This is a genomic window from Cloacibacterium normanense (assembly GCF_002943105.1).
Lineage (GTDB): Bacteria > Bacteroidota > Bacteroidia > Flavobacteriales > Weeksellaceae > Cloacibacterium.
In genome coordinates this window covers 322,595-411,751 of sequence record NZ_PTPZ01000002.1, presented here as the reverse complement: position 1 = coordinate 411,751, position 89,157 = coordinate 322,595, and the positions used below count along the sequence as shown (strand labels likewise).

Sequence of the window (89,157 nt, the reverse complement as noted above, 5' to 3'; positions counted from 1 at the left end):
TTATGAAAGGCTATAATTCTGGAGATATTACCCAAGGAAATACTTTTGATCAACTTTTAAAATAATAAAAAATAAAATCCCGAAAATTTTCGGGATTTCTTATGCAGATAAGTGGAACTTATTTTTTCTTCTTTTTGTTGGTGTAATCAAAATACAATAACGATTTCACTATTTCAGGATAATCAGCATCTTTTTCAGTATAAAACTGTTCTAGTAGTGCCAGATTATTATCCAAATTATCAGAATCTAAAATTTCTAATTTATTTCTCACTTGAGAGCTATCATAAGTAGTTCCTGAAATGATATTTCCCTCTTGAGAAATTCTAAAAATAAAAGTGTCAGGATTATAACTGCTTTTCCCTTTCAAAAAAACTGGCGTTCCTGTTCCTTCAATTTTCAGAATTACATCATCTAAATGTTGTACGTCATAATCAGCTTCATATTGCACCATAATATCGTCATATTTTACTCTCACCGTGGTTTTGTAATCATTTTTAACGATAATAGAAGCGGTGTACGTTTTATTGGAAGTCCATTTCACAAAACCATAACTATTGATGCCACAACTTTGAGAAAAGACGAATACTGAAAACATCAGCAAGAAAAGAGCGTAAAGTTTTTTCATAACAGAGTGATTTAATATTATAAAAATAGAGATTATTTTATTAAATCAACACTTTTTATAAAAAATAATTTTGAATTTTTAAATAATTTAAAGAATTACCTTAAAAATTCATCAATCCATTTTATTTCAATCCTTTGAAAAATTCCCACATCACGATTCCACCGCAAACCGAAACATTTAGAGAATGTTTAGTTCCCAACTGTGGAATTTCTAGACATTCATCTAAATCGGATAAAATTTCATCAGAAATCCCGTCAACTTCATTACCTAAAACCAAAGCATATTTTTTAGTTCTATCAATGTTAAAATCCTTAATCATCACAGAATTAGTAGTTTGTTCAATTCCAACAACTTCATAACCCAGAGTTTTTAAATCTATAACTGCTTCTTTTACACTCTCATAAAATTGCCAATCTACACTTTCAGTAGCACCAAGTGCAGCTTTATGAATTTCTCTGTGAGGCGGTTTCGGAGTAATGCCACAAAGAATAATTTTTTCCACCAAAAAAGCATCGGCAGTTCGGAAAACCGCACCTACATTATGCATACTTCTTACATTATCTAAAACCACCACCAACGGAATTTTCTCCGTCTTTTTGAAGGTTTCTACATCTATTCTTCCTAATTCTTCTAATTTCAGTTTTTTGGTAGGTTGCATTTTCGTATTTTTGGGCAAAATTAAGGTTTTAATTTACAACCTCAAATTTCGAATCTTAAACCTAAAAATTCATACTCTCAAGAATGGCTAAAAAAGAAACTCCGTTAATGACTCAGTACAATACCATTAAGGCGAAATATCCAGATGCGCTATTGCTTTTCAGAGTGGGAGATTTCTACGAAACTTTCGGGCAAGATGCCATAAAAACTTCTCAGATTTTAGGAATTGTTCTTACCAAAAGAGCCAATGGAGAAGGTCATATTGAGTTAGCAGGTTTTCCGCATCATTCTGTAGATTCTTACTTGCCAAAATTGGTAAGAGCCGGAATGCGTGTTGCGATTTGCGACCAATTGGAAGACCCAAAAATGGTGAAAGGTATCGTGAAACGTGGCGTTACAGAATTGGTAACTCCCGGTGTTACGTTTAACGAGCAGGTTTTGAATTCCAAAAAAAATAATTTCTTGCTTTCTCTTCACAAAGAAAAAGAGAAATTTGGGATTGCGCTAGTAGATGTTTCTACGGGTGAATTTCTGGTTGCAGAAGGAAATTTAGAGAAATTACTGCACATTGTTCATACTTTTGATCCTGCTGAAATTATTTACCAAAGAACCGCCGAAATTCCTTCTCAACTTAAAAATAAAAACTGTTTTAAGTTAGAAGATTGGGCGTATCAATATAATTTTGCTTACGAAAAACTGAATTCCCATTTTAAAACCAAATCTCTAAAAGGTTTCGGGATTGATGAACAAAAATTGGGGATTACCGCAGCAGGAGCGATTTTCGCTTATTTAGTCGAAGACACGCATCACGCTCTTTTACAGCACATTACCAAAATACAAAGCATTCCGCAAGATGATTATTTAATGATGGATAATTTCACTTTGAGAAATTTAGAAATTGTACATTCTAGTAATTTTCAAGGGAAATCTTTGCTCGATATCATTGATAAAACTTCCACAGCAATGGGAGGAAGATTGCTTCGCAGAAGATTGATTTTACCGCTGAAATCTGTGAACGAAATCAACCGAAGACTTTCTCTGATTGAATTTTTCAACAATGAGGATTCTTTGAAATTTGAAATCCTAGATTTATTAAAAGGAATTTCAGATTTAGACCGATTGGTTGGAAAATTGGCTGCCGAAAAAATTTCACCGAAAGAACTCGGTTACCTTCGTCAGAGTTTAATCAATATTCAGAAAATCAGAGAATTATTGAGTTCTCATCACGATGTTTTGGCTTGGCTAGAACCTCTGAACAATTTAGAAGAACTCATTTCTTATCTTCTGAATCATTTGAATGAAGAACTTCCGGTAAACCTCAACAAAGGAAATGTCATCAAATCTGAAGTTTCGGAAGAACTCGATAGATTGAGAAATCTTCAAAGCAAAGGGAAAGGTTTTTTGGATGAAATGTGCCAAAGAGAAATCGAAAGAACAGGAATTTCTTCCCTGAAAATTGATTTCAATAATGTTTTTGGTTACTACATTGAGGTTAGAAATACACATAAAGACAAAGTTCCAGAAGATTGGATTCGTAAACAAACTTTGGTAAATGCAGAACGTTATATTACCGAAGAATTGAAGGAATACGAAACTCAAATTCTCGGCGCAGAAGAAAAAATTTCACAAATTGAACACCAATTGTATCGTCAGGTTTGCGAAAATGTGATGATGTATATTGACCAAATTCAAGAAAATTCAAATTTAATTGCGCAGTTAGATTGTGCGGTTTCACTTTCAGAATTGGCGATTTCCGAAAATTATACCAAGCCAATTCTCAACGAAACTTTTGCGATTGATATCAAAGAAGGAAGACATCCAATTATAGAAAAATCGCTTCCTCTTGGCGAAAAATACATTCCGAATGATGTTTTTCTAGATAAAGATGCTCAACAAATTATCATGGTAACGGGTCCAAATATGGCGGGTAAATCTGCGATTTTGAGACAAACTGCTATTATTTGTTTATTGGCGCAAATTGGAAGCTTTGTTCCTGCAAAACATGCCGAAATTGGGATTTTAGATAAAATTTTTACCAGAGTTGGCGCAACAGACAATATTTCTGCGGGGGAATCTACTTTTATGGTAGAAATGAACGAAGCAGCGAATATTTTGAACAATATTTCTGAAAGAAGTTTGATTTTGCTCGATGAAATCGGGCGTGGAACTTCTACTTATGATGGCGTTTCCATCGCTTGGGCGATTGCAGAATATCTTCACCAACATTCTACCCAACCGAAAACACTTTTTGCCACGCATTACCACGAACTCAACGAAATGAGTGTAAATTTTGAGAGAATTAAAAATTTCCACGTGACGATTCAGGAGAACAAAGGCAATATTATTTTTCTCAGAAAATTGGTTTCTGGTGGTAGCGAACACAGTTTCGGGATTCACGTGGCAAAATTGGCAGGAATGCCTTCTAAAGTGGTAAACAGAGCTTCGGAAATTCTAAAAACTTTGGAAGATTCTCGCTCTCAAAGTGGTTCTACAGAAAAAATAAAACGGGTAACCGAAGAAAATTTACAACTTTCTTTCTTCCAACTCGATGATCCTGTTTTAGAAAACATCAGAGAAGAACTCACTAAAATTGACATTAATACTTTGACTCCGATTGAAGCCTTAATGAAGTTGAATGCGATTAAAAAGATGATTGGGAAATAAATTTGAAGATTTGAAAATGAGATAATTTGAAAATTATTCAAAATTTATTGTCAATGGAATTTTAAATCTTTCTCTTACTGCTTGTCCATTAATTGTGGCAGGAATCCATTTTTCTTTAATTTTAGTAACAGCTATTATTGCTTCTTTATTAAAGCTTTCATTTTCTCCGGTTGCAGTGATATTACTTAATTTTCCGTCTCTTTCAACAATAAATTTAATCTCACAAGTGATTAAAGAGTTTGCCCTAATTTTTTTAATTCTAAAATTTTCTGCAATTAATCTTTGAAACTCGGCATTACCTTTAGAAAAAACAGCTTCTTTTTCAATACTTGAATAAATTACAATTTTTTTCCCATCAATAATTGTGTCTTTTACTTGCCCAAAAACAAAACTATTTAAAATAAGAGTGAAAATTATAATAAACTTATTCATATAAAGTTTTTATCAAAGATACAATAATATGATTTTTAATTACAAATATTTCTTAACAACTATATTTCTATTTCTAGCAGAGGCTTCCATCGCTACCGTTTTCAGAGATATTTTTTGGTTACGGGCTTATTTTGGTGATGTTTTGGTGGTGATTCTTATTTATACTTTTATGCTAACTTTCCTTGAAATTAAAAACAAAACGCTTCTTAATATTGGGGTTTTCTTATTTGCTTGTGTCATAGAATTCGCTCAATATTTTCATTTCGCTGAATGGTATGGGTTAAAAAACAATAAAATTGCCATGATTGTCCTCGGAAATTCATTTTCTTGGATTGATATTTTGTGCTATGCAATGGGTTCTTTTTGTATTTTTACTTTCCATAAGATTTTAAAATGAGACTATCACTTCTATTCATATTTCTAACCATTTTCGGATTTTCACAAACCGAAACACATCAGTTTGCTAAGATTCCTTCTAGCATTTCCGTGCCCATTTCTTTACCGATTTCAGAAATCCAAAGATTAACGAATCAATCCATCACAGGTACACTTTACGAAGACCAATCTTATGAAAATAATGACAATGATCAACTGAAAACCAAAGTAGAAAAAGATGGCGAAATCACGATGAAAGCATTGACCAATAATAGATTACTATTTTCGGTTCCGCTTAAAATTTGGGCAGAAAAAGGCATCGGAACTTTGGGTTTATATTCTTACCAAGAAACCCAATTCAGAGTGGTGATGAATTTTATTTCATCCGTAGAATTTCTACAAAATTGGCAAGTAAAAACCACTACTTCTACCGCTGGTTTTGTGTGGAAAGAAAAACCAGTCTTAGATTTTGGGAAAATAAAATTTCCTTTAGTCAGCGTCATCGAAAAAATTCTGGTGAAACAACAAAAGGATTTTACCATTGTGATTGATGCGCAAATCCAACAAAAAATGAATCTTCAACCATATATTCTGAAGGTGTGGAATAATTTTTCTGAACCAATGAAGATTTCTGATGAATACAATACTTGGCTAAAAATTACGCCGCAAACCGTGAAAATGTCGCCTTTAGAAATTTACCTTGACAAGATGAAAACCACGGTTTCCATTGATTTGTTCTCGGAAACTTTTGTGGGAACCAAACCTTCAAAAAATCCTTTGGTGAATGCGGTTCCTTATTTTACTCCTGCTCAAAATTTGGGTAGAGAATTTTTACTCAAAACCACCACGAATATTCCTTTTTCTGAAGCTACAGCGATTGCCCAAAAACAATTTCAAGGCAAAGAATTTCCTTTTAATGAAGGGAAATCAAAAATTAAAGTAGAAGACATAAAAGTCTATGCTGAAAAAGAAAATGTAGTCATCGAAATTCAAACTTCAGGAAAAGTAAATGGCATTTCTTATATCAAAGGAAAACTCATTTATGACGCCCAAAAACATAAAATAGGATTCACCAAATCTGATTTTAAACTGAAAACCAAAAATATAATTCATAAAACAATCACTTCTCTTTTTGAAGGAAAAATCGTGAAAATGATTGAACAAGACTACGGAATTCCGTTTTTAGACCTCGAAAACGCATCAAAAAAAGCTATTGAAGAAAGTTTCAACAAAGAATACCAAAAAGGATTTAAACTTTCGGGAAAAGTAATGGATTTTAAACCTACAGAATTCTTAATTTCTGAAGACCATATCACAACGGTAGTCGATACTTATGCAAAAGTAGAACTGAAAATCGAAGGAATGAGTTTTTAGCATTTCATGCAGTTGTCATTCTGAATGCAGCGTAGCGAAATGAAGAATCTTATCAAAATAGATTCTTATTTCGTTCAGAATGACAAAAATGCTTCTTATTTAGCATTCAAATCCTGAGCAATCAGCCATGCTTCACTCCAACATGCTTGGAAATTAAAACCTCCAGTTACCGCGTCAATATTCAGAACTTCCCCTGCAATGTAGAAATTTTCTATAATTTTAGATTCCATCGTTTTGAAGTTAATTTCCTTTAAATCTACACCTCCTGCTGTCACAAACTCATCTTTGAAGGTAGATTTTCCTTTGACTTGCATGCTGTTTTCGCAAAGATTTTTCAGAATTTTTTGGAGTTCTTGTTTATTGATGTGCGAAATATTTTTTTCTAAATCTACTTTAGACAACCACAAAATTCGGTGCCAAAAACGATTCGTAATCTCAAAAATTTTAGAATTTCCGATAGTTTTTTTAGGATTTTCTTCTCTATAATTTTTAAAAACTTCTTCCGCTTGTTCTTTGTCTATTCCTATGAAATTGACTTTAATTTCAAAATTATATTTTAAATCAGAAAGTTCTCTCGCTTTCCAAGCAGAAAGTTTCAGAATGGCAGGTCCAGAAAGTCCCCAATGTGTAATGAGAAGCGGCCCAGATTCTTCCATTTTTAATTTTGGAATGGAAACTTCAGCATAAGGAAAACTCGTTCCCATTAAATCATTCAGCACATCATTTTTGATATTAAAAGTAAACAATGACGGAACTGGCGAAACAATTTTATGTCCCAAATTTTCTATCATTTTCAGAGATTTAGGCGAACTTCCTGTGGTGTAAATTACATAATCGGTGAGAATTTCACCTTCTTTGGTGATGATTTTATAACCTTCGTCTAATTTCTGAATTTCTAAAACAACTGATTGTGTTTTGATTTCAAAATTTTTAGTTTGAACTTCTTTCAAGAAACAATCTATAATGGTTTGAGAGGAATTGCTTTCCGGGAAAATTCTATTATCATCTTCTATTTTCAACGAAACATTTCGTTGAGCGAACCAATCCATTGTATCTCCTGGTTGAAATTTACTGAAAACACTTAATAATTCTTTATTTCCTCTTGGATAAAATTTCACCAATTCACGAGGGTCAAAGCAGGCGTGAGTTACATTACATCTTCCTCCACCAGAAATTTTTACTTTTTGCAAAACATCTTGGTTTTGTTCGAGAATGGTAACGTTAAATTTATTTTCGTCAAGATTGGCTGCACAGAAAAATCCGGCAGCGCCACCTCCAATGATGGTGATTTTCTTTTTATTATTCATTATTATGTTTTGGCTAAAGCCGAGTGAAATTCTTAATTTGATAAACGGACTAAAGTCCGCTTCTATTGATGCAAAAATACGATTTTTTAAAACCATGATTATTGCGTATTTTTGAAGCTTGAAAAAAATATGATTTTATAACGGAATTGCGCCCCGAGTTGAGTGGAGCTCTCCCGAGAAAATATTTTTAAAGAATGTAAAAAATATTTTTTTCGGGAAGCGGGAACGGAACGAGGAATTTGGCGCCATAAAAAATAAAAATTTATGATTTACTACCATAAACACGAAGTTCGCTGGAGCGATATAGATGCCAACAGACATTTAGCCAACTCTTCTTATGTGCAATATTGTGCGCAAACGAGAATGGCTTTTATGACAAAACACAAAATGGGCGTTGCTCAACTCAATAGATGGGGAATTGGCCCTGTGATTTTGCATGAAAGATATTCTTTTTTCAAAGAGGTTTATGCTGACCAAGAAGTGATTGTTTCATTAGAAATTTCTGGAAGTTCTGAAGATGCAAGTATATATCAGTTCACACACAAGTTCTATTTGCCAGACGGCACACATTGTGCAACTGCCGAAGCAACAGGAGTTTGGATTGATATGATGCTGAGAAAAACCACTACTCCGCCAGATGATATTTTGGTGGTGATGAATCAGTTTAAGACCGAAAATACTAAACTGCTTTCTAGAGAAGACATTAAAGCATTGCCTTTCCGTCCGGAAAATATAGATGCGAGTTTAATGGATTTAAATCGTTAAATTTTAAAAAATTTAGAGTCAAAATTTTTGACTTATTTTACGCTTTACAATTATGTTAGAAGATAAAAAACCACAATTAACCCCAATTTCTGAATTAGGAGAATTTGGATTGATTAAACATCTTACCGAAAATTTCCCTATTAAGAATTCTTCCACCGAATGTTCTATTGGTGATGACGCAGCAATCATCAATTCCGAAGGGAAAAAAGTAGTGATTACGTCTGATGTTTTAGCAGAAGGAGTGCATTTTAATTTGGGCTATGTTCCATTGAAACATTTAGGATACAAAGCGGTTGTTGTAAATCTAAGCGACATTGCCGCAATGAACGCTGTTCCTACACAGATTTTAGTTTCTATGGCGGTTTCTAACAGATTTCCCGTGGAAGCTCTTGATGAAATTTACGATGGAATTTACAGAGCTTGTGAAAAATACAATGTAGATTTAGTTGGTGGAGATACTACCAGTTCTACCTCTGGTTTAGTGATTACCATTACAGCCATTGGTTTAGAAAATTCTGAAAATTTAGTGACCAGAAATGGTGCTAAAACCAATGATTTATTAGTTGTTACCGGAGATTTAGGTGGTGCTTATATGGGTTTACAAATTTTGGAAAGAGAACATGCTGTTTATCTAGCCAACCCAAATATGCAACCCGAAATGGAAGGCTATGATTACATTTTGGAACGTCAATTAAAACCTGAAGCAAGAACAGACATCAAAAAAACGTTAGAAGAACTCGACATAAAACCGACTTCTATGATTGATGTTTCTGATGGTTTAGCTTCGGAAATACTGCATCTTTCTGACCAAAGTAAAGTGGGTTTCAGATTGTATGAAGAAAAAATTCCTTTAGATACGCTTACGATTACTACTGCAGATGAATTTAACCTGAATCCTGCAATGTGTGCATTAAGCGGTGGTGAAGACTATGAATTATTGTTCACCATTTCTCCAAATGATTACGAAAAACTAAGAAATCACCCAGATTTTACTATAATTGGTCACGCTGTAGATTTGGAACAAGGCAACTTTATGGTTTTACGAGGAAGCAATGAATTGGCTCAAATTACAGCTCAAGGTTGGGATGCTTTTTTGAAGAAATAAATTTTTTATCTTTGATGAAAAACTGATATGTTCACATTTACTGTACTTCCAACTTTAATTATCATCACTTTTATAGGAGTAGTTTTGTACAAACATTATATAAAAAAAGAAAAGCAAGATTTGAAATCTTCTTTTCTTTTTGTTTTATTTTTCGTGGCAATTTGGGTATTGCTATATTATTTTGTGTTTAGTTGAATTTATCGGCAACGAAACTCGCGAAAACCTTTGGATGAATCAGTTCTTCCATATTGACTGAAATATCATTTTCTTCAATCACGGGTTTTTCAAACTCTTTTTCGTTAAAGAATTTTAAACTCCAATTTCCTTTATCAAATTCAAGCCAAGAGAGATTCTCAATCCAATCGCCTGAATTCAGGTAATGAACACTTCCTTTTTCCGTTGTCCAAATTTTATCTGCTGGTTGATGAATATGTCCGCAAATCACATAATCATAATGATTGTTGATGGCAATTTCAGTGGCTTTTTTCTCAAAATCACCAATAAATTTCACTGCTTTTTTTACAGAATTTTTCACTTTTTTAGAAAGCGAAACTTTTCCTTTCCCGAATTTTTCTAAAACCCAATTGATGGCTCTGTTTACCAAAATCAACCAATCATAACCCATTCCTCCCAATTTGGCAATGAATTTAGCTCCGCCAGAAGTAGTATGATCAAAAACATCTCCGTGAAAAATCCAATGTTTTTTTCCTTCAATTTCTAATAAATATTTATCGGTAAGAAAAAGATTTCCCATCGATAAATCGGTATATTTTCTCAAGAATTCATCGTGGTTTCCTGTAATGTAAATCACTTGAGTTCCTTTTTTCATCATTTTGAAAAACTCACTCAAAACTGCCATGTGAGAATTTGGAAAATACCTTTTAGAAAAAGCCCAACCGTCGATTACATCACCATTGAGAATTAATACTTTCGGAGAAACACTTTTGAGATACGCCACCAATTCTTTAGCATGACAACCATACGTTCCCAAATGAATGTCTGATAAAACCACTACTTCTACTTCGCGTTTTTGTTTTGCCATAAATAGTTTTTGTAAAATTAATATGGCAGTGTTAATTGGTGATTAACAGAGTTTTAAATTTTAATCCTTCAAGGATTTAGAATCCTTGAAGGATTGTGTTTATTTACTTCTTCGCTTTCGCGATATTCACCATTACTTTCACGGCTTTTTCCATAGATTCTAGCGCCACATATTCATACGGCCCGTGGAAATTTTCTCCACCTGCAAAAATATTTGGGCAAGGCAATCCCATGTAAGACAATTGTGCACCATCAGTTCCACCGCGAATTGCTTTAATTTTCGGTTCTATATTGGCGTCTTTCATTGCTTGTTCTGCAATTTCTACAATGTGCATTTTACCTTCAAATTGCTGTTTCATATTTCTATACTGCTCTTTAATTTCTATTTCGGCAGTATTTTCTCCGTGTTTTGCATTAAATTCTGCTACTTTTTCGGTGATGAATTTTTTACGATTTTCAAATTTATCAGCATCGTGGTCTCTAATAATGTATTGCAACTTCGCTTCAGAAACATCACCTTTAATTTCCATTAAATGATAAAAACCTTCAAAACCTTTGGTGGTAGCTGGTGTTTCATTAGCAGGTAACATCTGTGCAAATTCCACTGCGAGAAGTCCTGCATTTTTCATTTGACCAAAAGCATAACCTGGATGTACAGAAAGTCCGTTAATTTTCACCACTGCTCCTGCTGCATTGAAATTTTCGTATTCTAATTCGCCCACTTCACTTCCGTCCATTGTATAAGCATATTCTGCCCCGAATTTCGCTACATCAAATTTGTGAGCTCCTCTTCCGATTTCTTCGTCTGGTGTAAAACCAATCGCAATTCTTCCGTGTTTAATATCTGGATGTGCCAAAAGATATTCTGCAGCGGTTACAATTTCTGCAACGCCTGCTTTGTCATCAGCTCCAAGAAGCGAAGTTCCGTCTGTAGTAATTAAAGTTTTTCCTACATATTTTTTCAAACTTGGGAATTTTTCCGAAGAAAGCGTGAAGCCCGTTTCTTGGTTGAGCACCAAATCTCCACCGTTGTAATCTTCCCAAATTTGTGGATTTACATCTTTCCCGTTAAAATCTGGTGAAGTATCATAATGTGCTATAAAACCTACAGTTGGCTCATTTTCAGAAATATTAGAAGGAACATACGCCATGATGTAACCATTTTCGTCCATAGAAACATCAGAAAGTCCTAAATCTTGCAATTCTTGGAAGATGTATTTCGCTATGTCCCATTGCTGTGGAGAAGAAGGCGTGGTTTCGCTTTCTGCATCACTGGTTGAATATATTTTAACATAAGTCAGAAAACGGTTCAGAAGACGCATTTTCCATTCGTGATTGAATTCTATTGTCTGCATTTCTTTATTTTTATTTCTCACAAATTTACAGATTTTTGACGGGATGATGGATTTTAGATGATGGATGTTTTTTAAAAAATATTTGGCGCCAAATTCCAGCTTTCGCTACTCGCTTTTTTTCTAAAAATTCATCTTCTAAGCCATATTCTCAAAATTTTTAGAAAAAAGAGCTCAAACATGCCGCTCAATCTGGGGCGCAGTTTGGTACACAGAATCAAGGGTTTTCATAAAATTGACTTTCCATTTTCTTTTGGTCAAAAAAATCGTATTTTTAGGCAAGAAATAAAATCTAAAAATTAGAAATGTTTTTAACTGAATGTCCACGAGACGCCATGCAAGGTTGGGGAGAATTTATTCCCACTCAAAAAAAGATTGATTACATTAATGCATTGATGGAAGTAGGCTATGATGTACTCGATTGTGGAAGTTTCGTATCGCCAAAAGCCATTCCTCAAATGGCAGATACTAAAGATGTAATCCCAGAAGTTCATAAAAAAAATAACACCAAAATTTCTGTCATTGTAGCGAATATTTCTGGAGCAGAACGTGCCTTGAAGCATGAAAACGTTGATATTTTAGGCTTTCCTTTTTCTATTTCTGAAACGTTTCAGTACAGAAATACCAATAAAAACCAAGAAGAAGCGTATCAAGAAATTGTGAAAATCTGGGAGTTCGTACAATCTGAAAAAAGAGAATTAAACCTCTATTTTTCTATGGCTTTCGGAAATCCTTATGGTGAAATCTGGAAATGGCAAGATGTAGAATTTTGGGCGAAAAGATTTGCAGAAATCGGCATCAAAAATATTTTGCTTTCAGACACTACAGGAACTGGGAACGTAGAGCGAATTTCGCAATTGTTTGAAAAAATTCCTGCGCAGTTTCCTGATATTCATTTCGGGGCGCATTTTCATAATAAATACGAAGATTCATACGTAAAACTGAAAGCGGCTTATGACCAAGGTTGCAGAAGATTTGATTCTGCGATTAAAGGAATTGGCGGTTGTCCTTATGCAAAAGATGATTTGGTAGGAAATATGCCAACAGAACAAGTCATTAATTTTATGGCTTCTGAAAAAATAGACCACAAACTGAATCTTCTTAATTTTGAAGCAGCTTGGAATAGAGCGAAAGATATTTTTAAATTTTAAATAAAATATAATGATAGAAGCCTTTGAAGAAAGTCCAATTTTAGCAAGTTTAGGCTTAGTTACTTTCATCATTGTTATCTTCTCTGTGTTTGTAATTCCAGTGATGGTAATAATATCAACCTATAATTTCTTCAAAAAAAGAGGCAATAAAAAACTGTCAATATTAATTCCAAGTTTGCTGCTATTAATACACATTTTCTTAATTTCATATATAATATTCTTTCAATGAAACCCATCATCACCGCAACCGAACTTCAAGAAATTTTCCATCAAGAAAAATTGTATTTAAATTTAACCGCTCACAGATTGCACTGATAAACACTTCGCTTTGCGAAGCATTTTAATGCCTTTGCTAAACGAAGTGCCTTAAAATTTATAGAAATAAATGAAAATCTTTGCGTTTAAAAAAAATTATAGACAATGAAACCCATCATCACCGCAACCGAACTTTCAGAAATTTTCCATCAAGAAAACTTAGTGATCCTTGATGCTAGAACGGGAAAAGACGCTCGTGAAAATTACCTGCAAAATCACATCAAAGGCGCTAGGTTTATCGACCTTGACAAAGATTTAGCAGAAATTGTTGAAGATGCAGCTTTCGGAGGAAGGCATCCTTTGCCAAAGATTTCAAAATTTGCAGAGACTCTGCAAAATTTAGGAATTTCTGAAGATTCTCACATTGTGGTTTATGACACTTCTAACGGTGCAAATGCGGCGGCTCGTTGTTGGTGGATGTTAAAATCTTTTGGAATTGAAAAAATTCAGGTTTTGAGTGGTGGATTTCAAACGGCAGAAAAAGCAGGAATTCCTTTAAAATATGGGGAAGAAATTTTTGAAAAAACTTCTTTTATCTTGAAAGAAAACTGGAGTTGGCCCACCTCAACTTTGGAAGAGGTAGAAAAAGAAATTTCAGAAAATTCCGCTACTGTGATTGATGTGAGAGATGCATACAGATACCGTGGAGAAAGTGAACCAATAGATTTAGTAGCAGGACATATTCCTGGTGCGATTAACATTCCTTTTTCTGAAAATTTAGACGAAAATGGCGAGTTTCTTCCTCCTGAAATTCTAAAAGAAAAATATCAACAATTATTGGCAAATACTTCGACTCCGCTCAGCATGACAAAAAAATTAATCATTCACTGTGGTTCTGGTGTTACGGCTTGTCATACCATTTTGGCTTTAGACTATGCTGGGTTCCCCATTCCGAATTTATACGTAGGTTCTTGGAGTGAATGGAGCCGAAGAGATGGAAAGGAAATAGCGAAAGAAGTCTAAATATTTTTAAATTTAAAACATAAAAAAACACCAATTAATTGGTGTTTTCATTTTTTATACGAGAATTGAGTTGGAACTAGAAAAGAATTCCCAATTCAAATTTTGCTTCTTCACTCATCATGTCTTTGTTCCAACTTGGCTCAAAAGTCAATTCTAAATCTACAGATTTTACATTTTCTACTCCTGCTACTTTTTCTTTTACTTCTTGAGGTAGAGATTCTGCTACAGGACAATTCGGCGTAGTAAGAGTCATCACCACTTTTACATCTCCATCTTCAGAAATTTGCACATCATAAACCAATCCCAATTCGTAGATATCTACAGGAATTTCTGGATCGAAAACGGTTTTTAAGGCTTTAATGATATTTTCACCTATATCTGCAATTTGTTCGTCTGTATATTTCATAATTTTTAAACACAGCCAAGTTTTTTTGGCAAAATTTAATCGTTATATCTTTTCAATAAATCTTCCTGACGCATGCGTCTGAAAACATTTGCCAAAGTTAAGACATCTTTTTCACAATATTTAACTATTCTAAATAAATCTTTTTCTATGTAAAAAATAGATGAAACCATTGAGCCATCTATGTCATCTTTTGGGGTAGGAATGTTAAAAACATGCGCTAATAATTCTAATGAAACATAACTTTTATAATCTCCAAATTTCCATAATTCCATGGTGTCTAAATGAGGAATTTCCCAAGGTTTTTTCCCATACAATTGAAAAGGAACTGGCGGTTGCATCCCATTAATGAGAAAACGTCTGGCAATCCAAGGAAAATCAAATTCTTTCCCATTATGAGCACAAAGAATGGCATCTCTCAATCTGTTACTGTTAAAAATTTCGCCAAATTCTTCTAACAATTTTCGTTCATCATCTCCAGCAAAAGATTTAATTTTTATGCTCTCATTTTTCTCATATATTCCTACAGAAATACATATAATTTTACCAAATTCTGCCATTATTCCGGCTCTATCTCCGTAAAAATCTGCGGCAGAAATGTCTTCTTCTCTTTGTCTTGCAGTTTTTTTGTCCCAAAGTTTTTGTTCGGTTTCAGAAAGTTCTGTAAAATTACTGACTTGCGGAACGGTTTCTATATCCAAAAAAAGTACTTTTTCTATGGGAATATTTTTAATCATTTTGGTTGGTTTTAGTTTTTAGTTTTTAGTTTTTTTATGAAAATTCTGAAAATAAATTTTAGTCTAAATCTTCGAAAGCAATTTCTACTTCTAATTTTTCAGCTAAAAGTTTAGAAATTTTCAATTTTAAAGGCTCAATATCAATATTTTGCATCGCATCATTCGCAAAAGCGTATAATAACAATGCTTGTGCTTCTTTTTTAGAAATTCCTCTTGCTCTTAGATAAAATAAAGCATCTTCATTCAGCTGACCAACCGTACAACCGTGAGAACATTTTACATCATCTGCAAAAATTTCTAACTGAGGTTTAGTGTCAATAGTAGCACCTTCGTCTAACAAAATATTATTGTTTTGCTGATAAGCATTGGTTTTTTGAGCGATTTTATCTACAAAAACTTTCCCATTGAAAACACCGTGAGCTTTATCTTTGAAAACACCTTTGTAATTCTGATAAGATTCACAATTCGGTTGGTTATGATGAACCGCAGTGTGATGGTCAACTAGTTGTTCCCCACCAATAATGGTAATTCCGTTCATAAACGAGTTGATGTTTTCTCCGTTATGAATGAAATCTAGATTGTTTCTCACCAATTTTCCACCGAAAGAAAATGTATTTACGGTTGCCAAAGAATCTCTTTCTTGCTTCGCAAAAGTGTGGTCTACCAAATAAGAAGTATCGCTATCATTCTGTAATTTATGCCAATCTGCTTTTGCGTTTTTACCTGCAAAAATTTCGGTTACAGAGTTGGTAAACACATAAATTTCATCAAAATTATGATGAGATTCTATCACTTCTACTTTCGCACCTTCTTCTACTACCAATAAATTTCTGGTGTTATAAAAAGTGTTTTCTTCCTGATTTTGAGAAATATAGAACACATGAATTGGCTTTTCTATCACCACATTTTTCGGAACGTGAAGGAAGAAACCATTTTCATGAAGCGCTTCATTTAAATTGCAAAAAGCCAAATCTTGATTAGCAATCTTATTGAAGTGATTTTTAATAATTTCTGAATAAGATTCGTGAGAAAGTGCATAATTCAAGGTTAAAAACTCAGCATTTTCTACAGAAATATTCGATAATTCTCTGTGTAATTTTCCATTCACAAAAACAATAAAATCAAAATGTTCTTCGCCAAGGTGAAGTTCATCCAATTGTTTTTTACTGATAGAATGGTGCTCTGAAGCAGAAAAATTGTAATCTTTTTCTACAATTTCCTTCAGATGGGTATATTTATATTCTTCGTCTTTCTTAGTCGGAAAACCTTTGCTCAAGAATTGTTCTAAAGCCTGAAGTTTGCTCCCAGAAAGTGAAGATTTTTGAAGTTCTATTTGTTCGAATAAACTCATTTTAATTTACAATTTTCATTATTTTACGAGCCAATCGTATCCTTTTTCTTCGAGTTCTAATGCCAAAGATTTATCACCCGTTTTAATGATTTTACCGTCCGCTAAAACGTGTACAAAATCTGGCTGAATATAGTTTAATAACCTTTGGTAGTGCGTAATTAACAGCACTGCATTTCCTTCATTTTTGAAAGCATTTACACCATCAGCTACGATTCTCAGCGCGTCAATATCTAATCCAGAATCGGTTTCATCAAGAATAGCCAATTTAGGATTAAGCATCATCATCTGGAAAATTTCATTTCTTTTCTTTTCGCCACCAGAAAAACCTTCATTCAACGAACGAGAAAGGAAGTCTTTTTTAATTCCTAATAATTCTGATTTTTCACGAACTAAGGCCAACATTTCTTTAGCAGGCATGTCTTCTAAACCATTTGCTTTTCTGGTTTCGTTAAGTGCTGCTTTGATGAAATTAGTTACCGTAACTCCAGGAATTTCTACAGGATATTGGAAAGAAAGGAAAATTCCTTTGTGTGCTCTTTCTTCAGGAGCGTCTTCTATAATGTTTTCTCCTTCGAAAAGTATTTCTCCATCGGTTACTTCGTAATCTTCTTTTCCTGCAATTACAGAAGAAAGAGTAGATTTTCCTGCACCATTTGGTCCCATAATCGCGTGAACCTCGCCTGGTTTTATTTCTAAATTAATTCCTTTCAGAATTTCTACGCCGTCTTCAATTTTGGCGTGTAAGTTATTTATTTTTAACATTTTGTATATTTTCTTATTTAAAAATTATCCTACAGAACCTTCTAATGAAATTTCTAATAATTTCTGTGCTTCAATGGCAAATTCCATTGGCAATTTGTTCAAAACTTCTTTACTGAAACCATTTACAATTAGAGCAATGGCTTTTTCGGTATCAATTCCTCTTTGGTTACAGTAGAAAATCTGGTCTTCACCAATTTTAGAAGTGGTAGCCTCGTGTTCTAATTGTGCTGTTGGATCTTTAATTTCGATGTATGGAAAAGTGTGTGCTCCACATTCATTTCCCATCAAAAGAGAATCACATTGTGAAAAGTTTCTCGCGCCTTTTGCAGAAGGCATTACCTTAACCAAACCACGGTAAGAATTATTAGATTTCCCCGCCGAAATTCCTTTAGAAATAATGGTAGATTTCGTGTTTTTACCGATGTGAATCATCTTGGTTCCAGTATCTGCATACTGATGATTATTAGTCACTGCAATCGAATAAAATTCGCCCACAGAATTATCTCCTTTCAAAATACAAGAAGGATATTTCCACGTTACCGCAGAACCTGTTTCTACTTGAGTCCAAGAAATTTTAGCATTTTTTTCGCATAAACCTCTCTTGGTCACAAAGTTATACACTCCACCTTTTCCGTTTTCGTCTCCTGGAAACCAGTTTTGTACGGTAGAATATTTAATTTCTGCATTGTCCATCGCAATTAATTCTACCACTGCAGCGTGCAATTGGTTTTCGTCACGAGCTGGAGCAGTACAACCTTCAAGGTAAGAAACGTAACTTCCTTCATCTGCAATCACCAAAGTTCTCTCGAACTGACCAGTTCCTGCTTGATTAATACGGAAATAAGTTGAAAGTTCCATCGGACATTTTACACCTTTTGGAATGTAGCAGAAACTTCCGTCTGAAAATACAGCAGAATTTAAAGCTGCATAAAAATTATCGCCTCTTGGAACAACTTTACCAATGTATTTTTGAACCAACTCAGGATATTCTTTAATCGCTTCAGAAATAGAGCAGAAGATAATTCCTTTTTCTTTCAAAGTCGCTTGGAAAGTAGTTTTCACAGAAACAGAATCCATTACAATGTCAACAGCAACTCCAGCTAAACGCTTTTGTTCTTCGATATTGATTCCTAACTTTTCGAAAGTTTTCAATAATTCTGGATCTACCTCATCTAAGCTTGTCAATTCTGGCTTTACTTTCGGAGCAGCGTAATATTTAATAGCCTGAAAATCAGGTTTTTCATATTTAATATTTGCCCAATCTGGCTCTTCCATTTTTTGCCAAATTCTGAAAGATTCTAGACGCCAATTGGTCATCCATTCTGGTTCTTCTTTTTTAGCAGAAATCATACGAACAATTTCCTCGTTCAAACCAACGGGAAAATCTTCATATTCAATATCTGTATAAAAACCAGCTTCGTATTCTTTGGTTTTGAGGTCTTCCCTCAAATCATCTTCTGTATATTTTGCCATACTTATAAACTAAAACTTTCTCCACAACCACAAGTTCTTGCAGCATTTGGATTATTAAAAACGAAACCCTTTCCATTCAGACCACCAGAATATTCTAAAGTGGTCCCAACAAGGTATAAGAATGATTTTTTATCTACCACAATCTTTACCCCATTGTCTTCAAAAACTTGGTCAGCTTCTGTTTTTTCATTGTCGAATTTCAAAACATACTCTAATCCAGAACAACCTCCACTCTTTACGCCAACTCTTATATAGTCGGTTTCTGGGTTGAAGCCTTCTTCTTTCATCAATTGAGATGCTTTTTCTTTTGCTAAATCTGATACTTTAATCATTATTTTTATTTAGAATGATTTTAGATTGCAAAAATACTACATTTCAAATCAATATCAAATTTGTGGCGAAATATTTGTCTATGTATTTCATAGATAAATTTTAACTTTGGGGAAATTTAATCATCAAAAAGAAAATTTATACATGAAAAAAATAGGAATTTTATTTTTAGGACTCATTTCAGCATTCAGTTTTTCACAAAATACACGTTTTGTGTACCAAGTTTCTATGAAAACGGATTCTACTGCAGCTCCTAAAATAGAAAATGCTTACTTAGACATCTCTACAGAAAAATCTATTTTCTACGGCGAAAAAAGAATGAAAAGAGATTCTACCATTCGTCAAGCGATGGAAACCAGAAATTTCAATTTTGACAGAAATTCTATGGAGCAATTCAGAACCGCAATCACTTATTCCATAGAAAAAAATCACGCTACCAAAACCATTTCTTATAAAGACAGAATCGCAAGAGACCAATATTGGTACGATGAAGACAGAACTTTTACTTGGAAAATCTTACCAGAAACCGTAAAAATTGGTGAATATGAAACTCAAAAGGCAGAAACTACTTTTGCAGGTAGAAAATGGCTTGCTTGGTTTACTCAAGAGCTTCCGTTTATAGATGGGCCTTATAAATTTTCTGGATTGCCAGGATTAATCGTAAAAGTGGAAGACGAAAAAGGAGATTATTCTTTTGACTTGAAAGAAACCAAAAAAATCGCTGAACTTCCTAATTTCGAAAGCAGATTTGGCAATAATATTAAAGTGAAAAGAAGCGAATTCTTAAAACAGCAAGAAAAATTCAACAAAGACCCGATGTCATTTTTTCAAAATCAAGGTGGCGGATTTGCAATGAGAATGGGAGGAAACCAAAACCCACAAAATGAAGCTGAGAGAAGAAAAATGATGGAAGAAAGGCTGAAAGAAGAAGCGAAAGCCAACAATAATCCACTGGAAAAGAATTAACCACAAAAAAGTTAAACTTTGTCAAAAACTCAACAAATGTATTTTGGCAAAGTTTTTTTTTATAATTTTGCTCCATAAATGGCAAAGCATTTAAAAATAATTGTAATGATTTTCGCATTGGGAATGTTCATCGTTCCGAATCAAATGCTTTTTGCCCAAAATACAGAAACAGCTTGTTGTACTACAGAAAAATCCGAGAAAGATTGCTGTAGTGCTTCTAAAAAATCTAGTCCTTGTCACGATACTTCCAAAAAATCACAATCTTGTAATAGCAATTGTGCAAAATGTACTTCTTGCTCATTAAGTATTGTTTTCATTGGTGAAGAAACGGACAAATCTCTAGGCGAAATTTCTTCTCACGCTATTTCTAATAAAGTAGAAAATTTCTACTTAGACCCTTATTTATCTCAACTTTCTATTGCGATTTGGCAACCGCCCAAAATAGGTTAAATAAAATTTGTACAGCCATAACTGTGGCTTATTCTGAAAAATTATTTCAACAAAATTTACTTAACTTATTAAAAATGAAAAATATACAGAAAAGTCTTCTGACTTTACTCCTTTTATTCGTATTCCAAATTACCTTTTCACAAATCACCAAAGAAAAAGCTTTAGTAAAAGGCGAATGTGGAATGTGCAAAGACAGAATAGAAAAAACGGCACTAAAATCTGGTGCTAAAACTGCAACTTGGACCGCAGAAACCCAAACCTTAGAAGTGGAATTTGATATTTCTAAAACTTCTTTGGATAAACTTCTGAAAAACATTGCAGATGTAGGTCATGATAACGAAAAGTATAAAACAGACGAAGACACTTACACTGCTTTACCAGAATGTTGTCATTATGATAGAGCCCTTAGTTTCGAAGAGGCTATCGCTGCTAAAAATTCTGAACATACAGCATCTTCTGAAAGTCATTCCGAAGATCATTCTGAAGATCATTCTCAACACACCGAAAAAGAGAAAACTATAGAAGGTGTAAAACTTACCAAATATCAAGAAGCAACTGCACTCAATAAAAAAGAAGCGGGTTTGGTTTTCAATATTAATTCAAAAGAATTATTGAAAGCAGCGTGTTGTAATCTTTCTGAAAGTTTCGAAACCAATGCAACAGTAGATGTTTCTTTTTCTAACGCTGTTACTGGAACTAAGCAACTAAAAATGCTCGGTTTAGACCAAAAATATACCGCTTTAACCAAAGAACTTTTACCAGAAATTAGAGGATTAGCTTCAGCTTATGGTTTGAATTTCATTCCCGGTCGTTGGATTTCAGGGATTCAATTAACAAAAGGAGGAAGCACCGTAGTCAATGGCTACGAAAGCATTACAGGACAAATCAATACAGAATTTGTAAAATTCAATAAAGAACCAGAAAACTCTGTGAATCTTTTTGCAGATTTTAACGGAAGATACGAAGCCAACATCGTTTCTACTTCTAAATTGAATGAAAAATGGGGACAATCTATTCTACTTCACGGAAACGCAACTGTGGGCGAAATGGATGATAATAATGACACCTTTCTTGACAGACCGAAAGGAAATCAAATCAATGCAGCCTATTTATTAGATTACAATGATTTAGAAAACTCCGGTTTTGGTTCACATTTTGGGATTCAATATTTAGTAGACAAAAGAATTGCAGGACAAGTTGGTTTTGATGACAAACTTCCTCAAATTTCTCAGAATAAATATGGAGTGAATATTGACATCAATCGTTTTCAGGTTTGGAACAAAACAGGTTACATTTTCAAAGGAAAACCTTACCAAAGCATCGGTTTGATGAACCAATTTACTTATCATAAACAAAATAGCTTTTTTGGTCTTAGAAATTATTTCGGCGAACAGAAAACCTACTATTCTAACTTAATTTTTGAGTCAATTTTTGGAAATACCAACCATAAATATAAAACAGGAGCAAGTTTTTTATATGATGACTATAACGAAGATTATTTAGCTCAAAATTTCCAAAGAACAGAAACCGTTCCCGGATTGTTTTTTGAATATACTTTAACAGGGCTTAAATATACTTTGGTAGCGGGTTCGCGTGTAGATTTTCACAATTTAGCAGGAACTCAATTCACGCCGAGAATTAATTTCAAATATGACTTTTCGCCAAAAACCATTTTGAGACTTTCTGCTGGAAAAGGCTTTAGAACAGCAAATATTTTTGCAGAAAACCAACAGTTTTTTGCATCAAACAGAAGTGTAGAAATTTCACAAAACGGAGGGAAAACATACGGTTTAAAACCAGAAATTGCTTGGAATTATGGAGCAAGCCTGCAACAAGATTTCAAACTTTTTGGCAAAAAGGCAAGTTGGATTACAGATTTCTTCAGAACAGATTTCCAAAATCAAGTTTTAGTAGATTTAGAAAATCCACAAAAAATCGTTTTCTATAATTTAGATGGAAAATCATTTGCCAATTCACTGCAAACGCAATTAGACTTTAGCGTGGCAAAAAATCTAGATTTCAGAGTAGCGTACAAGTACTATGATGTACAAGCAGATTTCGCTAGCGGAAGAAAAGAAATTCCTTTCATGGCAAAAAACAGAGGGTTTTTCAACGCCGCTTATAGCACTAAAAAAGAAGGAAAAGATGCTTTTTGGACCTTTGATACAACCGTTCAATACGTAGGAAAACAGAGAATTCCGAATACCGCTTCTAATCCAACGAATTTACAGTTGCCAGAATTTTCTGATGCTTACATGACTTGGAATGCACAGATTGCTCACAATTTCAATAAAAACATCAGAGCGTATTTCGGTGGGGAAAACCTGACTGGAACTCGACAAAAAAATCCGATTGTAGATGCTCAAAATCCTTTCGGGAATTATTTTGACGGAGGAATGGTTTATGCGCCCATTATGCCTGCCAATTTTTATGTAGGATTTGATGTTAATTTTTAAACAAATAAAAAAGGATTTCAAAATTTTGAAATCCTTTTTCTTTTATATCAATTACTAAGCATTTAGCCACACTGAAGAAGAAAGATAATTTTGGTCTGGATAATAAATAAATATTACGTTTTTATCTTTAATTGTATTGATAATTGGTTTTGCTAACGCGGTCGGAACAGCTGGACAACCCCAACTTCTGCCAATTCTACGCTGAGATTTTATAAAATCTTCGCTCACGTAATCTGCTCCATGCATCACTATAGCACGCTGTAAAGCTCGGTCATTAAAACCTTTATCCATTCCGTGAAGTTTTAGTGAAAAACCATTACTTCCGTTATAAGTAGATTCTGTAACGTAAAAACCAAGGCTACTTTGCAATGAACTTTCTGTATTCGAAAATTTTCTGGCAAATTCTTCACCAGTGTTTTTTCCGTGGGCAACCAAAGAATTAAACAATATTTTTTTATCATTTAAATCAATTACCCAAAGTCTTTTTTGAGTAGACGAAAGTGAAAAATCACAAACAGTTAAAAGATGACTGTCTTCATCTATTTTTCCTGCTTTTTTTAAATTATTGAAACCTAAAATTGCTATTTCAAAAACATCTAATTCGAGTTTATTGGAGTTATTGAATTCTATAGCATGGTATAAAGTTTCAGCTTCGCTAAGTTCTGTTGCTTTACCAGAATTTTTTTCAACTTTAGTTGATACGGGTTTTTTAGAATTAACTTCTAAGTTTGTTTTTTTATAAAATGACGTGGCAATCATCAAAATTGCCGTGAGTAATAATAGTAATTTCTTCATCGATTTTAGTTTTGGTATTTTTAGTCGGGCAAAAATACAAAACACTATAAACCAACAAATTAAATTAAAATTAATTAACTTTTATTTAACTCTATTTAACATAATATAAAGGAAACTAGAATTATAGAAATATTACTTTTTCTCAGAATCTCTCTGAAAATCAAGACTTACAGAGTTCATACAATAACGCATTCCTGTAGGTTCTGGACCATCATTAAAAACGTGACCAAGATGCGAATCACAACGCTTGCAAAGCACTTCTATTCTTTCCATTCCGTGAGAAGAATCTCTCTTGTAAGAAACGCCATCTTTATCTGCTTCGAAGAAGCTTGGCCAGCCGCAAGTTGACGCAAACTTAGAAGAACTTCTGAATAAATGATTGCCACAAACCGCACAATAATATTCCCCTATTTCATCAAAATCATTGTATTTGCCAGTAAAAGGGCGCTCTGTATCTGCTTCTCTTGCTACATAATATAAATCTGTAGGAAGAATTTTTTTCCATTCTGCATTAGAAACATTCAGTTTCGTTTTATCTGTTCTAGAATAATATGGGTTTTTGACGGTTTGATTTTCCATTGACTTTGGTTTTTGTACTTGTGAGCAAAATTGCAAAGAAATTAAACTTAAAAGAAAAAACAAGTTTTTCATTTTTTTAAAATTTTATAATAAAGTTTGGTAAAAATAGAAAGAAAACAATTTTTAGGATTCGTATCTTTATAAAAAATTTCGATAATCATTATTGAGATGAATGAAGAAATAAAAAAACGCCAACTCAGAAATCATAAAATGCTCGCAACAGGACTTTTTGTTTTGATGACTTGTATTTTTTTGACGATGACTTATCTTCAGAAATATCAAAATTTCGGACATTGGGTCGGTTATGTGAAAGCCTTTTCTGAAGCAGCAATGGTGGGAGCTTTGGCAGATTGGTTTGCGGTAACAGCACTTTTTCATCATCCGCTTGGATTAAAAATTCCACACACCAATTTAATTGAACAATCCAAAGAAAGAATAGGCGATAATCTGGGAAATTTTGTGGTTACTAATTTTCTTTCGCCACAAAATATAAGACCTTACATACAGAATTTGAAGGTTTCTCATTTCATTGGAGAATGGCTTCAAAAAGAGAAAAATTCGAATATTTTGGTGAAAAATTTATCAGAAATTGTGTTAGATATTCTTCAAAAATTAGAAGATGACGCTGTGGTAAATTTCATCAGCAAAAAAGCAAAAGAAATGACGGGAGATATTAAAATCAACCAAATTCTAGGAAATGGAATGGAATATCTTCTCGAAAAAAATGACCATCAAAAACTCATTACCAGCCTTTCTGCGCAAATCAAAAACTATATTCTGGAACACCACGAAATGGTGAGAGAACGTGTGAAAAAAGAGAGTTTTTCTCTTATTCCGAGTTTTGTAGATGATAAAATCGCAGAGAAAATCACTTCTGGACTTTCTAAATATTTTGACGAAGTAGAGCAAGACCAAAACCATGCTTTGAGAAAAGAAATCACCCAAAAATTATTCGATTTTTCTTCTGAAATCAAAATTAACCCTCAATACGAACAAGAATTCAATGCGATGAAAGATGATTTTCTGCAACCAGAAAAAATTCATCAATATTCCCATGATATTTGGGTTTCTTTGAAAAAAACATTGACGGAAGAATTGATACAAGAACATTCTTCGCTCAAAAATTATCTTCACAAAAACATTGCAGAATTTTCTGAAAACCTAAGAACAGACGAAAAACTACAGCATAAAATTGACCATTGGGTAAGAGTTACTGCTTATAAATACATCTTGCGAAATACCAATAAATTTGGGGATTTAATTGCAGATACTGTAGGAAATTGGCAAGGAAAAGAACTCTCCGAAAAACTAGAATTAGAAGTAGGGAAAGACTTACAATTTATTAGAATTAATGGGACTTTGGTTGGTGGATTGGTGGGTTTATTGATTTATAGTATTGCGCAGTTGATATGATCTTTCACAACTAACCAGTTAATCAATATTTTTCTAAAATTCGTTTATTAATTTCATTCATCAATCCTGGACCTTCGTAAATAAATCCTGTGTAAATCTGCACCAAACTTGCACCTGCTTCTAATTTTTCGATAGCATCTTCTGCACTGTGAATTCCGCCTACACCAATGATTGGGAAAGAATTGTTAGACTTTTCAGCCAAATATCTGATGACTTCTGTACTTTTTTCACGGATTGGTTTTCCTGAAAGTCCACCATTTCCAATTTTTTTCAAAGTTTCTTTAGAGGCTTTAAGGTTTTCTCTTGAAACAGAAGTATTGGTGGCAATAATTCCGTCAATTTTGGTTTCGGCAACCAATTCTACGATTTCATCGAGTTGAATTTTATTGAGATCTGGAGCGATTTTCAGAAGAACAGGCTTTGGATGAGCATATTCAGCATTCACTTTCTGAATTTCTGTAATCAGTTCCTTTAAATATTCTGCGTCTTCCAATTTGGCGTGACTAGAAACATTTGGGCAACTCACATTCAGTACAAAATAATCTACAAAATCGTGCAAACCTCGGAAACATTCTACATAATCTGCGGTGTAATTTTCGGGTAAAGTGTTTGTGTTTTTACCAATATTTCCGCCGATGATTACTTTGTGAGGAGATTTTTTAAGATTTTCTACAATTTTTGCTAAACCTTCATTGTTAAAACCCATTCTGTTGATAATCCCGCCGTCTTCTATCAATCTGAAAAGACGTTTTTTCGGATTACCAGATTGTGCTTTTGGTGTTACGGTTCCTATTTCTACAAATCCGAATCCTAAATCTGCTAATTCATTAAACAGCACTGCATTTTTGTCAAAACCCGCAGCTAAACCTACTGGATTTTTGAATTTCAAGCCGAATAATTCACGTTCGAGACGTTTATCTTCTATAGGTTTTGGGAAAAATAATTTGGAAAGGAAACCGAAGTTTTTAAGAATAAAAAAGGTGAAATGATGAACTTTTTCAGGATCAAATTTGAAAAAAATCGGACGAAGAAGTGATTTGTACATTTTGAAAAAAGGTTTTACAAATTTAGTGTTTTTTTTCTTTTGTATAGAACGCTGATTTTAAGAGTTGTGTTTGTATTTTGTTTTCACGCAAAGTCGCTAAGTGTTTCGCAAAGTGCGCAAAGGTTTTTGAAAATTTATGAAGAAGAAAGTTCTCGCTGATTTTGCAGATGATGCTGATTTTAGTGGAAGAAATATTTTAAAGTTGTTTTCACGCAAAGTCGATAAGTGTTTCGCTAAGTTCGCAAAGGTTTCTGAAAGTTTATGATGAAAAAAGTTCTCGCTGATTTTGCAGATGATACAGATTTTAGTGGAAGAAATATTTTAAAGTTGTTTTCACGCAAAGTCGCTAAGTGTTTCGCTAAGTACGCGCAAATTTTAACGGTTTTTTTGTCTTTTCGTAGGAATCTAAACTCAAAATTTTCTGTAATTATTTGTAGAGAGATTCCTGCGGAATGACAAAGTGGATGTTAATTTTTAATGCAGATTTTTCAGTGAAAGAATAATTGAAAAGGGTTTTTAGCCCTGATTGCAGTGGAAATCCCGCAGTAAGCATTGGGTTAAGTAATGAAACGAGGAATTGCAACGGAAAGCAGGACTGAGTTTCTATAAATTTACGAAATGTCTTGCTCCTTAAAAATGTAGAAAATTGCTATAAATTCCCTATTTTTGCAATTCAATTCAAAAGTTATGGCAAAACAAGAAGACGTTTTCAAGAAGGTAGTTTCTCACGCAAAAGAATATGGTTTTATTTTCCCGAGTTCTGAAATTTATGACGGACTTTCGGCGGTTTACGATTATGGACAAAATGGTGCAGAACTGAAAAATAACATCAAGCAATATTGGTGGAAAGCAATGGTGCAACTGAACGAGAATATTGTGGGATTGGATTCTGCAATCCTGATGCACCCAACTACTTGGAAGGCTTCTGGACACGTGGATGCTTTTAACGACCCATTGATTGACAATAAAGATTCTAAAAAGCGTTTTCGTGCAGATGTTTTAATTGAAGATTACTGTGCAAAACTAGAAGATAAAGCGCAAAAAGAAATCGAAAAAGCGGCAAAAAGATTTGGTGATGCTTTTGATAAAGCACAGTTTGAAGCTACCAATCCTAGAGTTATAGAATACAGAGAAAAACAAAAAACCATTCTTTCTAGAATGGCAAAATCTCTGGAAAACAATGATTTAGCTGATGTAAAAGCACTCATTGAAGAATTAGAAATTGCTGATCCTGACACTGGTTCTAAAAACTGGACGGATGTAAGACAATTCAACCTAATGTTCGGGACTAAATTAGGAGCTTCTGCGGAAAATGCGATGGATTTATATCTTCGTCCGGAAACTGCACAAGGTATTTTCGTGAATTTCTTAAATGTACAGAAAACTTCTCGTCATAAATTGCCTTTCGGAATTGCACAAATTGGTAAAGCCTTTAGAAATGAGATTGTTGCGAGACAATTCATCTTCAGAATGAGAGAATTTGAACAAATGGAAATGCAATTCTTTGTACCACCAGGAACGGAATTGAAATTCTACGAAGAATGGAAACAAAAACGTCTCAACTGGCATTTAGCACTTGGTTTAGGACAAGAAAATTATAAATTCCACGATCACGAAAAACTGGCGCACTATGCGAATGCTGCTGCTGATATTGAATTTAAATTCCCATTTGGTTTCAAAGAATTAGAAGGAATTCACTCAAGAACTGATTTCGATTTATCTGCGCATGAAAAATTCTCTGGCAGAAAATTACAATATTTCGACCCAGAAAGAAATGAAAATTACGTTCCTTATGTAGTAGAAACTTCTATTGGCCTTGACAGAATGTTCTTGGCATTATTCTCAAATTGTCTGAAAGACGAAGTTTTAGAGGACGGTTCAGAGAGAACAGTTTTATCACTTCCGCCTGCCTTAGCGCCTGTAAAAGCAGCGATTTTGCCATTGGTGAAAAAAGATGGATTACCAGAATTTGCAGAAAAAATCTTCAATGATTTGAAATATGATTTCAACGTAATTTCTGAAGAAAAAGACAGCATCGGTAAACGTTACAGAAGACAAGATGCTATCGGAACACCTTTCTGTATTACCGTTGACCACGATTCTTTAACAGATGGAACGGTAACTTTAAGAGAAAGAGACACCATGAAACAAGAGCGTGTGAAAGTAGAAGATTTAAGAAGAATTATTGATGAAAAAGTAAATTTCAGAACTTTACTTTCTAAGATTTAATTCTTTCAAGAAATAGCAAAACAAAATCCCGAAGAAAATTCTTCGGGATTTTTTCATAATTTAGTTTATAGCGAAATATTAGAATTTCATTCCTACACCAAAACCAATTAAAAGTGGATCGATGTTTACTTTTGCTGGTACACTTGTAGCGCCTGAAACTGCATTAGAAGCATCTACATCTACATCTGTTTTCAAGAAAAGTTTTTTAATATCAAAGTTTAAGAAGTACTTATCTGTAAGCATGTAATCTACACCTGCTTGTAATGCAAAACCTAAAGCATTGTCATATTTCACGTCTTTTACAGCGCCAGATTTTACTCCATAAAAAAGAGTGTAATTAAGTCCTGCTCCTACATAAGGTTTCAAAGTTTTAGTTGGATAAAAATGATACTGTAAAGTAAGAGTTGGAGGCAATAACCAAACACTTCCTAAATCTACATCACCTAGAGCAGATTTTTCATCTACTACATCGTGTTTTGTAGTTCCTAAGATTAATTCCGCAGCAAAGTTTTTGTTAAAGAAATAAGTGAAATCCAATTCTGGAATAAATGAATTAGAGATATTGACATCTCCTCCAATTGCACTTACTTCAGATTTTTCGTTCGGTTGAACAGCTACACCTCTTAATCTAACTTGCCAATTTTGGGCACTTAAGCTTACGGTAAATAATAGCCCAGCTAAAAATAGTAATTTTCTCATTGTTATTTTTTTTGTTTGTTATGGTGGCTAAGATATTATTTTCAGGAAAACGCCCAAAATGATTTATATCACTGAGTTTTATCATATTTATAGTGAAAATAATTTTGCTTTGAAATATTTTTTAAATTTGAAAAAAATGATTTATGAAAACTCTTAAGAACCTCTTTTTTGGAATTCTACTTTTTATAGCAGCAGTTATTGCGCTGGCTTATGCTTTTAATTATCAACATCTTTTTAATGCGATTGCGCTTACTTATCTTAAAGGGGAAACCAGTGCTACCATAGATGATGGTGTAGATTTTCCGTCTAGAAATATAGAAAAAGGAGTTGCACAACCTTGGCAAAAAAATTCTTTATACAATAAAATTTATTTACCGAAAAACATCGTTGACAATTTAAAATCTACCCATTCTGCTTCATTTTTGGTCATAAAAGATGGAAAATTAGTCCATGAAGAATACTTCGGAGAGTACAAACCTACCACGCAAACCAATTCTTTTTCTATGGCAAAAGCCATCACCGTTTTATTGATGGGATTGGCAATAGAAGACCACAAAATACAATCAGAAAATCAAAAATTTGCAGATTTCTATCCTAATTTTAACGAAGTAGAACACGGTAACGAGTTAACCTTAAGAGATTTAGCCGCAATGGAAGCTGGCTATTATTGGGATGAAGATTACAGAAATCCGTTTTTACAAAATCCTAGAATTTATTACGGTAAAAACATGGCAGAAGCACTCTTAAAATCTCCTCAATTTGAGGCAAAACCAGGAAGCAGATTCGAATACCAATCTGGTGCTACGCAATTATTGGGATTTGCCATAAGAAAGGCCGTAAATATTCCGCTTTCTGCATATGCTTCTCAAAAACTTTGGAAACCTCTAGGAATGGAATCAGACGCTTACTGGAATGTGGATGAAGACAATAAAATGGAAAAAACGTTCTGTTGTATCAATGCTATTCCTCGTGATTATGCAAAATTAGGACAACTGATGCTCCAAAAAGGAAGTTGGAACGGAAAACAACTGATTGATTCTACCTACATTCAAAAAATGATTACTCCAACTCAACACTCTAATGGAATCTATGGCTTGGGAATTTGGATTAATAATGATGCCCCTTATAAATATTATCATTTCTGGGGATTTACCAGCCAATTAATCATCGTAATTCCTGAAAAAAATATGGTAGTGGTAAGAACTGGCAAGTTTAACAATGAAGCCAAAGACGATAAAGGCCGTTCTGTACAAGCTGCGTTTTTAGCCGAAAATGCTGTGAAAACGTTTGCCAATTAAAGCAATAGAAGAAATTATTAGAATTTTTAATAATTAATTCCGTAATTTTGAACCATTCTAAACAAGTTTTAGAGTGGTTTTATTTTTTACTTAAATGATTTACCACAAAAGAGACAAAAGAAAATATTGAAAACAAGCAATTCAAAAGTAAAAAAAGTGAAATTCAACTCGCTTTTTCTTCTTTTGTAAAAACTTAAAAATAAAAAATTTGTTGCTTTTGCGGTTTAAAGAAAATTTACAATGTTCAATATAAAAGAAATACGCAGACAGTTTCCTATTCTTCAGCAGCAAGTTAATGGTAAACCATTGGTTTATTTAGACAATGCAGCTTCTTCTCAAAAGCCAATTTCTGTACTTGAAACTTGGAAAAAATATTATGAAGAAATCAATGCGAATGTACACAGAGGAATTCACACTTTGTCTCAATTGGCAACAGAAGAAATGGAAAATTCCAGAAAAAAAATACAACATTTCATTAATGCAAAGCATGATTATGAGGTGATTTTCACCAGAGGAACTACCGAAAGCATCAATTTAGTTGCTTATGCTTTGGGAAATTCTAATTTCTTAAAAAAAGATGACGAAATCATCATCGGTTACTTAGAACATCACTCCAATATTGTTCCTTGGCAAATGCTTTGCGAAAGAACGGGAGCAAAATTGAAAGTAATTCCGATGGACGAAAACGGAATACTTCAACTCGATTTTTTAGACAAAAACCTTTCAGAAAAAACCAAAATTGTATCCGTAAATCATGTTTCTAACGCATTAGGAATCATTAATCCTATTGAAGAAATCATCGCAAAAGTGAGAAAAAATTCTTCTGCACTCATGATGATTGACGGAGCGCAATCTGTACCACATTTCGAGATTGATGTTCAGAAATTAGACTGCGATTTTTTTGCATTTTCTGGTCACAAAATGTACGCACCAATGGGAGTTGGAATTCTGTACGGAAAAGAAGAAATTTTAGAAAAATTAGCGCCTTTTCATGGTGGTGGTGAGATGATTGCTACTTGTAGTTTTGAGAAAACCACTTATGCTGCACTTCCCTTTAAATTCGAAGCTGGAACACCAAATGTTGGCGGAAATATTGCAATAGGAGCCGCCATAGATTTTATGAAAAAAGTAGGCGTAGAAAATATCAGAAATCATGAAAATGAACTGCTAAATTATGCTCAAAAAAGACTTCTAGAAATAGATGGTCTCAAAATTTACGGCGAAAAAGCGAATAGAACCAGTGTAGTTTCTTTTAATTTAGAAGGAATAGGAATTGCTTCGGATGTAGGAATGATTCTGGATAAACTGGGAATTGCTGTAAGAACGGGGCATCACTGTACACAACCAATTATGGAGTTTTTCAAAATTGCAGGAACGGTGAGAGCGAGTTTTGCGGTGTATAACACTTTAGAAGAGGTAGATGTTTTAGTAGAAGGCGTGAAAAAGGCTCAAAGAATGCTGATGTAAATTTTAAATAATTTCAAATTTAATTTCATAAAAATACAAACTCCCTAAAATTGATTTTCGGGAGTTTTTTATTGCTTCTAAAAGTTTTATTCAATAATATTTTTAAACTCTTTTCGATATTGAGAAGGACTTTTTTGCGTATATTCTTTAAAAGTTTTATTGAAATAACTGAAATTATTAAATCCGCTTTCGTAACATATCTCATTAATACTCAATGGTTTCTCTGCCAACAATTTCATAGAGTGAATGATACGATATTCATTCACGAATTGTGTAAACGTTTTATTGGTAATTTTTTTAAAATATCTGCAAAAAGAAGGCTCCGTCATATTGGCGAGATTTGCCACTTCTTCTAAAGTAATTTGCTCTTTGAATTTATTTTTCACATGATTGAAAATGAGGTTAATTCTCTCATTATCTTCCACTTGAGTTTGAATATAGAAATTTCCAGCATTTAGAATTTGGAAATCTTCGGTATTGGCAAGAACATTTAAAATTTCTAAAAATTTAATCAATTTGTCCAGTGAAGTCGCCTCATACATTTCTAAAATTTTACTTTCCAAAGATTTTTTAACCGATTCACCAAACACAATTCCACCTTTTGAAGCATCTAATAAATTTGTTATTTTCTTCATTTCAGGAGTTTTCCAGATGTGAGGTCCTAAAAAATCAGGCAAAAACTGAACTACAATTTCATACTCATTTCTAGTATTTTCATTGGTTAAACCACAATGCGGCAAATTACTGCCTATTAAAACCAAATCTCCTTTAGTAAAATAAGAAATGGTGCTTCCAATTTGTCTTTTTCCTGAACCTCCACCTACAAAAACCAATTCTATTTCTGGGTGATAGTGCCAAAAATTAGATTTTAAATTTTCATTTTGAAGGAATTTGAAACAAGAAAAACTACTTCCAATATTGGGGTTAACTGCTTCATATGTAGGACTTGTCTGCTTCATTTTGTTCTATTTCGATTTACAAATATACTATTTTATCTTTAAGTTAATGTTAATTTTGTATTAATGTTAAAATAGAACACATATAAGAAAATTATCTTGTAAAATAACCCAAATTTCAAGTCTAGATTTGCACTGTACTTAATTGACTAACACACTAACAATTATAATTATGAAAAATTTATTAAAATTCAGCTTCCTTATAGGATTTCTATTTATTTCGGCAAATGTAATGGCCAATGACAAAGATTTCTCTATCTCTATTGACAACATCAATGCTAAAAAACTAAGCTTTCAGATGACGAATGCAAAAAATGTTGCGCTATATGTTTACAATGACAAGCAAGGAGAACTTTTTGCTGAAAAAGTGAGAAAACAAGATGAGGTTTCTAGAACGTATGATTTGAAAAACTTTCCTGCAGGAACGTATTATTTAGTAGCGGAATCTGATTCTAAAATCGAAAAATATAAAATTACTATTGACGAAACTAATGCTTCAATTGAGAAGACACCAGTTTCTGAAATTTTCAAACCAGAATACACTATTGAAGGCAATCATGTAAAATTAGTGATGCCTAAACTAACTGATGCAGTAACAGTTTCTGTTGAAGATTTCACGAATACGGTTTATTATAACCAGACTTTAACTCCAAATAATGGCGAATTGGTTGTACAATTTGATTTAAACCCAGAAAATGCTGATGCGTATGTAATCAGTGTAGAAAAAGGCGAAAACACTTTCAACAAAATCATATATCTAAAATAAATTTTAGGGTTAATTTCACATCACATCAAAAAAAGTCTCATGAAATTGAGACTTTTTGTTTTTTTAAAGAACTTAAAAATTTAGAGAATAATTATCCTTTTTCTGGAGTAACTAATTCATTTACTTTTTTTTTTGCTGAGCTTTTTCTTTTTCTGCATTTTTAGCAGCGTTTTGTTCAGCCAATTTTTTCTCTAGCTCTGATTTCTTTTTTTGTTCTATTTTTTTCTTTTCTTCTGCCAATTTCTGTTCGGGAGTTTTAGTGGTGTCTTGTTTTAAAACAGGCGCTTTTTTAGCATCTTCAATAGCAGAATTCACCGCCGAAAAAGAAGTTTGTCCTACTACAGAATCTACCAAAGTGGTATCAATAGGAGAATTGTCTTCTGCATAAAATTGCTCTTCTTCTTTGTTGTTTTTCCAACAAGAAACTAAAATAAAGCTGGCTAGTAAAACGATTAATTTCTTCATTTTTAATTTTTAAAACTAAATTCTGCAAAAACGGGATAATGGTCTGACAGTTTTTGACTTCGGTCAACTTGGTAATAGGTAGATTTTAAATTCTCCGAAGAAAATACATAATCTATTCTGATTGGAATTTTATAGTCATGGAAACTTGTTCCAAATCCTTTCCCAGATTCTAAAAAACAGTCTTTCAAAACTCCCGAAATAGTGTAATACTCATACGAATTAGGAACCGAGTTAAAATCACCAGCCAAAATAACAGGATAAGGAGATTTCTCTATAAAATTTTTTAAAACTTCTACCTGGGTTTGATGAGCCGCAAAAACTGGAAAAAATTTACGCACTAAACTTTTGGCTTTTTCTGTATTTTCATCTAAATTTTCTGTAGGTTTTACCATTGATTTATGCAATCTAAAGGGTTTTAGATAAACATTTATAAAGCGTAATATTTTTCCATTTATCATTACATCAGCATATATTGCGTCTCCATGTTCTAAAAAAGGAATTGATCCTTTCTCTAACAATTCATATTTAGAATAGAAACTAACGAGATGACCATGAAAAAAATATTTTGTCTTACTGAATGTTGATTTCTGGGCAACAGAATAACCTGACTCCTGTAAAAATATAAAATCAGCATCGAAAGAATTTATATAGTTTTCTACTTTTTCTTTCCCATAATCATCAAACTTATTATTAAAGGTAAGAACTTTAAAATCTGCCTTCTCACTTTTTGGCTCAGAATAATTAATCCATCTTCTTACTGGAGTTAAAAATAATGTGGAAATCAGCAAAAAAACAAAGGCTCTTGTACGCCAAGAAAAAATCCAGAAAACACAGAGTAATAGATTGGCAATCATTAAAAAAGGAAATGCCAATGATAATAAATTGAGTAAAGGAAATACTTTTGGTGGGATATAAGCATTAAGCATGGTTGCTCCTAAAAGCAACACAATTACTACATGAGCAACGGTAAAAATACTTCTGAAAATTCCCACTGATTAATTAATTCTATATCTGTTTCTACCCCAAACTTTCACTAAAATATAGCCTACTAAAGCGCCACCGATATGTGCGAAATGTGCAATATTTCCTCCACTTCCAGAAAAACCTAGATACAGAGAAACTATAATAGAAATGGGAAACAATACCTTTGCTTTAATCGGAAACGGAATAAACATAATGAACATTTCCGCATTAGGATACAGCAAAGAAAACGCCGCAATTACTCCGAAAATAGCTCCAGAAGCTCCAACCATCGGTGTAGAAAGTATGTTCACAATATTCTGTGCATTTCCTTCTAATCTTACTGGAAATTTTCCAAAATCACCCTTTAAAATATCCGAAAATTGTAAACCTTCTACAATAAGCGGTTTAGCATCTTTGTATAACTGATAATATTCCCAGAGATTAAACAATGCAAAAGCACCTAAACCAGAAAGAAAATATAAAATAACAAATTTCTTTTCTCCTAAAAACCTCTCTAAAACTGGCCCGAAACTCGCAAAAGTGAGCATATTAAAAGCAATGTGCATAAAACCTCCATGCATAAACATGTGTGTGATGATTTGCCAAGATTTAAAATAAGGAGATGTAGGGAAAAAAGCCGCTAAATATTGATAGGATTGCGGAATAAGCATCGCTAGAATGAAAACAATCACATTCAGGATGATAATATTTTTGGTGATGGGTGTTATATTTTGAAACATATTGTTTTGGTGTGTTAAAATTTATTTTTCAATTCTTCTGTAGGCACTTCTAAAAAGGTCCTGTTTCCGTTTGGTGTAAACTCTGGGAAACCTAGCTTAATGAAATCCTTCAAAATTTGTTCCACTTCAGCTTTATACAGAAAATCAAACTTAGATTTTGCATTGGTTCTAATCCACTGATTATCATAATTTTCTAAAAATTCTTCTTCGGTTTTATATTCTAAAATTTCGAAGAGATTTTCTAAAAATTTAATCACTTGAGATTCTTTCACATCTTCAGGCACTGCATTTATTCTCAGCACATTATCTTGTGCCAAAACAATATCGAAACCTAAATCCGGCAAGTATTTTTTAATCGAACGAAACTTATTTTTCTCAATTTCATTTAAATGATATTCTAAAGAAAATAGCAAACTTTGGCTTTTCTTACTTTTAGAAACATTTTTACGGTTTTCGGCTAAGACAATTTGGTGAATTCTTCCCAAATCGAGCATCAACGTCCTGTGGTCTTTATTAAAAAGCCAATAACCATTTGGCAATCTGAGTAAATCTTCTTCTAAATCATCGTCTTCTTCATCAAAAAGGTTAATTTTAGATGGCAAAGCTGATGATTCTTGTTGATACATTTCGGTAAGATTTACCATCGCTGTATCATTAATTTTAGAAGGAATTTGGTCTTTAAACGGATTAAAATTTCTGTCGATATGAATTCCAGGAGCGTGATAGCTTTTCGCAGCATCTACTTTTGGCGGAAAAAATGAATCCATTTGTTCATTTCGCTCAAAATCTAGACTTGGCGCTACATTATAAATTCCCAAAGATTTTTTAATTGTAGAACGAATCAATGCAAAAATAAGGTTCTCATCTTCGAATTTTACCTCTGTTTTTTGCGGATGTATGTTGACATCTATTTTTTCTGGGTCAAGATCCAAATACAAGAAAAAACTCGGGCTGTAATTGCTTTGCAACAGTCCTTCAAAAGCTTCCTGAACCGCTCTATTTAAGTACGGACTTCTAAAATATCTTCCATTGACAAAGAAAAACTGTTCGCCTCTAGATTTTTTAGCTGCTTCTGGTTTTCCCACGAAACCATTGAGTTTTACCCAACCTAAATCTTCTTTGATAGGAACCAAAAGAGGATGCAATTTTCTACCGAAAATATCTACAATTCTCTGCATTTGGCTTCCTTTTCTGAGGTTAAAAATCACCTCATCATTATGATAGAGCGAAAACTCTAAATTTTCGTGAGCCAATGCTACTCTTTGGAATTCATCTATAATATGTCTGAATTCTATATTGTTGGATTTCAGAAATTTTCTACGCGCTGGAACATTAAAAAACAAATTTTTCACCGAAAAAACAGCGCCTTCTGTAGTTTGTGCAGGTTCCTGAAATTGTAATTCTCCACCTTCTATGTAGATAACGGTTCCTATTTCTGCATCTTGTTTTTTTGTTTTGAGTTCTACCTGAGCTACCGCAGCAATAGAAGCCAAAGCTTCACCACGAAAACCTTTAGTAGCGATATGAAAAATATCTTCAGTAGTTCTAATTTTAGAAGTAGCGTGTCTTTCGAACGCCATTCTCGCATCGGTTTCAGACATTCCGCTTCCGTTATCTGCTACTTTTATGAGATTTCTGCCCGCTTCTTCTACAATCAGTTCTATTTTAGTAGCACCAGCATCTATGGCGTTTTCTAGCAATTCCTTAACAATAGAAGCAGGTCTCTGCACTACTTCTCCTGCAGCAATCTGATTGGCAACATGATCTGGTAAAAGTTGAATAATATCTGACATTTCTATAATTGAAACTCCAAAAATAGTGTTTAATTTCTAAAAAAATTGAATTTGTGGATGAGTAATCCTGATTGTTAAGAAAATTTTATGAAGTCTAATTTCTGACGAAGTTTTTTAGTGATTTTCTGGGTTAATGTTCTTTCATCTGCAAGATGATGAAGTTTAAATTCTCTTTTTTTTCTCACTACAAAAAGATGATAATCTTCTTGCTCCCAAATTCCATATTTCTGAAAGAAAACCATCTCTAGATTATTTTTATCAAGATTTTCTACTAAAGTTGGCAATTCGATGGGTTGGTCTATCACTTGTAGTGATTCTGGCTGATGCTGATGAAGATATTTAATATATTCTGGATTTGGAATATTGATGAGTAAAAGAGATTTTTCTGAAATATAAGTGCTGATGTTTTTAAACAAATTAAAATGCTCTTCTATTGGAATATGCTCTATAACATCTAACAGTGTGATGAAATCAAAATCAGATTCTTGGGGTTGATAATGCACCACGTCTCCTACAAAAAGTTGAACGTTATTTTTTTGGATGTTTTTTTGTGCGTTTTCTATACTTTTTTCGCTTAAATCTACTGCTTCTATATAACCTTTTTCTACTTTTTTAGAAAGTAAATAGGTAAAAGCTCCCACTCCACAACCCAGTTCTAAAATTTTAGATTTTTTAGTAAGTCCTAATTTTTTAAGTTGTTTAAACAAAAAAATCAATCTTTCATTAACTCCTATTTTTATTTGTCTTTCGGAGAACTGGTCATAGAACTGAGAAACTTCTTCTTTCTTCATCTGAAAAATATTTTGAGCCAATAAAAATACAAAATAAATAAAAAAGGCGCATCCTAGGATGCGCCTTGGTCTGAAAAACGAATCAAATAACTATAGTTTGTATAGAATTTGCGGGTGATTTTACGCTGACAGACTGACCTTCTATCCAAAGATTGTATTGGGTTTCTTGGTCAGAAGAATTCATTACTACTACCACCATTTGTCCGTTCGGATTCATAAATGAAGTAGAAATCAGAAAATCTCTATTGGTAACGGTTCCTAGCCTTCTTGCGTTCATTTGTACATATTTAGAAATATGTCCTATGTAATAATATTCTGCGGTGTAATGTAATTCTCCGGTTCTGGTGTCTGCGATAATCGGTGCGAAACAGAAATTGCCTACATGATTTGGACCTCCTTTTTCATCTAAAAGAATGTTCCAATCTGTCCAAGCAGAAATTCCGTTGTTAAAATCATTAATCATGTTTTTACCATAAATTTCGCCTAATCTCCAATCGTAGATTTCCTCGAATTTAAATTTTTCTACACAACCTTCGGTGAAGATGAGAAACTTATTAGGAAAAGCTTTTGCGGTTTCTTCTACATTTTCGAATAGCGGTTGAGATTTTGTCCATGTTTCGTACCAGTGGAAACCTATTCCTGTAGCGTATTTATTCGCCAAAGGATCACTTAATGTAGTGGTAGCTCTTTGGTATAATAAATCTCTATTATGGTCCCAAATGATGACTTCTTTATTTTTGTAGCCGTTTTTCCAAAGAGTAGGTCCTAGATATTTTCCTAAAAATTCTGCTTCTTCTTCGGCGGTATAGATACAAGATTCCCAAGTCTGAGTAGCCATAGGTTCGTTTTGTACAGAAAGTCCCCAAACTGGAATTCCTCTTTTTTCATATTCTTTGATGAATTTAACGTAATAATTTGCCCAAGGTTGATAGTATTCTTTTTTAAGTTTACCGCCTCTCAACATATTATTGTTATCTTTCATCCAAGCTGGTGGAGACCACGGACTGAAATAAAATTTGAAATTTTTGCCAATCATTTTTTGAGCTTCCTTAATCATCGGGATTTTATATTGCTCATCATGTTGTATATTGAAGGTTTTAAGCGCCTTGTCATTTTCTTCTACATAGGTATAACTTCCACTGCTGAAATCACTAGAATTCATGCTGGTTCTAATCAAGTTATACTGTAAGCCATTTTTGCCAAAATAGGCTTCTAAAAATTCTTTTTGCTTGTCTTGAGGCAATTTATAAAAGGTTTCTGCAGAGGCATCTGTAATGGCTCCACCAATTCCTGTGATTTTTTGGTACTTAAAATCTGGATCTACAAAAACGCAAATATCTGTTTCCTTCGGCTGAGGAAAATTCTGAAAACTGCCTTTACTGGGTACAAACTTTTCAGTTTGGTTTTTGGCAGTAGTATATATCGAAACGTCTTTAAGTGTTTTCTTTTGCTGTGCAAAACCTACACTAAATGCCAAGACAGACATGATTATTACTGCATTACTTTTCATTTTTTTATTTTAAAAAATTAGAAAATATAGGTAGCTACTGCTCCTGCATCTAAAGATGTAGTTGCAATTTTTCCATTAATTTTAATATTGAATGTTTCTGGTGCGCCTCCATCATTTTCTACAATCAAAACAATTTTACCATCGGCTCTCTTGAAAGCTACGTTATTAAGGTTTCCTGACTGAGAGCTTGCAATTCTTATAGAATTCTGTGGAACAAACTTAGAAGCGTGAGCAATGATGTAATAGCCTACGTTTCTCTCGAAGTTTTCTGAAGAGTTTATGGTAATTGCACCTTTACACATGTTACAACCACCTTCAGTATGAGGTTTAAACTGAGAATTATTGGCTAAATTCCATTCTAAAGCAATTTTACTCCAGTTTCTCATGGAACCTATAATTACATTTTTCAGGTGCCATTTTAAGTCTCCACCAAAATCACCAGTAGAAGAAGTCCACTGTTCTGTAAAATATATATTTTTAGTAGGGAAAGTAGCTTTTATATCTCCAAGAGCTGTAATAAAACCGCCATATAAGTGAAAAGCGGTTCCATCAATATATGGATTTGCATCTTTATCTGACAAAACAGCAATTGGATAATATGGTGTATCACAGTTATGGTCAAATGCTACAATTTTAGTAGAAATATTAGCAGTTTTAAAAGCTGGTCCTAGATGTTTTCTTATAAACTCTGCTTGCTTTTCAGCAGTCATTACCATACTAGGATTATTTTTAAGATTTAATGGTTCATTTTGTGGTGTAATGGCATCTATGGTAATGCCTTCATTTTTCATAGCGGTGATGTATTTCACAAAATATTGTGCATATACACCGAAATATTCTTCTTTTAGGCTTCCTCCCATAGAACTTCCGTTATCTTTCATCCAAAGTGGAGCAGACCAAGGAGTTGCCATAATTTTAATATTAGGATTTATGGCAAGAATTTGTTTTAACATATCAATTAAAGGACGGTCTTTTTCTAAACTGAATTTTGACAACGTAGGATCTGTTTCTCCTGCAGGAAGATCATTGTAAGAAAATACGCTGCTATTAAGATCAGAAGCACCTATACTTAATCTAAGATAGTTTATAGAAATAGAATTAGCGTTACTGCTAAAGAGTTCTTGTAAGAGTTCTTGTTTTCTAGTAGCAGTAAGACTATTAATAACTTCTACACTACCTCCTGTTAAAGTATAACCAAATCCGTCAACTGTTTGATAAGTTTGGCTTTCGTCTATCTGAATATTTTGATAAGAATTAGAGTTAGTAGTAAAACCAAGAATAGTATTTTGTTTCTGAAGTTTTACAGACTGATCTCCTTTAGTAAGCCATACTTCTACATCATTGGTAGGAGTAGGTTTGGGCGGTTCTGGCGTAGGTGACGAAGTACTTCTAGAGCAATACGCCATTGCAATCATACTGGCAATCGCCCAAATGAATAGATATGATTTTTTTAAAAACATAAATTTAAATTTTTATTGATATACTCTAATGTAATCTACTTCCATAGTTGCGTTAGTCACATTCGGATCTATGGTTCCCCCAAAATTACCTCCCATTGCTACATTCATAATGAAGAAAAAATTCTGATTGAATGGTGAATTTGCATTATTATTGTAAGTAAAGAACAATTGATTGTCTACATAGATTTTTATAGTACTTGCATTCCATTCCATACTGTAAATGTGGAATTCTGTAGTTGCATTTGGAATCATAACACTTGTACCATATGCATTTCCACCAGAACGACCAGGATAATGAAGGGTTCCAAAAATTCTATTTAATTGGTTTCCTACATGTTCCATGATGTCTATTTCTCCACAAGCAGGCCAACCCACAGAATCGATATTATCTCCTAACATCCAAAGTGCAGGCCAAGTCCCACCACCAGATGGAATTTTAGCTCTAATTTCTACTTTTCCATATTTCATAGAATATTTTCCTTTAGAAAGTAGTCTTGCTGAGGTATAATTGTAACCTTGGTACGATTCTTTGATTAAATTAATTTTAAGAGTTCCGTTACTTACTATAGCATTTTGGGTTCTATTGGTATAATATTGCGCCTCATTATTTCCCCAACCATTACTGTTTCCTAAATCATAGCCCCATTTAGAAGAATCTGGCGCTCCATCAACATTAAATTCATCAAAAAAAACTGCTTTTGGAATGACATACACCGTTAGTTTTGTGCTACCAGAAATAGATTTATCTCCATTATATGCCGAAACATAAACGGTATGTTCATTAGTCCCAGATTGCTTAAATGTATAAGTGAAGTTACCTGTGGTAGAGGTAAGAATTTCTCCGTCTACTGACATTTTATATTCTTTGGCATTGTTTGCAGAAGCGGTAAAATTTACCACACCTGTTCCATCACCATTTGGCATAGTAGCAGAAGAACCCACAATTATTTTATTGATTACTAAATTAGTAGGTGTAGTTACAACTGGCTCTGAAGAACCTGAACTGCTGCCGCCACAACTAAAAAAAAGAAATGAAAAAAAGGAAATTATGAGTAAAAATTTATAATTTTTCATAACCTATTTCAATTGTATTTTTGCTACTATAGGAAAATGATCAGACGGATATTTATAGTCATAAAAGTCTGTAATCGTTCTGTATTTTAAAACTTTCGTATTGTTTTTTGAACTAAAAATAAAATCTATTTGTTCGCTAGGTTTTTCATTGAATTTAAAACCATTCCAAGTTGCTTTTTCGGCGTAAGGTTTTGTAACACTATTGATTCTTGCTTCTTGTAAATTTTCAAAAAGCGGTTTCATCCATGAATCACTTTCTACAGAATTAAAATCACCTGTAAGAACTACAGGAACATTTCTTTTCTTCTGCAAGGTTTTAATTTTTTCCAGAATGATTTCTGCAGACTTCTGTCTCGCAATTACACCTACATGATCAAAATGCGTATTCAGCACCCAAACTTTCTTTTTGGTTTTTATATTTTCAAAAAGAGCATACGTAACGATTCTAGGATATGCTGCGTCCCAAGATTTTCCTGATTTTTCAGGGTTTTCTGAAAGCCAAAATGTATTTTGTTCCAGAACTTTATATTTGCTTTTTAGATAAAAAATACATGAAAATTCTGCATTCGGTTCCTCTGTTCTCGGTCTTCCTAAAAAACCATAGGCAGAGTTGTTATCTAATAAATAATCAATCTGAGGTTTCTGCGCTTCTTGTAGTCCTACAAAATCTGCTTCGTAATAAGAAATAAGGTCTTTTACTTTATCTTTTCTGATGTTCCAGTGATTTCCCCCATCATCTACACTTGCCAATCTGATGTTAAAACTCATCACATCAATGGTTTGTGAGAATAAAAACGATGCAAAAAGTATAAACAAAATGGTAGAAATGTTTTTTGTTTTCATATTTTTAATTCTTGATGAAAATTATTTTAACTCGAACTGATATTTTTTGTTTTCTGTAGAAAGTTTGAAAGAATCTGTTCTAAAAGGCGCTATAGGTAATCCTTTTTCGGTGAAAAGATTAATTTCTGAGTCATCTCCTTTCCAGCCATATCTTACAGCAACGGGATTGCTTACCTTTTCGCATGTAACTACAATTTTATTTTTCTTAATTTCTGCTTTTGCTGGATAGAATTTTTGATCATTTCCTGCAATTTCAAAACCTTTTAAGATTTCATTATTTTTAGAAACTAATTTTTCCTTCGTATTAAAGCTGATGGTAATTTTATTTCCTTTTACCGTTGATTTTTGATAAATTGGGCTTTTCAGACCATTATTCAATGCTAAATTAGCCAATCTTTCACCTACTGTTTTTTTATTTCTTGGGTGAATATCATTCGGATTTCCAACGTCGGTAGTTACTACCATTCCTGTGTTTTTCATTTTGGTAGTATTCAGTTGAGCATCTCGTACTTCACACCAATCGCAACCTTCATTACTGTCTCCTTTAGTATTAAAAGTGGCTAATTGAACGAAATAAAAAGGTAAGTTTTCTCCAAATTTCTGTCTCCAACTGTTAATCAATAATGGGAAACTTTGGTTATATTCATAAGCTCTCTCTGCATTTGATTCTCCTTGGTACCAGAGCATTCCCGAGATTTTGAAATCCTCAATCGGGTGAATCATGGCATTGTAAATCAAAGAAGGAAATTCATTTTGATTGATGGCTGCATAAATTTTTTCTACAGCAAATTTCCAATTTCCTGCCAATGGAATACTTTTTTGAGCGGTGACTAATTTCACCTCATCATCATTACTCCACAAACCACCGCCACCACCAGTGTCATTAACCTTTACTGCAATAATATTCTCTCCTTTCTTTAAAATTTCTTTCGGAATGTTATAAATTCTATCATCTGACCATTGTTTCATTTGCCCTACTAATTTTCCATTAAAATAAGTAAGGTCTTCGTCATCAATTTTCCCTAAATACAGCACCGCATTTCCGGCAAGATCTTCGTCTGAGAGAACAATGGTTTTTCTAACCCAAGCTACTCCGTCTAAACCTTCGAAACCTTGTTGTTCCCAAGCTTTTGGAACATATAAATCTTTTAAAACAGAAGCGTTATACTCTGCACTCAAGAATTGTTCTCGATTAAAATCTGCAATTTTAGCGTTCAGTTTTTTCTCAAAAAAAGCAGTTTTAGCCTCGAAATTTTTCTGTTGAAGACTTTCTATGTCTATTTGTGGCATATTGGCAATCATTTCTTTGAAATAAGGCGATTGCTCGAATGCGTTTTTAGGAATCCACGCTTCGATTACAGTTCCGCCCCAAGAAGAATTAATGATTCCTATAGGAACTTGTCTGTCGTGATACATTTTTTTAGCAAAAAAATAGGCTACTGCAGAAAAATCTCCAATAGTGGAAGCATTCGCAACATTCCATTCTGTTTTCGCAAGGTTATTTTGAGGCAAAGAATTTATTTTTCTCTCAATTTTAATATGTCTAATGAGCGGAAACTCTTTTTGATTTAATTCCTCTTTATAGCCTTCAGAAGACGAAAGCGCCCACTCCATATTGCTTTGTCCACTACATAACCAAACATCTCCTACCAAAACATTTTTGAAAACAATTTCATTATTTCCTTTAATCGTCAATGTAAAAGGACCACCTTCTTTTTCTTGGTCTAAATTTACTTTCCAATTGCCATTTTGGTCAGCAACAGTGGATTGGGTTTGATTTTTAAAATTTACCGACACTTTTTCATGAGGTGATGCAAAACCCCAAACTGGAATTTTAGAATTTCTCTGCAACACCATATTGTCTGAGAAAATATATGGTAAAGAAACATTTGCCATCAATAATTGAATGGTCAATAATAAGAATACGCTGATTGATTTTTTCATTTTAATTCCCTTTAAGATTTATTTCTTATAAGGTTAATTTTTTAAGGATGTTATTTTTCCCAATTTACTCTTTTGGTTTGTACCTGAGCAGAATTGGTTCCTATCATGATGTCAAATTCTCCTGATTCCCAATCGAAATTGAGTTCATCATCATAGAATTTTAAATCTTCTGGTGTAATGTTAAAAGAAACGGTTTTGCTTTCTCCTTTTTTCAAGAATATTTTTTGAAAACCTTTCAGTTCTTTTACAGGACGAACTACTTTTCCTACTAAATCTCTGATGTACAATTGTACCACCTCTTCTCCGTCATAATTTCCAGAATTGGTAACTTTTATTGAAGCATTAAGTGTTAGATTTCCTTTTAATTCAGTTAAACTTAGATTAAAGTCTGAATATTTGAAAGTGGTATAACTCAAGCCGAAACCAAATGGATAAGCTGGGTCGTTATCCAAATCGATGTATGCAGAAACATAGTTTCTATCGGTGTTATTTTTTGCAGGTCTTCCTGTGTTATAATAGTTGTAATAAATCGGAATTTGACCTTCATTTCTAGGAAAAGTCATTGGCAATTTACCTCCAGGATTTATTTTCCCGAAAAGTACATCTGCAATAGAATTTCCAGCTTCTGTACCTAACCACCAAGTGTAAACAATGGTAGGAATGTTTTCTGAAGCCCAATCAAAAACCAAAGGACGACCGGCATTAATCATTAAAATAATTGGTTTTCCTGTTTTGGCAATTTCTTTCAATAAATCTTCCTGAACTCCAGAAAAATGGATATTGCTTCTGCTTTTTGCTTCGCCGCTCATTGCATGGCCTTCGCCTAAAGTCATAATCACTACGTCTGCTTTCTTGGCTGTTTCTACCGCTTCTGCAAATAGAGATTTATCATTGTCATTTGCGTTACAACCTTTAGCATAAAGCAATTCTGAATTTTTATCAAGCTGAGCTTTAATTCCGTCAAACTGAGTTACAATTCTTTGACTATCATCTGGAAAAGCGATAGACCAGAAGCCGTGATTTTCTACTGTAGCTTTCGCAAATGGACCAATAATGGCCACTTTTTTAGTGGTAGGGGAAAGTGGTAATAATTGATTTTCATTTTTTAGTAAAACAATACTTTTTGAACCAATTTCTCTAGCAAATTTTCTGTGTTCTGGATTATTGGCTTGTTCTTTTTCTCTCTTTTCATTGATGAAACGATAAGGGTCATCAAAAAGTCCAAGTTCATATTTTTTAGTCAAAATTCTGCGAACCGCATCATCTATTAATTGAATATCTACTTTTCCTTCTTTTACCAATTCTGCTAAATGATTAGTGTAAGAACGGCTTTCCATATCCATATCACTTCCCGCGATAATTGCTTTCAGAGCAGCATCTTTATTGTCTTTTGCAAAGCCATGAGGAATCATTTCGCCAATGCTTCCCCAGTCAGAAACCACAAATCCTTGGAAATTCCAAGCGCCTTTTAATAAGTCTCTTTGGATGTATTTATTTCCAGTGGCAGGAATCCCGTTGATATCATTAAAAGAATTCATAAAAGTAGCTACTCCTATGTCAGACACCGCTTTGAAAGGTGGCAAATACGTTTCGTGCAACTGTCTAAGGCTCATATCTACAGAATTGTAATCTCTTCCGCCAACAGCAGCTCCATAAGCTGCAAAATGTTTAGCGCAAGCCATTACTGCATCTTTATTTCCTAAGCCATTTCCTTGGAAACCTTTTACTCTAGCTTTTCCTACTAATATTCCTAAATAGGTGTCTTCACCAGCTCCTTCCATTACACGTCCCCATCTTGGATCTCTTCCTATATCTACCATTGGTGCAAAAGTCCAATGAATTCCATAGGCTGAAGCTTCAATGGCTGCAATTCTAGCAGATTTCTCAATTAAATTCATATCCCAAGTAGCGGTTTCGCCTAATGGAATAGGAAAAGTAGTTCTAAAACCATGAATAACATCTTGCCCAAAAAGTAAAGGAATTTTAAGACGAGATTGCATGGCTTGGTCTTGCCAGTTTTTAGTGTTTTTAGTACCTACAGCATTTAAAATAGAGCCTAGTTTCCCTGCACGAACTTGACCTGCTTTGTCCGCATCTTTCGTAATAGGACCGGTTGCTGTAATATCATCATTGTATTGATTAAGCTGTCCTATTTTTTCTTCCAAAGTCATTTTCGCCATCAGCTCTGTAACTTTTTGGTCGATTGATTTCTGTGCAGAAATATTTATTCCCAATCCTGCTAAAAAAATTGAAAGAAATATTTTTTTCATAAATTTTATTTTTAAAAAGTGTAGGTAGCCACTGAATTAGATGGTAATGAAGTTGCTACAGATTTACCATCAAAGGTAATATTAAAATTTTCAACTTCTGCTCCTTCGTTTAAAACGATTAAAGCTATTTTGCCTTCTGGCGTTTTAAACGCTAATGTACTTAAATTTCCTGCTTGTGTAGAACCTATTCTTTGTGAATTTTGAGGTACAAATTTAGAAGCGTGAGCAATAATATAATACGCTACATTTTTAGTGTAAGAATCAGAGGAATTGATAGTGATTGCTCCTTTACATTGAGTACAACCTCCTGGAGTAAAAGGTTGGAATTGTGCGTCATTTGCTAAATTCCATTCTAATGCAATTTTGCTCCAATTTCTCATCGTTCCTATGATTACATTTTTGGTGTGCCAAATAAAATCTCCTGCAAAAGTTCCTGTAGAACCCGTCCATTGTTCTGTGAAATACAGATTTTTATTTGGAAAAGCGTTCTTTACAACACCAAGAGCTGAAACATCTCCTGCATAAAGGTGAAACGCTGATCCGTCTACATATTGTGCAGCTTCTGGGTCTTGGAGAATGGTAATAGGATATTCTGGTTTATCGCAATTATGGTCATACAACACTATTTTTGTAGCAATATTGGCTGCTCTAAAAGCAGGACCTAAATTGTTTTTTATGAAATCTCTTTGTTGTTCTGCAGTCATATACATACTAGGGTTGTTCCCAGGATGCAATGGTTCGTTTTGAGGAGTAATGGCATCAATGGTGATTCCATTTTTCTTCATTTCCTGAATATATTTCACGAAATATTCTGCATAAACTTGATAATATTCAGTTTTCAGGCTTCCTCCTATGCTTTTTCCGTTGTCCTTCATCCAAATAGGTGGTGACCAAGGTGCGCCAATAATTTTAATATCTGGATTAATGGCTAAAATTTCTTTTAACATATCAATCACTGGTTGGTCTTTAGCTAAGCTGAATTCGCTCAGGTCTTCGTCTGTTTGACCTGCGGGAACATCATCATAAGAAAAGACAGAACTGTTAAGGTCTGATGCACCAATGCTTAATCTAAGATAACTTACACCTATGGATTGTTCTGATTTTCCGAAAATATCTTGAAGAAGTTCTTTTTTCTTCGCTGGAGATAATTGATTGATTACCTCTACGCTTCCTCCGGTAAGAGTATACCCAAAACCATCTACAGTTTGGAATTTTTCTGAAGGATTGATGAGAATGTTTTGGAAATTATTTTGTGGATTATCAAAAACAAGATTGTTTTGTTTTTGAAGTTTTAAAGTTTCATCAGCATTCGTTTGCCAATATTCTATTGTTTTTGGAGCTTCTATTTTTGTAAAAGAATTACATGAGATAAGAGAAGCTATAGAGCCTAAAACTAAGGCGGGGATCATTTTTTTTAGAACCATAACATTTATTTTTGATATTCAAAAAAACTGCTGCACGATAATATGCGCAGCAATTTTTTTAGAATAAGGTTATATAAATTCTAATTTGATATAAGATTAATAACCAGCGTTTTGAGTTAAATTAGGATTATTATCAATCTGAGATTGAGGAATAGGCCATAATAAACGATTTTGATTAATATTTTTTGCAAAACTTATAACATTTCCATTTCCATCTTTTCTATTGCTAAGAATTTCTACAGCTTTGCCAGTTCTCTTAAGATCAAACCAACGTTCTCCTTCAAAAGCAAGTTCTAATTTTCTTTCTTTTAAGATTTTATTAATACCATCTTCTTTACTAGAAATTGTTATATTTGGCAAATTTACTCTAGCTCTTACTTGATTTACCAACGCTGCAGCACCTATATAATCTCCTAGATTTACTTTTGCTTCTGCTCTAATTAACAGCAAATCTGCATATCTGGCAACATAAAAATTTTGATTACCATCTGTTAATCTCATTTTGTTCATGAAAGGATAATGGCTACTTGGCCAATAGTTATCCGCCCAACCTACATTATCAAAAGTTACAGAAGATTGCTTTCTAATTACATCTCCCTCATCATCAAAAGATTTTACAACATCATTAGAAGGTGTATTAAATTTTTTCCAATCATTTCCCACAAACATGAAAGTTCCCCAAGCCCAAACGTTTCCACCGTTTCCATTTGCTTCAAAAATAGATTCTGCATTTGCTTCATGAGATCCATCAAACAAGTGATCATAAGTAGGAACTAAGCTATAGCCTAGAGTCATTAATTGATCCGTGTAAGAAACTACTTTAGTATAATCAGGAGATGGTTTAGTTGCATTTACTTTTGCTAATAATGCCAATGCAAAACCTTTGTTGGCTTTGAATTTATTTGATGCACTTGGTGCACTAGCTAGAGCTCCTTCTAAATCTGTAATAATTTGAGTGTATATTTCAGCGGTTGTTGCTCTTTTAGGATATACTTGGCTGTATACTTCTTCAAAGTTTTCTGAATTCACTCCTATAACTGCTTTAGTAACTAAAGGAACATCTCCCCATAATTGTACCGCATGAAAATAATATAAAGCTCTTAAAATAGCCGCTTCAGACTTCATTTCATTTTTTCTTGCACTAGTCAGTGCAGGATCTGCAATGTTATCTACATAATTTAAAACTTTATTACAGTTATTGATAAAACCGTAAAGATATTTCCAATCTCTTGCTACGTTTGTATTTGTTGCGATGATACGGTATTCACCTTGTTGCATGTTTTGTGGATTGTCACCTCCTGTATATGCAGTATCTGCTTGAGCATCTCCATTAAAAAAGTAATCTAATTGCCAATACTCATTTCCAAAATCCGAATATAATGCAGTCATTAAGTCTTCTGCTTCGGAAGCTTTAGTATATGGTGTATCAGAAAGAGGAACTGCTCTATCTGTAATAGGCTCGGTATCTAAATAATCTGAGCAAGATACTGTACTAGCAGTCAGCATTGAGCCTAATAATATATAAAAAAATGTTTTATTAAGTTTCATAATCGTGATGATGTGTTAATTAAAAATTAGCTTTAAGACCTAAAATAACAGTTCTTACTTGTGGGTATGTTCCATAGTCTATACCAAACACTCCATTTGTAGTATTAAAAGCATTAACTTCTGGATCAAATCCTGTATAGTCAGTCCAAGTGTATAAATTTTGTCCAGTTAAATAAACATTTAGTTTACTCACTCCTTTGAAAGGATTATTGAAATTATAACCTAAGGTTACATTTTTAAGTTTTACAAATGATCCATCTTCTACGAAACGGTCAGAAATATACATTGCGGTAGAGGTATTTGCTTTAGGAATGTTTGTAATTTGACCTGCAGTAGTCCATCTATCAAGAACTACTGTAGATTGGTTTTTGAAATCATTCATTAACTCTAAATCAAATCTTGTTGCATTGTAAACATCATTTCCTTGAGAAGCAGTAACTAATACATCTAAATACCAATTTTTATATTTAAAGTTATTAGTAAATCCTAAAGTGTAGTCTGGAGTTGGATTTCCAATAAAAGTTCTATCACCAGTATCAAAATATCCATTACCGTTAAGGTCTTTGTAAAGAACATCACCAGTTGTAGGGTCTACCTTATCAAATTGATAACCAAAGAAAGAACTTATTTGCTGTTCTGCAGAAAATCTTACTAAATAGCCTCCAACGGTTTCTATAAATGCATTATCAATTGTAGGCATGTAATTCATGCTAAGTATTTTGTTTTTAGTAAATGAAATATTTAATCCGCTATTCCATGAAAAATCCTCTCTTTTGAAGTTAACTGTATTTATACTAAATTCTACCCCTTTATTCTCCATAGAACCTACGTTTTTAAGGATATTCCCTAAGCTACCCATTCCAATTGGTAAAATTAAATCATCTGTCTTTCTTTGATATACATCAGCAGTTAACTTAATTCTGTTGTTCATTAATCCTAAGTCTACCCCAAAGTTGGTATCCGTAGTTACTTCCCATCCTAAATCACTGCTATCCCACTGATGGGTATACCAAGTTCCATTAGGACCAAGTTCTGTAAGACGCTCTAAGTTAAAGTGTGAGTAAGTAGGAATTCCAGAAGCGTTACCTGTTTTACCCCAGCCTCCTCTTAATTTTAACTCAGAAATAGTGGGATTATCTTTTAGGAAGTTCTCATTAGATATAGTCCAAGCAGCAGATACACCTGGGAAGAATCCCCATTTGTTTCCAGGAGCTAATGCAGAACTACCATTATATCTAAATACTCCCATGACGGTATATTTATTTTCGAAAGTATAAATTGCTCTACCAAAATAAGAAACTTCTCTTAATTGTTCTTTTTGTAAAACCTCATGTTGGTAGGTTGCTAAATCATAATTAAAATCTGTAGTTCCAGCTGGGAAAACATTCCCTGTATAATTATGATTTTCTGTATTTCTTTCGTGAACTTGTAAACCTGCTAATAAATCTAAATCATGAGCCTCATGTTTCAGTTTATAGTTTAAAGTGTTTTCTATATTAAGATCTTTATATAGATAGTTATATTCACCTCCTAAACCTTTCTCTTGTCTTCCGTATACTGAGGAATAGTTATCAATAAATTGGTCGTTTACACTATCTATTATGTCATAAGAAACTTGTGGTTTCCATGTTAAATTTTTAGCTAATGTAACTTCTAATCCTAAATTACTTAAAAAACGCTGAGTATTAGTAAGATTTTTTCTTGATTGGAAAGCTACTGGATTTTCCCAACCTGATTGGAATGGGTTCGGTGCAAACTGCCCTGGCTTATAACCATCTTTTACCTCTCCAGTTGTTTGATCATATACTGTAGCGTCTGAATTAATAAAATTTACTTGGCTACCATAAATTGGTAAAAACGCAGGGGTATTTAATGTACTTAATACCACACCTCCTCTTGCAACACCTGCATTATCATTAGTATTATTAAGTTTAGTGTTGATGTAATTTAAACTTGCATTTAATTTAAGCCATTTAGCAATATTTGCATCTAGATTAACTTTTGCTGAAACCCTATCAAACTGGGCTGGTTCTATAATTCCTGCAATACCTTGATATCCTAAAGCCGTATAAGCTCTAACTTTATCATTTCCAAATGAATAATTTACGTTATAATTTTGATCAAATCCTGTTCTGAAAATTTCGTCTCTCCAATTAGTATTAATTCCCTGATAACGAGGGTTATTGATCGTATTTAAGAAAGCTGGATTAATTTCATTCATTAATGTTTTATATTGATCCATATTTAATACATCAATATTATCTACAGATTTAGAAACTCCCCAGTAAGCATTAAAATTTAATTGAGGCTTACCCCCTTTACCTCTTTTAGTAGTCACAATAACTACACCTCCAGAGCCATTAATACCATAAATTGCTGTAGAGGTTGCATCTTTTAAAATCGTCATACTTACAATATCATCAGTATTGAGTCCACTGATATCAAAAGTCTGAATACCATCTACTACGTACAAAGGATTTACACCAGAAGAAATAGAATTATTACCTCTAATTTTCACATCAATTGAAACGCCTGGCTTACCAGAAGCTTGCACTACAGTAACACCAGCTACACTTCCTTGTAATGCTTGACCAACATTGTAAATTGGTCGATTATCAAAAGCATCTGATTTAAGTGTAGAAATAGCACTCGTTAGGTTTTGTTTTTTAATACCACCATAACCAATCAGAACCACCTCATCTATTTTCTTCTCTTTTATAGCTGAAGAATCGCTTTTAATTTGAGCCTGAAAACTTGAGGTAAAATAAAGAACTGCTATGAGTCCTAACCCTTTTTTAATATTCATGTTCATAATATATTTTTTTATCTCATTTTGAGACAATAAATTTAAATGAATTTAGTTAAGAAAAAAATAATTTCTTAATAATTTTAATTTTTCGTTTATTTGAGATACTTTTGGAGTGGTCAAAATCCCTTTTTAGGAGTAAAACCTCTTATTTTTTCAAAAATATTTTAACTAAAAATAGCGTCAACTTTTAACATTATGTTAATAAACAAGAAAAATAAATCGCTTAATGTTAACTTAATGTTAAGTTTCATAGTCTTTTCTATGCTCCTTAATTCTATGAGCATTATCATATTACAACTTTCCCAAAACGCTCAGCACACCTATACAGGATTAGGTATTTTAGAGTTTTTCAAAGACATTCCTGTAGCTTTAGTTTCTATATTTCTGGTTGATTATATTAAAAGAAAGAGCTTTTATCTCTCACTAGCTATTGCATTATTTATTTGCGCAGTTTGCAGTTTTAGTATTCCATTTTTAACTGAATTTTGGTTTTTAAAAATTTGGTTTGTTCTTATAGGAATTTCGTTTTCTATTGGTAAAATATGTGTTTTCAGCATCATTAAAAATACTACATCTAATGAAAAAGATTTTTCTGTAACTATGAGTAGAACGGAGGCTGCTTTTATGCTAGGTATATTTATTGTAAATATGGAGTTTGCAATTATTCTGAGCAGTAATTATCAAGAGTTTTGGAGATTTGGATTTTGGTTGGTCGGATTTATTTCGTTGTGGACCGCCATCCAACTAATTAAATATCATAAAACGCAACCCTCAGAAGAAACCATTTCTAATACGACTTCAAAAATAGATTTTAGAGTATTAACAGACAAAAAAGTTTTATTCTTTCTCTCATTGATATCCTTAATCATTTTTGCCGAACAAATATTTAATTCATGGCTTCCCATTTTTTATAAAAACTCACTTAATTCTTCTGCTTTTTTTGCACTCCAATCTTCTGCTTTCTTAGCCTTTTTTTCCTTTTTAGGTAGAATTATTACCTCAAAAGCAGTTAAAAGATTTAGTCCAATGAAAATCTTTTACACCAGTTTAATTTCAGGAATAATCTTAATTATTTCCGCATATTTTCTTGGTCAAGAAAATGGTCTAGGCGTAAAAATTTTATTGTTTATTTTTCCGCTTATTGGTTTCTTCATTGCACCGCTTTATCCTATGCTAAATTCCAAATTTTTAGCAAATTATCACGAAAGAAAAATTAGCAGAATGGTTTCATTCATTATTTTATTCACTTCTTTAGGCGGTTCTATAGGTTCTATAAGCACTGCATATATTTTTCAAAAAAATTTAGCAAATTATTACTTGTTATTTGCTTCAATTCCCTTAATTTTGATTCTGATTCTTTCTTCTTTTTTTTCTATCAAAGAAAAAATGTACTAAACAAATAATGATCATGAAACTTGATGACTCCAAAAATAAGATGACGCTTCAAGAATTGATTGATACTAATAATTTTATCAATCAATTATCTGTAGATTGTGCTATCTTTGGCTTTCACGACAAATCTTTAAAGATTTTATTACTTAAATATCACGAGCTCAATCTTTGGGCAATACCAGGTGGTTTTATTTTCGAAGATGAGCACTTAGATGATGCTGCTTATAGAATTTTATACGAAAGAACGCATCTACAAGATGTCTATTTACAACAATTTCACGCATTTGGTGGAATAGACAGAACCGAGAAAAAAAATCCTCACCGCCAGTTATTAGCTAACAAAGGCATAAAAATAAGTAAAGAACATTGGATTAATAAGAGATTTGTCACCATAGGGTATTACGCATTAATTGATTACACTATTTCACACACCTTCCCAGATGCTTTTAATGAAACTTGTGCTTGGTTTGATGTAAATCAACTCCCTGAAATGGCTTTTGATCATAAAGAAATCATTGATAAAGGTTTAGAACATCTTAGAAAAACGCTAGATTATGACATTGTAGGAAGCAACCTGCTGCCTGAAAAATTCACCATGAAAGATTTGCAAAATCTGTATGAAGCCATCTTGGGAGAAAAATTCAGAAGAAACAACTTTCAGCGTAAAATGCTCAGCTTAAATATTTTAGACAGACACGAAAAACTTTTTAGCGGCTCTGCAAATAAGGCACCTTATCTTTATTCTTTTAAGAAAAAATAAATTTTTCAAAATATTATAAAACAAAAAAGCCTTCTCTTTTGAGAAGGCTTCTTAATGTACCCCAGACGGGACTACCATAATACTTTTCTCAATTTTTCTTGTTTTTAATCCGTTTGTATTCAGTATCTTTGAATTATAAAGGAAAACAAAACTATGGGTTTTTTGAAATTTAGTTGATTTAACTTCAAATTTAGCCACCCTTTTAGCCACCCTTTATTTACGTTTATTAAATTTAATTTCATAATGAAGATAGTTTTTGAATTAAGAAAAGAAAAAATAGCTCAAAATGGTTTAATTCCAATTCAACTCGTTGTAAGACACGACGGAAAAAGAATAAGAAAAAATACAGGTCTTTCTGTGTTAGAAAGTCATTGGAATGGACATAGAGTTAAACCCAATCTTAGAAAGGAACCTAACAACAATTATGAAATAATAAATAATGAGTTACAACTAATTGAAGAAAAAGTAAACAAGTTATTTCTTTTTTTAAAGGGTAATGATATTCCTTTTTCAGTCGAAAAATTCAATGAAACATTTGAAAAGAAAGAAGAACCTTCGGATAATAAATTTGATTTTTTTTCTTGTTTTGATGAATACATCAATAAAGGCAAACTAACCAAAACACCAAATACAATAAAGGGACAAATGACTGTAAAAAATTATTTGGACTTCTTTTGTAAAGAAAATGGATTTTCGCTTTCATTTGAAAATATTGACGATGCTTTTTTTGAACATTTGAGAGACTATTCTTACGAAACCAAAAAAATGAAACAAAATTATTTTGCTAAAGTAATTAAGGTTTTAAAGTCATTTTTAAATTGGGCAACTGAAAAAGGATATAACACAAATCGAGAGTTTGAAAAATTCAGAGCAGCTGAACACGATATTGATATTGTTTATCTATCGTTTGATGAGCTTATGAAACTCTATGAAAAAGACTTTGATAATGATAGACTATCTCAAGTCCGAGACTTCTATTGTATGGGTTGTTTTACAGGATTAAGATTTTCTGATTTGTCGAAATTACACTTAGCAAATATTTCTGAAGATCATATTGTTCTTTCTATCCAAAAAACGAAAACCCAAAACCACGCCATTAAACTCAATAAATACGCAAAAGCTATTTTGGAAAAATACAAAGGAACAATCTATGAACCGTTACCTATAATTTCCTCTCAAAAATTTAATGAATACATCAAGGAATGTTGTGAGTTAGTGGAAATCAATCAACTTTTTACTATTCATTGGTTCGTTGGTAACAAGAAAAAAACATTAACTCAACCAAAATATAAGTTTATTACTAGTCACACCGCAAGAAAAACATTCATAACCAATTCTCTACTTTTAGGAATGGAACCGAAAGCCATTAAAAAAATTGCAAACATCAAAAAAGATGCAGTGTTGGACAAATATATGAAAGTAACAGAGGTCTTTACAGACGAACAAATGGATAAAGCCTGGGGATAAAGTTATTGCATATTGCAATATGCAATAACGCTAATTTGTAATTCAATTTTTTTTATTAATATTGCATATCGCAATATGCAATATATGAAAAATTCAAAACAAAATATGAAACCACAGGACATCGTTTTGTTACTAAAAATTATTAGCCTCGATAATGATTCGTGGAATCAATCTTCCGTTGCGGCAGATTTAGGAATAAGCCAAGCTGAAATAAGCGAATCGGTTGCAAGGTCAAAAAATTCAGGATTATTAGACCCAAAAGGAAAAGTAGTAATGAAGTATGCTCTTGCCGAGTTTCTACAATATGGGATAAGATATGCTTTTCCTCAGAAGCCAGGAGCAATAGTCAGAGGAATTCCAACTGCTCATAGTGCTTTACCGCTCAATAATGAAATCCAAAGTGATGAAAAGTATGTTTGGGCTTATGCAAAAGGAAATACAAGAGGTCAAAGTATAGAACCGCTTTATCCATCTGTTCCAGAAGCAGTATTGAAAGATGAAAAATTATATGAATTACTTGCAATCACAGATGCGATTCGTGTTGGGCGAACAAGAGAAAAAGAAATAGCCGTAGAATACCTAAAAAAATATTTAAAAATTGTATAATAAGACCATAAATATAGGAGTTGTAGCGAAAGTAGCAGAAGGTTTACAACAATATAGGGAGCAAGTAGTGTTCGTCGGTGGAGCTGTTATCAGTCTTTATACAGATGACCCAGCAGCCGACGAAATACGTCCCACAAAAGACATTGATTTTACAATTAATATCGTTAATGTAGGAGAATTTCTCAAAACAATCGAGGAATTGGGAAAATTAGGTTTTCATCCAGACCCTTATGGAACATCTATTTGCAGTTACACATACAATAAATATCCTGTAGATATAATTCCTGCCGAAGACAACGCCTTTGGTTCAACCAATCGCTGGTATAAAATAGGTTTTGAGGACTTATGGAAAGTGAAAGCAAAAGATCAGGAAATTTACATCTTATCAGCACCTTGTTTTCTTGCAACAAAGTTTGAAGCATTCAATAGTCGGGGAAAAGATTATAGAACCAGCCACGATATTGAGGACATTATCTACATCATTGATAACAGAATCAGCATTGTAGATGAAATAGCAAAGTGCGATGAGAGAATTTTAGAATTTATTAAATCTGAATTGCAAAAAATCATTGATAAAGGTCTTTTAGAAGAACTCTTGCAAACACATATACACCCATTGATTATTGATGAAAGGATTGAAATTGTAAAAGAAAAAATCAACAGCATTATGAATGCCTGAAAATATTGACGATGGATAGTTTTTGTATTTTTAATCAAAAAACAACACTCTTTATTTTTGAATCAAGTAAAAAAAGTTAAACTTTATTAAAATAGGAGTATTTTAGTTAAAATTTGTTAAATCAGAAGATTTATTGAAGAGGTTAATCTGGATTAATTTAGATTAATCTGGATTGCAAAAAAATTATTTTGGACGAATTTGGATTAAATTAGACCTTTCTGAATCATTTTTAACTGTTTGATTTTCAATAATTAAGTTAATAATATTGCATTTGAATTTAAAATACAATCAAATGTCAGTACAACTTTATTCCCACACCAAAGCAGATTTGGAAAAAGCGGTTGAAATTATTCTAAAAAAAGCAACCGACTTCACATTACCCGTTAAAAAAGAAGAAGAACAACCTGAAGATTTAATTTCTCAAATCGAAGCCACAAAATTTCTGCGCATTTCTGTTCCGACCATTATTGACTGGCGGAAAAATAAGAATCTGCCTCATTACAATTTTAATGGGCGATACTACTACTCTAAAAAGGAACTTTTGGAATACGGAAAAAACCGAAGAATGTAATCTCTGTTCGAGCATTACAATTTCTATTGTTTAACAATTTCGTATTAAAAACCATTCTTAAAATGAGCGAAAAAATTCCCTATTTACGAGTAGGCACCACCTATTACAAAACCATAGAAAAACCATTAATTTCAGGTGATAAAATTTCCATTTTGTTTCGATGGAATCGAGAAACTATTATCAGCGACTGCGGAAAAACCTATCTTTCACAAGTTCCGAAATATGACGGTTTTTGCTGTATTCCAAGTCATCTGAATTATGAAAAAATAATCGAAGGGTTTTACAATATGTACAATGAAATTCCTTATCAACCGATTGAAGAAAGTTTGAATTCCTACGCTTTAAAAGAAAAAATCCAATTTTCTCTGAACTTTATGGAACACATTTTCGGAGAACAATTAGAGTTAGGATTAGATTACATAAAAATATTACTTGAGAAACCCACCCAAATGCTTCCGATTCTATGTTTGGTAAGTAAAGAACGTTCTACAGGGAAATCCACTTTTATCAAATGGCTAAAATCCATTTTCGGGTTGAATATGACTTACATTAAAGGAGATTCCTTTAACAGTCAATTTAATTCAGATTGGGCATCAATGCTCATTGTTGCTATTGATGAAGTGTTTTTCGACAAAAAAGAGATTACTGAGCGCCTTAAGTACCTTTCCACAACAGATAAAGATAAGAAAGAAGCGAAAGGAAAAGATCGTGAGGAAGTTGAATTTTTTGGAAAATTCATTCTTTGTTCCAACAATGAAGACAATTTCATTCAGATTGATGAAGAAGAAATTCGGTTTTGGATTATCAAAGTTAAATCTATAAAAACAGAGAATACTGAATTCCTGCAAAACTTAATCAAAGAAATCCCCTATTTCCTTCGCTTTCTTATTCAAAAACCTTTCCATAGCCAAAAACAAACTCGTATGTGGTTTACCGATTCGGAAATCAGAACCAAGGCTTTACAGAAATTGGTTTGGAAAAACAATAACAAACTTGAATCAAAAATCATTGAGCTTTTGTACGAGTTTTTTGAATCTACCGAAGAAAAAGAAATCCAATTCATTCCGCAAGATATTTTCAATATGCTCGGAAGAATGTTCAGAAACCATTATTGGACTGTAAACGACATCAGAAAACTCCTTAAAGAAAACTGGAAACAAGAACCACAAAATAACTCTTTGGCTTACATCAAATATAATATTGATTATAGTGGAAGTTTTTATCAATCGAATAAAACAGGACGATATTTTACCATAAAAAAAGATTTTATTCTTCAAAAATTTGATGAAATGATGAATTAATTGATAATGAAAAGAAAATCAACAATTTATATCTCATCAAAATCCTCATCAAATTTTAAAACCTTGATTTCTGATGAGAAACTGATGAGCAAAAAATTTGAAGTTTGATGAGATGATGAGACTTTGATGAGAATTTATTTTCCTAATAATCAATTTGTTATACTGTTTTCTCATCAATTCATCAAAATATTTCCAAAAATTAAATCCTGACATTTTACAACTATGAACTGTAAACAATTCAATGCTATAAAGTTGGAAGAAGTCCTCCTTTCTCTCGGACACCATCCAACTAAACAAAATGAAAAAGAAGCTTGGTATCTCAATCCTTTTATCTACGAGTCCAAAGCATCTTTTAAACTTGATAAAAGAAACAACGTCTGGTATCTCCATTCTGAAGGAATAGGTGGAAACAATATTGATTTTATAATGAAATACCTGAAAGCTTCGGTAAAAGAAGTTTTGGAATGGGCAGAAAAGCAGAATTTTTCTTCTTTTCAACCGCAAAACATTATTCGTTCAAAAACTTCAAAACCAAATTATCAAATCACTGAAATCAATGAACTCCAAAATGAAAATCTAAAAAATTATCTTCATCAAAGAGGTCTTTCGACAAAGGTTTATCCGTTAGTCAAAGAAATTCATTTTATCATTGGCGAGAAAAACCTTTATGCTATCGGTTTTGAAAATTTTTCTGGAGGATGGGAACTCCGAAATCCATTTTACAAAGGTTCTTTATTGAAGAAAGATATTTCTGTTATTAAGCTTAATAATGAAAGTCAAAATCAAAATGAAACAGGGAAAAGAATTGTCGTTTTTGAAGGATTTATGGACGCTTTATCTTTTGTTGAAATGAAACCATTTTTCATTGGCGATTTGTTGGTGATGAATTCTATTTCATTGTTGAATAGAACCAAAGAATATTTAAAAATTTATCCCGAAATCCATTTGTTTTTAGACAATGATAAAGCAGGCGAAACTTGTAAAACTTCAATTTTGAAATCATTTCCCGAAGCCAAAAATCATTCTGAAATTTATGCTCTACACAAAGATTTAAATGACTATTTAAAATCAAAAAAGGAAAACAAAAATTCAATAGAAATTTCAAACTCCATTCTTAAAACTGAAGAGGAGGAAATAAAACAAACCCATCAAATTTACCAAAGAAAACGTTGAAAATGCGAGCGCATATTTTTTACCAACTACACGCAGAAGTTAGGAGCTCATTCGCAACTTTGAAGGTCGTTCCTCTCCCAACAAAGTTTCTTCTTCGCTCTGCGAGGCTTTAACCTGCGTAAAATAGATACAGGTTAAATAATTATCAAATTTAACAAAAATGAAGACATCAATCAATTTCAAAGCGTCAAAATCTGATTCCGAAATTCATAATTTCAGAAAGAAATCATTTGACTATATCCGCAAAGATTTAACTCCTAAAAACGAATATTGGATGGAACAAAAGATTGCAGATCGACTGTTAAAAATAGAATCCTATTGTAAAGAAAAATCAGGTAGAAAATTACAGAAAAATGCAATGCCAATAAGAGAAGCTGTGGTTGTGATTAAAGAAAATACCACAATGCAGGATTTACACAACCTATCAAAAAGACTGGAGGAAGAATTAAAAATCCGAATTTTTCAAATTACCATACACAAAGATGAAGGACATTATGATAAAGACACCAAAGAATGGAAACCGAATTATCACGCCCATTTAGTAGCAGATTGGCAGGATTTACAAACTGGAAAAACCTTAAAGCATCAATCTTTTCATTATTCCAAAATGCAAGATTTGGCAGCGGAATGTTTAGAAATGGAAAGAGGCGTTTCAGGTTCGTTGACAAGATTGGAAGCGGTAGAATTTAAAATCAAGAAAAAGGAAGAAGATTTGAAAATTTTGGAAGAACGATACAGCCAAATGCTAAAAGAGATGGAATCTAAAAAATCCGAGGAGTTTATCGTTAAAGAATCTGACTTTTTAGGTTTTCAGAAAATAAAAACGGACAAAACCATTGAAAACTATAAAAAGGTAATTAAAACGAATAACATTCAACTTCTCAAAAATAAAACAGAATTAGAATCCAAAGAGAAACTAATTTCAGAACTGAAAACCAACATTGAAAATTTGAAAAAAGAAGTTTTTCATTTCAAAAGCAAAAACTCCACGCTCTTAACCAATGAAACCGCTTTTGCTGTTGAAAAGAAAAAATATCTGGAATCGGTAGAAAACACACTTAAAAAAGCAATTCTACAAGAAAGTATAAAAATCCCGAATCTGCAAAATCTAAATGACGCTGAACGAAAAGATAAAATGATTGAGATATTGAAAAAAACATCAAAAGAAAATAACATTCCTTTTTCTGCTTTTGAGGAGGTTTTTAAGGATTCTGTGAAAATGGCAAATATTTTTTCATTACTTCGGTTCGGAGAAAGCAGAAATAATCAGTTTGAGGAAGCCAAAACAGAAAGAAAGAGTAAGTTAGGGCGTTAAAAGTGATTTAAGATTCAGATAAAACACCTGAAATGCCTCATTGTTCTTCCAACTCTTTTTTTCTCAGTTTGATAAAATCTATTGGGCGGAGACCATTAATCTCATAAAAAAGGTCTGAAAAGTTTTGTCGTGAAGCAATTCCTGATTTTTCAGCCAAAGCTTCTACTGTAAGTTTTAAGTACTCTTTATCGCTATAAAGTTTTTGGGTGATGTAATTAATTCTGAGTTCGGATAAGTATTTATTGTAATTAATATTTCTTTTCTCACTAATTACTTGTGACAGATAATTGGAATTGGTATCAAACTTTTTTGCCAATTTGTTTAAAGTCAATCCTTTTTCGGTAAACTCTAATTTCTTCTCAAATCTTTCTAATTTCTTTAAAACATCATTAAAAGTCTTTTCATTAAGGCTGGATTTTGCTGATGGTATAATTTCCATATTCTGAACAGGTACAATGGAAACATTTTGCATCAACCTTTGCTCTAATTCCACATATTTTTTTTGAATTTTTTTTTCTTTTTCATAACGATAATATAGTGTAGCAAGGAGTAATAAAATGATTATTGAACTTACAATTATCCATAAGGTACTATTGCTTTCCAACCTGTTTTTAGCATCTAATAATTGTTGGGTATCATATTCTTTATGAATTTTAGAAGAAAGTTCATTAAAATCTTTTGTAATAATGCTGTCTGCCTTCAAAAGACTGTTGGTGTAGTAGAGTTCTTTTTTGGTGTCATTAGTTAATTTTGAATCTTTAATCAAAATTTCATAGTTTTCTCTTAACTCCGGAAGTATAAAATTATTTTTTTGGAAAATGGAATCAACTTTTGTAAAATAATTGTTTGCTTCTTTTTGCTGGTTTAGTGCCGAATAAGATTTGCCCAAATAAAAATAACTTACCGATTCCCAAGCAAAATCTTTATTTTTTTTTATTTCAGGAAGCGCTTTATTTAATAGGTTGATTGATTCCTGATACGATTTGTTATAATAATCTACAATACCTTTACACTTTTGGAAATATGCGTGTTCCAAAGAAAATTCTTTTGAGCCGTATGTTTTAGAAAATCCCACATCAATAAGTGAATCTGCAACTTTGAAATTCCCTAAATTTCTGTAACATATAATTGCCTGATGCAGGCTATTATAATATCCTTTTTTATTATTAAAAATTAAATTAGGGTGAAGCGTTTTATCATTGGAAAGTGGTTCAAAATAAGAAATACAATTTTTGAAATTCTCTAATGCTTCCTGATAATATCCGAGATAACTTTTAACAACGCCAATGTGATATAATATTGTATGCTGTTGAAATTCATCATTGGTTTTCTTTGCATAACTAAAAGCCTTTACATATTCGTCCAAAGCCGTTTTATATTTTTTAAAATAAAAATAATATAAAGTGCCCTTCGTCATATGGGCAGTAACAATTAATTCATTATTGCTTGAATTATTTGCAGATGCAATAGCACTGTCCGCATACTTAAGTTTTACATCTATATTAGAATTATAATAACTCTCATCTAAATAACCTTGGGATAGATAAGAATAATCCTTTTCTTTTTTTGCCTTACTAATATATTGTTTTATGTAAGGTAGTGCCCTCGGATTATTTTCTTCAAAACTTTCATATTTACTACGAATCTCTTCAAAACTTTGAGCAAATAAAATAGAAGTATTGGCTATAAAAACCAATAAGACTATTGAAAGTATATTTTTTTTAAGAATCAAAATAAGAATTTTATTTGCGAATGTTTCAAAAATACATAAAAAGCAACAAATTTTATTACTGAAAACCGTAATGCTAAAAATAAAATGAAAAAAATAATACAAGTTTATACAAATCAGATATTTAGAAAGGTAAAAATCTCGTCCTAATTCGCGAATTAGGACGTCTTAATTTGCGAATCGCGACCACAAAGTGTTGCAGAGCATGAAATTACGCTCTAAATTCGGAACAGAATTCTAAGAAAACCCGGTACCGGGATAAACGAAAATTAACTTAAAAAATTTAAAGAATGAAAAAGTTTATCCCATTAATAATTTTATTTGCTGGCATTTTATCGGCAGTAAGTTGTAGAGAGGCAGATGAAGTAAATGACAGTCCAATAACTGAAAATGTGAGCGCAAAAGTAATGAAAAATATAGAATTAAATCCTAGTACTTCAAAAGTAAATGATAGTATTGCTAATAGCCAAGCTACAGAGGAAAATGATCCTGTAAAGACACCTATAAAATGGTGAAATAAAGATAAAAAATAAAGTAACTTAAAAAATTTAATTATGTTAAATACTATTCTGAAATTTTTATTAGAATTAATGAATCATTTGTTTAATAATTTTCCATCAATATTAATCTAAATACAAATAAAGAGCACCAATTATTTAATCAAAATAAAATCAATATGAAAATAAACTTATTAGTAATACTTACATTTTTTGGTTTGTGTATAAACGCACAAACGAACCGATTTTTCTATGAACTGCAGTCAAGAAAAGACTCAACACAAGAGTACAAAAAAAACTATATGGTATTAGATATAAATCCAAAATCAATAAAGTTTTACGATAAAGATCTTTTGGATTATGACTCCATTAACAAAAGTAAAGAGGGGGTTGCTGAATATAGAACAAATACCAAAACGGATCAGCTAGTAATTAGAAAACCAAACAGTTTTAAAAATGACTGGTATAGAGATTTTAAAGAGTATTTTGTTATTCATACAAATGATGAAATGAAATGGAAATTGTATACTGATTTTAAGAATTATAATGGCTATAAACTCCAAAAAGCGACTACAAATTTTGGTGGAAGAAAATGGACAGCTTGGTTTTCAGAGGAAATAGAAGTGTCCGAAGGTCCATATAAATTTAGGGGATTGCCAGGATTAATTTTTCTCCTAAATGATTCAGAAAATAATTTCATTTATAAATTAGTTAAAAACACAAAGTTAAAAGATACTTATGAAACGAAACAATTTTTGGAAAATCACTATGACCAAAAACCGTTGGTTGTAAGCAATGAAGTTTTTAACAAATACTTAATTGATTTTTATGAAAATCCGACAAGATTAATGGGGGAAAATATAAAAAATGGGGGTAATGCTTCAATTAATGGAAAGGCTATAAAATCTATTGAGGATCTAAATATGATGAAAAAATCACTTCAAAATATAGTTAAAAATAGATATATTTTTATTGAAAAGGATAAAGAGCCAATATTTGGAAAATAAAATCCTAAATATTTTCTAGTATATCCGAAAAGAAAAAAGTAAGTTTTACTAAGGCCACGTTTAATTTATTTTTAAGTGTAATTCCCAATTTTTTAATTAATCAAAATCATTTACAATGTTAAAAAAAAGATTAAAGAAAATCGCTAAGAAATGTGATAACAAAAAAGAGATTGAAATCATTAAGGATGGTAATCTCTCGTCAATCAAAGGAGGTACTAGTGCTGAACTTCAAGTATGTAACACACTTTATGATTGTAGTTTCAATTTTTCTGATTGTCCTCATTTACATAGTTGTGGGGCTAATTTTGCTTAAACCAATTGCAGGCAAAATTTTCATTTTGCCTGTTTTTTTTAAATTATTAATATGAAATTATCAAAATACCATGTAATAACAGATCTATTGGATGATTACGATTTTCCAAACAAACAAATTCTTTTCTCTACAAGAACTGGCACATCATTAATGATTGAATCAGAAATTTATCAAAATTTAAAAACCAAGAATTTTAGCGCAATCAAAAATGACATGGTTGATTTACTTAAAAAGAATTTAATAATTGTGGATTCTGAGGAAGATGAGTTCTTGATAGTTACCTCAGAAAATGACAAATCTAGAGAAGAAGTAGATGTGTTGTCATTCACTATTCAACCTTCTGCAAATTGCCAGCTGGGATGCTATTATTGTGCACAAAATCATTCGAAAGATTATGCATCGGACGACATTATTGAGAAATATGTGAAGAGAATTTTACATTTTTTAAATTCTGGTAAAACTTATCATGGACTCAATATTATTTGGTATGGTGGAGAACCTTTAACAGGATTAAGTTCAATCAAAAAAACTACAAAAAAATTACTTGAAATATGTGATGAGAGAGGTCTTCAGTATAATGCATCAATGGTTACTAATGGACTAAGTTTAAAAAAGCATATTTTCCAAGATTTGGTAACAAATTATAAAATTCGTGATTTTCAAATAACTTTAGATGGCTTAGCTGAATCACATGACCAACGGCGATATACAAAAAGTGGGGAGTCAACCTTTGACATTATTTTCAAAAATATTATTGAGTGCACTGCAACTCAAGCTTATCAAAATAAACAAGGAGGAATTTCAATTAGAATAAATATTGATAAAACAAACCATCAATTTGTTAATCCGCTGTTAGAATATCTTGTAGAAAAGAAAATCAACCAATATGTAGCTGTAAGCTTTGCCCCTATTGTAGACTGGGGTGGTAATGATGCAGGTAAAGATTCATTAACTAATAAACAGTTTGCCGAGAAAGAAATAGAGTGGTTATTATACTGCTTTGACAATAAAATAAAATTATCTAATCTTCTGCCATCAAGAAAATATTATGCATGTATGGTGGAAAGAAATGATTCAGAGGTATTTGATGCTTTTGGGAATATATATAGCTGTTGGGAATTTCCGTATACAGATACATACGGACAAGATAAACATAAGATTGGGAATCTCAACAATGACTACGAAACATATGATGAAAATGCCACCTTAAGAAATTGGTCGGATGAAATAAAAGCGGGAAAAACATGGTGTAAAACATGTTCACATTTGCCAGTTTGTGCTGGTTCTTGCCCTAAGTCATGGTACGAAGGCAAACCTGCTTGCCCCGAATTTAAATTTAACTATAAAGAAAAACTAATTTTAGATTACTATATCAGAAAAGAAAAAGAAATGCTTGCTGATGCTTAAGTTTTTTTCTCAATATGATTTAATGGATTGTGGACCTGCTTGTCTTGCTATGGTTGCATCTCATTATGGCAAAAGTTATGGATTGAGATATCTTCGGGAAAGATGCTTCATAACAAAAGAGGGAGTTTCGCTATTAGGAATAATTGAAGCATCAAAAAAAATAGGTTTTAAAACTATTTCTGCTAAATTAAATACTGACGATTTTGATAATGGGCTTTTGCCATGTATTTTACATTGGAACCAAAACCATTTTGTAGTTCTATATAAAATTTCAAAAAATATTATTACTGGAAAACTTACTTACAAAATTGCAGATCCCGGGCATGGCTTTATCTCATTATATGAAGAAAAATTTAAAAAATCATGGTGTTCAGACGGAGAAAAAGGAGTGGCTCTGTTTTTAGAACCCACAGAAGAATTTTACAAACAAACACCGCCACAGGAAGAAAAACTCTCCATAAAATATTTGCTGAACTATCTCAAGCCCTATAAAAGCCAAATGGGCTGGATGTTTTTCCTGCTTACTTTGGGTACACTTACCACTTTGGTTTTTCCTATTCTTACGCAAAAACTTATAGATGACGGCGTTAGTAAAAAGAATTTTTCAATCATCACTTACATCTTACTTGCACAGTTAGCATTTTTCTTTGGAAATATCGTCATCAATATTTTCCGCAACTGGATTATGCTCGTGGTAGGAACAAAAATTAATATTCAAATTATCTCCGATTTTTTAAAGAAATTGCTCAAACTTCCCATCAAGTTCTTTGACACCAAATTAATGGGCGACTTCAACCAGCGTATCCAAGACCACGAAAGGATTGAAAATTTCCTTACCTCACAAAGTCTTATGACGTTGTTTTCCATCATCACTTTTACTGCTTTTTTTGCGGTGCTTTGGCATTATGATTTTAGGATTTTGGCAGTTTATATGGCTCTTACTGTAATCTCTGTAATATGGTCGCTTTATTGGATGAAAAAAAGAAAATTTTTAGATTACTTCCGCTTCCAACAAAGAAGCGAGAACCAAGAATCAATCTACGAAATCATCAACGGAGTTTCGGAAATGAAACTCAACCAATTTGAAGATTTTAAACGCAGAGAATGGGAGCAAATTCAACAAAAATTGTTTAAAATCAATATCCGAATTCTTAAACTTGACCAAGTTCAACTTTCCGGGTTTGATTTTATTAATCAATTAAAAAATATTGTTGTCACCTTTCTTGCAGCTTCATTTGTGGTAAAAGGACATATGACATTGGGAGCATTGCTAAGCGTTTCCTATATCATCGGACAAATGAATTCACCGGTAAGTCAGCTGATTTCATTTTTCCGTTCATTACAGGATGCAAAATTGAGTTTGTCCCGATTAAATGAAGTTCAAAATCACCCAGAAGAAGAACAAAAAGACCAAGTTCCGCTATTAAGTAAAAAGTATACCGAGCAAAACGGCATTGAGAAAGGTATTTATTTTAAAGATGTGTCTTTTCAGTATGAAGGTCCACAATCTCCGTATGTTTTAAAAAATATCAACCTTTTAATTCCCGATGGAAAGGTTACCTCCATCGTCGGAGCCAGCGGAAGCGGAAAAACTACTCTTATTAAAATGCTTTTGAAATTTTATGAACCTGTGAATGGTAAAATATTTTTTAACCTTCTTAATATTAATGAAATATCGCCATCAGATTTAAGAAAAAACTGTGGCGTAGTAATGCAGGATGGTTTTATTTTCTCCGACACAATAGAAAGAAACATAGCCACAAATGATGAAAAAATAAATTATGAAAAACTTGACAAAGCATTACAAACTGCCAATATCAAATCCTTTGTAGAAGATTTACCTTTAGGATTAAATACTAAAATAGGAGCATCCGGAAATGGAATTTCTGGCGGACAAAAACAGAGAATACTTATTGCAAGAGCGGTTTATAAAAATCCACATTTTATTTTCTTTGATGAAGCAACTTCTGCATTGGATGCCGAAAACGAAAAAATAATCCACGATAATCTTCAATCTTTTTTCAAAGGTAAAACGGTAATTATTGTAGCTCACAGATTGAGCACCGTAAAAAATGCTGACCAAATTATCGTTTTGAAAAATGGAGAAATTGTAGAGCAAGGTAATCATCAAAGTCTGGTGAGTAGAAAATCAGATTACTATAATCTTGTAAAAAACCAGTTGGAACTGGGAAATTAGCCGTCCTAATTCGTAAATTTCATTTTTTGTCGTATAAACAATCTATAAATAATAAAGGGGCTCATTTTTAAAATGAATCCCTTTATATTATTTACCGAAGTATTAATAATTATAAAACCCCTAGATTAATGAGTCTATATAGCATAGCAGATGAGCTAACATTAAAATCTTTTGCTAGTTTAGATACGGTTTCATCCTCGTAAAGGTCACAAGTAAGATTGGAAACTGCTTGAAAAATCAATTTCTCAGGCATCAAAATATTCGCAGCAAAGTAATTTGCTTCTCTTTCAATTTTTTCTTCTTTTGAGGTATATCCGTCCGATTTTTTTCTAAAAAAGACCTTATCAACAAACATATTAGACCTCTCATTATGAAGTACATAATGTCCTAATTCGTGAGCGATAGTAAAACGTTTTCTTTCATTGCCCGAATTTTTATCTACTCCGATAGTGATATTTTCATCACTAATTACTAAGATTCCTGAAGCCTCATCGTTAAACTCGTGTTCAACAATATTTATTCTTTCATTGCGAGCAATTTCTTCTATATTAATGGGATATGATTTAAAAGAATTTTTGTTTCTTTCAATGAAAGTTTTAGTTGAATCTACAACATTTTTTGAAATTGACATATAATGTTATTAAATGGATTGTAGAAAAGTGTATACATTACTATTCTCGTTAAGTATATTTGTCTTATCTATACCTAAGCCAAATATACTAACTCCCTCAAATGGATTCCTTTTTTCTTCTGGAATTAAATGAGTTACTTCTACATTCAAGAAACGTGCAATTTGAAGCACGGTAAAAAGTGTTGGTCTCTGATTTCCTTTTTCAATATTAACAATCGAAGGTCTTGACAAGCCAAGATGATTTGCTAATTCTTCTTGTTTTAGTCCCTTCTTAATCCTAATAGAGGAAATGTTACTGCCCAATACTTCGTAAAATTGGTTTTCATTCATATTAAGTAGGGTTAATTTTTGCACAAACTTACGTAATTATATTTAAATTTAATAAAAATTTTTAATGTAACAAAATTTATTTTCAAAAAAAATTAAATTTTACAAACAAAAATCAATAGCATTATCAAATTTAAAACATTGCCATACAGTATATTATACAAAATGTTTGCCAAATTGACTTTTTTTATTGAAAAAAAGTTTTGAAAAAATTTGGTCGATGAAAAATTAATTTGCAATTTTGTTAAATAAAAAACCAGGCGTTATAAAAAAGCCTAGTTTGGTTTTTACATTTAATGTCATATGACCCTTGCCAGGTCTGACATTTAAAGTGGTATTTTGTATGTAGGAGTTCAAAGATATTACTTTTTAAATTTAAAATCCAAATTTTTAGCTGATTTTAACACTCCCTGACCTAGGGAAAGCCTGACTTTAAATATAGTTTAGAGGCAAAAGTGTATGGAAATTTGCGATGCTAAGTAGCATATGGTGCTGTTGAAATGATACATACGGCTAAAAATTAATTTTAACTATTTAAAAAGCAAAATAATGCAAAATTTAAAAAAGGATGCTTTAGACATCCAAAAAAAATCATTAAAAATCGTTATCGAGGACCAACAATTTAATATCGTCGAGCAATATCTAACTGGGAAGCAGCTCAAAGAGCTTAGAGGCATTCCTTTGGACGTTGATTTGTATTTGAAAATAAAACCGCCATATGAGGACGAGTTGATTGAGAATGATAAGAAAGTCAACTTAGCTCGTCCAGAGGTTGAGGTTTTCTTTGTTAAGAATGCATATGAATTCACATTGAACAGCAGGAAATTTACTTCTTTTAAGCAAATTTTAACAGGGGAAGAAATATTGAAGATTGCCGGGATTACAGATGTGAAATGTGTTACTCTTTACCAGAAATTAAAAGGTTGTGATTTTGAAAAAATTTCTCTAAGCGAGAAGGTTGATTTATCAAATTCTGGAATAGAAAATTTCATAACAAAAGACCCCGAGGTATTTTCATATACAATCAATGATGAGCCTGAGATGACGGACTCTAAAGAGTTAAGCCCAAAACAGATTCTTGAGTTTGCCAAAATTGATAGTACTCTCTATTACTTAATCCAAATATTTGGGGATGGGGCTAAGAAGCATTATGCCTATGAACCAGATGTTTTAATTACTATGTCTTGTAAGGGCTTGGTTTTTATAACAGAAAAATGGCTTGATGTTGCTGATGTAGAGGTCTACGGAAAGGAATGTAAAGACATACCTCCGGCAAAATCTTTCAGAATTAAAATCGACAAGAATTATTTTACAGTAACTGAAAGTAAAATCTCTCGTCAACAGATTATTCAATTAGGAGGTAAACCCAATATTGCAAAGTACGACGTTTACAAATTTCTGAACGGAAATCCGAAACCAATAAGGATTCCTGAAAATACAGTTGTAGACTTGACGGAGAGATGTCTCGTTAGATTTGTTTTACAACCCAAAGAGCAGCAAGATGGAAGAGGCAATAGAATGCAGTTTTCACTTCCACAGGAGGATGTCGATTTTTTGGAAGCTCTAAATCTTGAGTGGGAATGTGTATTGAACAATGGAAATGTGATGTATCTATTAATTTATGATTATCCGATTCCAGAAGGCTATAACACAACCAATGCTACTGTTGCATTGGCGATTAATTCGAGTTATCCAATAACTCAAATTGATATGGCGTATTTCTTTCCCCATTTAAGCAAGGTTAATGGAAGAACCATTTCTTGTGTTACTCCCTTAACAATAGATGGGAAAAATTTTCAGCAATGGTCTCGTCACAGACAAGCGGGTGAATGGGTTCCGGGTGTTGATAATTTATCCACTCATCTTGCTTTGGTAGATGGTTGGTTGTCTAAAGATTTAAATAGATAATGTAATGAATCGAATAAGAATTACAGAGAAACATCACGCCGACATTTATTCGCATCTTTTTCCGGGAGACGGAATGGAGGCTGTTGGTATTGCTTTATGTGGAAAGCATTTCTACAAAGGAAACCAAACATTATTAGTACAGGATTTTTATCCTGTACCTTATGATGTTTGTGAAAGAACAGAAGACTATATACGATGGTCGACTGATTTTATCAATCCTCTATTAGAAAAGGCTCAAAAAGAGAATTTGTCATTATTGAAAATTCATTGTCATCCTTCGGGGTATGATAGGTTCTCGGACTTGGACAGTGAATCTGATTATGCTTTGTTTAGTAGTGTTCATTCTTGGCTTCAATCAAATTATCCACATTCGAGTTGTGTAATGCTACCGGATGGAAAATTATTTGGAAGATTTTTTCACGAAAATATGGAAGAAGAAATCGTCCATCAATTTTCCATTATTGGAAGTGACATTAAGAGTTGGCACTACTCGGATAATGAGCTTTCTGTTAAAAGTGAAGCATTTAAAAGAAACGAGCAAGCATTTGGTAAAAAAACGGTTAAACTATTAAGCAAGATGAAAATTGCGGTAGTAGGCTGTTCGGGTACAGGAAGTCCTAGCATAGAACAATTGACAAGATTGGGAGTTGGCACTTTGGTTTTAGTTGATAATGATTATCTCGATACAGTTAATCTGAATAGAATATTAGGGTCGAATTATACACAAGCCCTCAGTAAAATAAGTAAGGTTGATTTGCTAGAAGCACACGTGAGGGAGATTGGATTAGATACCAAAGTAGAATCTTTCAGGTCTAATTTAGTAAATGAAGATGTTATCAGAGCGGTTGCTGATTGCGATGTTATTTTTGGTTGTGTGGATAGTGCTGAAGGCAGACATATTATGGACTTATTGTCGGCTTATTACATAATCCCTTTAATAGATATTGGGGTTAAGTTTGATGCTGACGGGCAAGGAGGAATTAATGGGCTTTTTGGCTCAGTCCATTATGTAAAACCATTTGGTTCAAGCCTAATGAGCAGAGGACAGTATAACTTAGAACAGGTTGCCTCAGAAGAGATAAAAAGGCGAAACAAAGAGGAATTTGCGAGAAATCAATACCTTGTTGAAGCAGGAGAATCCAGCCCCGCTGTTATTAGTATAAATATGCAAATGTCCTCAATAGCAGTAAATGAGTTGTTGGCGAGGATACATCCATATAGGACATTGAGTAATGCTGAGATTGATGTGATTAGGTCTAATTTTTCCGAAGCGATCACATTTCCTGATGAGCTACCAGAGTCTTGTCCATACTTTTCCAAAAGAGTTGGAAAGGGAAGTGTTTACCCACTTCTTAATCGTTTAGAATTTTCAATAAATGAGAAAGTTGTATAGAACTATTAATAATTGGATTTTTTCCATCTTTAAACGGAAGGAAGCTCATTATAGGTTTTCTTTTGTCGAAGACTTGCCGGAAAAAATTTCTCCTATGAAATTGTATTTTATTGGTGAGCATCAAAATTATTGGCAGGTAGTAATGTTATGCCCATGTGGGTGTGGCTCTCCGTTACATATGAATTTGTTAGAAGAATATTTTCCATATTGGGAATATAAAATCGAAGATGGAAAAGTGTCGCTCTTCCCATCAATTGATAGGTTTGTGGGATGTAAGAGTCATTTTCATTTAATAAAAGGGAAAATAATCTGGCATTAACCAGCCACCCTTTTAGCCACCCTTAAAAAGCAAAAACGCTGAAAATCAGATGATTAACAGCGTTTTTTGTACCCCAGACGGGACTTGAACCCGTACGTCCTTGCGGACACAGGATTTTAAGTCCTGCGTGTCTACCAGTTCCACCACCAGGGCAAAATGGAGAGCGAAAAACGGGATTCGAACCCGCGACCCCAACCTTGGCAAGGTTGTGCTCTACCAGCTGAGCTATTTTCGCATTTCTATTTCGTGTGCGGATGAAGGGACTCGAACCCCCACGCCTCACGGCACCAGATCCTAAGTCTGGCGTGGCTACCAATTACACCACATCCGCTAGTATTTAAAGAACTTTGTTCGTTTTTTGTGAGTGCAAATATAGAAACTTTTTCCTAATGTTCACAACTTTTTTTTGAAAATTTTTATTTTTTGAAAAAAAAACTTAGAAATTAGATTTTTCTTTCTCTTTTTATTACTTTTACAACTTTAAGATTAATAGATATGGAATTACAAGGAACGGTTAAGAAAATATTTGATACCCAGACTTTTGCAAGCGGTTTTCAAAAAAGAGAAATGGTTTTATTGACTCAGGAACAATATCCTCAGCCTATTTCAATAGAATTTTTATCAGATAAAATTAATTTATTAGATAATATTTCTGAAGGCGAAACTGTAAAATTAGGAATCAATATTAGAGGTAGAGAGTGGACTAACCCACAAGGTGAAGTAAAATATTTCAACTCTATTACGGCTTGGAGATTAGAAAAAGTAGCAGATAACGGTGCTCAACCTACTTATGCTGCCCCATCTACTGCAGCTACTCCAGCTACAACAAACGAAAATCCTTTCGCAGACGAAGGTGATGACGATTTACCTTTCTAAAATAATAGAAATTTTATACATTTGAAATCCTACTTTAAAAAGTGGGATTTCGTTTTTAAAATAAGATATGTTTCTACTAGATTCCGAAGAAATTGCTTTTCCAGACCCTGCTTTGTATGATTTCGAAGGAGGATTATTGGCAATGGGCGGAGATTTATCTCCAGAAAGAATCTGGTTTGCTTATCAGAACGGGATTTTCCCGTGGTTTAATCCTGAAGATGATATTTTGTGGTGGTGTCCCGATCCTAGATTCGTATTATTTCCAGAAGATTTGAAAATTTCTAAATCCATGAAGAAAATTCTGCGAGAAGGAAAATTTACTTTTACCGAAAACAAATGTTTCGAAGAAGTGATGAAAAACTGCCAAGCCGCAGAAAGAAAAGGACAAGACGGAACATGGATTACCGATGAAATGATAAAAGCTTATAGCACTCTGCATCGTTTTGGAAAAGCCAAAAGCATAGAAGTTTGGGAAAATGATGAATTGGTGGGAGGTTTATATGGTGTAGATTTAGGTCATATCTTCTGTGGAGAAAGCATGTTCGCCAAAGTGAGCAATGCAAGTAAAGCGGGTTTTATTTATTTTGTAGAAAAATATAAAAATCAGTATGAGCTGATTGATTGCCAAATTTACACCGAACATTTAGCTTCTTTAGGTGCTAAAGAAATTCCTAAAAGGGAGTTTCTGAAAATTTTAAAACAAAATTTCTCAGACGAGAACGTAAAATAATAAAGAAATTGCGCCCCGAGTTGAGCGGAGCTCTTTTTAAAATTAACAAATTTTAAAAAAGCGAGAGCGGAACGAGGAAATTGGCGCCCAAAAAATAAAAAAAATATGAACCCTGAAAAAGAAAAATGGATTTTATTGGTATTGCTCTCTCTGATTTGGGGCTCTTCTTTTATTTTGATAAAAAAATCGCTAGAACATTTTAATCCGTATCAAGTAGGAGCGCTAAGAGTTCTTATTTCTGGGGTTTTACTCTCGCCGATTGCTTTATTGAACATCAAAAAGTTCCCTAAATCACATCTAAAATGGTTGATTATAGCCGCGCTTTGTGGAAATTTTATTCCCATGTTCTTATTCCCTATTGCGGAAACCAAAGTCAGCAGCAGTATTGCAGGAATTATCAATTCTACGATGCCGCTTTTCGTTATTTTGGTAGGTGCAGCATTTTGGAAAACCAAAACCACTCCTCGACAAATTTTGGGAATTATCATCAGTTTTTTTGGAGTGATTTTATTGATGAATTCAGGACATGATAATAACACAGAACACTTATTTTACATAGGATTATTACTTTTTGCAGCTTTCTTGTACGCTGTAAGCGTGACTACAGTTGGCGCAAAACTCACGCATATTCCTGCGAAACTCTTGTCCTCATTTGTATTTTTCTACGTCTTGTTTTTACCATCTTTATTGGCTTTATATTTCTCAAATTTCTTCCACGAGTTTTCTTTTACAAGAGAAAATATGATAGGATTGGGATTTGTAGCGACTTTATCCATCTTCGGAACTGGACTAGCCATGATGTTACAATATAGATTAATGAACGTTTCTAATCCGCTGTTTGCGTCTACCGTAACTTTATTAATGCCAATCGTGGCGGTAGCTTGGGGAATCTTAGACGGAGAAAGTTTTACTTTTTTACAAGGAATAGGCGGTGCAATTATTCTGGGAGGATTAATTTTTCTAAGAAAGAAAAAAAGCTAATATTTTTACATAAAAAAACTGCATAACCCCTTAGGAAGCAATGCAGTTTGAAATAAATCTAATAAAAAGTAAAAATGAAAGGTGACAAAGATAAAATTTTTTTTCAATAAAATTCAAAAATGTTTGAAAATTTTTTATGATTTCCGTCATTTAGCTGATTGATAAGAATTAATTACCTTTGCAACATGTTAATTTCTGAATACATATCCAAAGATTTTCCCGCTTTTGAAGTTGATTCATCAGCAGAAGAAGCACTAGAAATAGCCTCTGAATTTGGTTTCACCCATGTTTTTGTACAAAAAAACAATCTTTTTTTGGGAGGAATCTGCAAGGAATTTTTGGAAGAAAATCCAGATAAAAATTTAGAAGAACTTCTTATTCACATCGAACGTTTTGCTATTTTAGAAGGCGGAACCGTATTAGATACTGTAAAATTATTCTATACTTTTAACGCTAATATTATTCCCATTATCAATAAAAATGAAGAATATCTAGGATACATTGCTTACGATGATGTTTTTAATGAACTGTCGAAATATCCTTTATTTTCTGAAAACGGAGCGGTTTTAACGGTAGAAACCAACTTAAAATCGTTTTCGATGACCGAAATTGCCAAAATTGTAGAAAGCAACAATTCTAAATTTTACGGAGCGTTCATCAGTCATGTAAATGATGATGTAATACAAGTTACCATGAAAATTAATCATGATAATTTAAGCTCCATAGACGAAACCTTCGACCGATTTGGTTATCACGTAGTTCATAAATTTTATAACGACGAAAAAGAAGAACTCATCAAAGACCGATATCAATATTTTCAAAAATATTTAGAATTTTAATGTATTTTTGATTTTATAAAAAGATTTATTTTGAAAGCTGCCATTTATTCACAGAAAAAAGACTTAGATACATTTTTATACTTAAGTAAGTTTATATCAGAACTTAATAAAAGAGGTGTAAAAGCTATTATATATGAACAGCTCTTCAAAGATTTAGAATTTTCTAAAGAGTTTTCCACTTTTTCTAACTACGAAGATGTAAAACAAGAAAAAATAGATTTTTTCTTCAGTTTTGGTGGAGACGGAACCATTCTAAATGCCTTAAATTTTATCAAAGAATTAGAAATTCCCATCATCGGTGTAAACACAGGTAGATTAGGGTTTTTGGCAAGTTTTTCCAAGGAAGAAATCTTTAGTCACATAGACGAAATCATCACCAAAGAAATGAATTTGAGCAAAAGAAGCGTTTTGCACGTTACTTCTTCTGGCACTCCTATTGATTTTCCGTATGCATTAAATGACTTGAGCGTTTCTAGAAACGAAACCACTTCTATGATTACGATAGAAACGCACATTAATGAGCAGTTTCTTACCTATTATTGGGGAGATGGTTTAATTATTTCTACACCTACTGGTTCTACAGCATACTCACTGAGTTGTGGTGGTCCTATTATTTCACCAGGAAACGGAATTCTTTCACTTACGCCAATTGCACCTCATAACCTTAACGTGAGACCTATTGTTTTAAGAGACGATATAGAAATTACCTTAAAAGTAGAAAGCAGAGTGCCACAATATTCTCTTTCTCTAGATTCTAGACTCTATCACATGAAAAATGATGATGTGATTACGGTAAAAAAAGCCGACTTCCAACTGATCTTAATGCACCCAAAAGACTTGAGCTTTTTCAAAACCTTAAGGCAGAAATTGCTGTGGGGCAAAGACAAAAGAAATTAGTATTAATAGCATAAAATTCACTAAATTTACATTTCGAAATTTACATTTAACAATCAATAATAAAACAAAAGAAAATGAGCAGAAAATTTCCGGCAGGTGTTGCCACAGGTTCATTAGTATCAGAAATTTTTGCACACGCAAAAGAAAATAATTACGCACTTCCTGCAGTAAACGTAGTAGGTTCTAGTAACATAAACGCTACTATGGAAACGGCAGTTAAATTAAACGCTCCAGTAATTATTCAGTTTTCAAACGGAGGAGCTGCATTTAACGCAGGAAAAAGCCTTAGTACTGAAAATCAAAAATCTGCAATCCTAGGAGGAATTGCAGGAGCTAGACATATTCATACCCTTGCAGAAGCTTATGGAGCTACCGTAATTCTTCACACAGACCACTGTGCTAAAAAATTACTTCCTTGGATTGATGGATTATTAGACGCAAGCGAAGAGCATTACAAAGCATTTGGTAAGTCATTGTTCTCTTCTCACATGCTAGATTTATCAGAAGAACCAATTGAAGAAAATTTAGACATTTCTACTAAATATTTCGAAAGAATGGCTAAAATGGGCATGACTCTAGAAATAGAATTAGGAGTAACTGGTGGCGAAGAAGATGGTGTAGACAACTCAGATGTAGATTCTTCTAAATTGTACACTCAGCCAGACGAAGTAGCATATGCTTATGAAAGATTAAAAGCGATTTCTCCTGAATTTACCATCGCTGCAGCTTTTGGTAACGTTCACGGTGTTTACAAACCAGGAAACGTGAAATTAACTCCGAAAATCTTAGACAATTCTCAAAAATATGTACAAGAAAAATTCGGAACTTCTGAAAAACCAGTAAACTTCGTATTCCACGGTGGTTCTGGTTCTACATTAGAAGAAATTAGAGAAGCGATTTCTTATGGTGTTATCAAAATGAACATCGATACAGACCTTCAGTTTGCTTACACAGAAGGAATTAGAGATTACATGACTTCTAATATTGAGTATTTAAGAACTCAAATTGGTAATCCAGAAGGTGAAGAAAAACCAAACAAAAAATTCTATGACCCAAGAGTTTGGATTAGAAAAGGAGAAGAAACTTTCGTAAATAGATTGGTAAAAGCCTTTGAAGATTTAAATAACGTAAATACATTAGGCTAAAATCAAAGATTTCACTAAATTCGAAACCTCAATTTTAACCTTAAATAAATAACTATGGCTTTTGATTGGTTTAAAAGAAAGAAAAAAAATATTACCACAGGAACCGAAGAGAAAAAAGACGTTCCAAAAGGTCTTTGGCATCAAACTCCTTCTGGTAAGATTGTAGAACATGACGAGCTTAAGAGAAATAATTACGTTTCTCCAGAAGACGGTTTCCACGTGAGAATAGGAAGCGCAGAGTTCTACGATATACTTTTTGACGAAGGGAAATTCACAGAATTACATCCTGATGTAGAAAGTGTAGATATGCTTAAATTTAAAGATACAAAAGCATATACAGACCGATTAAAAGAAGTAAAATCTAAAACAAAACTTAAAGATTCTATCAGAAATGCAAGAGGAAGCGTAAATGGTGTAGACATGGTGATTTCTTGTATGGATTTTGCGTTTATCGGGGGTTCACTTGGTTCTGTAATGGGCGAAAAAATCAGAAGAGCTGTAGATTATTGTATAGAACATCAACTTCCTTACATGATTATCTGCCAATCTGGTGGTGCTAGAATGCAAGAAGCAGCTTACTCTCTAATGCAATTAGCAAAAGTACAGTCTAAGTTGGCTCAACTTTCTGATAAAAAATTGCCTTACATTGCTTATTTATGCGACCCTACTTTTGGTGGAATTACCGCATCTTTTGCAATGACTGCAGATGTAATAATGGCAGAACCTGGTGCTTTAATCGGTTTTGCAGGCCCTAGAGTAATTAGAGAAACCATCGGTAGAGATTTACCAGAAGGTTTCCAAACGTCTGAATTTATTCAGGAAAAAGGATTTGTAGATTTTATTGTAAAAAGAACAGAAATTAAAGAAACGGTTTCTAAAACAGTGAAACTATTGATGAATAAATAGAATATTTATTCTATGAGATAATTTTAAATCGTAAAACTTAATTGTTTTACGATTTTTGTTTGAAACATTTTTAAAAAAACACTTACTAATCTTAGAAAAACCCTTAGAATGACACCTAAACTTGTTTTTAATGTCTTAAAAAGCTTAAGTTTAAAAAACCTTTTGAAATTATTTTTTATTGGGTTTAGTCATCCTATTTTTTCTGTTCTTACCTTTTTCGCAACCTACAAAACGTACAAAATTTCTGAAAAATTGTTCCCCAAAACACATGGTTTACACGGTACAGGAAATGCTTTCAGACACGCACTTTGGAACAGTTTGATTATGATGTATTGCTGTAAGGTTTCTTCCCCGAAAAAAGCGCTAATTTGGACTGAAAAAATCACACAAATGCACGAAGATTTATTTCCCAATGAGCCTCTACAACGAAAAATGGATTTGCATAATAATAAAGTGGGGCGTGATTATTTTATGCAATTATTGCCTACCATTCACAGACAGTTTTTTGAGACCAGTTTTTTTGTAGAACAACTGTTAGCATTAACTCAACAGATTAAAACGGTAAAAAGAGAAGACGAAACTTTCGGGTTTGAACTGATTATGATAGACGAAAAAAGAGAAACTTTAGCATAAGTTTCTCTTTTTGTTTTATTGGGTTAAAGAATAAAAATTACATGAATTTTTCTCCTTTTTTAAAATTTTTCAAGTCTAAAACGTAGTCTTTAATCAACTGGTCATTGCTAATTGGGCAAATCAACAAAGCCTTCTCTGTATCTACCACGATGTAGTTTTCTAAACCGTCAATAATAGCTGCTTTATTATTATTTCTAAGTCTGATGATGTTTCCTTTAGAATTATAGGTAAGAACATGCTTAGATTTTACCGCATTATTGTTCTCATCTTTTTCAGCGTTTTCGTAGACAGAAGTCCAAGTTCCTAAATCACTCCAACCTAAATCTGCAGGAATAACATAAACGTTTTTCGCTTTTTCTAAAATTCCATTGTCTATAGAGATTTTTTCTACTTTTGGATAAATGGTTTCTATGCAAATAGTTTCCTGATCACTATTATATTCGCAAGTATCAAATTCATGTGTCATTTCTGGTAAAAACTCTTGAAACGCTTTATGAATTGATTTAACATTCCATACAAAAATCCCTGCATTCCAAAGGAAATCTCCACTTTCTAAAAAAGCTTTAGCGATTTCTAAACTAGGTTTTTCGGTAAAAGTTTTTACTTTAAAAACTTCTTCCTCTTTTTTCTCGATAAATTGTATGTAACCATATCCTGTATCAGGACGTGTGGGTGTAATTCCTAGCGTGATAAGGTAGTCATGCTTGCTCGCTAAATCAAAAGCTAATTCTACTTTTTCTAAAAAAGTTTTCTCCTTAATAATTAAATGATCAGCTGGCAAGACAATTATGTTAGCATCTGCATCTCTATCTGCAATTTTATTCACCATGTAGATGTTACACGCTGCTGTGTTTTTCATCGCAGGTTCGCCAACAATGTTTTCTAGAGGAATCTCTGGCAACTGATGATGAGATAATTCTACGTACTCTTGATTGGTGATTACGTATATATTCTCGGAAGGAACGATTTGCTTTATTCGGTCAAAAGTTTGCTGAATCATGGTTCTTCCCGTTCCTAAAATATCTTGAAACTGCTTCGGAAATTTCTGAGTAGACATTGGCCAAAATCTGCTACCAATTCCACCTGCCATGATTACGCAGTAGTTACTGTTTTTCATATTGATCATCGATTTTTCTTACCTGAGCTAATGTATTTACCTTATATTTTAGCCCAGATTTTAAATTACGGCAAAGATAGCGCTTTTTTGTTGTTTCTTCAATTACGAAAACTTTATTTTTAAGGACAAAAACATCCCCAACGATAAGGCTTTCTAGATATAATAACTCATCTTCCTCTGGCACATGAAAATATTTCACTAATTCAGGAGAAGCCATAAAATTAGCTTTCGGAGATTTTGAAAATTTCTGAATAATGGGACGTAAATCTTCTGCATAAACGGTCAAACTTTCTAGCAACATTTCTCTAAAAGTCTGCTTCCATTCTGCACCATGAGGCGAAATTCTCCTGCCATATTTTTCAAAAGCAATCAGGTGCGCCAATTCATGCGTAAGCACAAAGAAAAACAATTGTGGCTCTAGTGTTCCATTGACGGTAATTTGGTGAGATTTATCTGGCAATTTTCGGTAATCTCCCAGTTTGCTGTTTCTGTTTTTAGTAATTTTAAGATGACAAGGATAACTCCCAAACCAAATTTTGAGATAAGGAAGCGCGTTCTCTGGCAAAAATTTTTCTAAAACGGAAACAGACATTTAGTTCGAGTGAATTTTTTCAAATCAATTCGTTTTGCTGTGAATTTCTTTGAGTGAATTTTTACAAATATATACATTAAAAAATTCGGAATTCACTTTTCTAAAGGAAAATATTCACGATTCAATTACAAAGAAAGCGGAATTCCTGCATAGAAATTCAACAGTTTTGTGCTGAAAATAAAATTATATTTCGCTTGAGAAACAGAACCTTGAGCATTGATGTAATTATTTCTTGCATTGTTCAAATCATAAATGGTAGCTCTACCTGCTTCATAACTTTTCTCTGCAAACTCTAATGCTAACTTGGTCGATTTCTCGGCTTCTAAAGCAGCTAAATAGTTTTCATAATTAGCATTGGCATCAAAATAAGCGCGCTGAACATTTTGCTGAACTTCTACTTTTTGTTGTTCCAAAGTGTTTTTAGCAATGCTTTCAGAAATTTTAGCCTGTTCTACTTGTAATTTGGTAATCCCTTTGTTAAAAATTGGAATGTTTGCAGAAACGCCTAATTGTTGACCAAAATTATCTCCATATTGTTTAAAAAAACCATCATTACTTCTACTTAAAGAATCAAAATAATTGGTTCCAATTCCAGCAGAAGCAGAAACGGAAGGATAAAAAGCAGTTTTTGCGATTTCAGTTTGTTTCTGAGCAGAAAGAATTCTGGTTTCAGCAGCTTTTACTTGCGGTTGATTCTCGAAAGCTTTTTCCACAATATTTTCGGTAGAATTCAATGGTGCTACCAAAGAACTTGGCAAAGGAACTTCTTGCACATCAAAATTCTGATAATCTTTTAGTTGCAATAACATCGCTAATGAAAAAAGAGAACGCTGAATATCTATTTCAGCAGATTTCTGGCGTTGTTTTTCTCTTGCTAAACCTGCAGTTGCTTCTGCTTCTACTGTTTTTGGCGTGGTTCCTACTTCTGTAGTAATTTTCGCTCTGCTTAATACTTTTTCGGCATTTGCTACGGCTTCATCAGAGATTTTCTTTACTTCCTTATTCAGTAAAACTTGTAAATATTGCTGTGCAATTTGAAGTGAAATATCATTTTTCACTCGTTCTGCATCTAACAAACTCGCTTCTAAATCATATTGAGATTTTTCGGCAGATTTCTTCAATCTTCCGTTATTGTACAATTGCATATTTGCCCCTACTGAAGCGCTATTATTGAAATTATCATTTCTACCGATACTTCCTTGGAAACCTTGCGTAGTTCCAAAGCTCATATTATTGTTAAAACTACCCGAAACTGAAGGCAATTTATCTCTTTTAGAAATTTCTAGATTTTTAGCCTGAATATCTGCATTATATTTATTGCTAATAACTTGCAAATTATTTTTAACAGCATAATCTACACATTCTTGTAAACTCCATTTCTTCTGAGAAAACCCTAAAGAAAATGCTGATAGCAATACGAGTGAAAATATTTTTTTCATAGGATGAAAAGTTTCTTAATTAGACGAAGAATGGAGTTTTTTGTTACAAAAAAAGAAGCATTTCTGCTTCTCTTGTTCATTTATTTAGAAAAAATACTACCCAAAAAACAAATAAGCCATTAAAATAGAAGTAACAATTCCCACTAAATCTGCCAACAACATCGCACCAACTGTATAACGCGTGTTCTTAATTCCTACCGCTCCGAAATACACTGCAATCACATAAAAAGTAGTATCTGAACTCCCTTGTAAAATTCCCGAAAGTCTCGCTGGGAAAGAATCTACACCAAAAACATTCATCGTGTCTACCATCATTCCTCTTGCTCCAGAACCAGAAAGTGGTTTGATTAATGCCGTTGGTAAACCGTCAACAAATCGGGTGTCTAAATTGGCAATTTGGGCAAACCATTTCATTCCGTCTATAATGACATCAAAAACACCTGAAGTTCTTAATAATGAAATTGCAATCAGCATTCCTACCAAATACGGAATAATCTTTACACAGACATTGAAACCTTCTTTTGCACCGTCTATAAAAGCATCGAAAACATTTATTTTTTTGTAAACGGCTCCTGCAATTATGGCAAAGAAAATCAATAAAATCATTCCGTTGCTGATGAGCTTACTCACATCATCTAATTCTTCTTTGCTCAATCTTACTAAAAACCAAACCAACAAGGCAATGAGTGCCGAAATTCCACCTACGAAAGCCAAAAGTGCAGGCTGAAAAAGATTTATTTTTTGCTTGATGGAAACAATAATCATCGCCGCCATGGTTGCACAGAAAGTCGCAATTAATGTCGGCAAGAAAATATCAGTTGGCGTTGCAGAATTCATGGAAGCTCTAATCGCAATAATAGAAACCGGAATCAGCGTTAATCCACTTGCATGAAGACACAGAAACATAATTTGTGCATTAGAAGCTCTGTCTTTATCAGGATTCAAGGTTTGTAAACTTTCCATGGCTTTTAAACCAAAAGGCGTTGCAGCATTATCCAATCCTAATAAATTCGCCGCGAAATTAAGCGTCATGTGACCGAAAGAAGGATGATTTTTAGGAATTTCGGGGAATAATTTCGAGAAAAATGGTTGAATCATTCTCGAAAGGAAATTGATGCCTCCTGCTTTTTCGGCGATGCTCATAAAACCCATAAAAAGCGTCATAATTCCTATTAAACCAAGGGAAATTTCTACCGCAGTTTTACTGGTAGAGATTACACCATCCGCTTTTTGAACTCTATAAACAGCCACTTGATTGGTAGAATCTTTTTTATAATTAATTCTCGCTAGTTCGGTGTCTGGATTTTCGGTTAAAGATTTCTGAATTTCCGCAGAAAGTTTTTGAACAGGAACTTTTGTAATTTGAACGGTGTCTCCACTTTTTCCTACCACCAAATCATTATAAATTGCTTTGTAGTTATCGCTAAATAAATATTTAATACTTGCCACTACAATGGCTACAATAATAAATGCGCTCCAAATTCTGCTTAAAACCATTTCCTTGAAAAATTTTGATAAAAGTAACTAATTTTGCTGGAAGTCAGAAGTCAGAAGTCAGAAGTTTTTTAGAAAAAGTACAGAAATGTTTTCTACTTTTTTTTAACATCAAACATCCAGCTTCCATCACCTCACAATTCCCGACCTTTCAAAAATCATGTTCCAAAGTTTACATTGTATTAAAATCTTTTGTAATTTTAGTATCCTAAATTTTTACATTCAAAGTGCCTTTTAAGACATTCTTGATTTTAAAAATTTTCGCCTTATAAGGAATTGCAGTGTGCATTCCGTCTGAATTTTAGTAAATCAGATGTGATAGATGAAAATAATTTTAAAACTCAAAAGATATGAGCACTAACACTAAAGACCTCCGTAACGTAGTTTTACTCGGGCATTCAGGAAGCGGTAAAACTACATTTATAGAAACCATGCTCTACGAAGGTGGAGCGATCAAAAGAAGAGGAACTGTAGAACAACACAACACCGTTTCCGACAATACCGACCTAGAACACGAACGCGAAAACACGATTTTCTCACATCAAATGTTCGTGAATTGGAAAAAAAATAAAATCAACATTTTAGATACCCCTGGTTTTGACGATTTCGTAGGTGAAGTAATTGCCAACTTAAAAGTAGCAGATACTGCACTGATTATGGTAAATGCTGCAGCTGGTGTAGAAGTAGGCACTGAATTGGTTTGGGAATATGTAGAAGATTACAAAACACCTTCTATTTTCGTGATTAATCAGATGGATCACCAAAAAGCAGATTACGATGCTGCTTTAGAACAACTTAAAAATAGATTTGGAAGCAAAGTTATTCCTATTCAATATCCACTAAATTCTGGTGAAAGTTTTAACCAAATTGTGGATGCCTTGAGAATGGTAATGTACGAGTTCCCTGCAACTGGTGGAAAACCAGAGAAAAAACCAATCCCAGAATCTGAAATGGCAAGAGCCAATGAAATGCACAATGCATTGGTAGAAATGGCAGCCGAAAACGAAGAAGGATTAATGGAAAAATATTTCGAAGAAGGTAATCTTTCTGAAGAAGAATTGGCGCAAGGTTTAATGATTGGTTTAGCAAAACACGATTTCTTCCCAGTATTTGTAGCATCTGGTGCTAAAGATATGGGCTCTGGTAGAATTATGGGCTTTATAGATGATATCGCTCCATCTCCAGCTGACCGTTTTGGTAGCAAACTAGAAAATGGCGAAGTTTTGGCTTGTAATGCTGCAGACAAAACCACTATTTTCATTTACAAAACTCAATCTGAACCGCAAGTTGGCGTAGTTTCTTATTTCAAAGTATTCTCTGGCGAAATAAAACCAGGAGATGAACTGATTAATGCCAATAACGGTGAACTCGAAAGAATTTCTCAAATTTTCGTAGCAGAAGGAAAAGAGAGAACCGCCGTAGATAAATTAGTTGCGGGTGACCTAGGTGTTACCGTAAAACTTAAAAGCGGACATTCTAACAATACCCTCAATACAAAAGGTGTTGATAGAAAAATAGAACCTATGAAATTCCCAGAAAGCAGATTGAGAAAAGCTGTTTTCGTAGAAAATACAGCAGAAACCGAAAAACTTTTTGCTGCACTTAATAAACTTAAAGAAGAAGATCCTACCTTAAAAGTAGAGATAGAACATGATACTCACGAAGCCATTTTAGGAGGACAAGGTCAGTTGCACCTAGACTTGGTAAAATACCGTCTCGAAAAAGATTTCGGAGTGAAAATGGAAATGAAAAATCCTAAAATTTCTTACCGCGAAACTATTACTGGAAAAGCAGAAGCAGATTACAGACACAAAAAACAATCTGGTGGAGCTGGACAATTTGGTGAAATTCACATGAGAGTAGAAAACTACTACGAAGGAATGCCAGAACCAGAAGGTGTAAACATTAGAAGCAAAGAATTCGAAGATTTACCTTGGGGCGGAAAATTTGCATTCTACTGGTGTATCGTAGGTGGAGCGATAGATTCTCGCTACATCGGCGCCATTAAAAAAGGAATTATGCAACAGTTAAAAGAAGGTCCATTAACTGGTTCACATTGCCAAAACATCAGAGTTTCTGTATATGACGGAAAAATGCACAGTGTAGACTCTAATGATATTTCTTTCCAATTGGCAGCTTCTGGTGCGTTTAAAGAAGCGTTCCACAATGCGCATCCTCAATTGCTAGAACCTATGTATCATGTAGAAATTCTAGCTCCAGACGAATGTACTGGTGATGTAATGGGAGATTTACAAACCAGACGTGCCATGATTTCTGGAATGGATAGCGAAGGTCATTATCAAAAAATTATGGCCGAAGTTCCATTGGCTGAAATGAACGATTACGGTTCTACATTGCGCTCATTAACAGGAGGTAGAGCAAAATTCTCAATGAAATTCAGCGACTACCAATTGGTTCCTGCCAATGTACAACAAGACCTCGTGAAAAAACATGCTGCTGAAAAAGTAGAAGCATAGTTTTTCTAATATAATTTCGAAGAAAACCTCAGCGCAAGTTGGGGTTTTTTGGTTTAAAGTTTGAACGAATGAGTAAAAATAAAAAAAGAAACAATACTTATTAA

79 protein-coding genes and 3 tRNA genes are annotated in these 89,157 nt (G+C 33.0%); 41 read left to right on the top strand and 41 right to left on the bottom strand.

Features of this window, described 5'->3' with window-relative positions; all coding sequences use genetic code 11:
- Positions 1-118: 118 nt before the first annotated feature.
- On the bottom strand, positions 119-625 hold the full coding sequence (locus C3729_RS04950) for a hypothetical protein (RefSeq protein ID WP_104793130.1): 507 nt from the start codon (positions 623-625) through the stop codon (positions 119-121).
- A 121-nt stretch (positions 626-746) separates the two neighbouring features.
- A complete protein-coding gene (locus C3729_RS04945) occupies positions 747-1,283 on the bottom strand; it encodes an RNA methyltransferase (protein ID WP_104793129.1) in 537 nt (178 codons plus the stop codon).
- Positions 1,284-1,366: 83 nt separating this feature from the next.
- On the opposite strand from C3729_RS04945, the gene mutS reads away from it, so the two are divergent.
- Positions 1,367-3,946, top strand: a complete 2,580-nt coding sequence (gene mutS / locus C3729_RS04940) for a DNA mismatch repair protein MutS (RefSeq protein ID WP_104793128.1) — start codon at positions 1,367-1,369, stop codon at positions 3,944-3,946.
- 33 nt (positions 3,947-3,979) lie between these two features.
- On the opposite strand, the gene C3729_RS04935 is transcribed toward mutS, so the two are convergent.
- Positions 3,980-4,378 carry an energy transducer TonB gene (locus C3729_RS04935; protein ID WP_104793127.1) on the bottom strand — a complete coding sequence of 133 codons (399 nt, stop codon included), beginning with the start codon at positions 4,376-4,378 and terminating at the stop codon, positions 3,980-3,982.
- Between the two features lie 28 nt (positions 4,379-4,406).
- On the opposite strand from C3729_RS04935, the gene C3729_RS04930 reads away from it, so the two are divergent.
- Both C3729_RS04930 and C3729_RS04925 read left to right on the top strand, forming a co-directional pair.
- A complete protein-coding gene (locus C3729_RS04930; protein ID WP_104793126.1) occupies positions 4,407-4,775 on the top strand; it encodes a DUF2809 domain-containing protein in 369 nt (122 codons plus the stop codon).
- A complete protein-coding gene (locus C3729_RS04925) occupies positions 4,772-6,127 on the top strand; it encodes a DUF4403 family protein (RefSeq protein ID WP_104793125.1) in 1,356 nt (451 codons plus the stop codon). The genes C3729_RS04930 and C3729_RS04925 overlap by 4 nt, the downstream gene beginning before the upstream one ends.
- A gap of 95 nt (positions 6,128-6,222) precedes the next feature.
- Here the strand turns inward: C3729_RS04925 and C3729_RS04920 are convergent, their stop codons facing one another.
- Positions 6,223-7,434, bottom strand: a complete 1,212-nt coding sequence (locus tag C3729_RS04920; RefSeq protein ID WP_104793232.1) for an NAD(P)/FAD-dependent oxidoreductase — start codon at positions 7,432-7,434, stop codon at positions 6,223-6,225.
- A gap of 264 nt (positions 7,435-7,698) precedes the next feature.
- Here C3729_RS04920 and C3729_RS04915 point away from each other — a divergent pair, with 264 nt between their 5' ends.
- Together C3729_RS04915 and thiL are read left to right on the top strand one after the other, a co-directional pair.
- Positions 7,699-8,199 (top strand): acyl-CoA thioesterase, encoded by a 501-nt coding sequence (locus C3729_RS04915; protein WP_104793124.1) that lies wholly within the window; start codon positions 7,699-7,701, stop codon positions 8,197-8,199.
- Between the two features lie 52 nt (positions 8,200-8,251).
- Entirely contained in the window at positions 8,252-9,304 is a 1,053-nt protein-coding gene (thiL, locus tag C3729_RS04910; RefSeq protein WP_104793123.1) for a thiamine-phosphate kinase, read from the top strand.
- Between the two features lie 187 nt (positions 9,305-9,491).
- Here thiL and C3729_RS04905 read toward each other — a convergent pair whose 3' ends face one another.
- Together C3729_RS04905 and pepT are read right to left on the bottom strand one after the other, a co-directional pair.
- The gene (locus tag C3729_RS04905) at positions 9,492-10,346 is read right to left on the bottom strand and encodes a UDP-2,3-diacylglucosamine diphosphatase (RefSeq protein ID WP_104793122.1); all 855 of its coding nucleotides are present in this window, start codon (positions 10,344-10,346) and stop codon (positions 9,492-9,494) included.
- A 103-nt stretch (positions 10,347-10,449) separates the two neighbouring features.
- The gene (gene pepT, locus C3729_RS04900) at positions 10,450-11,700 is read right to left on the bottom strand and encodes a peptidase T (RefSeq protein WP_104793121.1); all 1,251 of its coding nucleotides are present in this window, start codon (positions 11,698-11,700) and stop codon (positions 10,450-10,452) included.
- Between the two features lie 302 nt (positions 11,701-12,002).
- On the opposite strand from pepT, the gene C3729_RS04895 reads away from it, so the two are divergent.
- Both C3729_RS04895 and C3729_RS04890 read left to right on the top strand, forming a co-directional pair.
- Complete coding sequence (locus C3729_RS04895; RefSeq protein ID WP_104793120.1) at positions 12,003-12,848, top strand: hydroxymethylglutaryl-CoA lyase; 846 nt, start codon at positions 12,003-12,005, stop codon at positions 12,846-12,848.
- A 420-nt stretch (positions 12,849-13,268) separates the two neighbouring features.
- Positions 13,269-14,126 carry a sulfurtransferase gene (locus tag C3729_RS04890; RefSeq protein ID WP_104793119.1) on the top strand — a complete coding sequence of 286 codons (858 nt, stop codon included), beginning with the start codon at positions 13,269-13,271 and terminating at the stop codon, positions 14,124-14,126.
- A gap of 76 nt (positions 14,127-14,202) precedes the next feature.
- Here C3729_RS04890 and C3729_RS04885 read toward each other — a convergent pair whose 3' ends face one another.
- The 6 genes from C3729_RS04885 to C3729_RS04860 are packed head-to-tail and all read right to left on the bottom strand — an operon-like array spanning position 14,203 to position 19,184.
- Positions 14,203-14,532 (bottom strand): SUF system Fe-S cluster assembly protein, encoded by a 330-nt coding sequence (locus C3729_RS04885; protein ID WP_104793118.1) that lies wholly within the window; start codon positions 14,530-14,532, stop codon positions 14,203-14,205.
- 35 nt (positions 14,533-14,567) lie between these two features.
- Complete coding sequence (locus C3729_RS04880) at positions 14,568-15,266, bottom strand: 3'-5' exonuclease (RefSeq protein ID WP_104793117.1); 699 nt, start codon at positions 15,264-15,266, stop codon at positions 14,568-14,570.
- Between the two features lie 58 nt (positions 15,267-15,324).
- Positions 15,325-16,617: a Fe-S cluster assembly protein SufD gene (gene sufD / locus C3729_RS04875; RefSeq protein WP_104793116.1), complete on the bottom strand. Its 1,293-nt coding sequence runs from the start codon at positions 16,615-16,617 to the stop codon at positions 15,325-15,327.
- An 18-nt stretch (positions 16,618-16,635) separates the two neighbouring features.
- The gene (gene sufC / locus C3729_RS04870) at positions 16,636-17,379 is read right to left on the bottom strand and encodes a Fe-S cluster assembly ATPase SufC (RefSeq protein ID WP_104793115.1); all 744 of its coding nucleotides are present in this window, start codon (positions 17,377-17,379) and stop codon (positions 16,636-16,638) included.
- Between the two features lie 24 nt (positions 17,380-17,403).
- Positions 17,404-18,852, bottom strand: coding sequence for a Fe-S cluster assembly protein SufB (gene sufB / locus C3729_RS04865; RefSeq protein ID WP_104793114.1), 1,449 nt, complete (start codon positions 18,850-18,852; stop codon positions 17,404-17,406).
- A gap of 2 nt (positions 18,853-18,854) precedes the next feature.
- Positions 18,855-19,184, bottom strand: a complete 330-nt coding sequence (locus C3729_RS04860; RefSeq protein WP_104793113.1) for a HesB/IscA family protein — start codon at positions 19,182-19,184, stop codon at positions 18,855-18,857.
- Positions 19,185-19,326: 142 nt separating this feature from the next.
- On the opposite strand from C3729_RS04860, the gene C3729_RS04855 reads away from it, so the two are divergent.
- The 3 genes from C3729_RS04855 to C3729_RS04845 all read left to right on the top strand — a co-directional run bounded on the left by C3729_RS04855 (position 19,327) and on the right by C3729_RS04845 (position 23,054).
- Positions 19,327-20,148, top strand: coding sequence for a GLPGLI family protein (locus tag C3729_RS04855; protein WP_104793231.1), 822 nt, complete (start codon positions 19,327-19,329; stop codon positions 20,146-20,148).
- 105 nt (positions 20,149-20,253) lie between these two features.
- Entirely contained in the window at positions 20,254-20,598 is a 345-nt protein-coding gene (locus tag C3729_RS04850) for a hypothetical protein (RefSeq protein WP_165785716.1), read from the top strand.
- 74 nt (positions 20,599-20,672) lie between these two features.
- Positions 20,673-23,054 carry a TonB-dependent receptor domain-containing protein gene (locus C3729_RS04845; protein ID WP_104793230.1) on the top strand — a complete coding sequence of 794 codons (2,382 nt, stop codon included), beginning with the start codon at positions 20,673-20,675 and terminating at the stop codon, positions 23,052-23,054.
- A 54-nt stretch (positions 23,055-23,108) separates the two neighbouring features.
- Here the strand turns inward: C3729_RS04845 and C3729_RS04840 are convergent, their stop codons facing one another.
- Both C3729_RS04840 and msrB read right to left on the bottom strand, forming a co-directional pair.
- Positions 23,109-23,849 carry a murein L,D-transpeptidase catalytic domain family protein gene (locus C3729_RS04840; RefSeq protein ID WP_104793111.1) on the bottom strand — a complete coding sequence of 247 codons (741 nt, stop codon included), beginning with the start codon at positions 23,847-23,849 and terminating at the stop codon, positions 23,109-23,111.
- 132 nt (positions 23,850-23,981) lie between these two features.
- Positions 23,982-24,500, bottom strand: coding sequence for a peptide-methionine (R)-S-oxide reductase MsrB (gene msrB, locus C3729_RS04835; protein ID WP_104793110.1), 519 nt, complete (start codon positions 24,498-24,500; stop codon positions 23,982-23,984).
- 96 nt (positions 24,501-24,596) lie between these two features.
- Here msrB and C3729_RS04830 point away from each other — a divergent pair, with 96 nt between their 5' ends.
- The gene (locus C3729_RS04830; RefSeq protein WP_104793109.1) at positions 24,597-25,841 is read left to right on the top strand and encodes a DUF445 domain-containing protein; all 1,245 of its coding nucleotides are present in this window, start codon (positions 24,597-24,599) and stop codon (positions 25,839-25,841) included.
- Positions 25,842-25,863: 22 nt separating this feature from the next.
- Here the strand turns inward: C3729_RS04830 and C3729_RS04825 are convergent, their stop codons facing one another.
- The gene (locus C3729_RS04825) at positions 25,864-26,886 is read right to left on the bottom strand and encodes a quinone-dependent dihydroorotate dehydrogenase (protein ID WP_104793108.1); all 1,023 of its coding nucleotides are present in this window, start codon (positions 26,884-26,886) and stop codon (positions 25,864-25,866) included.
- Positions 26,887-27,573: 687 nt separating this feature from the next.
- On the opposite strand from C3729_RS04825, the gene C3729_RS04815 reads away from it, so the two are divergent.
- Positions 27,574-29,115: a glycine--tRNA ligase gene (locus C3729_RS04815; protein ID WP_104793106.1), complete on the top strand. Its 1,542-nt coding sequence runs from the start codon at positions 27,574-27,576 to the stop codon at positions 29,113-29,115.
- Between the two features lie 78 nt (positions 29,116-29,193).
- On the opposite strand, the gene C3729_RS04810 is transcribed toward C3729_RS04815, so the two are convergent.
- A complete protein-coding gene (locus C3729_RS04810) occupies positions 29,194-29,814 on the bottom strand; it encodes an OmpW/AlkL family protein (protein ID WP_104793105.1) in 621 nt (206 codons plus the stop codon).
- A gap of 143 nt (positions 29,815-29,957) precedes the next feature.
- Here C3729_RS04810 and C3729_RS04805 point away from each other — a divergent pair, with 143 nt between their 5' ends.
- On the top strand, positions 29,958-31,112 hold the full coding sequence (locus tag C3729_RS04805; protein WP_104793104.1) for a serine hydrolase domain-containing protein: 1,155 nt from the start codon (positions 29,958-29,960) through the stop codon (positions 31,110-31,112).
- A 240-nt stretch (positions 31,113-31,352) separates the two neighbouring features.
- Positions 31,353-32,579 (top strand): aminotransferase class V-fold PLP-dependent enzyme, encoded by a 1,227-nt coding sequence (locus C3729_RS04800; protein WP_104793103.1) that lies wholly within the window; start codon positions 31,353-31,355, stop codon positions 32,577-32,579.
- An 86-nt stretch (positions 32,580-32,665) separates the two neighbouring features.
- Here the strand turns inward: C3729_RS04800 and C3729_RS04795 are convergent, their stop codons facing one another.
- Complete coding sequence (locus C3729_RS04795) at positions 32,666-33,538, bottom strand: AraC family transcriptional regulator (protein WP_104793102.1); 873 nt, start codon at positions 33,536-33,538, stop codon at positions 32,666-32,668.
- A 169-nt stretch (positions 33,539-33,707) separates the two neighbouring features.
- Between C3729_RS04795 and C3729_RS04790 the strand changes: the two genes are divergently transcribed.
- The gene (locus C3729_RS04790; RefSeq protein ID WP_104793101.1) at positions 33,708-34,301 is read left to right on the top strand and encodes a DUF3244 domain-containing protein; all 594 of its coding nucleotides are present in this window, start codon (positions 33,708-33,710) and stop codon (positions 34,299-34,301) included.
- Between the two features lie 120 nt (positions 34,302-34,421).
- Here the strand turns inward: C3729_RS04790 and C3729_RS04785 are convergent, their stop codons facing one another.
- The 14 genes from C3729_RS04785 to C3729_RS04720 all read right to left on the bottom strand — a co-directional run bounded on the left by C3729_RS04785 (position 34,422) and on the right by C3729_RS04720 (position 53,938).
- Positions 34,422-34,766: a hypothetical protein gene (locus C3729_RS04785; protein ID WP_104793100.1), complete on the bottom strand. Its 345-nt coding sequence runs from the start codon at positions 34,764-34,766 to the stop codon at positions 34,422-34,424.
- Between the two features lie 2 nt (positions 34,767-34,768).
- Entirely contained in the window at positions 34,769-35,758 is a 990-nt protein-coding gene (locus C3729_RS04780) for an endonuclease/exonuclease/phosphatase family protein (RefSeq protein ID WP_260204449.1), read from the bottom strand.
- A 3-nt stretch (positions 35,759-35,761) separates the two neighbouring features.
- Positions 35,762-36,469, bottom strand: coding sequence for a rhomboid family intramembrane serine protease (locus tag C3729_RS04775; RefSeq protein WP_104793099.1), 708 nt, complete (start codon positions 36,467-36,469; stop codon positions 35,762-35,764).
- Between the two features lie 14 nt (positions 36,470-36,483).
- Positions 36,484-38,262 carry a DNA mismatch repair endonuclease MutL gene (gene mutL, locus C3729_RS04770; RefSeq protein WP_104793098.1) on the bottom strand — a complete coding sequence of 593 codons (1,779 nt, stop codon included), beginning with the start codon at positions 38,260-38,262 and terminating at the stop codon, positions 36,484-36,486.
- A 74-nt stretch (positions 38,263-38,336) separates the two neighbouring features.
- Positions 38,337-39,053, bottom strand: a complete 717-nt coding sequence (locus C3729_RS04765; RefSeq protein ID WP_104793228.1) for a class I SAM-dependent methyltransferase — start codon at positions 39,051-39,053, stop codon at positions 38,337-38,339.
- Positions 39,054-39,135: 82 nt separating this feature from the next.
- On the bottom strand, positions 39,136-40,563 hold the full coding sequence (locus tag C3729_RS04760) for a glycoside hydrolase family 30 protein (RefSeq protein WP_104793097.1): 1,428 nt from the start codon (positions 40,561-40,563) through the stop codon (positions 39,136-39,138).
- Positions 40,564-40,580: 17 nt separating this feature from the next.
- The gene (locus tag C3729_RS04755; protein WP_185117726.1) at positions 40,581-42,023 is read right to left on the bottom strand and encodes a glycoside hydrolase family 30 protein; all 1,443 of its coding nucleotides are present in this window, start codon (positions 42,021-42,023) and stop codon (positions 40,581-40,583) included.
- A 12-nt stretch (positions 42,024-42,035) separates the two neighbouring features.
- The gene (locus C3729_RS04750; protein WP_104793095.1) at positions 42,036-43,097 is read right to left on the bottom strand and encodes a family 16 glycosylhydrolase; all 1,062 of its coding nucleotides are present in this window, start codon (positions 43,095-43,097) and stop codon (positions 42,036-42,038) included.
- Positions 43,098-43,100: 3 nt separating this feature from the next.
- Positions 43,101-43,940, bottom strand: a complete 840-nt coding sequence (locus C3729_RS04745) for an endonuclease/exonuclease/phosphatase family protein (RefSeq protein WP_104793094.1) — start codon at positions 43,938-43,940, stop codon at positions 43,101-43,103.
- A 21-nt stretch (positions 43,941-43,961) separates the two neighbouring features.
- Positions 43,962-45,884 carry a sialate O-acetylesterase gene (locus C3729_RS04740; RefSeq protein ID WP_104793093.1) on the bottom strand — a complete coding sequence of 641 codons (1,923 nt, stop codon included), beginning with the start codon at positions 45,882-45,884 and terminating at the stop codon, positions 43,962-43,964.
- A 50-nt stretch (positions 45,885-45,934) separates the two neighbouring features.
- Entirely contained in the window at positions 45,935-48,154 is a 2,220-nt protein-coding gene (gene bglX, locus C3729_RS04735) for a beta-glucosidase BglX (protein WP_104793092.1), read from the bottom strand.
- A gap of 11 nt (positions 48,155-48,165) precedes the next feature.
- Entirely contained in the window at positions 48,166-49,563 is a 1,398-nt protein-coding gene (locus C3729_RS04730) for a glycoside hydrolase family 30 protein (RefSeq protein WP_260204446.1), read from the bottom strand.
- Positions 49,564-49,674: 111 nt separating this feature from the next.
- The gene (locus C3729_RS04725) at positions 49,675-51,126 is read right to left on the bottom strand and encodes a RagB/SusD family nutrient uptake outer membrane protein (RefSeq protein WP_260204444.1); all 1,452 of its coding nucleotides are present in this window, start codon (positions 51,124-51,126) and stop codon (positions 49,675-49,677) included.
- A gap of 19 nt (positions 51,127-51,145) precedes the next feature.
- The gene (locus C3729_RS04720; RefSeq protein WP_104793227.1) at positions 51,146-53,938 is read right to left on the bottom strand and encodes a SusC/RagA family TonB-linked outer membrane protein; all 2,793 of its coding nucleotides are present in this window, start codon (positions 53,936-53,938) and stop codon (positions 51,146-51,148) included.
- Positions 53,939-54,130: 192 nt separating this feature from the next.
- Between C3729_RS04720 and C3729_RS04715 the strand changes: the two genes are divergently transcribed.
- From C3729_RS04715 to C3729_RS04675, 9 genes are all read left to right on the top strand, one after another.
- Positions 54,131-55,330 carry an MFS transporter gene (locus C3729_RS04715; RefSeq protein ID WP_104793089.1) on the top strand — a complete coding sequence of 400 codons (1,200 nt, stop codon included), beginning with the start codon at positions 54,131-54,133 and terminating at the stop codon, positions 55,328-55,330.
- Positions 55,331-55,343: 13 nt separating this feature from the next.
- Positions 55,344-56,087, top strand: a complete 744-nt coding sequence (locus C3729_RS04710; RefSeq protein WP_104793226.1) for an NUDIX hydrolase — start codon at positions 55,344-55,346, stop codon at positions 56,085-56,087.
- 243 nt (positions 56,088-56,330) lie between these two features.
- Positions 56,331-57,554, top strand: a complete 1,224-nt coding sequence (locus tag C3729_RS04705) for a site-specific integrase (RefSeq protein WP_104793088.1) — start codon at positions 56,331-56,333, stop codon at positions 57,552-57,554.
- Between the two features lie 84 nt (positions 57,555-57,638).
- Positions 57,639-58,160, top strand: a complete 522-nt coding sequence (locus tag C3729_RS04700) for a hypothetical protein (RefSeq protein WP_104793225.1) — start codon at positions 57,639-57,641, stop codon at positions 58,158-58,160.
- A complete protein-coding gene (locus C3729_RS04695) occupies positions 58,153-58,839 on the top strand; it encodes a nucleotidyl transferase AbiEii/AbiGii toxin family protein (protein WP_104793087.1) in 687 nt (228 codons plus the stop codon). The genes C3729_RS04700 and C3729_RS04695 overlap by 8 nt, the downstream gene beginning before the upstream one ends.
- A gap of 292 nt (positions 58,840-59,131) precedes the next feature.
- A complete protein-coding gene (locus tag C3729_RS04690) occupies positions 59,132-59,410 on the top strand; it encodes a helix-turn-helix domain-containing protein (RefSeq protein ID WP_104793086.1) in 279 nt (92 codons plus the stop codon).
- 62 nt (positions 59,411-59,472) lie between these two features.
- On the top strand, positions 59,473-60,711 hold the full coding sequence (locus tag C3729_RS04685; RefSeq protein ID WP_104793085.1) for a primase-helicase family protein: 1,239 nt from the start codon (positions 59,473-59,475) through the stop codon (positions 60,709-60,711).
- A 222-nt stretch (positions 60,712-60,933) separates the two neighbouring features.
- Complete coding sequence (locus C3729_RS04680) at positions 60,934-61,884, top strand: toprim domain-containing protein (protein ID WP_104793084.1); 951 nt, start codon at positions 60,934-60,936, stop codon at positions 61,882-61,884.
- A gap of 160 nt (positions 61,885-62,044) precedes the next feature.
- The gene (locus tag C3729_RS04675; RefSeq protein ID WP_104793083.1) at positions 62,045-63,199 is read left to right on the top strand and encodes a hypothetical protein; all 1,155 of its coding nucleotides are present in this window, start codon (positions 62,045-62,047) and stop codon (positions 63,197-63,199) included.
- Between the two features lie 37 nt (positions 63,200-63,236).
- On the opposite strand, the gene C3729_RS04670 is transcribed toward C3729_RS04675, so the two are convergent.
- Positions 63,237-64,931: an AraC family transcriptional regulator gene (locus tag C3729_RS04670; protein ID WP_104793224.1), complete on the bottom strand. Its 1,695-nt coding sequence runs from the start codon at positions 64,929-64,931 to the stop codon at positions 63,237-63,239.
- Between the two features lie 287 nt (positions 64,932-65,218).
- Here C3729_RS04670 and C3729_RS04665 point away from each other — a divergent pair, with 287 nt between their 5' ends.
- The 5 genes from C3729_RS04665 (at position 65,219) to C3729_RS04645 (ending at position 70,349) form a co-directional block, all read left to right on the top strand.
- Positions 65,219-65,443 carry a hypothetical protein gene (locus C3729_RS04665; RefSeq protein ID WP_104793082.1) on the top strand — a complete coding sequence of 75 codons (225 nt, stop codon included), beginning with the start codon at positions 65,219-65,221 and terminating at the stop codon, positions 65,441-65,443.
- A gap of 161 nt (positions 65,444-65,604) precedes the next feature.
- Positions 65,605-66,432 (top strand): GLPGLI family protein, encoded by an 828-nt coding sequence (locus C3729_RS04660; protein WP_104793081.1) that lies wholly within the window; start codon positions 65,605-65,607, stop codon positions 66,430-66,432.
- Positions 66,433-66,547: 115 nt separating this feature from the next.
- The gene (locus C3729_RS04655; protein WP_104793080.1) at positions 66,548-66,745 is read left to right on the top strand and encodes a hypothetical protein; all 198 of its coding nucleotides are present in this window, start codon (positions 66,548-66,550) and stop codon (positions 66,743-66,745) included.
- A 51-nt stretch (positions 66,746-66,796) separates the two neighbouring features.
- Positions 66,797-68,152 carry a radical SAM/SPASM domain-containing protein gene (locus C3729_RS04650; RefSeq protein WP_104793079.1) on the top strand — a complete coding sequence of 452 codons (1,356 nt, stop codon included), beginning with the start codon at positions 66,797-66,799 and terminating at the stop codon, positions 68,150-68,152.
- Complete coding sequence (locus C3729_RS04645; RefSeq protein ID WP_104793078.1) at positions 68,145-70,349, top strand: peptidase domain-containing ABC transporter; 2,205 nt, start codon at positions 68,145-68,147, stop codon at positions 70,347-70,349. Before C3729_RS04650 ends, C3729_RS04645 begins: the two co-directional genes overlap by 8 nt.
- 109 nt (positions 70,350-70,458) lie before the next feature.
- Here C3729_RS04645 and C3729_RS04640 read toward each other — a convergent pair whose 3' ends face one another.
- Positions 70,459-70,980 carry an ImmA/IrrE family metallo-endopeptidase gene (locus tag C3729_RS04640; protein WP_104793077.1) on the bottom strand — a complete coding sequence of 174 codons (522 nt, stop codon included), beginning with the start codon at positions 70,978-70,980 and terminating at the stop codon, positions 70,459-70,461.
- A 9-nt stretch (positions 70,981-70,989) separates the two neighbouring features.
- Positions 70,990-71,310: a helix-turn-helix domain-containing protein gene (locus tag C3729_RS04635; RefSeq protein ID WP_104793076.1), complete on the bottom strand. Its 321-nt coding sequence runs from the start codon at positions 71,308-71,310 to the stop codon at positions 70,990-70,992.
- Positions 71,311-71,856: 546 nt separating this feature from the next.
- On the opposite strand from C3729_RS04635, the gene C3729_RS04630 reads away from it, so the two are divergent.
- Genes C3729_RS04630 through C3729_RS13450 form a run of 3 tightly spaced genes read left to right on the top strand, consistent with a single transcriptional unit; the run spans position 71,857 to position 74,927 of the window.
- Complete coding sequence (locus C3729_RS04630; protein WP_104793075.1) at positions 71,857-73,215, top strand: multiubiquitin domain-containing protein; 1,359 nt, start codon at positions 71,857-71,859, stop codon at positions 73,213-73,215.
- A 4-nt stretch (positions 73,216-73,219) separates the two neighbouring features.
- Positions 73,220-74,608: a HesA/MoeB/ThiF family protein gene (locus C3729_RS04625; protein WP_104793074.1), complete on the top strand. Its 1,389-nt coding sequence runs from the start codon at positions 73,220-73,222 to the stop codon at positions 74,606-74,608.
- Entirely contained in the window at positions 74,592-74,927 is a 336-nt protein-coding gene (locus C3729_RS13450) for a DUF6527 family protein (protein WP_104793073.1), read from the top strand. The genes C3729_RS04625 and C3729_RS13450 overlap by 17 nt, the downstream gene beginning before the upstream one ends.
- A gap of 69 nt (positions 74,928-74,996) precedes the next feature.
- On the opposite strand, the gene C3729_RS04615 is transcribed toward C3729_RS13450, so the two are convergent.
- The 3 genes from C3729_RS04615 to C3729_RS04605 form a co-directional block, all read right to left on the bottom strand.
- Positions 74,997-75,080, bottom strand: a tRNA-Leu gene (locus tag C3729_RS04615).
- Between the two features lie 9 nt (positions 75,081-75,089).
- Positions 75,090-75,162 (bottom strand) — tRNA-Gly (locus tag C3729_RS04610).
- A 14-nt stretch (positions 75,163-75,176) separates the two neighbouring features.
- A tRNA-Leu gene (locus tag C3729_RS04605) sits at positions 75,177-75,258 on the bottom strand.
- 164 nt (positions 75,259-75,422) lie between these two features.
- Between C3729_RS04605 and C3729_RS04600 the strand changes: the two genes are divergently transcribed.
- The 8 genes from C3729_RS04600 to C3729_RS04565 all read left to right on the top strand — a co-directional run bounded on the left by C3729_RS04600 (position 75,423) and on the right by C3729_RS04565 (position 81,934).
- Positions 75,423-75,803, top strand: a complete 381-nt coding sequence (locus C3729_RS04600; protein ID WP_104793072.1) for a DUF3127 domain-containing protein — start codon at positions 75,423-75,425, stop codon at positions 75,801-75,803.
- Between the two features lie 67 nt (positions 75,804-75,870).
- Entirely contained in the window at positions 75,871-76,533 is a 663-nt protein-coding gene (gene aat / locus C3729_RS04595) for a leucyl/phenylalanyl-tRNA--protein transferase (RefSeq protein ID WP_104793071.1), read from the top strand.
- Between the two features lie 105 nt (positions 76,534-76,638).
- On the top strand, positions 76,639-77,514 hold the full coding sequence (locus C3729_RS04590; RefSeq protein ID WP_104793070.1) for a DMT family transporter: 876 nt from the start codon (positions 76,639-76,641) through the stop codon (positions 77,512-77,514).
- A 185-nt stretch (positions 77,515-77,699) separates the two neighbouring features.
- A complete protein-coding gene (locus C3729_RS04585; RefSeq protein WP_069799749.1) occupies positions 77,700-78,353 on the top strand; it encodes a CBS domain-containing protein in 654 nt (217 codons plus the stop codon).
- Positions 78,354-78,383: 30 nt separating this feature from the next.
- Positions 78,384-79,250, top strand: a complete 867-nt coding sequence (locus tag C3729_RS04580; RefSeq protein ID WP_104793069.1) for an NAD kinase — start codon at positions 78,384-78,386, stop codon at positions 79,248-79,250.
- Positions 79,251-79,324: 74 nt separating this feature from the next.
- On the top strand, positions 79,325-80,395 hold the full coding sequence (gene fbaA, locus C3729_RS04575) for a class II fructose-bisphosphate aldolase (RefSeq protein ID WP_104793068.1): 1,071 nt from the start codon (positions 79,325-79,327) through the stop codon (positions 80,393-80,395).
- A gap of 54 nt (positions 80,396-80,449) precedes the next feature.
- A complete protein-coding gene (gene accD, locus C3729_RS04570; RefSeq protein ID WP_069799756.1) occupies positions 80,450-81,301 on the top strand; it encodes an acetyl-CoA carboxylase, carboxyltransferase subunit beta in 852 nt (283 codons plus the stop codon).
- Between the two features lie 108 nt (positions 81,302-81,409).
- Positions 81,410-81,934 (top strand): DUF6973 domain-containing protein, encoded by a 525-nt coding sequence (locus C3729_RS04565; protein WP_185117725.1) that lies wholly within the window; start codon positions 81,410-81,412, stop codon positions 81,932-81,934.
- 37 nt (positions 81,935-81,971) lie between these two features.
- Here C3729_RS04565 and C3729_RS04560 read toward each other — a convergent pair whose 3' ends face one another.
- The 4 genes from C3729_RS04560 to C3729_RS04545 all read right to left on the bottom strand — a co-directional run bounded on the left by C3729_RS04560 (position 81,972) and on the right by C3729_RS04545 (position 86,579).
- Complete coding sequence (locus C3729_RS04560) at positions 81,972-83,051, bottom strand: mannose-1-phosphate guanylyltransferase (protein WP_104793223.1); 1,080 nt, start codon at positions 83,049-83,051, stop codon at positions 81,972-81,974.
- Positions 83,038-83,643, bottom strand: a complete 606-nt coding sequence (locus tag C3729_RS04555; protein ID WP_104793067.1) for a SprT-like domain-containing protein — start codon at positions 83,641-83,643, stop codon at positions 83,038-83,040. Before C3729_RS04555 ends, C3729_RS04560 begins: the two co-directional genes overlap by 14 nt.
- A 125-nt stretch (positions 83,644-83,768) precedes the next feature.
- A complete protein-coding gene (locus C3729_RS04550) occupies positions 83,769-85,082 on the bottom strand; it encodes a TolC family protein (protein ID WP_104793066.1) in 1,314 nt (437 codons plus the stop codon).
- Positions 85,083-85,178: 96 nt separating this feature from the next.
- Positions 85,179-86,579, bottom strand: coding sequence for a nucleoside recognition domain-containing protein (locus C3729_RS04545; protein ID WP_104793065.1), 1,401 nt, complete (start codon positions 86,577-86,579; stop codon positions 85,179-85,181).
- Positions 86,580-86,926: 347 nt separating this feature from the next.
- On the opposite strand from C3729_RS04545, the gene C3729_RS04540 reads away from it, so the two are divergent.
- Positions 86,927-89,053 (top strand): elongation factor G, encoded by a 2,127-nt coding sequence (locus C3729_RS04540; protein WP_104793064.1) that lies wholly within the window; start codon positions 86,927-86,929, stop codon positions 89,051-89,053.
- Positions 89,054-89,157 lie beyond the last annotated feature (104 nt).

Excerpts from the sequence above, each read along its gene's own strand:
- C3729_RS04830 (WP_104793109.1), top strand. The coding sequence starts at position 24,597 with ATGAATGAAGAAATAAAAAAACGCCAACTCAGAAATCATAAAATGCTC.
- C3729_RS04700 (WP_104793225.1), top strand. The coding sequence starts at position 57,639 with ATGAAAAATTCAAAACAAAATATGAAACCACAGGACATCGTTTTGTTA.
- C3729_RS04650 (WP_104793079.1), top strand. The coding sequence starts at position 66,797 with ATGAAATTATCAAAATACCATGTAATAACAGATCTATTGGATGATTAC.
- C3729_RS04840 (WP_104793111.1), bottom strand. The coding sequence starts at position 23,849 with ATGAAGAAATTACTATTATTACTCACGGCAATTTTGATGATTGCCACG.
- C3729_RS04730 (WP_260204446.1), bottom strand. The coding sequence starts at position 49,563 with ATGATCCCCGCCTTAGTTTTAGGCTCTATAGCTTCTCTTATCTCATGT.
- C3729_RS04810 (WP_104793105.1), bottom strand. The coding sequence starts at position 29,814 with ATGAGAAAATTACTATTTTTAGCTGGGCTATTATTTACCGTAAGCTTA.
- C3729_RS04645 (WP_104793078.1), top strand. The coding sequence starts at position 68,145 with ATGCTTAAGTTTTTTTCTCAATATGATTTAATGGATTGTGGACCTGCT.
- C3729_RS04745 (WP_104793094.1), bottom strand. The coding sequence starts at position 43,940 with ATGAAAACAAAAAACATTTCTACCATTTTGTTTATACTTTTTGCATCG.
- C3729_RS04800 (WP_104793103.1), top strand. The coding sequence starts at position 31,353 with ATGTTCAATATAAAAGAAATACGCAGACAGTTTCCTATTCTTCAGCAG.
- C3729_RS04845 (WP_104793230.1), top strand. The coding sequence starts at position 20,673 with ATGAAAAATATACAGAAAAGTCTTCTGACTTTACTCCTTTTATTCGTA.
- C3729_RS04775 (WP_104793099.1), bottom strand. The coding sequence starts at position 36,469 with ATGTTTCAAAATATAACACCCATCACCAAAAATATTATCATCCTGAAT.
- C3729_RS04755 (WP_185117726.1), bottom strand. The coding sequence starts at position 42,023 with ATGTTTTTAAAAAAATCATATCTATTCATTTGGGCGATTGCCAGTATG.
- accD (WP_069799756.1), top strand. The coding sequence starts at position 80,450 with ATGGCTTTTGATTGGTTTAAAAGAAAGAAAAAAAATATTACCACAGGA.
- C3729_RS04720 (WP_104793227.1), bottom strand. The coding sequence starts at position 53,938 with ATGAACATGAATATTAAAAAAGGGTTAGGACTCATAGCAGTTCTTTAT.
- C3729_RS04950 (WP_104793130.1), bottom strand. The coding sequence starts at position 625 with ATGAAAAAACTTTACGCTCTTTTCTTGCTGATGTTTTCAGTATTCGTC.
- C3729_RS04750 (WP_104793095.1), bottom strand. The coding sequence starts at position 43,097 with ATGAAAAATTATAAATTTTTACTCATAATTTCCTTTTTTTCATTTCTT.
- C3729_RS04905 (WP_104793122.1), bottom strand. The coding sequence starts at position 10,346 with ATGGCAAAACAAAAACGCGAAGTAGAAGTAGTGGTTTTATCAGACATT.
- C3729_RS04790 (WP_104793101.1), top strand. The coding sequence starts at position 33,708 with ATGAAAAATTTATTAAAATTCAGCTTCCTTATAGGATTTCTATTTATT.
- pepT (WP_104793121.1), bottom strand. The coding sequence starts at position 11,700 with ATGCAGACAATAGAATTCAATCACGAATGGAAAATGCGTCTTCTGAAC.
- C3729_RS04895 (WP_104793120.1), top strand. The coding sequence starts at position 12,003 with ATGTTTTTAACTGAATGTCCACGAGACGCCATGCAAGGTTGGGGAGAA.
- mutL (WP_104793098.1), bottom strand. The coding sequence starts at position 38,262 with ATGTCAGATATTATTCAACTTTTACCAGATCATGTTGCCAATCAGATT.
- C3729_RS04655 (WP_104793080.1), top strand. The coding sequence starts at position 66,548 with ATGTTAAAAAAAAGATTAAAGAAAATCGCTAAGAAATGTGATAACAAA.
- C3729_RS04890 (WP_104793119.1), top strand. The coding sequence starts at position 13,269 with ATGAAACCCATCATCACCGCAACCGAACTTTCAGAAATTTTCCATCAA.
- C3729_RS04540 (WP_104793064.1), top strand. The coding sequence starts at position 86,927 with ATGAGCACTAACACTAAAGACCTCCGTAACGTAGTTTTACTCGGGCAT.
- C3729_RS04945 (WP_104793129.1), bottom strand. The coding sequence starts at position 1,283 with ATGCAACCTACCAAAAAACTGAAATTAGAAGAATTAGGAAGAATAGAT.
- C3729_RS04815 (WP_104793106.1), top strand. The coding sequence starts at position 27,574 with ATGGCAAAACAAGAAGACGTTTTCAAGAAGGTAGTTTCTCACGCAAAA.
- C3729_RS04740 (WP_104793093.1), bottom strand. The coding sequence starts at position 45,884 with ATGAAAAAATCAATCAGCGTATTCTTATTATTGACCATTCAATTATTG.
- C3729_RS04785 (WP_104793100.1), bottom strand. The coding sequence starts at position 34,766 with ATGAAGAAATTAATCGTTTTACTAGCCAGCTTTATTTTAGTTTCTTGT.
- C3729_RS04560 (WP_104793223.1), bottom strand. The coding sequence starts at position 83,051 with ATGAAAAACAGTAACTACTGCGTAATCATGGCAGGTGGAATTGGTAGC.
- C3729_RS04550 (WP_104793066.1), bottom strand. The coding sequence starts at position 85,082 with ATGAAAAAAATATTTTCACTCGTATTGCTATCAGCATTTTCTTTAGGG.
- C3729_RS04685 (WP_104793085.1), top strand. The coding sequence starts at position 59,473 with ATGAGCGAAAAAATTCCCTATTTACGAGTAGGCACCACCTATTACAAA.
- C3729_RS04600 (WP_104793072.1), top strand. The coding sequence starts at position 75,423 with ATGGAATTACAAGGAACGGTTAAGAAAATATTTGATACCCAGACTTTT.
- C3729_RS04860 (WP_104793113.1), bottom strand. The coding sequence starts at position 19,184 with ATGATTAAAGTATCAGATTTAGCAAAAGAAAAAGCATCTCAATTGATG.
- C3729_RS04850 (WP_165785716.1), top strand. The coding sequence starts at position 20,254 with ATGATTTTCGCATTGGGAATGTTCATCGTTCCGAATCAAATGCTTTTT.
- thiL (WP_104793123.1), top strand. The coding sequence starts at position 8,252 with ATGTTAGAAGATAAAAAACCACAATTAACCCCAATTTCTGAATTAGGA.
- C3729_RS04925 (WP_104793125.1), top strand. The coding sequence starts at position 4,772 with ATGAGACTATCACTTCTATTCATATTTCTAACCATTTTCGGATTTTCA.
- C3729_RS04590 (WP_104793070.1), top strand. The coding sequence starts at position 76,639 with ATGAACCCTGAAAAAGAAAAATGGATTTTATTGGTATTGCTCTCTCTG.
- C3729_RS04825 (WP_104793108.1), bottom strand. The coding sequence starts at position 26,886 with ATGTACAAATCACTTCTTCGTCCGATTTTTTTCAAATTTGATCCTGAA.
- fbaA (WP_104793068.1), top strand. The coding sequence starts at position 79,325 with ATGAGCAGAAAATTTCCGGCAGGTGTTGCCACAGGTTCATTAGTATCA.
- aat (WP_104793071.1), top strand. The coding sequence starts at position 75,871 with ATGTTTCTACTAGATTCCGAAGAAATTGCTTTTCCAGACCCTGCTTTG.
- C3729_RS04885 (WP_104793118.1), bottom strand. The coding sequence starts at position 14,532 with ATGAAATATACAGACGAACAAATTGCAGATATAGGTGAAAATATCATT.
- sufB (WP_104793114.1), bottom strand. The coding sequence starts at position 18,852 with ATGGCAAAATATACAGAAGATGATTTGAGGGAAGACCTCAAAACCAAA.
- C3729_RS04705 (WP_104793088.1), top strand. The coding sequence starts at position 56,331 with ATGAAGATAGTTTTTGAATTAAGAAAAGAAAAAATAGCTCAAAATGGT.
- C3729_RS04555 (WP_104793067.1), bottom strand. The coding sequence starts at position 83,643 with ATGTCTGTTTCCGTTTTAGAAAAATTTTTGCCAGAGAACGCGCTTCCT.
- C3729_RS04880 (WP_104793117.1), bottom strand. The coding sequence starts at position 15,266 with ATGATTAAAAATATTCCCATAGAAAAAGTACTTTTTTTGGATATAGAA.
- C3729_RS04660 (WP_104793081.1), top strand. The coding sequence starts at position 65,605 with ATGAAAATAAACTTATTAGTAATACTTACATTTTTTGGTTTGTGTATA.
- C3729_RS04625 (WP_104793074.1), top strand. The coding sequence starts at position 73,220 with ATGAATCGAATAAGAATTACAGAGAAACATCACGCCGACATTTATTCG.
- C3729_RS04635 (WP_104793076.1), bottom strand. The coding sequence starts at position 71,310 with ATGAATGAAAACCAATTTTACGAAGTATTGGGCAGTAACATTTCCTCT.
- C3729_RS04640 (WP_104793077.1), bottom strand. The coding sequence starts at position 70,980 with ATGTCAATTTCAAAAAATGTTGTAGATTCAACTAAAACTTTCATTGAA.
- C3729_RS04545 (WP_104793065.1), bottom strand. The coding sequence starts at position 86,579 with ATGGTTTTAAGCAGAATTTGGAGCGCATTTATTATTGTAGCCATTGTA.
- C3729_RS04565 (WP_185117725.1), top strand. The coding sequence starts at position 81,410 with ATGACACCTAAACTTGTTTTTAATGTCTTAAAAAGCTTAAGTTTAAAA.
- C3729_RS04795 (WP_104793102.1), bottom strand. The coding sequence starts at position 33,538 with ATGAAGCAGACAAGTCCTACATATGAAGCAGTTAACCCCAATATTGGA.
- bglX (WP_104793092.1), bottom strand. The coding sequence starts at position 48,154 with ATGAAAAAAATATTTCTTTCAATTTTTTTAGCAGGATTGGGAATAAAT.
- C3729_RS04920 (WP_104793232.1), bottom strand. The coding sequence starts at position 7,434 with ATGAATAATAAAAAGAAAATCACCATCATTGGAGGTGGCGCTGCCGGA.
- C3729_RS04915 (WP_104793124.1), top strand. The coding sequence starts at position 7,699 with ATGATTTACTACCATAAACACGAAGTTCGCTGGAGCGATATAGATGCC.
- C3729_RS04715 (WP_104793089.1), top strand. The coding sequence starts at position 54,131 with ATGTTAATAAACAAGAAAAATAAATCGCTTAATGTTAACTTAATGTTA.
- C3729_RS04675 (WP_104793083.1), top strand. The coding sequence starts at position 62,045 with ATGAAGACATCAATCAATTTCAAAGCGTCAAAATCTGATTCCGAAATT.
- msrB (WP_104793110.1), bottom strand. The coding sequence starts at position 24,500 with ATGAAAAACTTGTTTTTTCTTTTAAGTTTAATTTCTTTGCAATTTTGC.
- C3729_RS04760 (WP_104793097.1), bottom strand. The coding sequence starts at position 40,563 with ATGAAAAGTAATGCAGTAATAATCATGTCTGTCTTGGCATTTAGTGTA.
- C3729_RS04935 (WP_104793127.1), bottom strand. The coding sequence starts at position 4,378 with ATGAATAAGTTTATTATAATTTTCACTCTTATTTTAAATAGTTTTGTT.
- C3729_RS04765 (WP_104793228.1), bottom strand. The coding sequence starts at position 39,053 with ATGAAGAAAGAAGAAGTTTCTCAGTTCTATGACCAGTTCTCCGAAAGA.
- C3729_RS04680 (WP_104793084.1), top strand. The coding sequence starts at position 60,934 with ATGAACTGTAAACAATTCAATGCTATAAAGTTGGAAGAAGTCCTCCTT.
- C3729_RS04710 (WP_104793226.1), top strand. The coding sequence starts at position 55,344 with ATGAAACTTGATGACTCCAAAAATAAGATGACGCTTCAAGAATTGATT.
- C3729_RS04630 (WP_104793075.1), top strand. The coding sequence starts at position 71,857 with ATGCAAAATTTAAAAAAGGATGCTTTAGACATCCAAAAAAAATCATTA.
- C3729_RS04855 (WP_104793231.1), top strand. The coding sequence starts at position 19,327 with ATGAAAAAAATAGGAATTTTATTTTTAGGACTCATTTCAGCATTCAGT.
- C3729_RS04585 (WP_069799749.1), top strand. The coding sequence starts at position 77,700 with ATGTTAATTTCTGAATACATATCCAAAGATTTTCCCGCTTTTGAAGTT.
- mutS (WP_104793128.1), top strand. The coding sequence starts at position 1,367 with ATGGCTAAAAAAGAAACTCCGTTAATGACTCAGTACAATACCATTAAG.
- C3729_RS13450 (WP_104793073.1), top strand. The coding sequence starts at position 74,592 with ATGAGAAAGTTGTATAGAACTATTAATAATTGGATTTTTTCCATCTTT.
- C3729_RS04930 (WP_104793126.1), top strand. The coding sequence starts at position 4,407 with ATGATTTTTAATTACAAATATTTCTTAACAACTATATTTCTATTTCTA.
- sufC (WP_104793115.1), bottom strand. The coding sequence starts at position 17,379 with ATGTTAAAAATAAATAACTTACACGCCAAAATTGAAGACGGCGTAGAA.
- C3729_RS04665 (WP_104793082.1), top strand. The coding sequence starts at position 65,219 with ATGAAAAAGTTTATCCCATTAATAATTTTATTTGCTGGCATTTTATCG.
- C3729_RS04690 (WP_104793086.1), top strand. The coding sequence starts at position 59,132 with ATGTCAGTACAACTTTATTCCCACACCAAAGCAGATTTGGAAAAAGCG.
- C3729_RS04725 (WP_260204444.1), bottom strand. The coding sequence starts at position 51,126 with ATGAAACTTAATAAAACATTTTTTTATATATTATTAGGCTCAATGCTG.
- sufD (WP_104793116.1), bottom strand. The coding sequence starts at position 16,617 with ATGAGTTTATTCGAACAAATAGAACTTCAAAAATCTTCACTTTCTGGG.
- C3729_RS04805 (WP_104793104.1), top strand. The coding sequence starts at position 29,958 with ATGAAAACTCTTAAGAACCTCTTTTTTGGAATTCTACTTTTTATAGCA.